This window comes from Nocardia sp. CA-119907 (assembly GCF_050955995.1).
Lineage (GTDB): Bacteria > Actinomycetota > Actinomycetes > Mycobacteriales > Mycobacteriaceae > Nocardia.
This window is the reverse complement of record NZ_CP192091.1, coordinates 1556536-1671878: the sequence shown is the minus strand read 5'-3', so window position 1 is coordinate 1671878 and position 115343 is coordinate 1556536. Positions and strand designations below refer to the sequence as shown.

Annotated in this window: 107 protein-coding genes and 2 pseudogenes (2 of these 109 only partly in view); 63 read left to right on the top strand and 46 right to left on the bottom strand. The window is 66.4% G+C overall.

Annotation, left to right across the window (positions count from 1 at the left end; all coding sequences use genetic code 11):
* Both ACQP2D_RS07655 and ACQP2D_RS07650 read left to right on the top strand, forming a co-directional pair.
* Nucleotides 1-740 carry the final stretch of a DEAD/DEAH box helicase gene (locus ACQP2D_RS07655; RefSeq protein ID WP_433683004.1) on the top strand. It extends 1054 nt beyond the left edge of the window, so the window shows 740 of its 1794 coding nt (coding positions 1055-1794); its start codon lies beyond the left edge, outside the window; it ends in the stop codon at nucleotides 738-740.
* Nucleotides 741-899: 159 nt separating this feature from the next.
* Nucleotides 900-4298, top strand: a complete 3399-nt coding sequence (locus ACQP2D_RS07650) for an AAA domain-containing protein (RefSeq protein WP_433685572.1) — start codon at nucleotides 900-902, stop codon at nucleotides 4296-4298.
* 166 nt (nucleotides 4299-4464) lie between these two features.
* On the opposite strand, the gene ACQP2D_RS07645 is transcribed toward ACQP2D_RS07650, so the two are convergent.
* Both ACQP2D_RS07645 and ACQP2D_RS07640 read right to left on the bottom strand, forming a co-directional pair.
* The gene (locus ACQP2D_RS07645; RefSeq protein WP_433683003.1) at nucleotides 4465-5643 is read right to left on the bottom strand and encodes an alanine racemase; all 1179 of its coding nucleotides are present in this window, start codon (nucleotides 5641-5643) and stop codon (nucleotides 4465-4467) included.
* Between the two features lie 48 nt (nucleotides 5644-5691).
* Nucleotides 5692-6171: a TetR family transcriptional regulator gene (locus ACQP2D_RS07640; protein ID WP_433683002.1), complete on the bottom strand. Its 480-nt coding sequence runs from the start codon at nucleotides 6169-6171 to the stop codon at nucleotides 5692-5694.
* A 421-nt stretch (nucleotides 6172-6592) separates the two neighbouring features.
* Between ACQP2D_RS07640 and ACQP2D_RS07635 the strand changes: the two genes are divergently transcribed.
* Nucleotides 6593-7342, top strand: coding sequence for a tyrosine-protein phosphatase (locus ACQP2D_RS07635; RefSeq protein ID WP_433683001.1), 750 nt, complete (start codon nucleotides 6593-6595; stop codon nucleotides 7340-7342).
* A 1-nt stretch (nucleotide 7343) separates the two neighbouring features.
* Here ACQP2D_RS07635 and ACQP2D_RS07630 read toward each other — a convergent pair whose 3' ends face one another.
* Both ACQP2D_RS07630 and ACQP2D_RS07625 read right to left on the bottom strand, forming a co-directional pair.
* A complete protein-coding gene (locus ACQP2D_RS07630) occupies nucleotides 7344-8612 on the bottom strand; it encodes a class I adenylate-forming enzyme family protein (protein WP_433683000.1) in 1269 nt (422 codons plus the stop codon).
* 95 nt (nucleotides 8613-8707) lie between these two features.
* Nucleotides 8708-9544: an enoyl-CoA hydratase/isomerase family protein gene (locus tag ACQP2D_RS07625; protein WP_433682999.1), complete on the bottom strand. Its 837-nt coding sequence runs from the start codon at nucleotides 9542-9544 to the stop codon at nucleotides 8708-8710.
* Nucleotides 9545-9624: 80 nt separating this feature from the next.
* On the opposite strand from ACQP2D_RS07625, the gene ACQP2D_RS07620 reads away from it, so the two are divergent.
* The 12 genes from ACQP2D_RS07620 to ACQP2D_RS07565 all read left to right on the top strand — a co-directional run bounded on the left by ACQP2D_RS07620 (nucleotide 9625) and on the right by ACQP2D_RS07565 (nucleotide 25535).
* Nucleotides 9625-10650, top strand: a complete 1026-nt coding sequence (locus tag ACQP2D_RS07620) for a glutathione S-transferase family protein (protein WP_433682998.1) — start codon at nucleotides 9625-9627, stop codon at nucleotides 10648-10650.
* 113 nt (nucleotides 10651-10763) lie between these two features.
* Nucleotides 10764-11495 carry a hypothetical protein gene (locus tag ACQP2D_RS07615; RefSeq protein WP_433682997.1) on the top strand — a complete coding sequence of 244 codons (732 nt, stop codon included), beginning with the start codon at nucleotides 10764-10766 and terminating at the stop codon, nucleotides 11493-11495.
* Nucleotides 11492-12478 (top strand): ABC transporter ATP-binding protein, encoded by a 987-nt coding sequence (locus ACQP2D_RS07610; protein ID WP_433682996.1) that lies wholly within the window; start codon nucleotides 11492-11494, stop codon nucleotides 12476-12478. Before ACQP2D_RS07615 ends, ACQP2D_RS07610 begins: the two co-directional genes overlap by 4 nt.
* On the top strand, nucleotides 12475-13257 hold the full coding sequence (locus ACQP2D_RS07605) for an ABC transporter permease (RefSeq protein WP_433682995.1): 783 nt from the start codon (nucleotides 12475-12477) through the stop codon (nucleotides 13255-13257). The genes ACQP2D_RS07610 and ACQP2D_RS07605 overlap by 4 nt, the downstream gene beginning before the upstream one ends.
* Before the next feature lie 123 nt (nucleotides 13258-13380).
* Complete coding sequence (locus ACQP2D_RS07600) at nucleotides 13381-17151, top strand: ABC transporter ATP-binding protein (protein ID WP_433682994.1); 3771 nt, start codon at nucleotides 13381-13383, stop codon at nucleotides 17149-17151.
* A 96-nt stretch (nucleotides 17152-17247) separates the two neighbouring features.
* The gene (locus tag ACQP2D_RS07595) at nucleotides 17248-21042 is read left to right on the top strand and encodes a multifunctional oxoglutarate decarboxylase/oxoglutarate dehydrogenase thiamine pyrophosphate-binding subunit/dihydrolipoyllysine-residue succinyltransferase subunit (protein ID WP_433682993.1); all 3795 of its coding nucleotides are present in this window, start codon (nucleotides 17248-17250) and stop codon (nucleotides 21040-21042) included.
* A gap of 123 nt (nucleotides 21043-21165) precedes the next feature.
* Nucleotides 21166-21504: an ESX-1 secretion-associated protein gene (locus ACQP2D_RS07590; protein ID WP_433682992.1), complete on the top strand. Its 339-nt coding sequence runs from the start codon at nucleotides 21166-21168 to the stop codon at nucleotides 21502-21504.
* Nucleotides 21501-21800: a WXG100 family type VII secretion target gene (locus ACQP2D_RS07585; RefSeq protein ID WP_433682991.1), complete on the top strand. Its 300-nt coding sequence runs from the start codon at nucleotides 21501-21503 to the stop codon at nucleotides 21798-21800. Before ACQP2D_RS07590 ends, ACQP2D_RS07585 begins: the two co-directional genes overlap by 4 nt.
* A gap of 3 nt (nucleotides 21801-21803) precedes the next feature.
* On the top strand, nucleotides 21804-23231 hold the full coding sequence (locus ACQP2D_RS07580; protein WP_433682990.1) for a hypothetical protein: 1428 nt from the start codon (nucleotides 21804-21806) through the stop codon (nucleotides 23229-23231).
* A gap of 10 nt (nucleotides 23232-23241) precedes the next feature.
* Nucleotides 23242-23598: a hypothetical protein gene (locus ACQP2D_RS07575; protein WP_433682989.1), complete on the top strand. Its 357-nt coding sequence runs from the start codon at nucleotides 23242-23244 to the stop codon at nucleotides 23596-23598.
* Nucleotides 23599-23690: 92 nt separating this feature from the next.
* Entirely contained in the window at nucleotides 23691-24932 is a 1242-nt protein-coding gene (locus tag ACQP2D_RS07570; protein ID WP_433682988.1) for a helix-turn-helix domain-containing protein, read from the top strand.
* 210 nt (nucleotides 24933-25142) lie between these two features.
* Nucleotides 25143-25535, top strand: a complete 393-nt coding sequence (locus tag ACQP2D_RS07565) for a hypothetical protein (RefSeq protein ID WP_433682987.1) — start codon at nucleotides 25143-25145, stop codon at nucleotides 25533-25535.
* 247 nt (nucleotides 25536-25782) lie between these two features.
* Here the strand turns inward: ACQP2D_RS07565 and ACQP2D_RS07560 are convergent, their stop codons facing one another.
* On the bottom strand, nucleotides 25783-26376 hold the full coding sequence (locus ACQP2D_RS07560; RefSeq protein ID WP_433682986.1) for a TetR family transcriptional regulator: 594 nt from the start codon (nucleotides 26374-26376) through the stop codon (nucleotides 25783-25785).
* An 84-nt stretch (nucleotides 26377-26460) separates the two neighbouring features.
* Here ACQP2D_RS07560 and ACQP2D_RS07555 point away from each other — a divergent pair, with 84 nt between their 5' ends.
* Complete coding sequence (locus ACQP2D_RS07555) at nucleotides 26461-26787, top strand: hypothetical protein (RefSeq protein WP_433682985.1); 327 nt, start codon at nucleotides 26461-26463, stop codon at nucleotides 26785-26787.
* A gap of 21 nt (nucleotides 26788-26808) precedes the next feature.
* Here ACQP2D_RS07555 and ACQP2D_RS07550 read toward each other — a convergent pair whose 3' ends face one another.
* Nucleotides 26809-28452 (bottom strand): alkaline phosphatase D family protein, encoded by a 1644-nt coding sequence (locus ACQP2D_RS07550; RefSeq protein WP_433682984.1) that lies wholly within the window; start codon nucleotides 28450-28452, stop codon nucleotides 26809-26811.
* 51 nt (nucleotides 28453-28503) lie between these two features.
* Nucleotides 28504-29139 (bottom strand): TetR/AcrR family transcriptional regulator, encoded by a 636-nt coding sequence (locus ACQP2D_RS07545; RefSeq protein ID WP_433682983.1) that lies wholly within the window; start codon nucleotides 29137-29139, stop codon nucleotides 28504-28506.
* Between the two features lie 68 nt (nucleotides 29140-29207).
* Here ACQP2D_RS07545 and ACQP2D_RS07540 point away from each other — a divergent pair, with 68 nt between their 5' ends.
* The 4 genes from ACQP2D_RS07540 to ACQP2D_RS07525 all read left to right on the top strand — a co-directional run bounded on the left by ACQP2D_RS07540 (nucleotide 29208) and on the right by ACQP2D_RS07525 (nucleotide 34583).
* Nucleotides 29208-30749, top strand: coding sequence for a flavin-containing monooxygenase (locus ACQP2D_RS07540; protein WP_433682982.1), 1542 nt, complete (start codon nucleotides 29208-29210; stop codon nucleotides 30747-30749).
* 23 nt (nucleotides 30750-30772) lie between these two features.
* Complete coding sequence (locus ACQP2D_RS07535) at nucleotides 30773-31630, top strand: SDR family NAD(P)-dependent oxidoreductase (RefSeq protein ID WP_433685571.1); 858 nt, start codon at nucleotides 30773-30775, stop codon at nucleotides 31628-31630.
* Between the two features lie 51 nt (nucleotides 31631-31681).
* Nucleotides 31682-32608, top strand: a complete 927-nt coding sequence (locus ACQP2D_RS07530; RefSeq protein WP_433682981.1) for an alpha/beta hydrolase — start codon at nucleotides 31682-31684, stop codon at nucleotides 32606-32608.
* A gap of 184 nt (nucleotides 32609-32792) precedes the next feature.
* Entirely contained in the window at nucleotides 32793-34583 is a 1791-nt protein-coding gene (locus tag ACQP2D_RS07525) for an AMP-dependent synthetase/ligase (RefSeq protein ID WP_433682980.1), read from the top strand.
* Nucleotides 34584-34787: 204 nt separating this feature from the next.
* Here ACQP2D_RS07525 and ACQP2D_RS07520 read toward each other — a convergent pair whose 3' ends face one another.
* Complete coding sequence (locus tag ACQP2D_RS07520; RefSeq protein WP_433682979.1) at nucleotides 34788-35660, bottom strand: alpha/beta fold hydrolase; 873 nt, start codon at nucleotides 35658-35660, stop codon at nucleotides 34788-34790.
* Between the two features lie 88 nt (nucleotides 35661-35748).
* On the opposite strand from ACQP2D_RS07520, the gene ACQP2D_RS07515 reads away from it, so the two are divergent.
* Both ACQP2D_RS07515 and ACQP2D_RS07510 read left to right on the top strand, forming a co-directional pair.
* Nucleotides 35749-36303, top strand: a complete 555-nt coding sequence (locus ACQP2D_RS07515) for a CGNR zinc finger domain-containing protein (RefSeq protein ID WP_433682978.1) — start codon at nucleotides 35749-35751, stop codon at nucleotides 36301-36303.
* Between the two features lie 57 nt (nucleotides 36304-36360).
* On the top strand, nucleotides 36361-38127 hold the full coding sequence (locus ACQP2D_RS07510; protein WP_433682977.1) for a molybdopterin-dependent oxidoreductase: 1767 nt from the start codon (nucleotides 36361-36363) through the stop codon (nucleotides 38125-38127).
* 100 nt (nucleotides 38128-38227) lie between these two features.
* Here the strand turns inward: ACQP2D_RS07510 and ACQP2D_RS07505 are convergent, their stop codons facing one another.
* From ACQP2D_RS07505 to ACQP2D_RS07495, 3 genes are all read right to left on the bottom strand, one after another.
* Complete coding sequence (locus ACQP2D_RS07505; RefSeq protein ID WP_433682976.1) at nucleotides 38228-39709, bottom strand: DHA2 family efflux MFS transporter permease subunit; 1482 nt, start codon at nucleotides 39707-39709, stop codon at nucleotides 38228-38230.
* Nucleotides 39710-39794: 85 nt separating this feature from the next.
* Entirely contained in the window at nucleotides 39795-40523 is a 729-nt protein-coding gene (locus ACQP2D_RS07500) for a PadR family transcriptional regulator (protein WP_433682975.1), read from the bottom strand.
* A gap of 179 nt (nucleotides 40524-40702) precedes the next feature.
* The gene (locus ACQP2D_RS07495) at nucleotides 40703-41608 is read right to left on the bottom strand and encodes a glycine betaine ABC transporter substrate-binding protein (protein WP_433682974.1); all 906 of its coding nucleotides are present in this window, start codon (nucleotides 41606-41608) and stop codon (nucleotides 40703-40705) included.
* 211 nt (nucleotides 41609-41819) lie between these two features.
* Between ACQP2D_RS07495 and ACQP2D_RS07490 the strand changes: the two genes are divergently transcribed.
* The 6 genes from ACQP2D_RS07490 to ACQP2D_RS07465 all read left to right on the top strand — a co-directional run bounded on the left by ACQP2D_RS07490 (nucleotide 41820) and on the right by ACQP2D_RS07465 (nucleotide 46041).
* The gene (locus ACQP2D_RS07490; protein ID WP_433685569.1) at nucleotides 41820-42752 is read left to right on the top strand and encodes an ABC transporter substrate-binding protein; all 933 of its coding nucleotides are present in this window, start codon (nucleotides 41820-41822) and stop codon (nucleotides 42750-42752) included.
* Nucleotides 42713-43909: an ABC transporter ATP-binding protein gene (locus ACQP2D_RS07485; RefSeq protein ID WP_433682973.1), complete on the top strand. Its 1197-nt coding sequence runs from the start codon at nucleotides 42713-42715 to the stop codon at nucleotides 43907-43909. Before ACQP2D_RS07490 ends, ACQP2D_RS07485 begins: the two co-directional genes overlap by 40 nt.
* On the top strand, nucleotides 43906-44574 hold the full coding sequence (locus tag ACQP2D_RS07480; protein ID WP_433682972.1) for an ABC transporter permease: 669 nt from the start codon (nucleotides 43906-43908) through the stop codon (nucleotides 44572-44574). The genes ACQP2D_RS07485 and ACQP2D_RS07480 overlap by 4 nt, the downstream gene beginning before the upstream one ends.
* Nucleotides 44571-45287 (top strand): ABC transporter permease, encoded by a 717-nt coding sequence (locus ACQP2D_RS07475; RefSeq protein ID WP_433682971.1) that lies wholly within the window; start codon nucleotides 44571-44573, stop codon nucleotides 45285-45287. Before ACQP2D_RS07480 ends, ACQP2D_RS07475 begins: the two co-directional genes overlap by 4 nt.
* Nucleotides 45284-45457 carry a hypothetical protein gene (locus tag ACQP2D_RS07470; protein WP_433682970.1) on the top strand — a complete coding sequence of 58 codons (174 nt, stop codon included), beginning with the start codon at nucleotides 45284-45286 and terminating at the stop codon, nucleotides 45455-45457. The genes ACQP2D_RS07475 and ACQP2D_RS07470 overlap by 4 nt, the downstream gene beginning before the upstream one ends.
* 152 nt (nucleotides 45458-45609) lie before the next feature.
* Nucleotides 45610-46041 carry a CBS domain-containing protein gene (locus tag ACQP2D_RS07465; RefSeq protein ID WP_433682969.1) on the top strand — a complete coding sequence of 144 codons (432 nt, stop codon included), beginning with the start codon at nucleotides 45610-45612 and terminating at the stop codon, nucleotides 46039-46041.
* Nucleotides 46042-46101: 60 nt separating this feature from the next.
* On the opposite strand, the gene ACQP2D_RS07460 is transcribed toward ACQP2D_RS07465, so the two are convergent.
* From ACQP2D_RS07460 to ACQP2D_RS07445, 4 genes are all read right to left on the bottom strand, one after another.
* Nucleotides 46102-47298: an NAD(P)-dependent malic enzyme gene (locus ACQP2D_RS07460; RefSeq protein WP_433682968.1), complete on the bottom strand. Its 1197-nt coding sequence runs from the start codon at nucleotides 47296-47298 to the stop codon at nucleotides 46102-46104.
* A 437-nt stretch (nucleotides 47299-47735) separates the two neighbouring features.
* A complete protein-coding gene (locus tag ACQP2D_RS07455; RefSeq protein WP_433682967.1) occupies nucleotides 47736-49361 on the bottom strand; it encodes an FAD-binding protein in 1626 nt (541 codons plus the stop codon).
* A gap of 51 nt (nucleotides 49362-49412) precedes the next feature.
* Nucleotides 49413-49679 (bottom strand): hypothetical protein, encoded by a 267-nt coding sequence (locus ACQP2D_RS07450; RefSeq protein WP_433682966.1) that lies wholly within the window; start codon nucleotides 49677-49679, stop codon nucleotides 49413-49415.
* The gene (locus ACQP2D_RS07445) at nucleotides 49676-50530 is read right to left on the bottom strand and encodes a PHP domain-containing protein (RefSeq protein ID WP_433685568.1); all 855 of its coding nucleotides are present in this window, start codon (nucleotides 50528-50530) and stop codon (nucleotides 49676-49678) included. The genes ACQP2D_RS07450 and ACQP2D_RS07445 overlap by 4 nt, the downstream gene beginning before the upstream one ends.
* A gap of 62 nt (nucleotides 50531-50592) precedes the next feature.
* Between ACQP2D_RS07445 and ACQP2D_RS07440 the strand changes: the two genes are divergently transcribed.
* Nucleotides 50593-51669 carry a magnesium and cobalt transport protein CorA gene (locus ACQP2D_RS07440; RefSeq protein WP_433682965.1) on the top strand — a complete coding sequence of 359 codons (1077 nt, stop codon included), beginning with the start codon at nucleotides 50593-50595 and terminating at the stop codon, nucleotides 51667-51669.
* A 9-nt stretch (nucleotides 51670-51678) separates the two neighbouring features.
* Here the strand turns inward: ACQP2D_RS07440 and ACQP2D_RS07435 are convergent, their stop codons facing one another.
* Genes ACQP2D_RS07435 through ACQP2D_RS07425 form a run of 3 tightly spaced genes read right to left on the bottom strand, consistent with a single transcriptional unit; the run spans nucleotide 51679 to nucleotide 53725 of the window.
* Nucleotides 51679-52260: a suppressor of fused domain protein gene (locus tag ACQP2D_RS07435; RefSeq protein ID WP_433682964.1), complete on the bottom strand. Its 582-nt coding sequence runs from the start codon at nucleotides 52258-52260 to the stop codon at nucleotides 51679-51681.
* A 4-nt stretch (nucleotides 52261-52264) separates the two neighbouring features.
* Nucleotides 52265-52756, bottom strand: a complete 492-nt coding sequence (locus tag ACQP2D_RS07430; protein WP_330250104.1) for a general stress protein — start codon at nucleotides 52754-52756, stop codon at nucleotides 52265-52267.
* Nucleotides 52757-52768: 12 nt separating this feature from the next.
* A complete protein-coding gene (locus ACQP2D_RS07425; RefSeq protein ID WP_433682963.1) occupies nucleotides 52769-53725 on the bottom strand; it encodes an HpcH/HpaI aldolase/citrate lyase family protein in 957 nt (318 codons plus the stop codon).
* A 65-nt stretch (nucleotides 53726-53790) separates the two neighbouring features.
* Here ACQP2D_RS07425 and ACQP2D_RS07420 point away from each other — a divergent pair, with 65 nt between their 5' ends.
* The 9 genes and pseudogenes from ACQP2D_RS07420 (at nucleotide 53791) to ACQP2D_RS07380 (ending at nucleotide 62298) form a co-directional block, all read left to right on the top strand.
* On the top strand, nucleotides 53791-55107 hold the full coding sequence (locus ACQP2D_RS07420; protein WP_433682962.1) for a magnesium transporter MgtE N-terminal domain-containing protein: 1317 nt from the start codon (nucleotides 53791-53793) through the stop codon (nucleotides 55105-55107).
* A 34-nt stretch (nucleotides 55108-55141) separates the two neighbouring features.
* A complete protein-coding gene (locus ACQP2D_RS07415) occupies nucleotides 55142-55690 on the top strand; it encodes a DUF1003 domain-containing protein (protein WP_433685567.1) in 549 nt (182 codons plus the stop codon).
* 117 nt (nucleotides 55691-55807) lie between these two features.
* Entirely contained in the window at nucleotides 55808-57283 is a 1476-nt protein-coding gene (locus ACQP2D_RS07410; RefSeq protein WP_433682961.1) for a lytic murein transglycosylase, read from the top strand.
* A 139-nt stretch (nucleotides 57284-57422) separates the two neighbouring features.
* Nucleotides 57423-58286, top strand: a complete 864-nt coding sequence (locus ACQP2D_RS07405) for a lytic transglycosylase domain-containing protein (protein WP_433682960.1) — start codon at nucleotides 57423-57425, stop codon at nucleotides 58284-58286.
* 20 nt (nucleotides 58287-58306) lie between these two features.
* Nucleotides 58307-59443, top strand: a complete 1137-nt coding sequence (locus ACQP2D_RS07400; RefSeq protein ID WP_433682959.1) for an Mrp/NBP35 family ATP-binding protein — start codon at nucleotides 58307-58309, stop codon at nucleotides 59441-59443.
* Nucleotides 59444-59632: 189 nt separating this feature from the next.
* Nucleotides 59633-59918, top strand: a pseudogene (locus tag ACQP2D_RS07395) (DivIVA domain-containing protein); the annotation flags it as partial.
* A 577-nt stretch (nucleotides 59919-60495) separates the two neighbouring features.
* Entirely contained in the window at nucleotides 60496-61077 is a 582-nt protein-coding gene (locus ACQP2D_RS07390; RefSeq protein WP_433682958.1) for a DNA-3-methyladenine glycosylase I, read from the top strand.
* A gap of 212 nt (nucleotides 61078-61289) precedes the next feature.
* The gene (locus tag ACQP2D_RS07385; protein WP_011211259.1) at nucleotides 61290-61457 is read left to right on the top strand and encodes a DUF3117 domain-containing protein; all 168 of its coding nucleotides are present in this window, start codon (nucleotides 61290-61292) and stop codon (nucleotides 61455-61457) included.
* Nucleotides 61458-61473: 16 nt separating this feature from the next.
* The gene (locus ACQP2D_RS07380; RefSeq protein WP_433682957.1) at nucleotides 61474-62298 is read left to right on the top strand and encodes a putative RNA methyltransferase; all 825 of its coding nucleotides are present in this window, start codon (nucleotides 61474-61476) and stop codon (nucleotides 62296-62298) included.
* Between the two features lie 31 nt (nucleotides 62299-62329).
* On the opposite strand, the gene glgA is transcribed toward ACQP2D_RS07380, so the two are convergent.
* Nucleotides 62330-63487 carry a glycogen synthase gene (glgA, locus tag ACQP2D_RS07375; RefSeq protein WP_433685566.1) on the bottom strand — a complete coding sequence of 386 codons (1158 nt, stop codon included), beginning with the start codon at nucleotides 63485-63487 and terminating at the stop codon, nucleotides 62330-62332.
* A gap of 137 nt (nucleotides 63488-63624) precedes the next feature.
* Between glgA and glgC the strand changes: the two genes are divergently transcribed.
* Nucleotides 63625-64839 carry a glucose-1-phosphate adenylyltransferase gene (gene glgC / locus ACQP2D_RS07370; RefSeq protein ID WP_433682955.1) on the top strand — a complete coding sequence of 405 codons (1215 nt, stop codon included), beginning with the start codon at nucleotides 63625-63627 and terminating at the stop codon, nucleotides 64837-64839.
* Between the two features lie 6 nt (nucleotides 64840-64845).
* On the opposite strand, the gene ACQP2D_RS07365 is transcribed toward glgC, so the two are convergent.
* The 3 genes from ACQP2D_RS07365 to ACQP2D_RS07355 all read right to left on the bottom strand — a co-directional run bounded on the left by ACQP2D_RS07365 (nucleotide 64846) and on the right by ACQP2D_RS07355 (nucleotide 66148).
* Nucleotides 64846-65049 carry a hypothetical protein gene (locus ACQP2D_RS07365; RefSeq protein WP_433682954.1) on the bottom strand — a complete coding sequence of 68 codons (204 nt, stop codon included), beginning with the start codon at nucleotides 65047-65049 and terminating at the stop codon, nucleotides 64846-64848.
* A gap of 90 nt (nucleotides 65050-65139) precedes the next feature.
* Entirely contained in the window at nucleotides 65140-65394 is a 255-nt protein-coding gene (locus ACQP2D_RS07360; protein ID WP_433682953.1) for a hypothetical protein, read from the bottom strand.
* A 121-nt stretch (nucleotides 65395-65515) separates the two neighbouring features.
* A complete protein-coding gene (locus ACQP2D_RS07355; protein ID WP_433682952.1) occupies nucleotides 65516-66148 on the bottom strand; it encodes an O-methyltransferase in 633 nt (210 codons plus the stop codon).
* A gap of 423 nt (nucleotides 66149-66571) precedes the next feature.
* On the opposite strand from ACQP2D_RS07355, the gene sigE reads away from it, so the two are divergent.
* From sigE to ACQP2D_RS07315, 8 genes and pseudogenes are all read left to right on the top strand, one after another.
* Complete coding sequence (sigE, locus tag ACQP2D_RS07350) at nucleotides 66572-67186, top strand: RNA polymerase sigma factor SigE (RefSeq protein ID WP_355177132.1); 615 nt, start codon at nucleotides 66572-66574, stop codon at nucleotides 67184-67186.
* An 87-nt stretch (nucleotides 67187-67273) separates the two neighbouring features.
* The gene (locus ACQP2D_RS07345; RefSeq protein WP_433682951.1) at nucleotides 67274-67660 is read left to right on the top strand and encodes a hypothetical protein; all 387 of its coding nucleotides are present in this window, start codon (nucleotides 67274-67276) and stop codon (nucleotides 67658-67660) included.
* A 10-nt stretch (nucleotides 67661-67670) separates the two neighbouring features.
* Nucleotides 67671-69272, top strand: a complete 1602-nt coding sequence (locus tag ACQP2D_RS07340) for a trypsin-like peptidase domain-containing protein (protein ID WP_433682950.1) — start codon at nucleotides 67671-67673, stop codon at nucleotides 69270-69272.
* 55 nt (nucleotides 69273-69327) lie between these two features.
* Nucleotides 69328-69744, top strand: a complete 417-nt coding sequence (tatB, locus tag ACQP2D_RS07335; protein WP_420772198.1) for a Sec-independent protein translocase protein TatB — start codon at nucleotides 69328-69330, stop codon at nucleotides 69742-69744.
* 237 nt (nucleotides 69745-69981) lie between these two features.
* Nucleotides 69982-70836 carry a hypothetical protein gene (locus ACQP2D_RS07330; RefSeq protein ID WP_433682949.1) on the top strand — a complete coding sequence of 285 codons (855 nt, stop codon included), beginning with the start codon at nucleotides 69982-69984 and terminating at the stop codon, nucleotides 70834-70836.
* 338 nt (nucleotides 70837-71174) lie between these two features.
* The gene (locus ACQP2D_RS07325) at nucleotides 71175-71633 is read left to right on the top strand and encodes a hypothetical protein (protein WP_433682948.1); all 459 of its coding nucleotides are present in this window, start codon (nucleotides 71175-71177) and stop codon (nucleotides 71631-71633) included.
* 43 nt (nucleotides 71634-71676) lie between these two features.
* Nucleotides 71677-71904 carry a hypothetical protein gene (locus tag ACQP2D_RS07320; RefSeq protein WP_433682947.1) on the top strand — a complete coding sequence of 76 codons (228 nt, stop codon included), beginning with the start codon at nucleotides 71677-71679 and terminating at the stop codon, nucleotides 71902-71904.
* Between the two features lie 140 nt (nucleotides 71905-72044).
* Nucleotides 72045-72233, top strand: a pseudogene (locus tag ACQP2D_RS07315) (XdhC family protein); the annotation flags it as partial.
* Between the two features lie 120 nt (nucleotides 72234-72353).
* Here the strand turns inward: ACQP2D_RS07315 and ACQP2D_RS07310 are convergent.
* From ACQP2D_RS07310 to dapE, 6 genes are all read right to left on the bottom strand, one after another.
* The gene (locus ACQP2D_RS07310; RefSeq protein WP_433682946.1) at nucleotides 72354-73295 is read right to left on the bottom strand and encodes a glucosyl-3-phosphoglycerate synthase; all 942 of its coding nucleotides are present in this window, start codon (nucleotides 73293-73295) and stop codon (nucleotides 72354-72356) included.
* Entirely contained in the window at nucleotides 73292-74176 is an 885-nt protein-coding gene (folP, locus tag ACQP2D_RS07305) for a dihydropteroate synthase (protein ID WP_433682945.1), read from the bottom strand. The genes ACQP2D_RS07310 and folP overlap by 4 nt, the downstream gene beginning before the upstream one ends.
* A 127-nt stretch (nucleotides 74177-74303) precedes the next feature.
* Complete coding sequence (locus ACQP2D_RS07300; RefSeq protein WP_433682944.1) at nucleotides 74304-76073, bottom strand: long-chain-acyl-CoA synthetase; 1770 nt, start codon at nucleotides 76071-76073, stop codon at nucleotides 74304-74306.
* 4 nt (nucleotides 76074-76077) lie between these two features.
* Nucleotides 76078-76680 (bottom strand): TIGR00730 family Rossman fold protein, encoded by a 603-nt coding sequence (locus ACQP2D_RS07295; protein WP_433682943.1) that lies wholly within the window; start codon nucleotides 76678-76680, stop codon nucleotides 76078-76080.
* Nucleotides 76674-77480 (bottom strand): TIGR00730 family Rossman fold protein, encoded by an 807-nt coding sequence (locus ACQP2D_RS07290; RefSeq protein WP_433682942.1) that lies wholly within the window; start codon nucleotides 77478-77480, stop codon nucleotides 76674-76676. Before ACQP2D_RS07290 ends, ACQP2D_RS07295 begins: the two co-directional genes overlap by 7 nt.
* A gap of 50 nt (nucleotides 77481-77530) precedes the next feature.
* Nucleotides 77531-78622, bottom strand: a complete 1092-nt coding sequence (gene dapE / locus ACQP2D_RS07285; protein WP_433682941.1) for a succinyl-diaminopimelate desuccinylase — start codon at nucleotides 78620-78622, stop codon at nucleotides 77531-77533.
* Between the two features lie 265 nt (nucleotides 78623-78887).
* On the opposite strand from dapE, the gene dapD reads away from it, so the two are divergent.
* Entirely contained in the window at nucleotides 78888-79835 is a 948-nt protein-coding gene (dapD, locus tag ACQP2D_RS07280; RefSeq protein WP_433682940.1) for a 2,3,4,5-tetrahydropyridine-2,6-dicarboxylate N-succinyltransferase, read from the top strand.
* Nucleotides 79836-80018: 183 nt separating this feature from the next.
* Here the strand turns inward: dapD and ACQP2D_RS07275 are convergent, their stop codons facing one another.
* Together ACQP2D_RS07275 and ACQP2D_RS07270 are read right to left on the bottom strand one after the other, a co-directional pair.
* On the bottom strand, nucleotides 80019-80408 hold the full coding sequence (locus tag ACQP2D_RS07275) for a PPOX class F420-dependent oxidoreductase (protein ID WP_433682939.1): 390 nt from the start codon (nucleotides 80406-80408) through the stop codon (nucleotides 80019-80021).
* 48 nt (nucleotides 80409-80456) lie between these two features.
* On the bottom strand, nucleotides 80457-81884 hold the full coding sequence (locus ACQP2D_RS07270; RefSeq protein ID WP_433682938.1) for an acyl-CoA synthetase: 1428 nt from the start codon (nucleotides 81882-81884) through the stop codon (nucleotides 80457-80459).
* A 143-nt stretch (nucleotides 81885-82027) separates the two neighbouring features.
* Between ACQP2D_RS07270 and ACQP2D_RS07265 the strand changes: the two genes are divergently transcribed.
* Nucleotides 82028-82876: an oxygenase MpaB family protein gene (locus tag ACQP2D_RS07265; RefSeq protein WP_433682937.1), complete on the top strand. Its 849-nt coding sequence runs from the start codon at nucleotides 82028-82030 to the stop codon at nucleotides 82874-82876.
* 25 nt (nucleotides 82877-82901) lie between these two features.
* On the opposite strand, the gene ACQP2D_RS07260 is transcribed toward ACQP2D_RS07265, so the two are convergent.
* The gene (locus tag ACQP2D_RS07260; RefSeq protein WP_433682936.1) at nucleotides 82902-83531 is read right to left on the bottom strand and encodes a TetR/AcrR family transcriptional regulator; all 630 of its coding nucleotides are present in this window, start codon (nucleotides 83529-83531) and stop codon (nucleotides 82902-82904) included.
* A gap of 185 nt (nucleotides 83532-83716) precedes the next feature.
* On the opposite strand from ACQP2D_RS07260, the gene ACQP2D_RS07255 reads away from it, so the two are divergent.
* Complete coding sequence (locus ACQP2D_RS07255) at nucleotides 83717-84589, top strand: oxygenase MpaB family protein (RefSeq protein ID WP_433682935.1); 873 nt, start codon at nucleotides 83717-83719, stop codon at nucleotides 84587-84589.
* A gap of 101 nt (nucleotides 84590-84690) precedes the next feature.
* Nucleotides 84691-85560: an oxygenase MpaB family protein gene (locus tag ACQP2D_RS07250; RefSeq protein ID WP_433682934.1), complete on the top strand. Its 870-nt coding sequence runs from the start codon at nucleotides 84691-84693 to the stop codon at nucleotides 85558-85560.
* A gap of 88 nt (nucleotides 85561-85648) precedes the next feature.
* Here ACQP2D_RS07250 and pruA read toward each other — a convergent pair whose 3' ends face one another.
* From pruA to ACQP2D_RS07230, 4 genes are all read right to left on the bottom strand, one after another.
* Nucleotides 85649-87286, bottom strand: a complete 1638-nt coding sequence (gene pruA, locus ACQP2D_RS07245; protein WP_433682933.1) for an L-glutamate gamma-semialdehyde dehydrogenase — start codon at nucleotides 87284-87286, stop codon at nucleotides 85649-85651.
* Between the two features lie 60 nt (nucleotides 87287-87346).
* Nucleotides 87347-88501 (bottom strand): succinyldiaminopimelate transaminase, encoded by a 1155-nt coding sequence (dapC, locus tag ACQP2D_RS07240; protein WP_433682932.1) that lies wholly within the window; start codon nucleotides 88499-88501, stop codon nucleotides 87347-87349.
* A complete protein-coding gene (fdxA, locus tag ACQP2D_RS07235; RefSeq protein WP_014987978.1) occupies nucleotides 88498-88821 on the bottom strand; it encodes a ferredoxin in 324 nt (107 codons plus the stop codon). Before fdxA ends, dapC begins: the two co-directional genes overlap by 4 nt.
* A 200-nt stretch (nucleotides 88822-89021) precedes the next feature.
* Nucleotides 89022-91625 (bottom strand): bifunctional FO biosynthesis protein CofGH, encoded by a 2604-nt coding sequence (locus tag ACQP2D_RS07230; RefSeq protein ID WP_433682931.1) that lies wholly within the window; start codon nucleotides 91623-91625, stop codon nucleotides 89022-89024.
* 204 nt (nucleotides 91626-91829) lie between these two features.
* Between ACQP2D_RS07230 and ACQP2D_RS07225 the strand changes: the two genes are divergently transcribed.
* Complete coding sequence (locus tag ACQP2D_RS07225) at nucleotides 91830-92327, top strand: PH domain-containing protein (RefSeq protein ID WP_433682930.1); 498 nt, start codon at nucleotides 91830-91832, stop codon at nucleotides 92325-92327.
* A gap of 73 nt (nucleotides 92328-92400) precedes the next feature.
* A complete protein-coding gene (locus tag ACQP2D_RS07220) occupies nucleotides 92401-94077 on the top strand; it encodes a PH domain-containing protein (protein WP_433685565.1) in 1677 nt (558 codons plus the stop codon).
* 1 nt (nucleotide 94078) lies between these two features.
* Here ACQP2D_RS07220 and ACQP2D_RS07215 read toward each other — a convergent pair whose 3' ends face one another.
* Entirely contained in the window at nucleotides 94079-94951 is an 873-nt protein-coding gene (locus ACQP2D_RS07215; RefSeq protein ID WP_433682929.1) for an alpha/beta fold hydrolase, read from the bottom strand.
* A 134-nt stretch (nucleotides 94952-95085) separates the two neighbouring features.
* On the opposite strand from ACQP2D_RS07215, the gene ACQP2D_RS07210 reads away from it, so the two are divergent.
* Entirely contained in the window at nucleotides 95086-96924 is a 1839-nt protein-coding gene (locus ACQP2D_RS07210; RefSeq protein ID WP_433685564.1) for an APC family permease, read from the top strand.
* 66 nt (nucleotides 96925-96990) lie between these two features.
* On the opposite strand, the gene ACQP2D_RS07205 is transcribed toward ACQP2D_RS07210, so the two are convergent.
* The 6 genes from ACQP2D_RS07205 to typA form a co-directional block, all read right to left on the bottom strand.
* Entirely contained in the window at nucleotides 96991-97407 is a 417-nt protein-coding gene (locus ACQP2D_RS07205) for a hypothetical protein (RefSeq protein WP_433682928.1), read from the bottom strand.
* Nucleotides 97404-97562, bottom strand: a complete 159-nt coding sequence (locus tag ACQP2D_RS07200; protein ID WP_364383781.1) for a hypothetical protein — start codon at nucleotides 97560-97562, stop codon at nucleotides 97404-97406. The genes ACQP2D_RS07205 and ACQP2D_RS07200 overlap by 4 nt, the downstream gene beginning before the upstream one ends.
* A gap of 20 nt (nucleotides 97563-97582) precedes the next feature.
* On the bottom strand, nucleotides 97583-99049 hold the full coding sequence (locus ACQP2D_RS07195) for an amino acid permease (RefSeq protein WP_433682927.1): 1467 nt from the start codon (nucleotides 99047-99049) through the stop codon (nucleotides 97583-97585).
* A 90-nt stretch (nucleotides 99050-99139) separates the two neighbouring features.
* Complete coding sequence (gene mshB, locus ACQP2D_RS07190) at nucleotides 99140-100051, bottom strand: N-acetyl-1-D-myo-inositol-2-amino-2-deoxy-alpha-D-glucopyranoside deacetylase (RefSeq protein ID WP_433682926.1); 912 nt, start codon at nucleotides 100049-100051, stop codon at nucleotides 99140-99142.
* Complete coding sequence (locus ACQP2D_RS07185; protein WP_433685563.1) at nucleotides 100048-101790, bottom strand: ABC transporter family substrate-binding protein; 1743 nt, start codon at nucleotides 101788-101790, stop codon at nucleotides 100048-100050. Before ACQP2D_RS07185 ends, mshB begins: the two co-directional genes overlap by 4 nt.
* Before the next feature lie 97 nt (nucleotides 101791-101887).
* Complete coding sequence (typA, locus tag ACQP2D_RS07180) at nucleotides 101888-103786, bottom strand: translational GTPase TypA (RefSeq protein ID WP_433682925.1); 1899 nt, start codon at nucleotides 103784-103786, stop codon at nucleotides 101888-101890.
* Nucleotides 103787-103941: 155 nt separating this feature from the next.
* Between typA and ACQP2D_RS07175 the strand changes: the two genes are divergently transcribed.
* Together ACQP2D_RS07175 and ACQP2D_RS07170 are read left to right on the top strand one after the other, a co-directional pair.
* Nucleotides 103942-104118 carry a hypothetical protein gene (locus ACQP2D_RS07175; protein WP_085998628.1) on the top strand — a complete coding sequence of 59 codons (177 nt, stop codon included), beginning with the start codon at nucleotides 103942-103944 and terminating at the stop codon, nucleotides 104116-104118.
* A gap of 67 nt (nucleotides 104119-104185) precedes the next feature.
* Nucleotides 104186-104482 (top strand): 4a-hydroxytetrahydrobiopterin dehydratase, encoded by a 297-nt coding sequence (locus tag ACQP2D_RS07170; protein ID WP_433682924.1) that lies wholly within the window; start codon nucleotides 104186-104188, stop codon nucleotides 104480-104482.
* Here ACQP2D_RS07170 and ACQP2D_RS07165 read toward each other — a convergent pair.
* Nucleotides 104421-105647: a mannosyltransferase gene (locus ACQP2D_RS07165; protein WP_433682923.1), complete on the bottom strand. Its 1227-nt coding sequence runs from the start codon at nucleotides 105645-105647 to the stop codon at nucleotides 104421-104423. The genes ACQP2D_RS07170 and ACQP2D_RS07165 overlap by 62 nt on opposite strands.
* A gap of 457 nt (nucleotides 105648-106104) precedes the next feature.
* Here ACQP2D_RS07165 and ACQP2D_RS07160 point away from each other — a divergent pair, with 457 nt between their 5' ends.
* Nucleotides 106105-106890 (top strand): Rv1157c family protein, encoded by a 786-nt coding sequence (locus ACQP2D_RS07160; protein ID WP_433682922.1) that lies wholly within the window; start codon nucleotides 106105-106107, stop codon nucleotides 106888-106890.
* A gap of 117 nt (nucleotides 106891-107007) precedes the next feature.
* On the top strand, nucleotides 107008-107385 hold the full coding sequence (locus ACQP2D_RS07155) for a hypothetical protein (RefSeq protein WP_433682921.1): 378 nt from the start codon (nucleotides 107008-107010) through the stop codon (nucleotides 107383-107385).
* Between the two features lie 69 nt (nucleotides 107386-107454).
* On the opposite strand, the gene ACQP2D_RS07150 is transcribed toward ACQP2D_RS07155, so the two are convergent.
* The gene (locus tag ACQP2D_RS07150) at nucleotides 107455-108162 is read right to left on the bottom strand and encodes a DUF1906 domain-containing protein (protein ID WP_433682920.1); all 708 of its coding nucleotides are present in this window, start codon (nucleotides 108160-108162) and stop codon (nucleotides 107455-107457) included.
* Nucleotides 108163-108348: 186 nt separating this feature from the next.
* Nucleotides 108349-109476: a hypothetical protein gene (locus ACQP2D_RS07145; protein ID WP_433682919.1), complete on the bottom strand. Its 1128-nt coding sequence runs from the start codon at nucleotides 109474-109476 to the stop codon at nucleotides 108349-108351.
* 816 nt (nucleotides 109477-110292) lie between these two features.
* Here ACQP2D_RS07145 and ACQP2D_RS07140 point away from each other — a divergent pair.
* From ACQP2D_RS07140 to ACQP2D_RS07125, 4 genes are read left to right on the top strand one after another with little or no spacing between them, the layout of a single operon-like run.
* Nucleotides 110293-110922, top strand: a complete 630-nt coding sequence (locus tag ACQP2D_RS07140; protein WP_433682918.1) for an ABC transporter permease — start codon at nucleotides 110293-110295, stop codon at nucleotides 110920-110922.
* Nucleotides 110915-112108 (top strand): ABC transporter ATP-binding protein, encoded by a 1194-nt coding sequence (locus tag ACQP2D_RS07135; protein WP_433682917.1) that lies wholly within the window; start codon nucleotides 110915-110917, stop codon nucleotides 112106-112108. The genes ACQP2D_RS07140 and ACQP2D_RS07135 overlap by 8 nt, the downstream gene beginning before the upstream one ends.
* Entirely contained in the window at nucleotides 112105-112884 is a 780-nt protein-coding gene (locus ACQP2D_RS07130) for an ABC transporter permease (RefSeq protein WP_433682916.1), read from the top strand. The genes ACQP2D_RS07135 and ACQP2D_RS07130 overlap by 4 nt, the downstream gene beginning before the upstream one ends.
* The gene (locus ACQP2D_RS07125) at nucleotides 112881-113846 is read left to right on the top strand and encodes a glycine betaine ABC transporter substrate-binding protein (RefSeq protein WP_433682915.1); all 966 of its coding nucleotides are present in this window, start codon (nucleotides 112881-112883) and stop codon (nucleotides 113844-113846) included. The genes ACQP2D_RS07130 and ACQP2D_RS07125 overlap by 4 nt, the downstream gene beginning before the upstream one ends.
* A gap of 100 nt (nucleotides 113847-113946) precedes the next feature.
* Here ACQP2D_RS07125 and ACQP2D_RS07120 read toward each other — a convergent pair whose 3' ends face one another.
* A complete protein-coding gene (locus ACQP2D_RS07120; RefSeq protein ID WP_433682914.1) occupies nucleotides 113947-114606 on the bottom strand; it encodes a TIGR03086 family metal-binding protein in 660 nt (219 codons plus the stop codon).
* A gap of 120 nt (nucleotides 114607-114726) precedes the next feature.
* Here ACQP2D_RS07120 and ACQP2D_RS07115 point away from each other — a divergent pair, with 120 nt between their 5' ends.
* Nucleotides 114727-115343, top strand: partial view of a helix-turn-helix transcriptional regulator gene (locus ACQP2D_RS07115; RefSeq protein ID WP_433682913.1) — the 5' portion only. Its footprint extends 355 nt past the window's final position; the window shows 617 of its 972 coding nt (coding positions 1-617); it begins with the start codon at nucleotides 114727-114729; its stop codon lies off the right edge, out of view.

Sequence of the window (115343 nt, the reverse complement as noted above, 5' to 3'; positions counted from 1 at the left end):
GCGCCGGGCGCAGCGGTCAGGCGCTGCTGTTCGTGGCACCGCGCGAGCGCCACCTGCTCAAGTCGATCGAGCGTGCCACCCGGCATCCGCTGACCGAAATGCAGTTGCCGAGCGTCGATGATGTGAACACCCAGCGCGTGGCCAAGTTCGGCGATTCCATTACCGAGAACCTCAGCTCGTCGAATCTGGCGCTGTTCCGCAAGCTCATCGAGGATTACGAGCGCGAGCACAACATTCCGCTGGTCGATATCGCGGCGGCGCTCGCGGTCAGTGGCTACGACGGCGACAACTTCTTCATGGAGCCCGAGCCGGAGCCGATCGAACGGCCGCAGCGCGAACGCATGCCGCGCACGGATCGCCCCGCCCGCCGGTTCGAGGGCGAAGATCGTGGCCCGTCGCATCACCGCGGCACCGGGGCCGAATTGGCGACCTACCGGATCAGCGTCGGCAAGCGGCACCGCGTGGTGCCCGGCGCGATCGTCGGCGCCATCGCCAATGAGGGCGGACTGCGCCGCAGCGACTTCGGTCATATCAGCATCCGCCCGGACCACAGTCTCGTCGAGCTACCGGCGGACCTGTCCTCGGAAACCCTGGAAGCATTGCGGCGCACCAGGATCAGCGGCCAGCTGATCCAGCTGCAGCTCGATCAGGGCCCGCCCGGCGGGCGTCCGTTCCGCGCCGGACCGCGTCGCGATCGCGATGGCGGCAAGCGACCGGAACGGCGTAAGCCGCGCTCCTGAACCGGACAAGGTGCACGGCCGGTCGTAGCGACTGCTTGCAGGTCGCTCGAAACGACCAGCCGTAGCGACCCGCCGACACCGAATTCAACGCGGTGGTAGCGGCTAGCTACAGTGTTGCCGTCCGTGTCCGGCGAAGACACAGGAGGGCCGCGTTTGATCGTGTTCGGTGATCGTGTCGTCTGCTCCGCCGTCGACCTCGTGCGCGCGGCGCAGTGTGAATTCGCTTTGCTGCGTGCCCTCGATACCGAACTGGGCACCATCGCGGGTGCGGCGGATGTGGTGCCCGATCCGGTGCCGCGCACCGGATTCGACGATTCGCGCGAACGCAGACTCGCGGACTTCCGCGACCGGTTCGGCAGCCAGATGGTCGAGATCCACAACGAGGCGGCCGAGCACGATCCGGTGACCGATGCCAAGGCCCATCTCGCCGCGCTACAGGCCGCCAATGCCGAGACCATCGCCGCACTGCGCGCGGGAGCGCGCGTGATCCACGGTGCCACCTTCTTCGATGGTGAATTCATCTGCGCCAGCGATTTCCTGGTGCGCGCCGGCCACCGGGTCCGCTACACCGTGCACGGCACCGCGGCGGACCCACCGGATCGCATCCGGGCGGCACTCGAACTCGCCGCCTGTGCCGACGCATTGGACAGCAGCGGTGCGCTGACCGCCCCCCTGGTTCGATTGCACCTTCGGGAGGACAGCCGGACCTACCCGCTCACCGATCTGGTGCCGGTGTATCTCGCCCGGCGCGGGCGCGTCGAGCGAATCCTGGAAGACAAACTGAGCGAACTGCTCCCGGTGCAGTGGGGCGATCCGCGCTATCTCGCCTGCGGGCACTGCCCGACCTGCACCGCGGCGCTGTCGGCGGCACGTGATCTGCTACTGGTCGCCGGGATACCGCGCACCGCGCGGGCCAGGCTGCGCGAAGCGGGCGTGACCACCATCGACCGGCTGGCGAGTACCGCCGCCGCCGTACCAGGCCTGCCACCGCGCACCTTCGCCGCACTGCGCCGCCAGGCCGAAATCCAGCTGCACCGCGAGTATTCCGGACAGCCGACGCACACCCTGGTCGACGCGATCGCGCTGGGCGCCCTGCCGCCGCCGTCTCCGGGCGATCTCTCACTCACCATCGAGGAGGGACCATCGGGGCAGCTGATCGGTATCGAGGTGGGCGGCCCGGCCGCGGTCCATCTGGCCTTCCGCGCCCCGTTCGGCGCGGCGGCCGCACCGTCTGCCGCGATGACCGATGAGCAGGCGGGGCAGCGGCGCGCGCTGGGCGAGGCGCTCGACTATGTCGCCCAACGGCTGCGGATGTATCCGGATATGCGCGTGTACCACTACACCTCAGATGTGCGGTCGGCGCTGCTGCGGTGGACCGGCCGTTACGGAGTCGGCGAGGAGATCGTCGAGGATCTGCTGCAGGCGGGTGTGCTGGTCGACCTATATCCGATCGTGCGCAATGCCCTGCTGATCGGAGAGCGCTCCTACCGCCTGAGCCGAATGCGGCGGCTGCTGCCCGGCGCGGCGCATTCCGGTGATACGGAACGCGATTGCGTCACCGTATTGCGCCTGCGCGACTGGCTGCAGGATCGAGCGGCCGAACAGCGCGTCGATCCGGATGCGGCACTCCTGGACCAGGCGAGTTCGTGGTGCCTGGTACCGAGTCCGGACGAGCCCGACCCGGCGCCGCCGTCGCGGCCCTCCTCGATCGAGGCCGCACTCGCGGAATTCGCGGCGGCACAGGGCGAACCGGGCCACCCCGCCGCGCTGATGGCGGCAGCCCTCGGCTATCACCGACGCGAACGCCAGCCACTGTGGTTGGCACATGCCGACCGGCTCAGTCATCCGGTCGACGAATGGTCCGACGCGCCAGGGGTACTCGTGGCCGACTGGGGCACGGTGGACACCAAATGGCATCGCGGCCCGCACCAGCCGACGATGCGCAGATATCTCACACTGACCGGACGGATCGGCATCGGCTGGGGCGGCGCCGATGCCGCAGGCGGCGCCGTGACCAGCACGGTGCTGACACCGGGCACCACGGTATACACCTTCTACGATCAGCCGGTCGCCGCCGGAATGATCACCGCCGTCGGTCGGCGCGCAACCGCCTCCGCGACCGTGCTCGGCTGTTCGGTGGACGCGAACTTCGACGACACCGTCCGGCTGGAGGAACTGCTGCCCGACGGCTGCGAACCCTATGACGAGCTGCCGACCGCGATCGCGCCGGGACTGCCCGCCTGGGACGAGAATATCGAGACCGCGGTCGAATTCGCGGCCCAGCAGTTGCTGATGGCGCTACCCGAGATCCCCGCGAGCGCGGTCTTCGATATCCTGGCGCGCCGACCGCCGCGGCTGCGCCGGGCCGTCCGGCTACCGGATGTGCACGGTGACCACGCCGCGGCCATCACCGCCGCGCTGCGCGATCTCGATGACTCCTACCTCGCGGTCCAGGGGCCGTCCGGCACCGGTAAGACCTCCACCGCCGCCAGGTCGATCGAACGTCTGGTCACCCGGTACAAGTGGCGCGTCGGCGTTGTCGCGCAATCGCATTCGACGGTGGAGAGCCTGCTCGACATGATCGTCGCCATGGGCGTGCTGCCCGAACTGGTGGCCAAGAAGGACGTCGAGGCGCTGGCGCCGGAGTGGTCGGTGATCGACGGCGCCCGCTATCCGCGATTCCTGGACAATGCGGTCAACGGCTGCGTCATCGGCGGCGTCCCGGCCGATTTCGCCGACGACGAGGTGGTGCCGGGCGCTGGTCTCGATCTGCTGGTGATCGCCGATGCTGGCCGCTTCCCGCTCGCCGATACCATCGCGGTCGCGGTGAGCGCGCGCAATCTGCTACTCCTCGGCGATCCGGCACCCGCCGAGGCGCGCGGCACACATCCGGAGCCGGTCGAGGAATCGGTGCTCGGCTGGCTCACCGAGGGCCGCGATACCCTGCCCGCCGATCGCGGCTACTTCCTCGATCGGACCTGGCGGATGCACCCGCGCGTCTGCGACCCGATCTCCCGGCTGTACTACGACAACCGCCTGCGCTCCAATGAGACCGTCACGCTCGCACGGCAATTGGAGGGTGTCGAGCCCGGGGTGGAGACGGTGCTGGTCGAGCACAGCGGCGCCGCGACCGAATCGATGGCCGAGGCCCGCGAGGTGGTCCGCCGGGTGCGCGCCCTGCTCGGAGTCTCGTGGACAACCGGCGCGATGACGCGGCGGCTGCATCCACACGACATACTCGTGGTCGCGCCCTACAGTGCCCAGGTCGGCCTGATCCGGACGCTGCTGGCGCGGGCCAAGATCGAGGATGTGCTGGTCGGCACCGCCGAGCGCTTCCGCGGCCGGGAGGCCGCGGTGGTCCTGCTGTCGATGACCTCATCCAGCCCCGATGATGCCCCCTACGGCATGCGGTTCCTGTTGTCGCGCAGCATGGTTCAAGCCACTCTATGCCGAGCCATGTGGAAGGCCGTCATTATCCGGTCACCGCTGCTCACCGAATATCTGCCGAATACCCCCGACGACCTCGCGGATCTCGCGACATTCCTGCGACTCAGCTGACCGAGATGCGCTGAATATTTCTTTCAGAAGTCAGTCGGCGCATGATCGAAATATTCATTCGGACCGGTTGGTTCTTTTATTCGCAATTCGGTGCACTCCCGCGGCATCCGCATTCGATCTTGAAATTCGCCAGCGCGACCAAGGGGAATTCGCAATTGGCACCGGCTCAGCCGAAACAGCTGCCCTCACCGCGGTAGGTGGGCACCGTCGTGCGCGTGCCATCGCCGTCGACCAGATGCACCTCGTTGAACCGCTCGCACAGCTCACCGGCCTTGGCATGCCGGAACCACACCCGATCGCCGACCCGCAGTTCGGCTGCCCCGGACAGCGGGGTCTGCACCTCGCCCGCCCCCTCGGTGCCCAGCAGCTTCAACGCGGTGGGCCACACCGGCTTCGGCACCCGGGACGGTCCGGTCGGACCGGAGGCGATGTAACCGCCCGCGAAAACCGTTGCGATGGACGGGGTCGGCTTGCGCAGTACCGATGTCGCGAAGAACAGCGCGGGGCGCGGGGTGAAGGCCCGATAGTGATCGAAGAGGGTCGGCACATACAGCCCGGAGCCCGCGGTCACCTCGGTGACATCCGAATCGGCAGTGCTGACCTCGATGGATCCGGAGCCGCCGCTATTGACGATCTCCAGCTTGCCGACCACCGAGCGCACCGCGTCGAGTACCTGCCCGCGGCGCTTGGCGATTTCGGCCGCCGAGGCCCGCTTCACCAGGCGCACAGCGATATTGGAGTCGGGCAATCCGGCGATCTGCGCCTCATAGGTCATCACGCCGACCACATCGAAACCGCGACTCAGCGCTGCCCGCGCGAGCGCGGCGGCCTGGTCGGGGGTCCGGATCGGCGAGCGCCGAACGCCCAGGTGCAGCGGCCCGATGCGCAGCGATGCGTCCACATCGAGGCAGATTCGCGGCCGCACCAGATCGGTGCCGACCGCGGCGCGGATCAGTTCCAGCTGCGCGACATCGTCGATCATCAATGTGATGGATTCGCGCAGGGTGTCATCGGCGGCTAGTTCGGCCAGGGCCGCACGGTCGACGGTCGGATAGCCGAGCAGCACATCGCGGGCGCCGAGCCGGACCAGCCAGATGGCCTCGGCCAGGGAATACGACATGATGCCCGCGAAACCGCCGGCCGCGGTGAGCCCGGTGCCGAGCACCTGCTCGAGTACCGCGCGGCAGCGCACCGATTTGCTCGCCACCCGAATGGACACCCCACCCGCGCGACGGACCAGGTCAGCGGCATTCGCACGCAGCGCGGCGAGGTCGAGGGCGGCCAGCGGCGGGTCCAGCTCGGCCGTGGCCGCGTGCAGTCCGGCAATCGGCGACGTTTCGGTCACCGGAACAACTCAACCATTTAACTGGTCGAACGTCCAGTACCGCGTGGATCAGACTTCGACCGCCCTGGTGGCCAGGCTGCTGACCAGGTCGTCGAGCACCACGAGCGTCGTCTCGTCATTGCAGTCGGCGAGCCAGCGCAGCACCGTGCCCTGCAGTACCGAGACCGCATAGGTCGCGATGGCGTCCACCGGCTCCAACCACTGCGTACCCGACCGGTCGGCACAGAGCGCGAGGAACGTCGCGACCTCGGAGTCCATCTCCTGGAACAGGGCCGAGGCCTTCGGATCGGCGACGCACTCGGTCTGCCCCTCCCAGCGCTCGGCCAACTGATGCGCCGTCGCTTCGTAGGCCCGTGCCCGTTTGGCGGGCGCGGCCTTGACCAGGGGCCAGTAGGCGCTGACACCGGCATGCAGAAGCACCCGAAGTGCTCGCACTCCGGTGAAATCTAGCGAGGAGGCCGCCTTCTCGACGGCCTCACAGATGGTCGGCCGCAACCGAACCGCCGCTATTTCTCCACGTACGCTCAACGCCGACTCCCTCGGGGAAAGAACTCGCGCGCCCTCATCGGCACGGCTCGCTGAACATCGCGAACCGCGATCATGAAATCCGCCGATCGGGAATTCCCTGGATGCCCAGTCCAACATTCATCAATGGTAGAGGGTTTCCGGGGTTTAAGAACGGGTTCGTTGGGTATTTCCAGACTGGAAGAATGTTTTGTTACCCAAACGGAATGCCGCTGCGACCGATCAGGTATCCGCCGGAATCGCTTCCCCGGGTGTCACTCTCACGTCTGCCCGACCGAGCGACACCATTGACCAGACTACGGGTCGGCTTGTTCCCCACCCGCCAAGGTGTGGCGGATCCCACACAAAAAGCTCCGCAAACCGGACAGCCAGCGGTTCCGCGTTCGACACCTCGGCGACCCCATTGTCTGGTTAGCCTTGATCGGTGACTCTCTCGCCCTCGGCCGACCAGTTCTACCTGACCGGCACCTTCAACTACCGCGATCTCGGCGGTCTGCGCACCATCGACGGCGCGCGGATCCGCCCCGGCGTGCTGCTGCGCTCGGCTCAGCTGAGCGGCCTGGATCTGCCCGGGCACACCATCCTGCGCGAACTCGGCGTCACCGACGTCTACGACCTGCGCGGGCTGCGCGAGATCGAGCACATCGGCCACGACAACCTGCCCGACGGCGTGCGACTGAACGTCACCCCGTTCGACTCCCGGATGGCCGAGGCGCCGCCGCACGACGCGCAGACCAATTCCGCGCTCGCGCACATGCTCGAGGTCTACCGGCATTTCCCGACCCTGCCCGAGGCGAATACCGCGATCATCGCCATCGCCGAGACGATCGCCAGCGGCGACGACGGTGCGGTGCTCGTGCACTGCGCGGCCGGTAAGGACCGCACCGGCTGGGCCATCGCCACCCTGCTGCGCGCGGTCGCGGTCAGCGAGGCCGACGTGCTCGCCGACTTCCTGGCCAGCAATGACGCCGTCCCCGCACTGCGCGCCATGATGGCACCGAAACTTACTGCGGGAGTGGAACTCTCCATCGATATCCTGGGCGTCCGCGAGGACTACCTGCGGGTCGCGACGGATTCGGTGCGCGCACAGCACGGCGATGTCGAGTCCTATCTGGCCGCCATCGGATTCACCACCCAGCTGCGCGAACGTCTGCGCGAACGCCTGCTCGAGTGAGCTACCCGGCCTGCGCCCGTTCGCGCCGGACCAAACCGTCGGCATCGATGCTGACCTGATCGCCGGTATGGAACCAGGTTCCGGTGAAGCGGTCCGCGGTGGTCTCCGGATCGTTCCAGTAGCGGCGGGTGACATTCGGCCCGCGACAGAGCAATTCGCCGTGTCCGGCCTGCGCTTGCGGCCCCCACAGCGCCAATTCGGTACCGCCGAAGGGGAAGCCGAGTATCGGGTCGGCACCGGGTGCCGTATCGGTTTCATCGTCGACGACCAGGCCGATGCCGCTGGTTTCGGTCGCGCCCCAGACCGACCACCGCCGCGCGGCGGGGAACATATCCCGCAGTGTGGCGGCCAGATCCGCGGGATCGGTGGCATCGGCGACGCGTTCGCCGCGATGGCCCGCATTACTGACTCGGACGATGCCCTCGGTGCACAGCCCTTCGGTGCGCAGCGCCGCCAGCTCGGGCAGCAGCCGGGCGAAGATACGTGGTGTCGCGGAAACCATATCGATCCGTTCGGAGACAATGGTTTCGGCGAGTCTTCGGCGATCCGGCGCGAGCACGACGGTGCCGCCGACCGCGAAGGTCGGCAGCATCTGGTCCACGCAGCCACTCGCATGCGCCAGCGGTAGCAGCACCAGATTGCGCAGGCCGTCGGTCGGCAGGTCCAGCGCCGCGACAACGGAACGAACGGCCGAGAGCAGGTTTTCGTTGGTCAGCTCGACGCCCTTGGGCGCGACGGTGGTATTGGCCGGGCACACCCCGGTGCCGCTGGTGTAGCACAGCAGCGCCAGATCACTCAGTGCCGCACCGTCATCGATGAAGGCGGCGCCGTCGGGCAGTTCCTCGCTACCGCCACCGAGTACGAAATCGGTACTGCTGTCCGCGATCACCCGCTCGGCCACCGCATCGGGCAGTCCATCGTGCACCAGCACCGGGACCGCGCCGCTCAACAGCGCGCCGAGGAACGCCTGCACCCAGCGCGCACCCGCCGGCATGCGGATGGCGACCCGGTCGCCGTAGCCGATGCCGTGTTCCTGCAGGCCGCCCGCGATACGGGAGGCGGAGTGCCACAGCTCCCGATAGGTCAGCCGGGGGCCGCCTATCTCCACCACCGCCTCCCTGGTCGAGAAGGCGTGCACCTGTAGATCCAATAGTTCGGTCAGCGCGGGGGTGAGATTGCCGTAGCGCAGCACCCCGTCGGCGCCACGAGCCAGCGGAGCATCGCGGGCATGCGGGTGATTCGGTGGGTACTCGACCAAGAACTGCGACATGGGTCCTCCGCACACGCCTCGAGCTTGCAGGCTCTTGCGACTATATGACGCGAGTCACATTTTCGTGGGGATAGGCGAGGAACGTGTCCTGGCTGTCATCGGCCGGTGTAGGTGGCCTTCCCCGGTCCGACCTCCAGGAAGCTGCGCACCGCGCCGCGCAGATCCGCGGTGTCGAACAGCGCGCCGGACACCTGCGGCGTCACCGAATCCGCATGGGCGACACCGCCCGAGCGCCATGCCTCGATGATCTGCTTGGTCGCGGCATGTGCCCTGGTCGGGCCCTTGGCCAGCCGATTCGTCAAATCCCGTGCGGCGGCGTCGACATCGTCGTGGATGGCGTTCACCACGCCCCATTCGGCCATGGTCGCGGCGTCGTAGAGCTCACCGGTCATCACGAATTCACGGGCCCGGCCCGATCCGGCGCGTTCGGCCAGCCGCTGCGGACCGCCCATCGACGGCGTCAGGCCGACGACCGTCTCCACCAGACCGAATTTCGCCGTCGGCGCCGCCAAGATGATGTCGCAGGCCAGCGCCATTTCGAAGGCGGCGGTCAGGGTCAGGCCGTGCGCGGCGAAGACCACCGGACACGGCAGCGCCTCCAGCGGATGGATGATCTGCGCGAACAGGGTGCGCCACAGTTCGGCGCCCTGCTCGACGGCACGGGGGACGGCCGCCGACGGCGTCGGCGGGGTGGGCGGGAGGAGCCGGTCGAAGACGTGCACGTCGACACCGCCGGAGACCAGCTTGCCCTCGGCCCGCAGCAGCACCGCGCGCGGCGGATTCGCCGACAGCTCGGCGAGATCCTCGATGAGCGCGTCGAACATCGACTGGTCGAAGAGGTTCAGCGGCGGATTGGCCAAGGTGAGGATCGCGACCTCGGCACCGCCATCGGTGGTTTCCCGGATCAGCCGGGTGGCCTTCGTATCACTCATTGGGCAAGACTAATCCCACCCATCCCGCCTGCTCCGCTGGCTGCCACCCCCTAGGACCTCGATTCTGCGAGACTATTCGAGTGACCAAGTCGGTATCGGAAATTGCCTCTTACGTCGAGTCTGGCGAGTTCAAGCGAGATACGAACTACATCACCACCCGCATCACCGCAGACGGACGCGACGGATATCCGGTCGAGGCCGGCCGCTACCGCCTGATCGCCGCGCGCGCCTGCCCATGGGCGAACCGGACGCTGATCGTGCGCAGGCTGCTGGGTCTGGAGGACGCGATCTCACTGGGGCTGTGCGGCCCAACCCACGACCGGCTCAGCTGGACCTTCGATCTGGATCCCGGCGGCGTGGATCCGGTACTCGGCATCCCGCGACTGCGCGAGGCGTACCTGGCGCGGTTCCCGGACTACGCGCGCGGCATCACGGTTCCGGCGATCGTCGAGGTCGCCACCGGACAGGTGGTAACCAATGACTACCCGCAGATCACCCTCGACTTCGCCACCGAATGGACCGAATTCCATCGACCGGGTGCGCCGCAGCTGTATCCGGCACAGCTGCGCGACGAGATCGACGAGGTGAACCTGGCGGTATTCCGGGATGTCAACAATGGCGTCTACCGGTGCGGATTCGCGGGGACACAGGAGGCCTACGAGGCGGCCTACGACCGGCTGTTCGCCCGGTTGGACTGGCTGTCCGATCGGCTGGCCACCCAGCGGTATCTGGTGGGCGACACCATTACCGAGGCCGACGTGCGGCTGTTCACCACGCTGGTCCGATTCGATCCGGTCTATCACGGCCACTTCAAGACCAACCGCAGCAAGCTGACCGAAATGCCGGTGCTGTGGGCCTATGCGCGCGACCTCTATCAGACGCCGGGCTTCGGCGACACCGTCGATTTCGAGCAGATCAAGGTGCACTACTACGTCGTGCACGCCGATATCAACCCGACGCGGATCGTGCCGAAGGGCCCGGAGCTGACCGACTGGCTGACCCCGCACGGGCGAGAAGCGCTGGGCGGCAGACCATTCGGCGACGGCACCCCGCCGCCACCGCCACCGCTCCCGGAAAGGGTCGCTGCCCTGCGCGAACCGGAGTGACGGAACCGACATGCGGGGAACCAGGTCGACCGGGTACATCGTTGTCATGACGAGTTGATGGCGGTCGGTGCCATAAGGTTCATCCCGTACAGGCGGAAGAGGAGGATATCGCCGTGTTCAAAGGCACGTTCGAGAAGACGGTGGTCCAGCTACTCGATACCGGGTCACGCCTGCAGGCGCCGGCCGTCGCCAAGTACGTGGACCGGCTGCGGCGTTCGCATCCGTCGGAGAGTCCCGCGCAGATCATCGAGCGGCTGGAGAACCAGTACCTGCTCGCGGTGACCGGCAGCGGCGGTGCGGTCGGCGCGACGGCCGCGGTGCCCGGGGTCGGTACCGTCGCGGCGATCGCCGCGGTGAGTGCCGAGACCACCTTCTTCATGGAGGCGTCCGCGGTGTTCACACTGGCCGTCGCGGCCGTGCACGGCATCTCCCCCGAGGACAAGGAGACGCGGCGGGCCCTCGTGCTCGCGGTCGTACTCGGCGAGAGCGGGATGGAGATCGTCGAGAAGACCGTCGGTCATTCGGCGAAGAACTGGGGCACGCTGTTCGCCAATAGGATTCCCGGCCTGTCGAGCATGAACGATTCGCTGCTCAAACGATTCATCATCCGCTTCATCACCAAGCGTGCCGCGCTGATGGCGGGCAAGGTGGTGCCCGCTGGCATCGGCGCGGTGATCGGCAGTGTCGGCAACCGGGCGCTGGGCAAGACCACGATCGGCAACGCGCGCAAGGCCTTCGGGCCCGCACCGGTGGCTTGGCCCGCCGACCGCCAGCTGATCATCGACGCCGATCCGCTGCCCGCACTGGATCCGGTCAAGCCGCAACCCCCGACCACGCCACGATGAGCGCGGGCCGACCGCTCGCGTTCTCTGTCCGCGGCCTGAGCAAGCGCTACGACCTGGTCACCGCGATCGAGAACGTCAGCTTCACCGTCCCGTCCGGGACGGTCGCGGCCCTGGTCGGGTCGGCGGGCGCGGGTAAGTCGACGACTCTGCGCATCCTGCTCGGCCTACTCGAACCGACCACGGGTACCGCAGCGGTCGGCGGGCCGGGCTCGCGACGGCGCGGCGAGCCGCAGCGCGGTCCCGCGGCCGTCATCGGCGGCATGCTGGTGCCGCGCGGGCTGCATCCGGCGCGCACGGCGCGCGATCACCTGCTGGTGTACGCGGCGGCCGCGGGTATCGAGGACGCGCGCGTCGACGAGGTGATCCAGGTGGTCGGCCTCGGCGCTTGGGCGCGCACGCGGGCAGGCGCGCTACCGGCCGGATCACAGACCCGGCTGGCGCTGGCGACCGCGCTACTCGGCGATCCGCAACTCTTGATCCTCGATGAACCGATGGCCGATCTCGACGCGGCCGAACGGGCGTGGCTACAGGATTTCCTGCGGCGGCATGCCCGCCGCGGCGGCACCGTCCTGCTGTCGAGCGAAAGCCTGGCGACCGTGATTCCGATCGCGGACAACATCATCGTGCTGAGCGAGGGTTCGGTGGTCTATCAGGGCACCCCCGCCCGGCTGCGGCGCGGCCACCCCGATCGCCTGGTCGTCGCCGCGTCCCCGCCGATCGCGCTGGCCACCATGCTGGCCGCACAGGGATTCACCGATGCGGTGATCCGGCCCGATGGACGGCTCGCGGTGGCCGAGGCGACCGAGGCGCAGATCCGCGCGGCGGCGACGGCGGCCGGTGTGCGGGTGGACGGCATCATCGCCGACCAGATCCACCCCGACCGGGTGCTCGCAGCATTGGTCAAACCGGCCCGCCCAGCACCGCCCGCCCCCTACGCCGGGATCGCACCGCCCCAACCGACGCCCCAGGGGATTCCACGATGATCGCCGTTCTGCCCCCGGACCTCGTTCCGGCCGTCAATTCCGAGGTCCGCAAGGTCACCACGCTGCGCGCCAGCCGGATCCTGGCCGCGCTGATCCCCGCGATCGCCCTCGTCGCGAGCACGGTCACCGCGTTGCTAGCCGGACCGGCCGACCCCAAATCCGATCCGGCGACCGGTGCCGCGACCATCGGGCTCTATATCGGCCTGACGATCGCGATCGTGCTCGCGGGGGCCTTCGGCGCGGCCGGGGCCGGGGCCGAATACCGGTACGCGACAATGCCGTCCACGGCGCTGTTCACCTCGGACCGCGACCGGCTCGCCGCCGCGAAATTCCTGGTCACTGCCGGATTCGCACTGGCGACGACATTCGCGGTCGAGCTACTGGCGTTCGCGTGCCTGCTCGCCTTCGGCCGCGGCAAATTCGACTTCGGCCTGCGCCTGCTCGCGGTCTTCGGCGGTGGATTGCTCGCGGCGGCCTGCTGGTCGGTGATCGGCGCGGGCCTGGGCCTGCTGCTGCGTACCTCCACGGGTGCGATCGCCACAATGCTCGGCTGGCTGGTGATCATCGAGCCATTGCTGTGGATCGTCACCAAGGCCATCGGCTTCGCCGGAGTGGTCACCGTGCTCCCCGGCTCCGCCACCATCAGCACGGTCGCGGTCGACTCCTTCACCGACAGCGACTTCCTGGCTCCAACTCCCGCCGCGCTGGTGGTCCTGCTGCTGTGGACACTCGGCATCGGCGGCGGCGCCTGGTGGTTGCTCCGCAAACGCGATATCTGACGCCGCACCCGGTCACCCATCGGACCGGCAACCCTGAATTGTCGGTGCCGCAGGGAACAAATCCGATGGCGATCTGCGTCGTTACCGTCGGTGATAGCCGACAAAGACGGGTGAGCAGCGCAATTGAATGAACCGGGCTGGATACGCAGACTGTGGACCGAGTGCCGGTCGCACCGGGGAACGGTCGCGGGCATCGCGGTCGCGTTGATCGCCGGAGCACTGGTCGAAATCTCCGCACCACTGCTGACGAAACGCGCCGTCGACGCGGCGGGACACGGTGATACCGCCGTCATCGGCACGGTCGCCGGATTGCTCGCCCTCGTCGCGGTCGGCCGCTTCTCGGCCGCCTTCGGACGACGCATGCTGGCCGGGCGACTCTCCCTCGATGTCCAGCACGCACTGCGGATCAACCTGCTCGGCTCACTGCAACGCCTGGACGGGGTCGGACAGGACGCACTGCGCACCGGTCAGGTGGTATCCCGCTCGATCACCGATCTCCAACTGGTGCAGGGTCTGCTGGCGATGGTCCCGCTGTCCGGTTTGGCGCTGCTGGAATTCCTGCTCGCCGCCGCTGTCATGGTGTGGCTGTCACCGCCGCTGGCAGCCGTCGCACTGCTGGTCGTCCCGGCGATCGCGCTGCTGGTGTACCGGATGCGGCCGCGGCTGTACGCCGCGACCTGGTCGGCACAGCAGCGGGCCGCCGAGGTCGCCCAGCATGTCGAAGAGACGGTCACCGGCGTCCGCGTGGTGAAGGGCTTCGGCCAGGAGGCCCGGATGGTGCGGGTACTGGAACAGCACGGACGCACGCTCTACGCCGAACGCATGCGGGCCGCCGCGATCAATGCGCGGTTCGCGCCCGTGGTCACCACCATTCCGCAGGCCGGGCTGGTCGCGGTGATCGTCGTCGGCGGTCTGCTCGCGCTGCACGGGTCCATCGGCATCGGCACCTTCCTCGCCTTCTCCGCCTACGTCACCACCATGACGGTCACCACCCGCACCCTGTCCTCGGTGGTCATCATGGCTCAGCTGACCAGAGCCGCGGCCGAACGCGTCTACCAGGTCATCGATGCCGCCCCCGAAATCGCCGACCCACCTGCCCCCGCCGACCTTCCCGACGGACCTCTCGGCATCGAAATCGACGCCCTCACTTTCGGATTCGATCCCACCCAGCCGATCCTGCGCGACCTCGACCTCACCGTGCGCCCCGGCGAAACCGTGGCCGTCATCGGCCCCGCGGGCTCCGGAAAGTCAACGCTCTCGTTACTGCTCCCCCGCTTCTACGCCCCCGACTCCGGCAGCATTCGTCTGTTCGGAGCCGAATCCGTCACCGCTGCGGGCGAATTCGCCATTTCGAGTGCGGGGCCCGCCCGCTCGACGACCGACGATCCGACGGCCGATCGGGCAGACGCCAGGGGTGTGGATATCGCCGACCTGCGCGCGGTCGACCTGCGCGCGGCGATCGGCGTGGTCTTCGACGATCCGTTCCTGTTCAGCGATACCATCGCCGCGAATATCGCCCTCGGCCGCCCCGAGGCCACCGATGCCGAAATCCGGTATGCCGCGAAGCTCGCCGCGGCCGACGAATTCATCACCGAACTGCCCGACGGCTATGACACCGTGGTCGGCGAGCGTGGGTTGACCCTGTCCGGCGGGCAGCGGCAGCGAATCGCGCTGGCCAGAGCGCTATTGGCGCGGCCACGAATTCTGGTGCTCGATGACGCGACCTCCGCGGTCGACGCGGTCACCGAGGCGGCCATCTTCGACAAGCTGCCCGATGCGGGCGACCGCACGACACTGATCCTGGCGCATCGGGAATCCACACTCGCCCACGCGGACCGGGTGATCCGGCTCCCCGGCCCGGCCACATACCCCGCCGACGCAGCCACCGCGGTCGGGCCGGCCGGTCTCGGATACGGCACCACCGGATTCGGCCGCGCCGCGCCCGCCATCAGCGGACCAGGCGGATTCACCGGCACGGCAGCCGATCTCAGCGAAACTCCCGAATTGCGCCGCACGATCGAGCGTCTACCACCCGCCACCGAACAACCCGGCCTCGACGATGAGCGACTGCGCCGCCCCGATCCCGAGTTCCGCCTCGCTCGGCTGCTGCGGCCGGTGCGCTGGCTGGTGCTGAGCGTCATCACCCTGCTCGCACTCGACACACTGATCGGCGTCGCCTTCCCACCGATCGTGCGCTACGCCATAGATACCGGTGTGACCGGCCACGATTCGGCTGCGCTCGCCCGCGCCGGGATGCTCGGCGCGGTATTGGTGGTCCTCGGCCTGGCGGTCGGCGCGGCGACCACCGTACTCACCGCGCGCACGGGTGAACGCGTGCTCTACGGTCTGCGCGTGCGCAGCTACGCGCACCTGCAGCGGCTCGGTCTGGACTACTACGAACGCGAGCTGTCCGGTCGCATCATGACCCGGATGACCACCGACGTGGACGCGCTGTCGACCTTCCTGCAGACCGGCGTGGCGTCCACGCTGATCGGCGTGCTCACCCTGGTCGGGATCGCGGTGGCACTGCTGGTCATCGATGCCTCGCTGGCCGCGGTGGTGCTGATCGCGCTGCCGCCGCTGCTGGTGGCGACAGTGCTGTTCCGTCGGGTCTCATCCACGGCGTACACCGTCTCGCGTGAACATGTCTCGGCCGTCAACGCCGACTTCCAGGAGAACGTCTCCGGCCTGCGCGCCGTGCAGGCCAACCGGCACGAACCGGTCGCCGCCCGCCGCTTCGCCGAATACTCGGACCGCTACCGCACCAGCCGGATGCGAGCCCAGCGGGCCATCGCGATGTACTTCGCCTTCGTCATCGCCTGGGCCGATCTGGCATTGGCCGCGGTCGTGTACTTCGGCGCCCGCGAGGTCGCCGAGGACGCGACCACCGCGGGCACCCTCATCGCCTTCGTGCTGTATCTACAGTTGCTCTTCGGACCGATCCTGCAGTTGTCCCAGGTCTTCGACGGCTATCAGCAGGCGCGCGTCGGTCTGCGCCGCATCGGCGATCTGCTCCGGACTCCGTCCTCGATCGCAGCCGATCCACCGGACGCGGTCGCGATCGACCACGGCCTGCGGGGCGAGGTAGTCCTCGACGACATCCACTTCCACTACCCGGGCACCGAAAAACCCGCACTCGACGGGGTATCCCTGCGCATCCCGCCGGGATCGACGCTGGCGCTGGTCGGCCCGACCGGTGCGGGCAAGTCGACCATTGTCAAACTGCTGGCCCGGCTCTACGACCTACCCGACAACGCCGAGCCAACCGGGACCATCCAGGTCGACGGCATCGATATACGGCACTACCGCCTGGCCGACTACCGCTCCCGGCTCGGCATAGTCCCCCAGGAAGCTCACCTCTTCACCGGCGACGTCGCCAGCAACATTGCATTCGGGAAACCATCCGCGACCGAGGCGGAGATCGCGGCCGCCGCCACCGCGGTCGGTGCGGCCGACATGATCGCGGCACTGCCGCATGGCATGCGCCACCCGGTCGGCGAGCGCGGCCGCGGCCTCTCGGCGGGCCAGCGCCAATTGATCGCACTGGCCCGTGCCGAACTCGTTCGCCCCGATCTGCTGCTGCTCGATGAGGCCACCGCGACCCTCGACCCGGAGACCGAGGCATCGGTCCTGGTAGCGAGCCGATCGCTGACTCGGGATCGCACCACCGTCGTCGTCGCGCACCGGCTCGGCACCGCCGCGCGCGCCGATCGGATCGCCGTGGTCGAACACGGACGCATCGCTGAAATCGGGCCGCACGAGTTACTGCTGGCGGCCGGCGGGCCCTATGCCCAACTCTGGGCGGCGGCCAGCGAGACGGGGGGAATATTCTCGAGCGAGGACGGGTCGTCATCTTTGGGATCGGATTTGTCCGGTGGTCAGTCGGTCCGCTGATTTGCTGCTGGGCCTATCCTCAGAGAGGGCGCATCGGCGCGCATCCGCTGATCCCCGTGCCGGGCACGTCACAAACGTCGCAGCGCGAAGAACGAAATGAGGCGAACACCTGCTGTGAGCAGCTCAACTTCCCAGTTCGGACAGAACCAGTGGCTAGTCGATGAGATGTATCAGAAGTACAAACAGGATCCATCTTCAGTAGACGAGAGTTGGCACGAGTTCCTCGCCGATTACACGCCCGAAGTCGCGGGTGATTCTGGTAACAGTCAGGCCGCCGCGACCACGGCCGCGCCCGCGCAGGTGGCCACCCCGGCCGCGGCCCCCGCGCCGGTGAACGCGGCGCCCGCGACCCCCGCCCCCGCTCCCGCGGCACCCGCCCCGCCAGCACCTGCCCCGGCGGCCCCCAAGCCTCCCGCGCCCGCGCCGGTCACCACCCGCGCGCGGCAGACGACTCCCGCGCCGACCTCGAATGCCGCGCCCACCTCCGGCGCGCCGAAGCCCGCCGACACCGCGACCGACGAGGCGAAGGTCCTGCGCGGCCCGGCCGCCGCCGTGGTGAAGAACATGTCCGCGTCGCTGGCCATCCCGACCGCGACCAGCGTGCGCGCCATTCCGGCGAAGCTGATGATCGACAACCGCCTGGTCATCAACAACCACCTCGCCCGCACCCGCGGCGGCAAGATCTCCTTCACCCACCTGCTCGGCTACGCGATCGTGCAGGCGGTCAAGTCGTTCCCGAATCTGAACCGGCACTTCGCCGAGATCGACGGCAAGCCCAACGCGATCACCCCCGCGCACACCAACCTCGGTCTGGCCATCGACCTGCAGGGCAAGGATGGCAACCGCTCGCTGGTCGTCGCGGCCATCAAGGGCTGCGAGACCATGACCTTCGGGCAGTTCCACACCGCCTACGAGGACATCGTGCGCCGCGCCCGCGACGGCAAGCTCGGTATCGACGACTTCACCGGCGTCACCATCTCGCTGACCAACCCGGGCACCATCGGCACCGTGCACTCGGTGCCGCGGCTGATGCCGGGCCAGGGCGCGATCATCGGCGCCGGCGCGATGGAGTACCCCGCCGAATTCCAGGGCATGAGCGACGAGCGCATCAATGAACTCGGCGTCGGCAAGCTGATGACCCTGACCTCGACCTACGACCACCGCATCATCCAGGGCGCGGAATCCGGCGACTTCCTCCGGACCATCCACAACCTGCTGATCAACGACGAGTTCTACGACGAGATCTTCCACGGCCTCGGCGTGCCCTACGAGCCCGTGCGCTGGCGCAAGGACATCAAGGAGCGCGGCGTCGACAAGAGCACCCGCGTGCTCGAGATGATCGCGGCCTACCGCAACCGCGGCCACCTGATGGCCGACACCGATCCGCTGCGGCTGGTCAAGGACAAGTTCCGCAGCCACCCCGACCTCGATGTCACACAGCACGGCCTCACCCTGTGGGACCTGGACCGCACCTTCGATGTCGCAGGCTTCCACGGCCAGGAGCGGATGAAGCTGCGCGATGTGCTCTCGGTGCTGCGCGATGCGTACTGCCGCCATGTCGGTGTGGAGTACACCCACATCCTGGAAACCGAGCAACTGCAGTGGATTCAGGAGCGGGTCGAGCAGAAGCACGTCAAACCGACTGTCGCGCAACAGAAGTACATCCTGAACCGGTTGAATGCGGCGGAGGCCTTCGAAACCTTCCTGCAGACCAAATATGTCGGTCAGAAGCGCTTCTCGCTCGAGGGCGCCGAGGCCGTCATCCCGATGATGGACGCCACCATCGACCAGTGCGCCGAGCATTCCCTCGACGAGGTCGTCATCGGTATGCCGCACCGCGGTCGCCTCAATGTGCTCGCCAATATCGTCGGCAAGCCGTACTCGAAGATCTTCACCGAGTTCGAGGGCAATATGAACCCGGCGGCCACCCACGGCTCCGGCGATGTGAAGTACCACCTCGGCGCGCGCGGCACCTACCTGCAGATGTTCGGCGACAACGAGATCGAGGTCTCGCTCACCGCCAACCCCTCGCACCTGGAGGCGGTCGACCCGGTGCTCGAGGGGCTGGTACGTGCGAAGCAAGACCTTTTGAACAAGGGCGACGGGCCGGAGGGCTTCTCCGTCATGCCGCTGATGCTGCACGGTGACGCCGCGTTCGCGGGTCAGGGCGTGGTCGCGGAGACGCTGAACCTGTCGGGGCTGCGCGGTTACCGCGTCGGCGGCACCATCCACATCGTGGTGAACAACCAGATCGGCTTCACCACCGCACCGGAGAACAGCCGCTCCACCGAATACTCCACCGATATCGCGAAGTTCATCGGCGCGCCGATCTTCCACGTGAACGGTGACGATCCGGAGGCCTGTGACTGGGTGGCGCGTCTGGCGGTGGACTTCCGCCAGAAGTTCCGCAAGGACGTCGTGATCGACATGATCTGCTACCGGCGTCGCGGCCACAACGAGGGCGACGACCCGTCGATGACCCAGCCGTACATGTACGACGTCATCGACACCAAGCGCTCGGTGCGCAAGGCCTACACCGAGAGCCTGATCGGCCGTGGCGATATCTCGCTCAAAGAGGCCGAGGACGCGCTGCGTGACTACCAGGGTCAGCTGGAGCGGGTGTTCAACGAGGTTCGCGAGCTGGAGAAGTACGTCCCGGAGCCGAGCGAATCGGTCGAGGACGACCAGCAGGTGCCGACCACCATCCTGACCGCCGTCGACAAGACGGTGTTGCAGCGCATCGGCGACGCATTCCTCAATGTGCCCGACGGTTTCAACGTGCACCCGCGCGTCAAGCCGGTGCTGGAGAAGCGGCGTGAGATGGCCTACGAGGGCAAGGTCGACTGGGCCTTCGCCGAACTGCTCGCCTTCGGCACGCTGATAGACGAGGGTCGTGCGGTCCGCCTGACCGGCCAGGACTCGCGTCGTGGCACGTTCACCCAGCGGCATTCGGTGATCATCGACCGCAAGACGGCCGAGGAGTACACCCCGCTGCACAACATCGGCAGCACCACTCCGGGTTGGTTCGCGGTGCACGACTCGGCGCTGAGCGAATACGCCGCCGTCGGCTTCGAATACGGCTACTCGCTGGGCAACCCGGACGCACTCGTGTTGTGGGAGGCGCAGTTCGGTGACTTCGTCAACGGCGCGCAGTCCATCATCGACGAGTTCATCTCCTCCGGTGAGGCCAAGTGGGGTCAGCTCTCGGAGGTCGTGCTGCTGCTGCCGCACGGTCACGAGGGTCAGGGCCCGGACCACACCTCCGGTCGCATCGAGCGCTTCCTGCAGCTGTGCGCCGAGGGCTCGATGACGGTCGCCGTGCCGTCCACCCCGGCGAACTACTTCCATCTGCTGCGCCGCCACGCGCTCGACGGCATCCGCCGTCCGCTGATCGTCTTCACCCCGAAGTCGATGCTGCGCAATAAGGCCGTGGTCTCGGACCTGAAGGACTTCACCGAATCGAAGTTCCGCTCGGTCTTCGACGAGCCCACCTACGAACAGGGCATCGGCGACCGCAATAAGGTCAAGCGCGTCCTGCTCACCAGTGGCAAGCTCTACTACGAGCTGGTCGCCGAGAAGGCCAAGCAGAAGCGCGAAGACGTCGCCATCGTCCGCATCGAGCAGCTCTACCCGCTGCCCAAGTTCCGCTTGAACGAGGCGCTGGCCGGTTACCCGAATGCGACCGATATCGCCTGGGTCCAGGAAGAACCCGCCAACCAGGGCGCGTGGCCGTTCTTCGGCCTGAACCTCCCGGAACTCCTTCCGGAGCGGTTCACCAAGCTGCGCCGCATCTCCCGCCGCGCCATGTCGGCTCCTTCCTCGGGTTCGTCGAAGGTGCACGCCGTGGAGCAGGCCGAGATCGTCGCCGAGGCCTTCGAGCCGACCGCGTAGTTTTTGGCTGACCCATCGCCGGGCCGAATCTACTCTCCCGCAGAGTGATTCGGCCCGGCGTAGTCATTTCCGCCTTGGTTCGGGCTCGACAGCGTTCGCCGGCTGTCGGTACCATCCGCAACCATGAGCGAAAGTGGGGGGTCGCCGAATTCTCAAAGCGTTTCGGTAGTACCCGAGAAGGTCCGTGAGGTCGGCAAATACGTCTACGACTTGGCCGACGCGCTGCGGTCAGCACTGGATTCCGCAGCCAAGGATGTGTCAGCGGTGGCAGGTGGGACCTGGACCGGCGACTACGCCGACGAATTCGCCAAAGGCTGGACCGAAGTCCACGACGGCGGCGTCCAGATCCTCACCGCGCTGAACGGCATGGCAGAAAAGCTCGGCGTCACCGCCGACACCTACCAATCCACCGACACGAACAACGCGTCCGCACTGAACACCTCCAGCCTGGACCTGCCATGAGTTCCGAATTCTCCGTCGACCTCGACCACCTTGACGAAATCGTGTCCCGTCTCGCCGGGCTCGCAGGCTTCCTCACCGACCACCTCGACGAAATCGATGACAAGGTCGCCACGCTCCAAGGCAGCGGCTGGGAGGGCGTCGCCGCCCAGGCCTACGTCGACGCCCACAGCCAATGGGCCATCGGCGCACGCGAATTCGCCGAAGGTGTCCGCGATATGAGCGACGCTGCCAAACGCGCACACGCCGACTACACCAGCGCAATCGAGGTCAATCGCAAGATGCTGCGAGGGGGATGAGCAGTGAAGGTCGACTGGCAGGTCTACTACGACGCCGCCAAGAAATGCCATGATCTCGCAGCCGAACTGCGCCGCGCCGACAAGCCCGTGCACGATGCCGTCAAAGGTGCATGCGCGGGCATGGCAGGTGACGCACCCGGTTGTAAGCAGTGGGGCGAAAAATATGATGAGACTGCGCGTCAAACAATGCAGACGTGCACCAATCTAGCGGACGCGCTCACCAACTACGGCTACGTCCTGTATGCAAACGGCTACAACTACGGCATTCGCAACAAGAGCAATCCATCACCCCCACGTCCGGACGTGCATACGATGACGGAGTACAAAGTCACGATCCCGAAGTCGGCGGCCGATAACGGAAACGGTGTCAAACACAACGGCGATGGCGGCGTAAAGGCTTTTTTCGACGAACTCGTCAAACTAATCATCAGCGAATTCGGCAAACTCCCGAACGGCGATGTCGACAAGCTCGCCAAAGCGTCGACAACGTGGCAGACCTTCGCAAATCACGCCACCATCACCGGCGCGGCCGCCACCATCAGCGGGATCTCCGCATTGTTCGACGGCATGGATGACGAAACTAATCGGCAACTTATCCAGGACCATTTCGGCGCACTTCGCACCGGCGCCGAGAACGTTGCCACTGCCTCGCTCAACATCGCTACACCAGTCGCCGAGTATCAAACCGGAACCATCGAGGCCAGTAATGCGATCAAATCAGCGATCACCACGGCCGAGATTACGGCCGGAGTCATCGTTGCGGGTGCCGTCGGCCTTGCCCTACTCACCTTCGGCGGCTCACTCCTCGCAGGCGCCGGAGGTGTAGGCCTTGCAGCCGAGGAAACCATCACCACCATCCGCACCCTCTACACGGCCAGCAACCTTTTCAAGGCCCTGGGTCTCGTCGCAGCCACTTCGACCGCCGTCGGAGTCATCAAATCCTTCGACCATGTCCCCAGCCTATTCGCCATCTCGACAAGCCTCGTCGAGATCATCGCATTGAAGGCGCACATCGACGACGACGGAAGTCGCTCGGACCCCGGCAAACCTCAATCAAAGGGAAAGATAGACGAGAGCGAAAAGCAATTCGACCCCAACGAAAGAAAACTTGCAGACCTGCTGGCAGACGAAGGAAAGAATGTCAAGGCGGTCAAGGAAAGCACCGTCCCAGGCGAACGGACCGCAGATTCCACGGTCGATGGAGTGCCCACTGAGTTCAAACATATGGACCCGGGAGCAACCAATGCAACCGTCAAGAACGCACTCAACAGCGCACAGGGCCAAGCTGACCACACGATCATCGACGCTCGCGGTAGCGGTTTGACACAAGAAGAGGCCCAACGTGGCGTCAGCCGATACCTCGGCGCCAGTCCAGATACGATGAGCGAAATTCGAATAGTCGGAGACGGCTGGGAGATAAATTGGCCGTAGAGGAGAAGTCTTGAGCGCATATCACCAGATATTCATTCGAACCACAAAGGCGGAAGGCGAAATCGTCGATGATATAACGTCAGCTTCGGGCGCTCCACTGGAGCGCCTAGCGGAGAAACACAACGACATCTCTTTCGGCGGGAAGGCCGGAGGAACGATAGTCGAAGTTGAGATGTCACATGATTTCGAAGACGAGCAGGACCTGCAGTTCGAATCTTATCCAATTCTGGTGACCATCAGAAATATCGACTCGAACAAGATATCGGAAGAGTCTGCCGCGCGGTCCATCTTCGAAGCACTACAACACATCGGGGGTTATCACATGATTCTCGTGTTCAACCTCCAGAGATTGCTTGCGCAGGTCTGACGCGCCAGGCGTCATACAGCGTCGCCTCATCGGGAGGCATATCCTGGCGTGCATCGAGAGCCAAGTAGCGGAACGGGATCCGAGGTGGGCTGATGCTCGATGATCTGGCCGGGAAGCGGACCGGGGAGCGGATTCAGGTCTTGCGGGAACGCAAGGGGCTCAGTCGGCCCGTGTTGGCCGGGCTGGTTGGCATGTCCGCGTCGTGGTTGAAGGGGATCGAGCGGGGGACGCGGCTACCGCCGCGGCTGCCATTATTGGTGAAGTTGGCAGAGGCTCTCGCCGTTGGCGATGTGGCGGTGCTCGCGGGTATTGATATGGATCTCGGCGGATCGACTTCGGTGCCGGTCGGGTCATTTGCGCGGGTGCCGCATGATGCGGTGCCGGCTATTCGTGAGGCGGTTCGGGACCCATTATTGGTTGTTCCGAATGGGCCGGTAGACGTCGCCGCATTGGCGGTGCGGACTGCTGACGCATGGCGGCTCTGGCATCAGTCCAGGACGCATCGGACCGACGTCGGTCGGATATTGCCGCAGCTCGTCAGGGATGCCCGGATCGGGGCTCGGGTCGCGGAGGGCGCGGATCGGCGAACGGCCTATGCGGTTTTGGCGGATGTATATGCCCTGGTGCAACACGAAATTGTTTGGGCGAGTGAGTCGGAACTGCTGTGGACGGTAGCTGACCGGGCGATGATTGCGGCGCAGGAAGCGGACGTTCCGAATGCGTTGGCAGGTGCCGCTTGGACGCTCGGCATGGTGCAGCGTTCGGTTGGGGACGCCGACGGGGCGTTGACCCTGGCACAGGATGCAGCCGGACTGCTGAAACCCGGACTAGAGAACGCGGACAACGATATTCGGGGGATGTACGGCGCGCTCCAGTTGCACGCAGCGATAACCGCCGCGCAAGCCGGTCGCGAAGGCGACGCATGGCGGTATTGGGATGAAGCCGACACAACAGCGAAGCGGCTCGGCAAGGGTTATCACCATCCGTGGACGATGTTCGGTAGCGCCAACGTCGAACTGCACGGCGTGACGATCGCGGCCGATCTTGCCAAACCATCGGATCCTCGTCATCGTGCCGAGTACATCGACCCGGAACAAATCCCCAGCAGAGAGCGGCGCGGGCGACTCGGCGTCGAGATCGCACGCAGCTACCATCAGCGTCGCGACTATTCAGCCATGTTGCACTGGCTCGAGCAGGCCTATCAGACCTCTCGCGATTCGGTGCATTACTCCCCCTCAGCGAGACAGATGATCGCCGATTCGGTCGACCGCGGTGGTGCGCTCATCAGCCGTAGGGCGCGGTCGCTGGCCGGGAGTGTCGGCCTGCCCCGGTGACTCGGGGCGCACAGTGCACCCCCTCCGACCTGGCCCCGAGCCGCAGCCGCGATGACACCGGATCTACCGGATGCTGGTTCGTCCCAACGTCGTTCATACGGGAGGTCCCAGCATGATTTTCGAACCCGTTCTGCCACCGATAGACCACGATGTTCCGACCGACGGCTTGACTGTCCAAGCCGCCCACGTTGTCATGCAGTCGCACATCGATTGCCCGATCACCATCTGCCGGATCAAACTGCACGCCAAAACCGTGCTCGTTCGACATGGTCACCTGAACCCCGCCGAGCAACCGAAGTTCGGATTCTGATCGTGGAGGACGAGCGGAGCTTCGAAGAAGTCGAGATTCAGGTCATTCAGGATGTGATCGATGCGGTCGAAGCACATCTGCGCGGAGTTGAACGGAGGGGCGCTCACTTGCATGCACCGCGTTCTCGGCTCTACGCCGCAGTGATCCATACGGTGATCGCCAGCGCACGCTTGCAGTCGTTTCGCGCCACGTTGGACAGTGCCGAAGTTCTCGATGCCCTGCTCGACGGACCCGAATCCGAGGATGCCCGTGAGGTTTTCGATCGCATTCTCAAGGGCGTCAACCAGGTATGAACGGCTGCACCTGCCCGACGCCGTGGAGACCTTCGCGCTGCCCAGCCATTACCGTGGGCCCGGTCGGGCCCCGGCGCTACCGAACTATCGAGATGTGTTGGCGCGCTTTCCGATTGCGGCGCTCAGCGCGTCGAGTTCGGCGAGGACATCCGTCAGCGCGAAAGTCGGTGTGCCCCGGGAAATGATCGAGGTCGACTCGGACGTATCCGCGTTGGGAGTTGAAAAGTTGTCATGTCCGGATCGGCGGTCACGAGGTGGCGGGTTGGTCGGGGACGGGTTCCGAGGTGCCGTGGGCGATTTCGTGGATGGCGCGGCGGAGGAGGGCGGTGATTCGGTCCGGTGGGGCGTCGTGGAGAGCGTCGAGTTGGAGGAGGTGTCGGCCGATGACGGTGCCGATGGTGAGGGCTCCGATCAGGCCGGCGCGGAGCGTCGCATCGTCGGGGGCCAGATGCTGGGCGGCCTGTTGTTGGCGGGCGACCATGGCGGATCGGACTTCGGCGGCGGCATCGGGGTGGGTCAGCATGGAGCGGATCGCGGTCAGTGCGTCGGTGGGCTGCTCGGCGAGTTTCTGTTCGAGTGCGGCCAGTAGCTGTTCGGCCGCCTCCGGCGGCGGCCCGGTGATCAGTTCGTCCGGTTCGAATTGTGCGACCTGGGCGAACAAATTGTCCTTGGATCCGAAGTAGCGCATCACCAGGCCCGGATCGGTGTCGGCCGCCGCCGCGATCGCGCGGATGGTGGCCCGGTCATAGCCGACCTCCGCGAACAGCTGCCGCGCCGCGTCCAAGATCCGGGCTTGGGTGCGGTCGCGTTGTTCGGCGCGGCGGGTGGGATGGGAACTCATGCTTTCAGTCTACGATCGTTGACCGAACGTGGATGAGCCGCTAGCATTCAGTCAACGATTGTTGACTGAAAATAGGTGGCCGATATGTGGCATACAGTCCTGCTGTCCGCGCTCGCCGGTGTGATGGGCGCCAATGCCGTCCCGCATTTCGTCAAAGGCATGGTCGGCGAACAGTTTCCGAATGTGTGGGGCAACGATTCGCTGCGCAATGCCGTGGCCGGCACCTTGGGTCTCGCCCTCGCGGTGCTGATCGGCTACTGGGCCGATCTGCCCGCCCATGCCCTTGCCGGTATCGGCGGCGCGGTCGCCGGGGCGCTGCTCATGGCGGTGTTCCACGGGCTCGGCGGCGCGTATCGCCTCAACTCCGCCCTGGGTTTGGCCAATCCGCCACGCGCCGCCGCCACGCGTTGAACTACCTCGCGGTCATCGGCCTCAGCGCGGCGGCGAGCCCGCGCTTCCGGCTCCGGGATGTTGCCCGGTCCGGCTGTCGGAGCGCGACACCTCGGTGACACCGGGAACCCTGTTCTCCACAGCAAAAGCGGCGCGGGTGTGAATCGGTGCGCCGGGGCGATCGACATACGGGACTACTCGGAAGTCGTTGCGCCACAATCCGTGGTCCAGCGAGACGCGGGAGTACCCGCGTTGGGAGTTGAAGAACTTCAGGTCGGGGTTGGCGGCCAAGAGAGTGAGGCCGGTCGGCGTCATATCCTTTCCGTTGCCATTGGTGGTGATGGAGGTGCCGATGAATTCGGAGGCCACGACCGGAGATTCGGGGTTCGAGTAGTCCGCGCGGATGTTGGCGGCGTGGTTCTGGTGGCGGTCGCCGGTGATCACTACCAGGTTGTGGACGTCGCGGTCGGCAGCGGCGCCGAGGATGGTGTTGCGGTCGGAGACATAGCCGTCCCAGGAGTCGGTGCCGGTCGCGACGCCGGGGCCGAGGTCATAGTCGGATTGCCCCATGGAGACCTGGTTGCCGAGGATCTGCCAGCAGGCGGTGGACCTGCTGAAGCCATCGATCAACCAATCGCGTTGCTGCGCACCGAGGATCGTGCGGTCCGAGGCGAAGCGGTCGGGGCAGTCCGCGACCAGACCACCGTCGCCGCAGGCCTGCGCCGTGCGGTACTGGCGGGTGTCGAGCATGGTGATGTCGGCGAGGTCGCCGAAGCTGTATCGGCGGTGGATGCGCATGGTCGAACCGGAGGGCAGGGCCGCGATGCGCAAGGGCTGATGTTCGTACATCGCCTGGAAGGCGGCGGCGCGGCGGCCGCGAAAGAGCTTGGGAATGCGGTAGATATCGAATCCGATACCGGGTGAGTCCCCCGCCCAATTGTTGTCGACCTCGTGATCGTCGAAGGTGACGAGCCAGGGAAAGGCGGCATGGGCGGCGCGCAACGGCCGCTCGGCCTTGGCCTGGGCATAACGCAGTCGGTAGCCGGGCAGATCGACCGCTTCGGCTTGGAATTGCGGCTCCACCGACATGCCGACGCGACCGCGCGTCCAACCCCGTTCGTAGATGTAATCACCAAGATGCACAACCAGATCGAGATCTTCGGCACTCATGTGCTCATAGGCGGTGTAGTAGCCCGAACTCCACGATTGGCAGGAGGCGAAGGCGAAACGCATGCGCGCCGTGGGCTGCCCCAACGCGGGGGCGGTGCGGGTCCGGCCGATCGGCGAGATCGCCGAGCCCGCGCGAAATCGGTAGAAGTACCAGCGATTCGGCTCCAACCCGCCGACTTCAGGGTGCACGGAATGCGCGAGTTCGCGGGTCGCCACCGCTGTACCCCGTGCCACCACCTGCCGAAACTGCTCATCGTGCGCGACTTCGTAGTCCACGCTCACCGGATGCTGCGCCATACCGCCCAGTCCATCCGGTGCGAACGGATCCGGCGCCAGCCGCGTCCACAACACCACCCCATCCGGCAGTGGATCCCCCGACGCCACCCCCAACGTGAACGGATCCCCCAACCACCGCGGCACCCGAAACCGCGCACTACTCGCCGCAGACGCCCCCACCAGCATCGCAACCGACCCAGCCGTCCCCACCCTCAACAGCTGCCGACGAGACAGACCCATACGTCAGGATATCGACCACGCCCGAGACAAGCGGAGGCCACCCGCAAGCGCCTAGCCGCGGAGGGCGGCGGCGAGCGCCGGATTCAGCGAGAGGGCAATGGCCAGTAGGGATTCCACCAGCAAGTCGACCAGCTGCTCGCGGGTGATCGTGGCGTTGCGGAGCCAGGTCAGGGTGGCCTCCTCCACGAAGGCGATCCAACCGCGCATGGCGAGGGTCAGGCGTGGACGGTCGGCCTCATCGATCGACACGGGCACCTCGGTGAGAATGATGCCGATAATGGCGTCGCGGGTCTGGTCCACGAGCGGGACCAGCTCGGGGGTGACGCTGGCGGGCCCGCGCAGCAGCGAGACATAGGAGTTGCGGTTCTCGCTGACATATTCGATGTACCTCTCGATCGAATCGCGCAACATCTCGAATACACCGAGCGAGCGGTCGGGGGCGACGTGCTCGAGTAGTTCGGCATTGGCGTGGCGGACGATCGCCAGCTGGAAGTCCTGTTTCGTCGGGAAGTAGTGGAAGAGCAGGCCGCGGGAGATTCCGGCCGCCTCGGCGATCTCGGTGATCGAGATGTCCTCGATGGCACGGTCACCAAGCATCTTCGCGCCCAAGGTGATCAGCTGCGTGCGACGTTCTTCCGGGCTGAGGCGGGTTCGCTTCACCACTTCGCCGGCACTTTTGCTACTCACACGGACATCTTACTGAACGATGGTCAATACTGTTGACTCATGCTCAATAAGACCGTACGCTCGCTTATATGAGTCGCAAGGTTACAGACAAAGCTGTCGGCAACCGGCCAGCCCGCCACGTCAAGACCATCATCATCGGCAGCGGTTTCGCCGGTCTGGGCCTGGCGATCCGGCTGAGCCAGCAGGGCCGCAACGACTATCTCGTGCTGGAACGCGGCAGCGATGTCGGCGGCACCTGGCGCGACAACACCTACCCGGGTGCCGCCTGCGATGTGCCTTCACACCTGTACTCGTACTCGTTCGCACTGAATCCGAACTGGTCGCGCTCGTTCTCCAAGCAGGGCGAGATCCAGCGGTACATCCAGGGCGTCGCGCGCGAGTACAACGTGCTCGACAAGCACCTGTTCGACTGCGATGTCACCGGCGCGCGCTGGAACAATGCCACCAACCTGTGGCATATCGAATCCACTCAGGGCAGCTTCACCGCGGACACCGTGGTCTCCGCGGTCGGCGCGCTCTGCGAACCGGCACTGCCGGACATCAAGGGCATCAATGGTTTCGAGGGCGAGATCTTCCACTCGGCCCGCTGGGACCACGATGCGGACCTGAAGGGCAAGCGCGTCGCCATTATCGGCACCGGCGCCTCCGCCATCCAGATCGTGCCGTCCATCGCGCCGGATGTCGCCCACCTGGACGTCTACCAGCGCACCGCCCCCTGGCTGCTCCCCCGTTTCGACCGCCCCTACACCATGCCCGAGCGCCTCGCATTCCGGCACATTCCCGGCTTCCAGCGCCTATCCCGCGCCGCCATCTACGCCGCGCGCGAGACCCAGGTCGTCGGCCTCGCCAAGGTTCCCGCACTGATGCAAGCCTTCGAACTGATCGCCAAGGCCAAGCTCCAGCTCGAGATCCGCGATCCGCAGCTGCGCGAGAAGGTCACCCCGAACTTCCGGATCGGCTGCAAGCGCATGCTGATCTCCAACGACTACTACCCGGCGCTGAGCCGCTCGAATGTCGACGTCGTGACCGACGGCATCAAAGAGGTGCGCGCGAACTCCATCGTCACCAAGGACGGCACCGAGCGCGAAATCGACGCCCTGATCGTGGCGACCGGCTTCCACGTCACCGATTCACCGACCTACAACACCATTTCGGGCAAGGACGGCCGCACCCTGGCCGAGGTGTTCGACGAGATCGGCCAGCAGGGCTACAAGGGCTCGACGGTCGCCAACTTCCCGAATATGTTCTTCCTGCTCGGCCCGAATGTCGGCCTCGGCCACACCTCGATGGTGTACATGATCGAATCGCAGATCAACTACATCGCCGACGCATTGTCCACTGTCGATCGCCTCGGCCTGCGTACTGTCGAGGTGAAGCGCGAGGTACAGGACTCCTACAACAAGGACTTGCAGCGCAAACTGGTGAAGAGCGTCTGGAGCACCGGCGGCTGCGCCAGCTGGTACCTGGACAAGCACGGCAACAACACCACGCTGTGGCCGGACTTCACCTTCGAATTCCGTCGGCTCACCAAGAATTTCGACGTCTCCGCCTACGAGACCACGACCGTCGAAACATCCAGTAACAACCTGAAGGTGGTGGCAGCACAGTGAATACAGCATCGCGAAGCGATTCCATGGGGGGTGGCGGTCGGGCGACGGGAGGGCGCAATGACGCTTACTTCAAGGGCAAGGTCTGTGTGATCACCGGGGCGGGCTCCGGCATCGGCCGCGCCCTCGCCGAGAATCTGGCCGAGCGCGGCGCCAAGCTCGCGCTCTCCGATATCGACACCGACGGCCTGGCCGAGACCGTGCGCCGCTGCGAGGTGTACGGGGCCGAGATCAAGTCCGATCGGCTGAATGTGGTCGAGCGCGAAGCGGTGCTGCTCTACGCCGACGCCGTCAAGGCGCATTTCGGCACGGTGCACCAGATCTACAACAATGCGGGCATCGCCTACCACGGTGAGGTCATCCGCTCGGAGTTCAAGGACATCGAGCGCGTTATGGACGTCGACTTCTGGGGCGTCGTCAATGGCACCAAGGCGTTCCTGCCGCTGCTGATCGAATCCGGTGATGGCCACGTCGTCAACGTCTCCAGCCTGTTCGGCCTCATCGCCATACCGGGCCAGAGCGCTTACAACGCGGCCAAGTTCGCGGTGCGCGGCTTCACCGAATCGCTGCGCCAGGAGATGCTGGTCGGCAAGCATCCGGTCAAGGTGACCTGTGTGCATCCCGGCGGTATCAAGACCGCCGTCGCCCGCAATGCCACCTACGCCGATGGCATCGACGGCACCAGCGCGGCATCGATGTTCGACAAGAAGCTGGCCATCCACACGCCGGAGATGGCCGCCCAGACCATCACCGAGGGCGTCGGCAAGGGGCACGGCCGAGTGCTGATCGGCTGGGAGGCCAAGGCGCTGGATCTGTTCGTCCGGATCACCGCCTCCGGATATCAGCGCATCGCCGCCGTCGTCCACCGTCGCATCCTGCCCTGAGCCCTGCTGCCCCGGCGTCCGGACGCGGGCGCCGGGAATCGAGGAAAACCCATGCGTGACATCAATATTCCGCTGCCCATCGCGCGGACGCTGCTGAATCCGATCTTCCGTATCACGCTAAACGCGCGGCTGCCCTGGCAGATGCAGCGTCTACTGCTCGATATCGGTTCGCGCGCGCAGTTCCTCCCCTCCGATACGACCGTGCACCGGCTCCGGCTCGGCGGCAGGCCCGCTGAGCGGATCACCGCGGGTTCGCAGCAGCCCGATCTCACCAGGGGTGCCGTGCTCTACCTGCACGGCGGCGGCTACGCGATCGGATCGCTCGCCACGCACCGCTCGCTTGCCGCCCGGCTGGCCCACGAAACCGGTTGCGACGTCTATGTTCTCGACTACCGGCTGGCACCGGAACACCCGTTCCCGGCCGGCCTCGACGACGCCGAAGCGGCCTTCCTGGAATTGGTCGGCAATATCGGCTACCGACCCGAACAGATCGCGCTATCGGGTGATTCGGCGGGCGGCGGACTATCGCTGGCCACCGCGCAGCGGCTGATCGCCGGGCACGGGTACACCCCGGCCGCGCTCGGCCTGATCGCGCCGTGGGTCGACCCGAATCAGGTCCCCGAGAAGTCGCGCGATCTGGTCATCAACCGGCCGTGGTCGCGCGCCTGTGCCGCCGCCTATCTCGGCGACGGCGATGGCAAGGACACCGGCTACGCGCCGCTGCACGGTGTGCTGCCCGGATTGCCGCCGACCTACGTGCAGGTCGATATCAGCGAATTGCTGCATGCCCAATGCGTCGAATTCGTTGCGGCGCTGCGGGCGGCGGGCGTGTATACCCGGTTCACCGAGAGCAAGGGGCTATGGCACGTCGCGCAACTGCAGGCCGCGCTCGTTGGACCGGCTGCGGCGGCGCTGACCGAACTGGCCGATTTCCTGCGGGAAGCCATCCAGCCGGTCGCCATGCGCGACCTAGGATAGACAGTGGCTCACCTGCGCTCGTTCAAACGCACGAAACGCAAGACCGACTCCGTCTCACCGGGTCCGACCGGACCTCGACCGGCCCGTCGATGCCGAACCGGACCGGAGTTTCGGTGGCCGGAGTGACGTCCCGGTCACAGGTGTCGTAAATTACTGACGAGTAAACCCACGTGGAAGGGCACTGATGCGAGAGTTCGAAGTCCCGGCTTCCTACACCATCCCGGAAGACGCGAATAATTCCGATAACGTCTTCCGGCACGCCGAGCAGTCGCCCGGCGCGGTGCTGTTCAACGTCACCAGCGGTGGCGGCTGGCGGGAAATCAAGGCGGCGGAATTCGCGAAGGCGGTCACCGGGGTGGCCAAGGGCCTCATCGCCTCGGGTCTCGAACTCGGCGACCGCGTCGCCATCATGGCCCCAACCCGCTACGAATGGGTGCTGCTCGACTTCGCCGTCTGGGCCGCCGGTGGCTGCACCGTCGCGATCTATGACAGCTCGGCCGCCGAACAGGCCAAGTGGATCCTGCAGGACTCCGCCACCAAACTGCTGGTGGTCGACAGCGATAAGCACCGCAAGGTCATCGACGAGATCGAGGCGGGTGCGCTGCCGGATCTGAAGGAGACCCTGCAGATCGACAAGGGCGCCGTCGATGAGCTGATCGCGCGCGGCGCCGACCTCGACGACGCGGTCGTGCACGCGCGTCGGGCCGAGGTCAACGCCAAGTCCCCGGCCACCCTGATCTACACCTCGGGCACCACCGGCCGGCCCAAGGGCGTCATGCTCTCGCATTCGAACCTCTACGCGGAGTCCAAGTCCGACCGGCTCGCCCTGAAGAAGTACGTCACCGAGGGCAAGAAGACGCTGATGTTCCTGCCGCTGGCGCACGTCTTCGCGCGGGCGGTCACGCTGGCCGCATTCGACGCCAAGGTGATCGTCGCGTTCAGCTCCGACTGGTCCACCCTGGTCGAACAGTTCGGCAGCTACCGCCCGCACTTCATCCTCGCGGTGCCGCGCGTATTCGAGAAGGTCTTCAACAGCGCCAAGCAGAAGGCACACGACGGCGGCAAGGGCAAGATCTTCGACGCGGCCGCCGAAACCGCCATCGCCTACAGCGAGGCACTCGACAACGGCGGGCCGGGCCTGGTGCTCAAGCTCAAGCACACCCTGTTCGACAAGCTCGTCTACGGCAAGCTGCGCGTCGCGCTCGGCGGCCAGTGCGAGGCCGCGGTCTCCGGCGGCGGACCGCTCGGCGCGCGCCTCGGCCACTTCTTCCGCGGCGTCGGCGTGACCATCTACGAGGGCTACGGCCTCACCGAGACCACCGCAGCCATCACCGTGAACACCCCCGAAAATATTCGCGTCGGCTCCGTCGGCAAGCCCATCGAGGGCCACGCGGTCAAGATCGCCGAGGACGGCGAACTGCTGCTGCGCGGATCGGTGGTCTTCAACGGCTACTGGGGCAATGCCGAGGCCACCGAGGAGGCCTTCGCCGATGGCTGGTTCAAGACCGGCGACCTGGGCGCCATCGATGGCGACGGATACGTCACCATTACCGGCCGCAAGAAGGAAATCATCGTTACCGCGGGCGGCAAGAACGTCTCCCCCGGTCTGATGGAGGATTCGCTGCGCGCGCACCCGCTGATCAGCCAGGTCATGGTGGTCGGCGACGGACAGCCCTTCGTCGGCGCGCTGATCACCCTCGACCCGGAGGCGCTGCCCGGCTGGAAGGAACGCAACAATCTGTCCGCCGAGACCCCGATCGAGCAGGTGATCGAGAACCCGGCGCTGGTGGCGGAGATCAATGCCGCGGTCGCCGAGACCAATAAGAAGGTCTCGCATGCCGAGGCGATCAAGAAGATCCGCATCCTGACCGTCGACTGGACGCAGGAGACCGGCGAGCTGACGCCGAAGATGTCGCTGAAGCGGGCCGTGGTGATGAAGCAGTACGCGTCCGAAGTGGAGAAGATCTACGGCTGACGCCGAGTGGTTTCGAAGGCGCCGTCCGCCAATTGCGGGCGGCGCCTTCGTTTTGACCGCTGCACACCGACCTGTCCGCCAGAGTTCCGGCCGTGCGGGCGACCCCGGGCACAGTGGCCATCCCGTGGCCGATCACGTGGCATCCCGCGATCCAGAGCCCGAGTCATCGCGGCCCACACGACAACGATGGGTCGGTGGATACGGTCAGCGCGCCGGGAGCCGGTCCAGGAAATCGGCGATCAGCGATGCGATTTCGGGTAGGTGCGTCTCCAGGGCGAAGTGGCCGGTATCGAAGACGTGCAGTTCGGCGTCGGGGAGATCCGCGAGGTACGCGTGGGCGCCGGGCTCGGGGAAGAAGAGGTCGTTCGAGCCCCACACGATGAGGGTGGACGGGGTGTACTTGCGCAGCCACTGCTGCCATTGCGGGTATGCGGCGACATTCGACTTGTAGTCGAAGGCCAGGGCCACCTGGGCCTCCTTGCGGCCGGGGAGGTCGAGGAAGTACTGGTCGAGGATCCATGATTCGGGGGTGAGCACGGTCGGGGCGGGGACGCCCTGCTCGTACTGACCGCGGGTGCCTTCCAGCGTGAGCAGGCCGCGGATGGTGTCCTCGGCCCCTTCCTGTTCGGGCCGCAGTGCGGCGAAGTCGCGGGCGAGATCCGACAGTCCCGCTTCGTAGGCGTTGCCGTTCTGGACGATGAGACCGTTGATCCACTCGGGGTGGCGCAGCGCGATGCGCAAGCCGATCGGAGCGCCGAAGTCGAAGATGTACATCGCGAATTCGCGCAGTTCGAGCCGCTGCACGAAACCCTCGACCACATCGGCCAATCGGTCGAAGGAGTACTCGAAATCGGCTGGTGCGGTGGTATTTCCGAAGCCCGGGTAGTCCGGGGCGATCAGCCGGTACTGCGCGCCGAGCACATCGAACAGCCGGCGGAACTGGTGCGAGGCCGACGGGAAACCGTGCAGCAGCAACAGCACCGGCGCGTCGGCGCGATGCGGGACCGATTCGCGGTAGAAGACCTCGACACCGTCGACATCGATGCGGCGGTGCTGGACGACTGGCAGCTCGATCATGGCTCCACATGCTTTCTATCCGTGATGATGCATTAGTTCTAGCCGATCTTCACCTAATGTGTCAATCCGCAGATGTACCATTAGTGATATGAACGAAGCCCCGCTGATCGGCGAGCCGCTGGCACTCGACCTGGTCAACACCCGGCCGACCGGCACCGATCTGCTGGGTACCCCCGAGCACCTCGCGAATTGGCTTGCGCTGCAAGCCGCACGGTTTCCGGAGCTGGCCGTGGCGCATCCCACCGCCGCCGACCTCGCCGCGGTCCACGCGGTGCGCGACCATATCGGCTCCACGCTCGACGCACTGCTGCACAATCGCCGCCCGCCCGCCGACGCACTGCACCGACTCAATGCCGCACAGGCCGACGCACCCGCCATCCAGCAACTGGCGTGGGATGGCAGTGCGGTCACCGCAACCGTGCGCCGTAACGGCACCTCGGCCGAAAAGCTGGCAGCCGTGCTGGCCGAAGCCGCCATCGACCTGCTCACCGACCCAGCGATCGGCAAGCTGAGGCGCTGCGAGGCCGACGACTGCGTCCTGCTGTTCCTGCCCGCACACCCGCGGCGACGCTGGTGCTCACCCGACCGCTGCGGCAACCGGGTCCGCGTCGCCCGCTACTACCAGCGGCACAAGGCCGGTTGATATTCACGTCACCGAATGGTCATACTCCCCGATCACACCCGGCAGTACGCTCGGACCATGGCTGAACTGCGCTTACGGGTGACGGCAGGCATCGTCGCCGCCGGTCTGGCACTCGGCGTCGCCGAACTCGTCGCCGCCTTCACCGGACCCGACAGCGCGCCCGCCAACGCTCTCGGCTCGACCGTTATCGACCACACCCCCGACGGCCTGCGCGAATGGGTCATCCAGAACTTCGGCACCAACGATAAGACCCTGCTCTTCGCCTGTATGGCACTCGTGGCCGTACTCGTCGCCGGATTCATCGGCGCCATCGAGCGAACAGCGCACCCCCGAGGATCCTGGCTGCTGACTGCCCTCGGCCTGCTCACCGCCGCCATCGCCGTCGGCCGCAACAGTTTCTCCGCCGCTTGGCCCACCGTAATCGGCGTGGCCGCAGGTATTTATGCCCTCCGTGTCCTGACCGCCTACATCGACGACGCGAAGGAAGCCGGACGACCCGCCGCATCCCGCGCGGCCGAGCCGCGGGCCTCCGGTTCCGAGAACCAGGCAGCCGATGACGCCTCGGCCCCGCACGCGGCAACCGACATTGCCGCGTCCGGCACCGCCGCACCTGCTGCCGCGGCGGAACCGAGAATCGGTGCGGATCAAGATGATTCCCCCGATGCGCGTGCGCCACAAGCCTCCCGTGCTGGCGCCGAGGCGACCGAGCCGGAACCCGCCGGGACAGCGAGTTCGACGACCGGGACCACGGCAAAGCCGCAGCGGCGACAGGTGTTGCAGGGCATTGCCATTACGGGTGGTTTGGCGTTGCTCAGCGGGGTGGGTGGACGGCTGATCGGGGTGCGGCGCCGGGATGTGTCCGGTGAGCGGGCGGCGATTCAGCTCCCGGAGCCGAGCGGACCCACGGTTTCGCTCGCACCCGACGCGGATCTGAAACTGCCGGGACTGACGCCGTACCTGACGTCCAATAGCGACTTCTATCGCATCGATACCGCACTCATCGTGCCGCAGGTCTCCATCGACGATTGGTCATTGCGGATTCATGGGATGGTGGATCACGAAATCCAGATCAGCTGGGCCGATCTCGCCAAGCGCACTCCCGTCGAGACCTTGGTGACGCTGGCGTGTGTATCGAATCCGGTCGGCGGCGATCTGATCGGCAACGCACGCTGGCGCGGCTACCGCTTGGACGAACTGCTCGCCGAGGCGGGACCACACCCGGATGCCGATATGGTCCTGTCGCACAGCATCGACGGCTTCACCGCGGGCAGCCCACTGGCCGTACTCACCGACGGCCGCGACGCACTGCTGGCAGTCGGCATGAACGGCGAACCCCTCCCGGTCGCGCACGGGTACCCGGCCCGCCTGGTCGTGCCCGGCCTCTACGGTTATGTCTCCGCTACCAAATGGGTCACCGAATTGGAGATCACCCGCTTCGACCACGCGACCGCCTACTGGACCCGCCGCGGCTGGTCGGCCTACGGCCCCATCAAAACCGGCACCCGCATCGACACCCCCCGCGCCCGCGCCAAGGTGCAACCGGGCAGCACCGCCATCGCCGGCGTCGCCTGGGCCCAGCACCGCGGCATCCGAGCTGTCGAAGTCCAAATCGATAACGGCCCATGGCAACCCGCCCGGCTGTCCACCGAACAATCCATCGACACCTGGCGCCAATGGGTCTACGACTGGAACGCCACCACCGGCACGCATACCATCCGCGCCCGCGCCACCGACGGCACCGGCGAAACCCAGACCGAAGAACGCCGCCCCGTAGTCCCCGACGGCGCCACCGGATATCCGACCACCACGGTCACCGTCGGCTGATCCGAAATCGCCTGCCCGCCAATGGGACCTGCGTCGACTCCCCGCCAGAATCGCGTGCGCCCCGCTGGCCGATCGGCCAGCGGGGCGCAGCACCGATAACTCAGGCGGCGACGGAGTCGGCCTTGGCCAGGTCTGTCTTCGGGCCGGGCGCGGCGGACTGACCGTGCCGGACGAACAGCGCCGAGGCGATGACGCCGATCAGGAGGATGCCCGCCGGCAGCAGGATGGATTGGCTGAGGGCGGTGCTGAAGCCGTCCTTGACGAATTCCGGGATCGGGCCCTGTCCCGCACCGCCTTCGGAGATCTTGCCGCCGCCGAGGCCATTGGCGGTCATCCGAGCCGCGACCAGGGCACTGATCGCGGCACTGCCGAGTACCGAACCCACCTGGCGGGTGGTGTTGTAGATGCCCGCACCCGCACCGGCCTGCTGGATCGGCAGGTTGTGGGTGGCGGTGGAGGCCAGCGGCGCCCAGATGCAGGCGTTGGCGATACCGGCCAGCGCGGCCGAGAGCAGGAACCACACGATCGAGGAATGCGGTGTCATCACGGCCGCGAACCAGAAGATCGAGGCCGAGAATCCGATGAATCCGATCGTCGGCACGATCCGCGGGTGGAACCTGTCGGAGATCTTGCCGATGATCGGCGCGCAGACGCCGGTGACGATCGCCATCGGCGCGAATACCAGGGCCGACCTGGTGGGCGACATCTCCCGCACGGCCTGCAGGTAGAAGTACGCCGGCACCATCATCGAGGTGATGGCCGCACCCATTGCCGCGATGCCCACATTCGACAGCGCGAAGTTGCGGTCACGGAACAGCCCCAGCGGCAGCAGCGGCTCGCCGGCGTTGCGCGACTGGTTCACCAGGAACACCGCGAGCACAACCAGGCCGGCGCCGATCATCAACCAGATGCGCAGCGACCAGTCGTAGGTATTGCCCTCCTGGATACCGAATACCAGCAGGAACAGACCGATACCGCTGAGCACGACACCCGGGATGTCGAACTTGTGCTCATTGGTGGGCAGCGACGGCACCAGCCATACCGCCAGCGCGAAGGCGACGATGCCGACCGGAACATTGACGATGAAGATCCACTCCCAGCCGAGCCCGTCGACCAGCACACCGCCGAGGATCGGACCGACCAGCGTGGCGAGACCGGCGACGCCACCCCACAGCCCCATAGCCGCACCGCGCTTATCCGGCGGGAAGGTCCTGGTGATGACCGCCATGGTCTGCGGCGTCATCATCGCGGCGCCGAGTCCCTGGACGGCCCGCGCGGCGATCAGCATGCTGATCGATCCGGACAGACCACACCACAGCGAGGCCGCGGTGAATACGGCCAGGCCGATCAGGTACAGGTTCTTGGGCCCGTAACGGTCGCCGAGCCTGCCGGTCACCAGCAGCGGTACCGCGTAGGTCAGCAGGTAGGCACTGGTCACCCAGATCACCTGGGAGATGTCGGCCTGCAGATCCTTCATGATCGCCGGATTGGCGACCGCGACGATGGTCATATCCAGCAGGATCATGAAGAAGCCGACGACCAGCGCGAACAGCGCTAGCCACGGATTGCGTTGGGTGGTCATGAATTCGGTTCCTATCTCGGATGTCTGTTCCCGACGACGCAGGACAAGTCGGATCGGCCAGGCGTGCGGCCATCGGCCTCGCGCATCAGGGCGGTGACGTGCTGGTCTCGGACCAACTGCGCGGCACCGGGGGCGGTTCGGGATTTTCGGCAGCGGACCAGGGGTGCTGGTGCTCGGTGATCCGAACGCCGGTGGCGGCATCGAATTCGTCCCACTCCATCTCGCCGCTGTCCAGTTCGGAGATCAGATTGTTGACCCAGGCGATCTCGGCGGCGATGGTGGCGTGCAGGTACGGGAGCACGATCCAGTAGCGACGCGGCACGGCATGCACACCCGCCCACTGACTCATCATCTCCACGTCCGCGAGATCATGCGCCAGCCGCTCCACACGCTCCCGCAATAACGCGAGTACCTCCTGCGCGGGCAGGTTGTGTGCCTCCCCGAGCGCGAGCGGGAACACCGGATACTCCCGCGCGGGATTGCGCAGGATTTCGGTAATCCGGGAACGCAATGTCTCCCGGCCACTGTCGGTGATCCGGTAGATGGTGCGTTCCGGCCGGTTCCCGTCCCGGTCGACGCCTTCGGCGCACACCAATCCCTGATCGGCCAATCGCGCCACCGTGTGATAGAGCGAGCCCGGCCGCACCTTCACCAGCATGTCCTCACGACGGGCGATCAAGAGCTGAAACGCCTCGTAGGGGTGCATGGGCCGCTCGTCGAGCAGCGCGAGCACGGCGATCGCCAATGGCGTCACCGTTGGGCGCGCGTGCTGCCCCATTTCGGTCACCTCCCGCATATCGATTCCGGCGAGCATGCACGCTAGCCGCGGCCTACGACATACTCCGCATCAAATACTCCACGTGGAATATACGGCGCGGATCAGTCGAACCACAAGACGGCGGGATCTCACGGAAATGTGATGGGCGACATAGCAAACGACCCGAGCGCGAACCGCTCGGGTCGTCGTGACCAGGGTTTCCGACGGAGGGCCGGCTAGAGCGCGTGGGTGTCCAACCAGGCACGAGCCACCTCAGCGGCATTCGCGCCATCGCGCACCTTGCGGATCATCTGCGCCAACTCATCGGTCGTGAGCTCACCCGCGACGTAATTCAGCTTCCGGATCTCCCGATCGTCGAGCAGCCCCTTGCGGTAGACCGCCAGCACATTCTCGGCACGCACGGCGTAGTCGGCATCGGTGAGGATCGTCAGCCCGTCGGTCGCGCCGGGGACGAGACCGGTCGGCCCGGTCAGGATTCCGGCCTGGATCTCGCCGTCCAACAACGCTTTTCGCAGCGCCGCCACATCCGGATAGGGCCTGGTCCCGGCAAAATCGCAACCGGCGATCCGCACGGGACCCACCGCTGACAGCACATCCGGTACCGGTGCCACCCCGGCTTCGATCGCACCGCACCGCGGCGCCAGCGCGCCGATCGATCGCACGTTATCGCGGATCGCCACGGCTTCGGTCAACAGCACCCGGGATCGCATATCGGTACCGTCGGCCGGATCGGACACCGCGAGCCCCTCCGGCAGCGACCGGTTCAACTCCTCGGTCACCGACAGCCGTACCGGCACCGACTTGTCCGCCACATCGGTGGTCACCTCCGGCTTGCGGGCCTGCGCGCCCGGGTTGAGAAAGGTGAGCAGTTCGCCACTGTGTTCACCGACCACCGTCACGGTGCCCGCGTCCAATGCGGCCAGATAGTCCGCGCGGCGACCGAGATCGGCGGCCACCGAGGTGCGCGCACCGGTCCGTGCGAGCGCCCCCGCATAAATTTGCGCAAGCAGATTTGATTCCATCGAATCGCCCGCGCCGACCGCTATCGTCGGTCCCGGATCGTCGTTTCCACAGGAAACGGCCAGCGCGACGGCCGTCACGACCATCAGTCGTGCCAGCATCCGCCTCGACGCGGCCAATACCATCCGGCGACACCAACTCTCCGTAGCGAACAGGAACACCATGCAACGGGCAGTATGAACCACCAGAATGTACCGGGTGGCCGTGCGTACACGGCTCCTTGCACCGCCCGTCCATGCCGGAAGGACTCCAGTGAAATCCACGATCACCCCCGATGCCGCGAGGCACGGGCGGTTCGCGCTGCGGCTGACGCTGCGCACCGCCCGCGTTCTCGTCGCTGCCGCGGCGCTGGCCGCCGCCATGATCCTGTCCGCCTGCGGCAACTCCGATCCGCTTGCGGCCAAGGGCAATTGTGACGGCGACGGGCTGACCGTCGGTTCGGCGAACTTCCCGGAGTCCGAGACGGTCGCGAATATCTACGCGGAAGTGTTGCGCGTCAATGGATTCAAGGTCGACACCAAGCTCAATATCGGCAGCCGCGAGGCCTATATCCCGGCGCTGCGCCAGTGCGCGATCTCGGTGATCCCGGACTACAACGGCAACCTGCTGCAGTATCTGGACAAGAACGCCACCGCGACCAGCTCCGCCGACGTCGACGCCGCACTCGCCAAGGCGGTCGGCTCCGACCTGGCCATCGGCACTCCGGCACCCGGTCAGGACTCCGATGCGGTCGTGGTCACCAAGGCCACCGCGGAGCGCTGGAACCTGCACAGCATCGCCGATCTGGCCGCGCATTCGGCCGAGGTGAAATTCGGCGCGCCCGCCGAATTCCAGGAGCGTGCAGGCGGTCTGCCCGGTCTGAAGAAGAACTACAACCTCGATATCGCCGCGAACAACTTCGTGCCGATCGCCGACGGCGGCGGCCCGGCGACCGTGCGCGCGCTGGTAGACGGCACGGTGACCGCGGCCGATATCTTCACCACCTCCCCCGCGATCGTGCAGAACAACCTGGTGGTGCTCGAGGATCCGAAGCACAACTTCCCGGCCCAGAATGTGGTGCCGCTGTTCAATGCCAGCAAGAAGACCGATAAGGCGCTCGCCGCGCTCAATGCCGTCTCCGCGAAACTCACCACCGACGAGCTGATCAAGCTCAATGAGGCGGTCTCCGGGAACAGCAAGACCGAACCCAAGGCCGCGGCACAGCAATGGGTCACCGCCCAGGGGCTGAACACGCCGATCAAGTAGGAGCCAGCGTGTCCGATATCGAATTCAGCCGGATCAGCAAGACCTATCCGGATGGCACACACGCCGTCTCCGAACTCGATCTGCGCATCGAATCCGGTTCGTTCACCGTCTTCGTCGGACCGTCGGGCTGTGGCAAGACCACCTCGATGCGAATGATCAATCGGATGATCACGCCCAGTTCGGGCACCATCACCGTTGGCGGCGAAGATATTTCGACGGTGAATCCGGTCGAGCTGCGGCTCGGTATCGGCTACGTGATCCAGAGCGCCGGACTCCTGCCGCACCGCACCGTCATCGACAATGTCGCGACCGTGCCGGTGCTGCAAGGGGTTCGGCGCCGCGCGGCCCGAGCGGCCGCACTCGAGGTGCTGGACCGGGTCGGGCTGGACCGCTCGCTGGCCAACCGGTATCCGGCCCAGCTCTCCGGCGGCCAGCAGCAGCGAGTCGGGGTGGCCAGGGCACTGGCCGCCGATCCGCCGGTGCTGCTGATGGACGAACCGTTCAGCGCGGTCGATCCGGTGGTGCGCGAGGAGTTGCAGGCCGAAATGCTCCGGCTGCAAGCGGAATTGCACAAGACCATCGTCTTCGTCACCCACGATATCGATGAGGCGGTCAAACTCGGCGACCGGATCGCGGTCTTCGGCCCCGGCGGCATTCTGCAGCAATACGACGAACCACAACGCGTACTCGCCGCGCCCGCAACCGATTTCGTCGCCGGATTCGTCGGGCGCGACCGCGGCTATCGAGCACTGTCGTTCCGCAGCGCGGACAGCTTGGTACTGCACGAGATTCACACCGCGACCGAACCCGAACTCGCCGAACTGCGGCTGGAACGCGGCGAATGGGTACTGGTGGTTACCGATTCCGGAGTACCGCGCGGCTGGATCGATGTCACCGGCGTCGAGGGCATTCGGGCGGGCCGGGCGTTGCACGACAGCATCGCGGCGGGTGGCTCGCTGTTCCCACCGGGCGGTGACCTCAGGCAGGCCTTGGACGCGGCCATCTCGTCTCCGTCGGGAATCGGTGTTGCCGTGGATGATTCGGGTGCCGCAAGCGGCGGCATCCTGGCTCCCGAGGTACTCGAGCAGCTCGCCGGGCAGCGCACGGCGGAGGACGACGAGCGCAATCGGCACTTCTTCGAAACCGAGAACGCATGAGGTATCTGATCGACAACTTCGCCGAGATCATGGGTTTCACCAGGACCCATCTGTATCTGGCGTTGGTGCCGCTCGTATTCGGTCTGATCATCGCGATTCCGGTGGGGGCACTGGTTCGGCGCGTGTCCTGGCTGCGGCGGATCTCGGTGACGGTGGCCAGCCTGTCCTATACCATTCCGTCGCTGGCGCTGTTCGTGATCATTCCGCCGCTGGCCGGAATCACGACCATCGACCCGCTGAATGTGATCATCGCGCTCACCGTGTACTCGACCGCGCTGCTGGTGATCGCGGTGCCGACGGCGCTGGATTCGGTATCGCCCGCCGTCATCGATGCCGCCGATGCCGTCGGCTTCAGTTCGCTGCGCCGCACGCTGACTGTCGATATGCCTTTGGCCATACCGGTTTTCGTATCCAGTCTGCGGGTCGTGGTGGTCACCAATATCGCCATGGTTTCGGTCGGCGCGCTGATCGGCGTCGGCGGGCTCGGCAAACTCTTCACCCAGGGCTATCAGCGCGACTATCCGGACGAGATCATCGCCGGCATCATCGTGACGCTCGCGCTGGCGCTGATCTTCGACCGGCTCGTCTATGCCCTCGGCCGCTGGTCGACCCCGTGGGTGCGCGCCGACGCCAGGACCGTGAAGGCGAAAGGCGCCGCCGCATGAACCTTTTCATCGACGCCTGGCACTACCTCACCAGTGGCGCGAACTGGAGCGGCCCGGCGGGCATCGAACACCGCATCGGCGAGCACCTCTGGTACAGCTTCCTGACCATCGTCTTCTCCGCGACGGTCGCGGTACCGCTCGGCCTTGTCATCGGGCACACCCGCCGTGGTGCCGCGGTACTCGTCGGATTCGCCAATGCCATGCGCGCCCTGCCGACCCTCGGCCTGCTCACCTTCCTGGTGCTGCTGCTCGGCCTCGGACTGATCCCGCCGTTGCTCGCGCTGGTCACGGTCGGCATTCCGCCGCTGCTGGCCGGTGCCTACGCCGGCATCGCCAATGTCCCAGCCGACGTCGTCGACGCCTCACGCGCCATGGGCATGACCGAGCGCCAGATCCTGTTCCGCGTGGAAGTCCCCAACGCACTGCCGATCCTGCTCACCGGACTGCGTGGAGCCACCCTCCAGGTCATCGCCACCGCGACCATCGCGGCCTTCGTCAACCTGGGCGGACTCGGCCGCTACATCTTCGACGGCATCGCGGTCTACCGCTACGACCGCGTCCTGGTCGGCGCCCTCCTGGTTGCCGCCCTCGCCATGCTCATGGACGGCCTGCTCGCCTTCGTGGTCTGGGCCAGCACCCCCGGTACCGGCCGCCTACGCCGCACGAGCCGGGCGACAGTCACACCGGCAGCCATCGTGCAAACCTCGCGGTGAACAACGGGCAGGTAGTGGTCATCGGCACACTCGACACCGGCACCACGGTGTCATCGCGGCCGAGCATCTACTACGACCTCGCCAGAAGCTCCACCTCGGATGCCGCGAGCGAGGCACGCAGGCCGGCGTGCGAAAGCGATATGGCGGCGTCCGTCGATAATCCACGATGAACGCATTTCAGGCCGATATGCCGCGATCTTGGTGCACCATCAGCACACCGCCAGCAACTCCGCGTTGACCAACACTGTGATCGGGGTCACTATGTGACGAGACAGAGTCGTCGTTACCCCATGGTTCATTCATCCGAGACGAGGAGGTTGCTGTGAACAGTCGCTCCATGAAGGCTCGCGACATCATGCACGCCGATGCGGAATGGATTCCCGCCGACGAGACGCTGGACCGGGCCGCGCAGATGATGCGCAGGCTGGATGTCGGCGGCCTGCCGATCGGCAACAATGATCGGCTGGTCGGCATGCTGACCGATCGCGACATCGTTGTGAAATGTGTTGCGATGGGCCATGATCCGAGCAAGGTCCGGGCCGGTGATCTGGCGGAGGGCACGCCGCGCTGGGTGTCCGACGACGCCGACGTCCGCGAGGTGCTCGACACGATGGAGCGGGAGCAGATCAAGCGGATACCGGTGGTCAATGCCAACAAGCGCCTGGTCGGCATGATCTGCGAATCGGATATCGCCAAGAACCTGACCGACGCCGAAGTCGCAAAATTCGTCTCGGCCGTATCCGTACCGCACTGACCCGTAACGAAATACGGGGCCGCCCACCACCGTGGACGGCCCCGTATTCGCGAGATCGGGCTACGCGACACCCTCCGCGCGGGCCGCAGCGGCGACGGCCTGGGCAACGGCCGGGGCGACGCGCGGGTCCAGCGGGCTCGGCACGATCTTGTCGGGGCTGAGTTCGTCGGCGACCACGCTGAGGATGGCGTCCGCGGCGGCGATCTTCATGCCCTCGGTGATCCGGCGTGCGCCCGCGTCCAGCGCGCCCTTGAAGACGCCGGGGAAGGCCAGCACATTGTTGATCTGGTTCGGGAAGTCGCTGCGCCCGGTGGCCACGATCGCGGCGTACTTGTGCGCGACATCGGGGTGGATCTCCGGATTCGGGTTCGACATGGCGAACACGATCGACTCCGGCGCCATCGAGGCGATCAGTTCCTCGGCGATGGTGCCCGCGGAAAGGCCGAGGAACACATCGGAACCGGCCAGCGCCTCGGCGGCACCACCGGTCAACCCACGCGGGTTGGTGCGCTGCGCCAGTTCGACCTTCACCTCGTTGAGGTCGCCGCGGTCCCGGCTGACGATGCCCTTCGAATCGAGCACGGTCACGTCCTTGACGCCCGCGGCGAGCAGGATGTTCGTGCACGCCACGCCGGCGGCACCGGCACCGGACACCACGACCTTCATATCGTCGATGGCACGGCCCTGCACCTTGGCCGCACCGTTGAGGGCGGCGAGCACCACGATGGCGGTGCCGTGCTGGTCATCGTGCATGACCGGGCAGTCGAGCGCCTCGATGAGCCGCTGTTCGATCTCGAAGCAGCGCGGCGCCGAGATGTCCTCCAGGTTCACCGCACCGAAGCTCGGACGCAGCCGGACGATCGTCTCCACGATCTCGTCGACATCCTTGGTGTCGAGCACGATCGGAATCGAGTTCAGTCCGGCGAACTTCTTGAACAGCGCCGCCTTGCCCTCCATCACCGGCAGCGAGCCGCGCGGGCCGATATCTCCGAGACCGAGCACCGCGGTGCCATCACTCACCACGACGACCAGACGGTCGGTCCAGGTGTAGCGCTTGCACAGCGCCTCATCCTCCGCGATGGCCAGGCTGACCTTCGCCACACCCGGGGTGTAGGCGATGGAAAGGTCGCGCTGGGTGTCCAGCGGTGCGGTGAGTTCGACCGATAGTTTGCCACCGAGATGTCCCGCGAAAATCTCGTCGTGCGTGATTTCAGAAAGGCTTGCAGTGGCATTCGGTGCGTCAGTCACAGATGACACGATTTCACTCCTGCTCGGGTCGGACAAACCGGGGGACGGGTTACCGCCGGGTAATGGGTATTGGCTGATTCATACGCTCATCGAGTGCGCTGACCGGGACGTTTCGAGTGGGGCCGAAGGCGTGGAAGAGCCGACGGTCCAATACCGAAATGTGGCGCGGCACTGATCCGCAGAGCGAGGGCCGAACGGGTGTGTCCGGATAGAACGTGCGGGGGGATCCTCGGGACGCGACGGTGCGTCGCGAGGCGGAGATCGCCGATGTTCCCGAACCCGGCGGTGGCGTGGGCGGGAATCCGCAACATTCTGCCAGCTGGGACGACGCATTGCCAAACCGGCGTGTCGTGTCCCGGCCGAGCGTCATCTTTCGAGGATAGGTCGTCGGAATTACCAGGGGGTAAGCAGAAACTCGCAGTTCGGTAGCGGTATCCCGTGAGCTGTCACAACGCGATCGGATCGGCGGCGGTGAGGTCCGGACCGGCAGTGGGTTCGGGCAGAACCGCAGCGACTTCGGGCACCGCGGCGGCGAGTTGCGGTGCGGGCTGGCGTGTGTCCGATCGCACCCACACCGTGTCGAGCCCGCCCGAAGTCAACCGCACCCGCCAATCGGCCGCGGCGCCGGGATGATCGGTGCGCCGGTGCATGCCGCGGCTCTCGGTGCGCGCCAGTGCACTGTATTTGGTCCAGCGCGCCACCGCCAGTAGCGCCGCCGCCTGCCTGGCCCGCAGCCGATCCACCCCGAATCCGCCCAGATCGAATTCGGCGCCCGGCCACATGGCGTCAAGTTCGGCGATGCTGTCGCGCAGACTCCCCGCGCTGCGCCAGAAGCTGCGGCGCAGCGGCAGCGTGTGCTCCTGCACCAGCCCGACCACCGCGCGCGGATCGATGCGGGCCACCGGGTTCAGTCCGGCACCCGCCAGCTCGCGCACCGGCCCGGTCCGGCCGCGGCCGCGCGCGAACCGCGCCGCGCCCTTACCCGCCCATACCCCCGAAGCGATGGCCCAGGCTCCGCCCTGACCGCCGAAGCCACTGACCGCACCGGTGATCGGCTCGCGCGTCATCACATCGCCCGCGCCATAGAGTCCGGCCACCGTGGTCGCACAGTCCACCCCGGCGATGCGCAATCCGCCGGTTCCGCGCACGGTGCCCTCGAGCACCGCGCGCAGCGGCACCCGGCGGGTGCGATCGACCAGGCCCTGACGGGCCAGCCAGCGCCGGACCTGGTACGGCACATCGTCCAGTGCGGCGTAGATCCGGTGGCCATCGGCGATCGCGGCGAATGCCGCGGCACGATGACCAGTGATCTTCGCGCCGGATTCGTCGTAGAGCGTCGCTGAATGCAATGCCAGCCCTGGTGCGGACGCCGCATCACGGGGTCCCGACATAACCGGCGTGAGTCCGTAGGCGCTGGAGAATTCCATCCCGGACAATTCCGCGCCCGCCTCGACGGCCAGCAGCAGTCCGTCGCCGGTGTCGACATCGGTGCCGGCACCCCCGGACAGGAAGGCGCAGCCACCGGTAGCGACGACAACGGCCCCGGCCCGGATGATCCACGGGCGAAAACCATTGAGCTGCTGCACACCGGCCGCACCGGCGACCGCACCGTCGCGATCGACGAGCATTTGCAGCGCGGGATGATGATCGAGGACGCGCACTCCCGCCTCGAGCGCGCGGCGGCGCATCCGGCGCAGATAGCTCACGCCGTCGAGGCATACCCGCAACGATGGCCCCCTGGCATCGGGTCCACTGCCCTGCCCCGGAAACCGATAACCCCACTGGGCCAGCAGTTCGACCCGCCGATGCGTCTCGTCGAGCACCCGCAGCATCCACTCCGGTTCGGCGAGTCCGCCGCCGTGCGCGTAGGCGCGCCGCACCGCATCGTCCCTGGCGGATCCCGGCGGGATATTCCACAGCGATGTCGTCCCGCATGGGGTGGGTCCGCTGGCACCGCAGCGCGCTTTGTCGACGAGTACCACCCGAGCGCCCGCAGTGGCGGCGGAGACGGCAGCCCAAACCCCGGCGGGACCGCCGCCGAGGACGAGCACATCCGTCTCGCATTCAGTCACAAAGAAAAATGTTCGACCACAATTCACTTGGCCGCAACCATTACCGAGATATCAGCTCCACCACTGGGTCCAGAGCAATAATCCGGCGACGATGAATACGACCATCGATCCGGAAAAAGCAGCGAAACCCCGATGTCGATCCGAAAAAATCTGTGCGCCGACGCCGACCATGGATGCGGTGACATGCCATGTCACCGATTCCCCACCGGGTCCGGGAAAATCGCGCCGAGCAGCGATGACCGCGGTTCCGACAACGACGAGGGCGAGCACGAACATCCCACCGGCGACAATTCCGCTGAGTCCGCGCAGCACTCTCACGAGGCGATCACCGGCACTCCCGTGGCTTTGCCGGCCAGTTCCTCGAATTGCGCCGGATCGGTGGTGAATTCACCGAGCCGGATGGTTTTGTTCGCGCCGTGATAGTCCGACGATCCGGTCGTGATGAGACCGAGTTCGGCGGACAGATCGACCAGCAGGGCCCGGTCGGCCGCGGAATGATCCGGATGCGCGATCTCCAGCCCGCCGAGTCCGAGGGTGGCGAGTTCGCGAATCTCGTCGAGTGCGAGCAACCGGCCGCGCTTGCGCGCCCTGGTGTGCGCGAGCACGCTGACGCCACCGGCGGTCGCGATCATCTCGACGGCGCGGCGCACCGGGGTATCGGCCTTCTCGGCGTAGTAGCGGCCGTGCGGGGCCAGCAATTCGGTGAACGCCGCGTCCACGCTCGGCACCACTCCGGCCGCGACGAGAGCACGGGCCAGGTGCGGGCGGCCCGCGGACGGTCCCGCCGAGGCCAGCACCGCGTCCGGATCGATGGGTAGTCCGTCGGCCCGCATCCGCTCGGCCATCGCGCGCAGACGCTCGACCCGCTCGGCGCGCAGGCGCTCACGCTCATCGGCGAAAGACCGATCGGTCGGATCGAAGAGATACGCGAGTAGGTGCACCGGAACCGGCCACCCGTCCTCGCCCAGGCCGATACACGACATCTCCATGCCGCGGACGAGTGTCAACCCCTTCGGCAGCGCGTCGACCGCCTCGCTCCACCCAGCGGTGGTGTCGTGGTCGGTGATCGCGATGACGTCCAGTCCCGCCGCCGCCGCGTTCCGGACGAGTTCGGCCGGGGTATCGGTGCCGTCGGACGCGGTCGAATGGGTATGCAGGTCGATGCGCACGCCTTCTTTCATACCGTGCCGCTCGTCGCGAGCGGAAAGCGCAGGCGACGTAGCATCGAGCGGTGCCATCTATTCCGCCGCTACCGTCGTTCCGCGGCCAGGGCCGAGCGCACACGCCGCTGCCCCATATCCCGGTCCCCACCGCTCGTGCGGTGGTCGATTGCGCTGTTTACATCGACGGCAGGCGACTGCCCGGCCACTTCAGTCATGCCGACGCGATGGCCGAGGTCAGCAACCGTGGAACCGGATTCGTGTGGGTCGGACTGCACGATCCGGACGAGTACCAGATGGCCGATATCGCCAAGACCTTCGATCTGCATCCGCTGGCCGTGGAAGACGTCGTCCACGCCCATCAGCGGCCGAAGCTGGAACGCTACGACGACACCCTGTTCCTCGTACTCCGCACCGTCAGCTACGTCCCGCACGAAATCCACACGATCAGCGAGATCGTCGAGACCGGCGACATCATGGTCTTCACCGGGCCCAATTTCGCCGTCACCGTCCGGCACGGCGAGCACACCGGATTGGCCGGTGTTCGAAAGGAATTGGAGTGCCAACCCGAGCAGCTCGTGTACGGCCCCGGCGCGGTGCTGCACGCGGTCGCCGACCACGTGGTGGATTCCTACGTCGAGGTCGCGCAGTCGGTCGAGAACGATATCGACGAGATGGAGGAAGAGATCTTTACGCCGCGCAGCAAGGTGGCCGTCGAATCGATCTATCAGCTCAAGCGTGAGGTCGTGGAGCTACGGCGCGCGGTGAATCCGCTCGGAATCGCGCTCGAAGCACTCGGCCGCAACACCGGAATGCCGTTGCCCAAGGAGATTCGGCGCTATATGCGCGATGTCGCCGATCATCACACGGCGGTGGCCGAGCGGATCAACGATTTCGACGAGGCGCTCAGCGCACTGATCACTGCCGCGCTCGCCAAGGTCGGTGTCCAGCAGAACACCGATATGCGCAAGATCTCCGCGTGGGTCGCGATCGCCGCGGTGCCGACGATGATCGCCGGGATCTACGGCATGAACTTCGAGCATATGCCGGAGCTGAAACAGGTCTGGGGCTATCCGGCCGTGCTACTCCTCATCACGGCGGTCTGCACCGTGCTGTACGTCAACTTCCACCGCAACAATTGGCTCTGACGCCCGAAACTACAGTGCCGCAGCACCTCTCGCGGGATCGCGCACATCGATACCCGCCTCCGCCCAGGCCTCGCGCAACGCCTGCGCACCGCGTACCCGCACCCAGGCCGCCTCGGTCGCGGTCACCGGAACTACCGCGAAATACCGCACCGGCTCGGCGGGCGCGGGCAATACCACCTCGGGAATATCGCTCTCGCCCAATAACACCGCGGTGAACGGCGCATTGCGCCACATCGGCTCCCCGAGGTCGAGTAGCGCATCGGCTTGCAGCACAACACCTTCCACGGCGGGCGCCGCGACCAGCACACCGAGCGTGCGGGCCAGCCCCGAACTCGCGCCGACTCCGGCGCGCAGCGTCAGCACCAGTTCGGCGCGCGGGCCGCGCACCGGATCGGCGTGCAGGTCACCGGGATCGCCCATGGGATGGCGGGAGCCACCGAGAGTTACGTAGTGCACCAACTCCTCGCCCGGAATGCGCAGGATCTCGATGGGCTCCAACCCGAGGAAGGTCACCGACGCGGAGTCGACACCCGTCGATGCCACACCGAAGTGGTCCAACACCTCGGTGCGGACCTTGTCCACTACTTCCATGCGCTCAGATCGCCAACCGCGCCAGCATGTCCCGAGCCTGCTCGGCCGACTTCGGGTCGCACAGCACGTCATAGCGGCCCGCCACCAACTGCATGGTGGAGGCGAAGTCACGCTGTCCCTTGGTCGCCGCGTACGGGATCGAGGTGGAGATCACGCCGAAGATGATGCCGCCGACCAGGCCGACCAGCACCGGCGCGAAACCGCCGCTGGTGGTGAACAGACTCAGCAGCAGGCCGAGGAACAGGCCGAGCCACGCGCCCGAAACCACCCCGCCCCCGATCACCTTGCCCCAGGTCAGTCGGTACAGCACGCGTTCTACCTGCATGAGGTCGACGCCGACGATGGTCACGTCTTGCACAGGGAACTGGTTGTCGGCCAGGAAATCGACCGCCTTCTGCGCCTCGGCATAGGTCGGATACGAGCCGACCGGCCAGCCCGATGGCGGCGTCGGCAGGCCCTGGCGCGCGCGATTCGAGTTCCCCAAGGGATTCGTCATATCTCTATTCTGCTATTCCGAACCGATGTTGGGGGGTGTGAAACGCGTGGTGCGCGTCATCCCGGCCGCCCGGCCCTTATCAGCGATTACCTGAGCCATCTTGGCGCTGGCTTCATCGATCATTTCGTCGCCGAGCATTACCGCACCGCGCGCACCGCCCTTTTCGGAGGTGTGGAAGGTGTAGGCATCCAGAATCAGCTCGGCGCGATCGTAATCGGCCTGGCGCGGACTGAAGATCTCGTTCGCGGCCTCGATCTGTCCGGGATGCAGCACCCATTTGCCGTCGAAACCGAGTGCGGCGGTGCGCCCGGCCGCCCTGCGGAACCCATCGATATCCCGAATTTGCAGGTAGGGGCCGTCGATTGCCTGCAGTCCGTGCGCGCGGGCGGTGAGCAGGATGGTCATCAGAATGTGGTGGTAGGCATCACCGGTGTCATAACCCTCCGGCTGTTCACCGACCACCAATGTGCGCATATTGATACTCGCCATGAAGTCGGCCGGACCGAACACCAGGGCCTGCACCCGAGGACTGGCGGTGGCGATCGCGTCGATATTGCGCAACCCCAGCGCGTTCTCGATCTGCGGTTCGATGCCGATCCGGCCGACCTCGAGCCCGCTGGCCTTCTCCAACTGGGTGAGCAGCAGATCCAGCGCCCGCACCTGACCGGCATCGGTCACCTTCGGCAGCAGGATCGCGTCCAGGGCCGCACCCGCGCCCTCGACCACCGTGATCACGTCCGTGTAGGTCCATTCGGTGGTCCAGTCGTTGACCCGCACCACCCGCAGCTGGCTACCCCAACCGGAGTCGTTCAGCGCCGCCACGATATTCGCGCGGGCCTCGGCCTTGGCCGCGGGCGCGACCGCGTCCTCCAGATCGAGGAATACCTCGTCGACCGGTAGCCCCTTGGCCTTATCGATCATCTTCTTGCTGCTACCGGGGCAGGCGAGCACCGAGCGGCGCGGCTTCATGATCACTCCCGTCGATCGTGGGCATGGTGCGAATACCGGTCCGCGCACCCTCTAACCTGACAACCATGGCAGCAACCAGGGTGTACGTCGCCAGACTCGCCGGGCTGGTGGTACTCGGCCCGGACGGCGAGTCTATCGGCCGCATCCGCGACGTCGTCGTGGCCATCCGCTACGACCGACAGCAGCCCCGGGTGCACGGTCTCGTCGTCGAATTGCCGTCCCGGCGACGGATTTTCGTGCCGATGCTGCGGGTCACCACCATCGAACCCGGTGTCGTCGCGCTCAATACCGGCACGGTGAGCCTGCGCCGCTTCACCCAGCGGCCCGGCGAAATGCTCGCCCTCGCGCAGATCGTCGATTCCTCGGTGCGCGTGGACGATCCGGATCTGCCGGATGTCGCGGATGTCGATGTGCTGGTTGTCGATCTCGGCATCGAACAGACCCGGACCAGAGACTGGCGGGTGACCAGGGTCGCGGTGCGCGGACATCGCAGACTCGGGCGCCGCCGCACCGTGCACGTGGTGGACTGGACCCAGGTCAGCGGGCTGACCCCATACGAAATCGGCAGGCCGGGCCAGGACGTCACCCAACTGCTCGAACAGTTCGAGGGCCTGCGCCCCGCCGACGTCGCACATCTACTACGCGAACTGCCGGAGAAGCGGCGCATCGACGTGGCGATCGCGCTCGACGACGAGCGCCTGGCCGACGTGGTGCAGGAGCTTCCCGATGACGATCAGGTCGATCTGCTCGGCCACCTCGAGGTGGGCCGAGCCGCCGACGTGCTCGAGGCCATGGACCCCGACGATGCCGCCGACCTGCTCGGCGAGCTGCCGACGGGCGAGCGGGAATCGCTACTGGCGCTGATGGATCCGGAGGAATCCGAACCGGTCCGCCGACTGCTGCAACACTCGCCGGACACCGCGGGCGGTCTGATGACCCCGAAACCGGTGATCCTCACCCCGGCCACCACCGTCGCCGAAGCGCTGGCCCGAGTGCGCAATCCGGATCTGACACCCGCGCTGGCCTCCATGGTGTTCGTAGTGCGCCCACCGACCGCCACACCGACCGGCCGGTTTCTCGGCTCGGTCCACTTGCAGCGACTGTTGCGCGAACCTCCCGCACACCTGGTCGGCGGCATCCTCGACACCGATCTGGCCCCGTTGCGCCCCGATGTCCCACTCGGCGCGGTGACCCGCTACTTCGCGACGTACAACCTGGTTTGCGGACCGGTCGTGGACGAGGAGAACCACCTGCTCGGCGCGGTCAGCGTGGACGATGTGCTCGACCATCTGCTGCCGGAGGATTGGCGCGAGCAGGAGGATACGCACGATATGGCGCACGAGGCGGCCGCGGGGCATGAGGGGACAGCCGACGGTGAGTGAGAAGACTCCGGCGCGTCAGCGCCTCGAGACGCCGATGGAATCGCGGTTCCGCTTCGACTACGACGCCGAGGCGCTGGCCCGCTCCAGCGAGCGGGTTGCCCGATTCCTCGGCACCGGCCGCTATTTGGCGATCCAGACCATCGTGGTGGTCGTCTGGATCCTGCTGAACATCTTCGTGATCACGCTGCGCTGGGACCCGTATCCGTTCATCCTGCTCAACCTCGCGTTCTCCACCCAGGCCGCCTATGCTGCGCCGCTGATCCTGTTGGCGCAGAACCGACAGGACAACCGCGACCGCGTATCGCTGGAGGAGGACCGGAGCCGGGCCGCCCAGACCAAGGCCGACACCGAATTCCTTGCCCGCGAACTTGCTTCGCTGCGGATCGCGATCGGCGAGGTTGCTACGCGCGACTATGTCCGCCGCGAACTGGAGGAAATGCGAGAGGTGCTGGACCGGATCGAGGCCGCCGATGCCCCGGTTCGCGAGTCGCAGTCGGATAAACCCGCAAAGGGTAATCGCAAGAAAAGCTCCGGCAGAAAGCAGGGTGCGGTCCCGGTTTCACCGCCAGTTGCTGACGATTGACAGGAAATGGTCAACATCGTTCTGACCCACGGGTAACCTGGACGACGTTGTCCCGAGCCGCCGGGAGGGGATGTCCCGGACAGCAGCTCCCACGACGTCGAGGAATGGTGTGGCCGAATGCGAATATCCGCTCCGATTACCGTCTCGGCCCTGGTCGTCGCTGGTCTGGTCGCCACCGGCTCGGCAACCAACGCCACCCAGTCCAGTACTCCCGGCACAGCCCCCGAGGCTCTGCTCGCCGCATCGACCGCTCCGACCGGCACCGACGGGACATCCGGCAGTGCCAGCGGGGCGCCATTGTCTCGGACAGTCGGTCTCCTTTCGGTCACGCCGGAGGCTCCCCGCAAACTTCGAGCAATGACTCCGCTTGCGGACGGCACACCGCTGTTCGCGGGTTCGGTGCCGTTGCACGACATCTCGCTCCCGGCCACGGGCGGTGCCCTCGGCATCCCGGAAATCGTGCTCGCGGCATATCGCAATGCCGAACTCGCGCTGGAATCCTCGATGCCCGGCTGCGGTCTGTCCTGGAGCCTGCTGGCCGGTATCGGCCGGATCGAATCGGGGCATGCGGGCGGCGGTCGCACCGACGCCGCAGGCACCACGGTGACCCCGATCTTCGGCCCCGCCCTCGACGGCACACTGCCGGGTAACCAGGTGATCAGGGCCGCCGACGGCACGGCGGTGCGCGCCATCGGTCCGATGCAGTTCCTGCCGGGCACCTGGAGTCTGTACGCCGCCGACGGCAATGGTGACGGTATTTCCGATCCGCACAATGTCTTCGACGCCGCCCTCGCCGCGGGCAAATACCTCTGCTCGGGCGGGTTGGACCTGCGCGACCCGCAACAGGAACTGCGCGCGGTGCTGCGCTACAACAACTCGCTCGCCTACGCCGCCAATGTGCTGAGCTGGTCGGCGGCCTACCGCACCGGCGGCACCCCGAGCCAGGTGAAGATCTCCCCCGATCTCATTCCGCCGGGCAGCGGGCCGATCACGGCGGGCACGGACATGCTGGCCGTATCCACCACATCGCCGACCACCACCACGACCACCGAGCCGCCGCCGAATACGGTGACCACCCCGACGCCGACCCAGGTGATGATCACCATCCCCGGTCTGCCGCCGATCCCGTGCGGCATCTTCTGCCCGCCCGCGCCCAAACCGCCGTGCGATCTGCGGCAGGTGGCCCCAGCGCAGCTGCCCACACCCGGCGATCCGGCCCAGTCGCCCATCGCACCGGCGCAGACCTTCGGTGCCGGCAATGGCGAGCCGAAGGGTGAGCCGAAGGATCCCGAGCACCCGGATCAACCCGCGGCACAGCCGCAGCAACAGCCGCCGCAAGCCGCCAACTGCACTCCGGCCCAACCCGGTGCCGCTCAGCCGGGGCCGGGTGCGGCACAGCCCGCGCCCAATGCGCAGACTCCCCCGCAGTCGCCGGGTGAATCGACGCAGACGACGCCGGAGCAGACGCCGGAGCCCGGCGCGCCCGACGCAGCGGAGCCGACACAGACAGAAGCCGCAACGCCGCCCGCACCGGGCATCACGCTGCCGTTCGGCATCGTCATCCCGCTGCCCGCACCGGCCCCGCAACGCTGATACCAGGACAGATAGCCGAACCGTGACGCCACACTCGGACCCGATAACGAAGCAGTAACAAAAAGGTCTCGAATGCGGTAGCCTCTACTTCGTCCGTCACGAAGGACTCGCGGCCGAGTCAATGGAGGGTCACCGCACAGTGGGGCGTCATCGTAAACAGTCGCCTGCGACAATCAAGCGCAGCTCCGTTATCGCATTGACCGGATTGGTTCCCGCTGGGTTCGTGGCCGTCGCCGCGTCCGCGGGCACTCTCGATCCGACCGCATCGGCTGTCCTGGAACATGTTCCGGGCGACGATCAAGACGACCAGGCGCTCGGACTCGCTGCCGCCGCGGAACCAGCGGGGACGGCCGAATTCGCCGCTCACGCAATGGCAAAGGCGGCGCCGAGTGCGCCAGCGATCGTGAAAACCGTTGCGCTGCCGGATGGTAGGCAACCGGCCGCGCTGCCGCCCGGCCCGCTCGGCATTCCCGGCGTCGCCGTCGCGGCCTACCAGAATGCCGAACGCACGATCGCCGCCGAGAATCCCGTCTGCGGAATCCCCTGGTACCTGCTCGCCGGAATCGGCCGGGTCGAATCGACCCACGCCTTCGGCAAGGCCGATGCCGACGGCAATCCGCTGACACCGGTCTACGGACCGGTTCTCGACGGCAGCCTCGCGGGCAATCACGTCGTCGGGGATACCGACGGCGGCGCGCTGGACGGACTCAGCGGATACGACCGCGCCATCGGGCCCATGCAATTCCTGCCGGAGACCTGGAAGCGCTACGGCGCCGACGGCAATGGCGACGGCATCGCCGATCCACAGAACCTGTTCGACGCGGCGCTGACCGCGGGCAAGTACCTGTGCGACGGCGGGTTGAACATGCGCGACCTCACCCAGCAGACGCGGGCGATTCTGCGCTACAACAACTCCATGGCCTACGTCGCCAATGTGATGGCATGGGCCGGTTCCTACGCCTCCGGCATCGCACCCAAGCCCGGTGACCTGCCGCGAATCTGACACAACGTAAAATTTCTGCCATGCCAGTGGTAACGGAAGCGGATGTGCGGGGAGCCCTCGCGAAGGTCGACGACCCGGAGATCCGCAAACCGATCACCGAACTGGGCATGGTGAAGAGCATCGCGATCGGTGCCGATAGCAATGTCCATATCGAGGTCTACCTGACGACGGCGGGCTGCCCGCTGCGCACCGAGATCACCCAGCGGGTCACCAAGGCGGTGGCCGATGTCGCTGGGGTGGGCGCCGTGACGGTCGAGCTCGACATCATGAACGACGAGCAGCGCACCAACCTGCGCAAGCAGCTGCGCGGCGACTCCGCCGATCCGGTGATCCCCTTCGCTCAGCCCGGTTCGCTGACCCGCGTGTACGCGGTGGCCTCGGGTAAGGGCGGCGTCGGAAAGTCCAGTGTCACAGTCAATCTCGCCGCCGCCATGGCCGCACGCGGTCTGTCGGTCGGTGTGCTGGACGCGGATATCTACGGCCACTCGGTACCGCGGATGCTCGGCACCGACGCGCGGCCGACGCAGGTCGAGCGGATGATCATGCCGCCGCAGTCACACAATGTGAAGTTGATCTCCATCGCGCAGTTCACCCAGGGCAATACGCCGGTAGTGTGGCGCGGTCCGATGCTGCACCGGGCGCTGCAGCAGTTCCTCGCCGATGTGTTCTGGGGCGACCTGGACGTGCTGCTGCTCGATCTGCCGCCCGGCACCGGCGATGTCGCGATCTCCATCGCGCAGCTGATCCCGAATGCGGAGATCCTGGTCGTCACCACGCCTCAGCCCGCGGCCGCCGAGGTCGCCGAGCGTGCCGGTGCGATCGCGCTGCAGACGCGGCAGCGGATCGCGGGTGTCATCGAGAACATGTCCTGGCTCGATCTGCCCGATGGCAGCCGGATGGAGCTCTACGGCTCCGGTGGCGGCCAGTCCGTCGCCGAACGCCTCACCCGCGCGGTGGGCGCCAATGTGCCACTGCTGGGCCAGATTCCGATCGAACAGGCCTTGCGCGAGTCTGGTGACGAGGGCACGCCGATCGTGCTGCGGGATCCGGAGAATCCGGCCGCCAAGGCATTGCTCGAGGTCGCCGACAAACTCGCGGTCCGCCGTCGCGGCCTCGCGGGCATGTCCCTCGGGATCGATACGACGCGTCACCTGTAGCGGCGCGACGCACCGGGCGGCTCAACCGATCGCCCACCAACTTCGGGCCGCGGCGTTGCCGTGCCAACGCGGATCTACGAGGCGAAAGCACACGTGGTCGTCCGGTCAGCTGGCCACCGGCAATTCGACGTCCGATTTCCGCAGGGCGGGCGGATGCCAGGTGTCGGTGTCGGCCAATAAGCTCGTGACATGCTCACGCTGCTGTTGTACGTGCTGATCGTCGGCTTGGTCGCCGCGGTCCTGTTCCTGCTCGCCAGTGCGGTATTCGGGCGCGCCGAGGAACTCGGACCGCTGCCCGAGGGCACGACCGCCACCGTCCTGCCCGCCGAGGGCATCAGCGGCGCCGATGTGCGCGCACTACGGTTCCAGCAGGTGGTGCGCGGTTATAAGGCGGGCGAAGTGGACTGGGCGCTGACCCGACTCGCGGCCAGAATCGACGAGCTGCAGCTCCAACTGGCCGAGGCGCGCGCCGCCCAGAGCCCGAACCTCCAGAAGCCGAACCCGCAGCAGCAGCCGAACACACAGACACAGGCATCGACCGGTCACCAGCAGCCCACGCCCAACGGCCCGACCGCACAGCCGCACACACCAGCCACCCAGACGGCCGCCCAACCGCAAGCACCGATCACCGAGCCGCAGACACCACCCGCTCCAGCCAACGGCGCCATAGCGCAGCCGCCATCCGCCCAACCGCACGACCCGACCGCCCAGTGGCACGCACCGGTCACCCAGCCGGACACCCCGACCACTCAACCATCGACACCGACCGGCCAACCGCATGGCGCGATCGCCCATCGGCAGCCGCCGACCGTGTCGCCCAACGGCACAGCCGTCCAGCCGTACACGGCCGCCACCCATCCGCAGGCACCGACCGGCCAGCCGCACGACCCGATCGCCCGTTCGTACACACCGGTCACTCCGCCGACACCAGCCACCGAGCCGCACATTCCGATTGCGCGGCCGCAGGCACCCATCGCTCGGCCGGAAGCTTCATTCGCCCAACCGAATCAACCCGCCGTCCATCCCGGGGTGCAGTTCGGGTTGGAGCAGCAATGACCGCCGAGATCGCCGCGGCCGCGCTGGCGGCCGAATCCGATGGCAAGCTCCGCTGCCCGTGGTCGGAGGGGTCTCAGCTCTACCGCGACTATCACGATCATGAATGGGGTAGGCCGCTGCACGGCGATGACGCCATGTTCGAGCGCATGTGTCTCGAGGCGTTCCAGTCGGGTCTGGCGTGGATCACCATCCTGCGCAAGCGACCGGCCTTCCGTGCAGCGTTTGCCGGGTTCGCGATCGACCGGGTGGCCGCCTTCGGCGACGACGACGCGGCGCGGCTGCTCGCCGATCCCGGCATCGTCCGCAACCGGGCCAAAATCGATGCGGCGATCGCCAATGCGCGCGTCGCCGCGGACCTCGATATCGGACTCGACGAACTGATCTGGTCCTTCGCCCCGGCGCCTCGGCCGCGCCCGCGCACGCTCGCCGAGGTACCCGCGACGACTCCCGAATCCGTAGCTCTGGCAAAAGAATTGAAGCGGCGCGGGTTCCGTTTCGTCGGTCCGACCACAGCCTATGCGCTGATGCAGGCGACCGGAATGGTCGACGACCATCTGGCCGATTGTTGGGTCCGGTAGCGACTGCTCGCGGGTCGCTCGAAATGGTCGGCGGTGGGCGGCCCAACACAGGCCGAGCGGTCACATTTCGAACTCAGGTATCCGTCCACTCCGGCGATAGGGAAGAATGGGACGGGTGTAGCTCGCCAAATGCCGGTGAGCTCGCTGGTTGGTGACAACTGGAGTTCCAAGAAAGTGCGCAGCATATCGCGCAGATCTGGAGGGAGCAGAGGATGGCGGCCATGAAGCCCCGCACCGGGGACGGTCCCCTCGAGGCAACCAAGGAAGGGCGTGGAATCGTGATGCGGGTTCCACTCGAGGGTGGCGGGCGTCTGGTCGTTGAGCTCACGCCGGATGAAGCGGCAGCGCTCGGTGACGAACTGAAGAGTGTCACCAGCTAATTCCCCACTCGCTGAAGTGGCCGGTCTGCTGGCCTGTCCGGAATGCGGCTCTGGTATGGAGTCGCGGGATCGGACGCTGCGCTGCGGACACGGGCACAGTTTCGACATCGCCAAGCAGGGTTACGTCAGTCTGTTGACCGGCGCGTCGACGAAGATGACCGGCGATACCGCAGCGATGCTGGATGCGCGCGCCGCATTCCAGGTTGGGGGACATTTCGCGCCGATCGCCGATGCGGTGGCCGCGGCCGTCGCGGCCGACGACTCATCCGGCCCGGTGCTCAACGACGATGCGGTACTGGAAGTCGGTGCCGGAACCGGTTATTACCTGGCCGCCGCGCTCGATGCCATCCCGGCCCGCGGGATCGCGTTGGACGTGGCCAAACCGGCGGCCAGACGCTGCGCCCGCGCCCATCCGCGCGCCGCCTCGGTACTCGCCGACGCCTGGCGCGGTCTGCCCGTTCGCGACGGTGCGCTGCGCCGCGTGCTCTCGGTATTCGCGCCGCGCAATCCGAGCGAGGTCGCCAGGGCCCTCACCACGCACGGCCGATTCGTCGTCGCCACCCCAACCCCACGCCATCTGGCCGAGCTGATCGGCCCACTCGGCATGGTGACGGTCGACCCGGATAAGGACCGGCGACTCACCGAGGCCATGTCCGGCCACTTCGCCCCCGTCGACCACACCTTGGTCGAGTACTCGATGAAACTCTCCCGCACCGAGATCCGCGATGTGGTGGCGATGGGTCCATCCGCCCATCACGCGACCCCGCACGTCGATGCCCTTCCGGACACCGTCGAGGTCACCGCCTCGGTGCAGATCGCGACCTACCGACCACTCCCCTGAGCGCGAGCGAACGGCCGCGCGATCGGCCGGGTCAGAGCTTGCGGACTCGGTCGTAGATCGCGACGGTTTGGGATGCGATGCGGAGCCAGTCGAATTCGGCGATGGCGCGATGGCGTCCGGCCGCGCCGAATTCGGCGGCGAGCTCCGGATCACCGGCGACCTCATTGACGGCCGCGGCCAGATCCTGTTCGTACTGCCGCACCGCATTCCCGTCGTAGTGCACCAGGCGACCCGTCTGCCCGTCCGCCACCACCTCGGGAATGCCGCCGACATCCGAGGCGACCACCGCGGTCGCGCACGCCATCGCCTCCAGATTCACGATGCCGAGCGGCTCGTAGACCGAGGGGCAGACGAAGACCGTTGCGGCGGCCAGGATCTGGCGGATCTGCTCGGTCGGCAGCATTTCGCGCACCCAGAACACATTGCCGCGCACACTGTCGAGTTCGGCGACCGCCGCGGAAATCTCGGCCTCCAGTTCACGAGTATCCGGCGCGCCCGCGCACAGCACCAGCTGGATTTCCGGATCGAAGTCGCGGGCCGCGGCGAGCAGATGCCCGACCCCCTTCTGCCGGGTGATGCGACCGACGAAGGCCACGATCGGATGGTCGGCGCGCACACCCAATTCGCTCAGGATCCACCGAGATCCCACCAGCGGCGGTCCCGGATGCCAGACGGTCGCGTCGATGCCGTTGTGCACCACGTGGACCCGGTCCGGATCGATCGTCGGATAGGCGGCGAGCACATCGTGGCGCATGCCCTCGCTCACCGCGATGATCGCGTCGGCGTATTCCACGGCGTTGCGCTCCGACCACGACGACAAGCGGTAGCCGCCGCCGAGCTGTTCGGCCTTCCACGGTCGCCGCGGCTCCAGCGAATGTGCCGTGAGCACATGCGGGATCCCATAGAGCGTCGCGGCGAGGTGTCCGGCCAGCCCGGTGTACCAGGTATGCGAGTGCACCACATCCACCTGCCCCGCGGCATCGGCCATGCGCAGCTGTGCCGACATCATCTGCAGCGCGGCGTTGGCGGCGTAGAGCATCGGATCCGGCTGGTGCACTATGGCATCCGTACGCGCCACCCCCATGCAGTGCACCGTCACCTCGCACAGCTGCCGCAACTGCGCGGCCAACTGGGTGACGTGCACGCCAGCCCCGCCGTACACCTCGGGGGGAAATTCCCGCGTCAACATCGCCACGCTGAGCCGGTCGCGATCGCCGGCTACCGCCCCCGCACCCCCGCCGCCCGTGCCGAAACTCACTGCTTCAAACTAGACGTTCACTTTGGCATGGGCCACCTGTACCCGGGTGGCGCGGTAGTTTGGCAGATGTGAGGAGCCAGCCGCACGTACTCGGGATCGTGCTCGCCGGTGGCGAGGGCAAGCGCCTGTTCCCACTCACCGCGGATCGAGCCAAGCCAGCCGTCCCCTTCGGCGGCGCCTACCGTCTGATCGACTTCGTACTCAGCAATCTGGTCAACGCGGGCTATCTACGCCTGTGCGTGCTCACCCAGTACAAGTCGCACTCGCTGGACCGGCACATCTCGCAGACCTGGCGGCTGTCGGGTTTCGCCGGTGAGTACATCACGCCGGTGCCCGCGCAGCAGCGCCTCGGACCGCGCTGGTACACCGGCAGCGCCGACGCGATCATGCAATCGCTGAACCTGATCTACGACGAGGATCCGGACTACATCGTGGTCTTCGGCGCCGATCACGTGTACCGGATGGATCCGGAGCAGATGGTCCAGCACCACATCAACTCCGGTGCCGGTGTCACCGTCGCCGGCATCCGGGTGCCGCGCAGCGAGGCGAGCGCATTCGGCTGCATCGACTCCGACGAATCCGGGCGGATCACCCAGTTCCTGGAAAAGCCCGCGCATCCGCCGGGCACACCGGACGATCCGAATGTCACCTTCGCCTCCATGGGCAATTACGTCTTCACCACCAAGGTGCTGGTGGATTCGATTCGCGCCGACTCCGACAACTCCGATTCCGATCACGATATGGGCGGCGACATCATCCCCGCACTGGTCGCGGCGGGTGAGGCCTCGGTATACGACTTCGCTGACAACGAGGTCCCCGGCGCGACCGAACGCGACCGCGGCTACTGGCGCGACGTCGGCACCATCGACGCCTTCTACGAGGCGCATATGGACCTCGTCTCGGTGCATCCGGTCTTCAATCTCTACAACAAGCACTGGCCCATCCGCGGGGCGGCGGAGAATCTGCCGCCCGCCAAATTCGCGCAGGGCGGGCTCGCGCAGGAATGCGTGGTCGGGGCGGGCTGCATTCTCTCGGCCGCGACCGTGCGCAATTCGGTGCTCAGCTCCAATGTCATGGTCGACGACGGCGCGACCGTCGAGGGCAGTGTGCTCATGCCGGGGGTACGGATCGGACGCGGCGCGGTGGTGCGCCGCGCGATTCTGGACAAGAACGTGGTCGTCGGCGAGGGCGAGATCATCGGTGTCGATCTGGACCGGGACCGGGATCGCTTCGCGGTCAGCAACGGCGGCGTCGTCACTGTCGGCAAGGGCGTGTGGGTCTAGTACCGGCTACCGCGCATTCGTCGGGCAGAAAGGCGCGCACTGCCCCGGAGTTTTCGGCACGGTCGTCGACGGCGACTTATCACCGAAATCGGCGGTGGCGACCAGCAACATCAGAATTACCGCGAGTCCGAGCACGAGAACGAGAACCACGGCGGACCGACCCCAGTTGATCGGGCGCGGTCGTCCATAATCGTCGTCATTGCCGAACATCCGAACCTCTCCCCGGTGTCCACACCGGGACATCCTCTCCTCCTTGATACCCAGTCGGCGGAGGTTTTGCGCGGCAATTTTCGACGGTTATCAGGGGGCTGGTTGCGGCGGTGCCACGGTGGCCGTGCAGAACGGTTCGCAGGGTCCTGGAGTCAGCGGGACTTTTGTCCGTTCGGTGCCGAAATCGGCATTGCTGATCCACACCAGCACCGCCACGGCGAGCACCATGATGAAAATCAGAAAGCCGAGTGCGGGCAGCAGACAGCCACCGCGTAATCGTCCCTCATTGATCGTGTGGCCGATATGGCCGATTTCGAGGATCTCGGATCCGCGTTCCCACACCATGGGCATACCTTGCCGTCGTCGAATCTGGCATCAATACGGATACCCGTCGCACGGTGGCGGAATCAGCATGCGGTGCACGAAATCCCCACGCGCCCAGCGTCTATCGGTAGCCCGTCGATTACTAGCCGCGCGATGCGCAGAGCAGACCGTCGCCGACCGGGATCAACACGCTGGTGAGCTCGGGGTCCTCGGCGATCGCCCGAGTGGCCGCGCGCACCGCCTGGGTCGCCGGATCGCGCTGCGCCGGATCCGGAACCCGGCCGCCGAGCAGGGCGTTGTGCAGCAGGATGGCACCGCCCGCGCGCAGCAGGCGCACCGCGTGGGCGACGTATTGCGGATGCTCGAGCGGGGCCGCGTCGATGAAGACCAGGTCATAGGCACCGTCGGCGAGCCTGGGCAGCACATCGAGGGCGCGGCCGTTGATCAGCCGGGTGCGCGCGGGCGGAATCTCCGCGGTGCGGAACGCCTCCTTGGCCGCGCGCTGATGCTCGGGCTCGGAATCGATGGTGGTCAGGGTCCCGTCCTCGCGCATGCCATCCAGTAGCCACAGCCCGCTGATCCCCGCGCCCGTCCCCACCTCGACCACCGCTCGCGCGCCGAGGAGCTGGGCATACATGCTCAGCAGTGCGCCGACCGAGGGTGGTACGGGTACCGCACCGAGTTCGGTGGCACGCTCACGCGCGCCGATGAGGACCTCGTCTTCCACGACGGATTCCTCCACGTAGGAGAGATTTCGCTCCAGATTCGATGCCACGCCTATGAGGCTAGGGCACGAAGTCGCAAGTTTGGCTCATCAGTGAAGCGTTATCCCGGGCTCGCACGATTAATTGATCAGTGGCGGCGGGCACAGATTCTCAGGTGTCCCTCAGGATCTCCATACCCGCGGCATATCGAGGCAAGAAAGAGTATGGGCAAGCAAGACCAGCCGACCGCCTGGGGCGGGGACGCGGGAACAACGACATACCGTTCGTCGGTTGTATCCGTACGTGGCGATTCGAGACCCGGATCGCTATCAGGTCCGCAACCACGGTCCCGAGTAGGAGGTATCACCGTCCACATGGATAGAGGGTCATTTTCGGCGCTCCCGGTTGCCTCCGAGGTTTCGCAAGCTGGCACCCTGCCGGCTCACGCCGGGGCGGCGCTCGAGTTCGCCACCCTGCCAGCGCATGCCTTGCCGATGGAGGCCGATATGAACGACGATGCCACCGATGTCGAGCTGACCGGCACCGCGGCCTTCGATGCTACGGGCGACCGTTCGACGATGCCGTCCTGGGACGAATTGGTCCGCGAACATGCCGACCGGGTGTACCGGCTGGCCTACCGTCTTTCCGGCGACGCGCAGGACGCCGATGATCTGACCCAAGAGACCTTCATCCGGGTGTTCCGCTCGCTGTCGAATTATCAGCCGGGCACCTTCGAGGGCTGGCTGCACCGCATCACCACGAACCTGTTCCTGGATATGGTGCGCCGTCGCAACCGGATCCGGATGGAGGCGCTGCCCGAGGATTACGACCGGGTGCCCGCCGACGGGCCGAGCCCGGAACAGGCCTACCACGACGCCCGGCTCGATCCGGACCTGCAGTCCGCACTGGATTCGCTGGCCCCGGAGTTCCGCGCCGCAGTCGTGCTCTGTGATATCGAGGGTCTGTCCTATGAGGAGATCGGTGCGACCCTCGGTGTCAAACTCGGCACCGTCCGCAGCCGGATCCACCGCGGCCGTCAGGCATTGCGCGACTACCTTGCGCATAATGGAAGTGAGCAGCGGTTCACCGCTGACGCGAACATCGGGTGACCCGGCGGGAGCCGGGCCGCACCCGGCGGCCGGATATCCGTCCGGTCGTGCGCTACGGATGCTGTCGGGTGGAAGGGTGAGCACCGAATGAGTGGCGACGCCAGCACGTCAGGTCGTCCCCGTTTCCGTCCTACCGAACATCTGGCCAGCGAGGCGATCGCGGCCTATGTGGACGGCGAACTACGGATGAACGCCTATCTGCGTGCCGCCCAGCACCTTTCCGTCTGCCCGGAGTGTGCGGCGGAGGTCGAGGCACAGCAGCAGGCGCGCATCGCGCTGCGCCGGGCCGGTCAGGTCTCGATTCCCACCGATCTGCACGACAGTCTCACCCGCATTCCCTTGGCCGAACTCCCCGGCGGCGCTTCGAGCGCGACCTCGCGCCCGACCAACGGCAGCCCTCGCAACGAGGCGGTTTTCGGTTTTCTGACCGATTCGTTCACCGCGACCCGGTGGACCACGTGGTGGCGCAAGTAGAGTTTTCCGAGTGACCACCGAATCGACGAATTCCGGGCCGTCGGAATCGCGGCCCACCGCAGGCGATGCCACCGATTCGGCGGCCAAGAAGGGGACGCCGGGTTCATCCACCCCGTCGGCTTCGCCGACTGCCAGCCCCCTGCGGCCGTCCGACGCCCCGGTACTCGGACCGCGCCCGGTCTACCGGCCGCATGTGGACAGTCACACGGCGCGCGCGTTCCGCCGCCCCTCCGGCCAGGCCGGTTCGTTCTCCGAGCAGCCGACGGCCACGTCGGGTTCACAGCCCCCGCAGGTCGGTCCGGAACTGCACAACAGCCCGCCCGATGCCGTACTGGCCGAGGCCTTCGGACGTCCGGCGGGCTCCACCGAACTGCTGCAACGTGATCCGGACGCCGCCGATCAGTCCGCGCCGGTCGCCGGTCCGGGCGATCCGTGGCGCGATCCCGATGCGGCCGCCCGCCTCGGCGCGCCCGCCGTGCCGACGCCGCGGCCCGCACCGCTGCCGCAGGCGCGGCAGCTCTCGGCCAGGGAGGTGCTGTTCGGCTCCCGGGTGGCGCCCAAGGCGCTGGTCCTGCTGGCCGTTGTCGCACTGGCCATCGGCGTACTCGGCGGCTTGGTCGGCAGGTTGACCGCCGAGGCGACCTCCCCGTTGACCTCGCGCAAGGTCACCTTGGACCAATCCAGCGAAATCGAACGCCCGCACGGCCTGATCGCCAAGGTCGCCAATGCGGTGCTGCCCGCGGTGGTCTCGATCCGGGTCACAGTCGGTGACAACGGTGCGACCGGCTCCGGTGTCGTCATCGACGGCGAGGGCTATATCGCGACCAACAATCACGTGATTTCGATGGCGGCACAGGACAAGTCGAACCGGGCCGCGATTCAGGTGACCTTCTCCGACGGCAGCCGGGTGCCCGCGCATATCGTCGGACGCGATCCGAAGACCGACCTCGCGGTGCTGAAGGTCGATGTGAAGAATCTCACTGTCGCCAATCTGGGCAAGTCCAAGGACGTCCAGGTGGGTGACGACGTGCTGGCCATCGGTTCACCGCTCGGCCTGAGCAAGACCGTCACCTCCGGCATCGTCAGCGCGCTGCACCGCCCGGTCGCGCTCTCCGGTGAGGGCAGCGACACCAAGGCCGTCATCGACGCGGTGCAGACCGATGCCTCGATCAACCCGGGCAACTCCGGTGGCGCGCTGGTCGATATGGAGGGCCGGGTCATCGGCATCAATACCGCGATCCGCAGTGAGACCGGCGGTTCGGTCGGCCTCGGCTTCGCGATTCCGGTCGATATGGTCACCTCCATCGCGCAGACGCTGATCCACAACGGACAGGTGCACCACCCGAAGATCGGCCTCAGCGCCCGCAGCAAGCAGGTGGCCAACGAGGTGATGAGCGGTGCAGCCGTCGCCGACGTGGAACCCGGCGGTCCGGCGGCCAAGGCCGGGATCGTGGAGAACGACGTCATCGTCAAGATCGGCGACCGCGAGGTGACCGGACCCGATGAGCTGGTGGTCGCGGTACAGCAGCGCAAGATCGGCGATACGGTGAACGTGCAGTTGATCCGCGATGGCAGGCAGGTGGACGTGCCGGTCACGCTGGAATCGGACTGAGCGCGCGCGGGAATCCGACGCGGCCCGGGGAACTATGCCCAGGTAGCCTGGACTCGTGTTCAGCAACATCAGCTGGGGCGAGATGGTCATCCTCCTCGTCGCCGCCCTCGTGATCCTCGGCCCGGAGCGACTGCCCGGGGCGATTCGCTGGACCACGCAGAGCCTGCGCAAGGTTCGCGACTACGCCAGCGGTGCGACCCAGCAGTTGCAGCAGGAACTCGGCCCGGAGTTCGAGGATCTGCGCAAGCCGCTGGCGGATCTGAACGAGCTGCGCCAGATGTCGCCTCGTCAGATGGTCACCAAACACCTTCTGAATGGCGACGATTCGGTTTTCCGGGATTTCGAGAAGGCGATCCCGGATAAGCAGGACCTGCTCGGCACCAGCAGTGGCATGCCGGACTACCCGATGCCCAAGCTCGAAAAGCCGTTGGAGCGCAACGAACGTCCGCCGATCGACACCGACGCGACCTGAATTGGCTGTGTTCGATTTGCGGCGCCTGCGGCGCTGCGTGTTCGCGGCCCCCTGGTGTCTCGCGTCCGAGCCGTCGAGACTCGCGCCTGCGGCGCATGCGCTTCGACGACTCGGACGCGAGACGGGCAGCGAACGTCGCTCGTAAGACTCGCTCCGTTGCGGTTGCCAAACCTGGAAAGCTGAACTAAGTCAAGAAGACTAGACGCATCACGGTGTCGAGATGTCTAGACTTCGCACATGTCGGCCGATGACGTGGCGCGCGTTTTCGCGATCGAAGATAAAGTCGAGCGACTCAAGGCGGCCACCGATGGGGTGGCGGCGGCCCAACAGACCATCAACGAACTGACCCGTATCCGCAGAGCGGTGATCAGGGAACTACATGCCGAGGGCTGGACCTTCGCCAGAATTGGTGCAGCGGCAGGACTTTCCCGCGCGCGGATCCATCAGGTGAGTACCCAGGGTCCGGCACCGGAAGGTCTGTTCTTCGGGCACGGGTCGCTCACGGTGATCGCTCCCGAGGTCCGTGGTGGCCGAGTGCTAGGCGCTCCGGATCCGAGCGCGGCGCAGCGACTGGTGGAGTTGCTGCGCGAGCTCGGCTTCACCGCGGCCGTCGAGCACTTCCTGCCGGGCCGACCCGTCGATCTGAATCGCGACGGATTGATCGTGCTCGGCGGGCCCGAACTGTCCCCCAGCGTGCGTCAGCTCATCGCGGCGGATCCGCGGTTGCGGCGTGCGGTGGCCAGGGCCGGGGACGCGCGGCGCGGCATCGAGGATCGCGCGGCCAGAAGGGTATACCGGCCGGGCGGCCCGGAACCGCATGACATCGCCTATATCGCCCGCCTCCCGCGCCCCGACGGCCGCGGTACCGCCCTGATCATCGACGGGTTGCATCCGCCCGGGTCCCTCGGTGCGATCCGTTTGCTCGCAACCAGATTGGCCACGCTGCACGAACGTGCTGCCACACATCTGTTTTCGGTGCTCGTCGCGGTGCGCTACGACCGTGCCACCGGGGAACCGGTCGATGCTGATCTGCTCACCCCGGTGTACCGACACGACGCCGAACCCCGACCGATTCCGGGCCTCAGACGCTGAGTCGTTCGACTTCCGGACACCTTTTGGCAATCAAATTGCAGAGGCGGCCGATGCGCGGCGGCGAGTCGCGCTGGGCCGCCATATATTCGATCGCACCCAAAGAACCCAGGTGGCCCACACCAATTCGCAATGAAACCGTGATGTGTCACACATCACCAATACCTTCCATCTCGGCTCGACACCCGCAATGCTGAGTTAGCTAGTCGATAACCAACGGTGGCAGGTAGGTCCGAATGAATGTTCCACGTCCGGCGCGAGCGGGTTCCGCGCCCATAGCTGCCCGGCCGGAACGAGGATCGGGCTCGGATCTCGACTCGGGCGTCCCGACGGAGCGACCGATGATCACCACCCACCGCGTGACCTACAGCAATCGACTCAAGGTCTTCATCGGCCCCGACGACACCGTGATCGACTTCCTGCGCCCGCTGCGCAGACTGGACGGCTGCGACTCGTATTCGGTGAACCTGACCCGCCTGCCGTCCCCCATGCCCGCCGGGGAGATCACCGCGACGATCAGCGCCGCACCGGGTTCGGACTCCGTGCATTGCGTCGGCTCGGCCGAGGTGCTCGCCATCGAACTGCGCACCACCGCCGACGGGACGCCGCGCCGGTACCTGCTCGGCCTGCCCGGCGATCGCCTCGGCCATCCGGGCGTCGATGTGCCGAATGGGCCCGATCTGCTGCGCGTGTACCCCGACGAGGTCTTCGACGCCGAAATTGCCGCGCAGGTATTCGCGACCTACTTCCACACCGGCGATATCCCGACGGGCTTCCAACTGCGCGAGGTCGTCGAATGACGGTCACGCGCAACAGCACCCGCACTGTCCGGAAGGTATGACGATGAACGCAATCGTGATCGTGAGTGTGGTGCTGGTCATCATCGTGACCGCCGCGGTGGTCACCAGGCTGCAGCGGCGGCGCACCGAGCACACCCATCTGACCGTCGCCGATCTGCAGGCGCGTTTGGACGAGGAGGCCGAACGACTGCTTCCGAACGGTCCAGCAGCCGAATCCGACGCCGACGCCGTACCGCACGCTCGGCCGCAGCGCATAGGAACTGGTCGGTAGCTAGTGCTGGACGGCACTGCTGTCGTTCACGTCGGGTCAGCATTCGGTTCGGTGCCGATCCGTGGCATGGCGTCGACCGCGATGCGCGAGCACTACTCGCCGCCGGACACGGCGGCGTGATCGGCTCGGATGAATGCACCGAATTCGATGTGCCGATGCTGGTGGCGGCGTTGGGAATCGAGAACATCGGTTTCATCGGCGCGCTCGGCTGCCGACGCACACATGGCGAACGCGTCGTGCGCCTCCGCACGGCCGGTGTCACCGACGATCAGTTGGCTCGCGTGAAAAGCCCGCTCGGCCTGGACCTCAACGCCCACACCAGCAAGGAGATACGACCAGTGACCATCGATCTCACTGGCGCGCAATGGGCCCGGCCGCACCGAGCTGATCTCCTGCACGGTGACCGCAACGGATGAACCCCGCGAGCACCGGGGCTCATCCTCGATGCTTCAGGCCGCGGCCCAGGCCGGGCGCAGCGTATTCATCGGCGGCCGGTCGACGAGCGATACCTCCGTGCTGTGCGCGGTGAAGGCATCGCCGATCAGCGGGAACTGAGTCAGCGCCGCACCGGAGTCCTGCACCCCGCTGCGACCGAGCACGGTGCCGAGGATCTGACGGCTCATCACCCCGAGATCGGCGAGCGGGCGGTTGCGGTGGGTGCGCACGCCCAGATTCACCTGACCGATCGCGGAGAGGCCGCGGCGGTCGTAGGTGTCGAGGAGCAGACCGATCTCCACGCCGTAGCCGGGGGCGAACGGCACCGAGGTCAGCAATTCGCGAGTGCCCGCGTACTCGCCGCCGAGCGGCTGCAGCACCTGCGAGAGTTCCGGACGCAATGCGGCCAGCAGCGGACGGGCGACGAGTTCGGTAACGCGACCGCCACCGTGCGCGTCCACCGCACCCGCCTGCCGCAGCGGCCTGCGGTAGTAGGCCTTGGCCAGATGCATATCGTCGACCAGCAGCAGCGGGCCGAGCAGTTTCGGCACGAAGGCCGGATCCGGGTCGATGAGATCGGAGTCGACGAAGGCGATGAGATCGCCGCTGGTCACAGCCAGCGACCGCCACAGCACCTCACCCTTGCCCGGCATCGGCTCGAGTTCGGGGACGGCCTGTTCGCGAGTGATCACCTCGGCGCCAGCGGCCAGCGCGCGTTCGGCGGTGGCGTCCGTCGAACCGGAATCGAGCACGATCAGCTCATCGACCAGGGTGCCCAGCAGCGGCCGAATGCTGGCCACCACATCGGCGACGGTGTTCTCTTCGTTCAGTGCGGGCAGCACCACCGAAACGGTGCGTCCACGCTTGGCGGCGACGAGTTCGTCGACCGTCCAATCGGGGGCGTCCCAGGTATTGGTCGTCGCCCAGACGGGGCTCTGTGGGTGATGGAAATTCATACCAGACCTCGCAGGGTTCGTGCGGGGGGCCGGATGCCCTGTATCGCGGCGATCATGTCCACGACGCGCCGCGTCTGGGCAACCTCGTGCACTCGGAAGACTCGGGCGCCGGCGGCCGTCGACCATGCTGTTGCTGCCAATGTGCCCTCCAACCGTTCGGATAGACCGACACCTAAAGTCTCCCCGATAAAATCCTTGTTGCTCAGCGCCATCAAGACTGGCCATCCGGTATTTACAAGAACGTCCATTCCCCGCAACAACTCGAGCCCGTGATAAGTGTTTTTGCCGAAATCATGGGTCGGATCGATCAGAATCGAATCCCGCCGAACCCCGGCCGCGACCGCATCTTCTGCGGCGCGCACCACGGTTTGCGCTACTTCTGCCACCACATCGGCGTAGCGCACCCGATGCGGACGGGTGCGCGGGACCGCGCCGCCGGTGTGGCTGCACACGATGCCGACGCCGCGATCGGCGGCCACCCGGACCAGATCCGGATCGGCGCCCGCCCAGGTGTCGTTGATCAGATCCGCACCCGCGGTCACCGCGGCGTCGGCCACCTCGGCACGCCAGGTATCGATGCTGATCAATAGCTCCGGATATTTCTCCCTGATTGCCGCAACGAACGGGACCACCCGGCGGGTCTCTTCCGCCGCATCGACCAGGGTGCCGGGACCGGCCTTCACCCCACCGATATCGACCAGGTCGGCGCCCTCGTCAACCGCCCGCGCGACGGCGTCCATGGCGGCCGCATCGGTGAAAGTGGCGCCCTGGTCGTAAAAGGAATCGGGAGTGCGGTTGACGATGGCCATCACCAGCGCCCGATCCGTCGCCACCGGCTTGCCGCACAGAGTGGGAAGCGGCGCTGCGGTGGAGCTGAACATGGCTCCGACTGTACCTAGTCATGTAACCCGGCCCTCGGCAACGGGTTGTGGACGATGGATTCTTGGGACAGGCAACAACCGATTACGCCCACGCTTGGGTAGCTGGCCAGGTGCGACCACCGACTGTCTAGCTTTTGGGCGCACGGGCTGCCGCGACGTCCGCGGCGTATCCGTCATAAGCGGGAACGTAGCCGTCGGCACGACCAGCCAGGACATACAGCGTGCTGTCGGGGTCGCTGGCATAGCCCTGTTTGCGGAGTTCGACCTTGCGGCTCTTGAAGGTCGAGGTCTGTTCGAGTTCGGCGACGACCCGGATGAACAGCGGCACCGCATAGCCGGGCAACCGTGAATAGGCCAGTTCGGCGAGTGCGCGGCCGTCGAATTCGGCGCCCGGATACAGGGTCACCGCCGCCATACCCGCCTTACCGTCGGTGCCCGGAATATCCACGCCGAAGACGACCGCCTGCGAGATCGCATCGGATGCGGTCAATGCGCCCTCGACCTCGGTAGTGGCCACATTCTCGCCCTTCCAGCGGAAGGTGTCGCCGAGCCGATCGACGAAGGCGATGTGGTGCCACCCCTGATCGCGGACCAGATCCCCGGTGTCGAACCAGACATCGCCGTCCTCGAAACCGTCGCGCACCAACTTCGCCTCGGAGGCGGCCTTGTCGGTATAGCCGTCGGCCGGCGAACGGTCGGTCACCTTGGCCAGCAGCAGGCCCACGCCGCCGCCCGTTACCCGAAGCAGCCGACCGTCCCTATCACGCTTGGCCTTTCCGGTCGCGTCGTCGTATTCGACGATGGCATAGGGCAACGGCCCGAAGCCCGCGGTGCGATCCACCCCGAAGGCGTTGATGAAGGCGATATTCACCTCACTCGCGCCGTAGAACTCGACGATCCGGCCGATCCCGAAACGGGTCTTGAACTCGTCCCACAGCTCTGGGCGCAGACCATTGCCGACGGCGAGTCGGACCCGATGCTGTCGATCGGTCGGCTTGACCGGCTGATTGAGCAGGTAGCGGCAAAGTTCGCCGATATAGATGAATGCGGTCGCCTGCTCGCGAATGATCTCGTCCCAGAAGCGGGAGGCGGAGAACTGCCTGCCGAGTGCGTAGGTGCCGCCCGCGCCGAGGACCGCAGACAGCGCGACCGTGAGCGCGTTGTTGTGGTAGAGCGGCAGGCAGCAGTACAGCGTGTCGTTGCCGCGCAGGCGAATTCCGAGTCCGCCGAGTCCGGCCATACTCTTGGTCCAGCGCAGATGCGTCATCACACTGGCCTTGGGCAGTCCGGTGGTGCCGGAGGTGAAGATCAGGAAGGCGCGTTCCTTCGCGGTGATCCGCGCACAGATCGGCGGGTCGGCTGGGTCGGCGTCCTCGGCCGTTTTGTGCAGATCCTGCGAAAAGAGCACATTGGCAAGGGGTTCGGCGAGCGAGTCCAATGCCTCGCGGCATTCCTCACCGACAACGTTCAGCACGCTGTCGAGCAGTCCGAAGCTGTGGGCGAGCACGTGGTCGCGCTGGTGGTGGTTCAGCAGGCCGACCGTGGCACCGAGCTTCACGGTGGCCAGCACCACGAACAGGGTCTCGGGGCGGTTGGTCATCAGCACGCCGACCACGTCACCGCGCCGCACACCCCGGTCGGCGAGTACCCGCGCGTACCGGTTGACCTGTGCGTTGGCCGCGCCGTAGCGGAAGGTCCGACCCTCGAACTTCAGGAACGTCCGGTCCGGATACCGATGCGCGTTGCGTTGGAAGTACAGCCCGACCGAGGATTCGGTATCCGGCTGCACCAGCATGCCGAGTGCGCCACGCAGCATCGACGGCGCATCGAATGCCATGCGCGGCAACTGTTTTGCGATATCGAACAGGCTGACGGTGGCGTGGGCTTCGGTGCTCACTGCGTCACATCTCCTCGTAGAGCGTAGTGGCGTGCTCCGGTGCCGGGTCTTGTGGCACATCGGGTCGAAGGGCCGCGAAGGCCGTTGGCAGATCCTCGACCACGGTGATCCTGGCCTTGGCCGATTCGGATACGAACTTGCGAGCGTAGAGCTCGTCCAGCCAGTCGAACAGACCTCGAAAGAAACCGTTCGGATCGAGCACGACCACTGGCTTATCGTGCTGGCCCAGATAGCCGCCGGTCCAGGTTTCGAAGAATTCCTCGAGTGTGCCGATGCCGCCGGGCAGGGTGAGGAAGGCGTCGGCGCGATCCTCCATGACCTGCTTGCGCTGGCGCATGGTGTCGGTGACGATCAGCTCGTCGGCGTCGACATCGGCCACTTCCTTGTGCACCAGATGTTTCGGGATCACCCCGATGGTGTGCGCGCCACCGGCGCGGGCACCGGTCGCGACCGCGCCCATCATCGAGACGTGACCACCACCGGAGACCAATTGCCAACCGCGCCTAGCGATTTCGGTACCCACCCGAGCGGCGAGTGCGAGCAGTTCGGGTTCCCCGGTGCTGGCCGAGCAGTAGACGCACACCGCGTACCCGCGTTCACTCACCACTGGTCCTCCGTACCGATGGCTTCGCCGCCATTATTCGACTCCGCGGCCGACAGGATGATCTGCACGACCTCCTCGACACTGTCGGTCACATGCAGCAAACCGAGATCACCGGGTGAGATCTTGCCGGAGCCGCCGAGCGAATCACGCAGCCAGTCGACGAGTCCGGCCCAGTACTTGCTGCCGAACAGGATGATCGGGAAGCGGGTGATCTTGCGGGTCTGCACCAGGGTCAATGCCTCGAACAGCTCGTCCAAGGTGCCGAAACCGCCCGGCAGGCAGATGAATGCCTGCGAGTACTTCACGAACATGGTTTTGCGGGCGAAGAAGTAGCGGAAGTTGATGCCGAGATCGACCCACTCGTTGAGGCTCTGCTCGAAGGGCAGCTCGATGCCGAGTCCGATCGAATAGCCGCCCGCCTCCGATGCGCCGCGGTTCGTGGCCTCCATAACGCCGGGACCACCGCCGGTGATCACCGCGAATCCGGCCTGTGCCAGCGCGCCGCCGATGGCCATGGCGGCCTGATACTCCGGATGACCCGCCGGAGTGCGGGCCGAACCGAAGACCGTGACCGCGCGCGGCACTTCGGCGAGCGCACCGAAGCCCTCGACGAATTCGGCCTGGATGCGCAGCACCCGCCACGGATCGGTATGCACCCAATCACTGGGGCCGTGCTTGTCGAGGAGGTTCTGGTCGGCGGTACCGCCCGGCTTGCGATCGCGGCGGAACATGATCGGTCCGCGGAATTTGGGTGTCGACTTCGGCGTGCTTGCGATCTCGTTGTCGGCGGCTTCGGTGGACATGGCGCACAGGCTACCGGGCTGGCCCGGTGCACGGCGTCCCGTGCCGGAGTTCAGCCGACCGCCCCCGAGAGGTAGCCGCGCAATACCTCGGCGACCGAGGTGATCTGGGCAACCGGAACGTGTTCGTCGCGCTTATGCGCGAGATTGGGATCGCCCGGCCCGAAGTTCACCGCCGGGATGCCGCGGGCGGCGAAGCGCGCGACATCGGTCCAGCCGTATTTGGCGCGCACGCTGTCGGCGCCGACCACGGCGATGAGATCCTTGGCGGCGGGCGCGGAAAGGCCCGGCAGCGCGCCCGCGGCGGAGTCGGTGAGCTCGAAGTCGAGTTCGAGTCCGTCGAATACCGCGCGCACATGATCGGCCGCCTGCTCGACCGTGCGGTCCGGGGCGAAGCGGAAGTTCACGACCACCTCGGCCTCGTCCGGAATCACATTGCCCGCCACCCCACCTCCGATGTGGACCGCGGATAGGCCCTCGCGATAGACGCAGCCGTCGATGTCGACCTCGCGGGCCTTGTAATCGGCAAGCCGCTGCAGCGCCGGGGCCAGCCGGTGAATCGCATTGTCGCCCTTCCAGGATCGCGCCGAATGGGCCCGCACCCCCTTGGTCGTGAGGCGGACGCGAAGGGTGCCTTGACAACCGGCCTCGATGACGCCGCCGGAGGGTTCACCGAGGATCGCCAGATCACCGACCAGCCAGTCCGGCAGTTCGCGCTCGATGTGATTGAGGCCGTTGTACGTGGCGGCGATTTCCTCGCAGTCGTAGAACATCAGCGTCAGATCGTGCACGGGTTCGGCGACGGTCGCGGCCAGATGCAGGAATACCGCGTCACCGGATTTCATATCGACGGTGCCGCAGCCATAGAGCCGGCGCTCGCCCGCCTCGTCCACGAACCTGCTCGGGACATTGTCGGCAATGGGCACGGTGTCCAGGTGGCCGGCGAGAATGACCCGGGACGGTCGCCCCAGATCGGTGCGGGCCAATACGACATTGCCGTGCCGCAGCACCTCGAACCTCGTTGTCTGCTCACGCAGCGCCCGCTCTACGACGTCGGCGATCGCCGCTTCGTCTCGCGAGACGCTCGGGATATCGACCAGGGCAGCGGTGAGGGCAATGGGGTCGGCGCGCAAGTCGATGGTCACGCAGGCCAGCCTACGACCGCAAGGTTGGTCTCCGGTTGCGCCCACCGCCATCGCGGCGCCATTCGTGCGGCTCGGCACCTGCGCCGATGATCGGCCTCGGGACCCGCATCGGGCCCAGCGCGCGGAGCGTGGCTGTACCCCTGCGAGTTCGGGCCTTGCCGGGCGAGCCATGGTCCCAGAGTCCGGCACCGCGAGGTTGGCATCGGCTGGGCGCTGGCCGACGTGGCTCACCACGGACGACGGCGGGTGAGTAACCTCTGTTGACGTGAGCATTCAGGGAGCAGCAGCAGTCGGTATCGCCAATGTGACCGCGGACGGGACCGTATTGGATACCTGGTATCCGAATCCGGAGTTGGGCGCGTTCGGTGACACGGGGACGAAGCGGCTGGATGAGGCACCTGCTGAATTCACCGCACTGCTCGGGTTCGACGAGGCGCGCGGGGTGGATGTGATCGCGGTGCGGACCACGATCGCCGATCTGTCCGCGGCGCCGATCGACGCGCACGATGTGTACCTGCGGCTGCATCTGCTCTCGCATCGGCTGGTCAAGCCGCACGAGGTGAGTTTGGACGGGCAGTTCGGGCTGCTCAGCAATGTGGTGTGGACCAACCACGGCCCGGCCGCGGTGGAGGGCTTCGAGGCGACCCGCGCCAAGCTGCGCGCCCGCGGGCCGGTCACCGTCTACAGCATCGACAAGTTCCCGCGGATGGTCGACTATGTCGTGCCGTCGGGTGTGCGCATCGGTGACGCCGACCGGGTTCGCCTCGGCGCGCATCTCGCCTCGGGCACGACCGTCATGCACGAGGGCTTCGTGAACTTCAACGCCGGCACCCTCGGCGCCTCGATGGTCGAGGGTCGCATCTCCGCGGGCGTCGTGGTCGGCGACGGCTCCGACATCGGCGGGGGCGCCTCCACCATGGGCACGCTGTCCGGCGGCGGCACCACCATCATTTCGATCGGCGAGCGCTCCCTGCTCGGCGCCAACTCCGGCCTCGGCATCCCGCTCGGCGACGACTGCGTGCTGGAAGCGGGTCTCTACCTGACCGCCGGCACCAAGGTCACCACCCCTGACGGCACGGTGGTCAAGGCCGCCACCCTCAGCGGCCAGAACAACCTGCTCTTCCGCCGCAACTCCACCACCGGCGCCGTCGAGGTCGTCCCCCGCAAGGGCACCGGCATCGAACTCAACGCCGACCTGCACGCCAACGACTGAGCTCGGCTCGTCCGCCTCTCCTAATCTGTAGGCGCTGGACTCAGGCGCGACAAGAGTGACATCGGCGGCCAGGCGGCGGGGCGGGCGGCAAGTTGGCCTGGATAACTCGAGATCAGTTGCTCGATCGATCCGGACCACCATGTCAGCGGAAGTCCGGGCCGAATGTTGCTCCGAAACAGACCGCTAAGCGTGGGTGACGCCAGCTTCTAAGCCGAAGGCGATGATTCGGGTGGGGTGGATGCGGATCATTTCGCGGGAGACGCCCTGGATGTAGGGGTCCACATCGGTCAATTGTTCTGCGGTGCCGCGGATTTCGAGGCAGCGCACGCGCCAGGGTTGGACCGAGGCGATATCGTCGACGACGAAGGCGACGCGGTTATTGGTGGCGATATTGCGGAATTTCCAGGAGTTACCCATATTCCAGCCCGCGATATCGATGGTGCCGAGTTCCGCGTTATAGCGGAAGCCGACGGGGCTGTTCTGCGGCGAACCATCGGGGCGCACGGTCGCCAATCGGCCGAGTCGCTGCGTGTGCAGATAGTCGATCTGTTCGGAGGTCAGTGCTTCGCTCATGTCGCGACCGTAGGACCTGAACTGATGTTGAGGTCAAGACGCTGCCGCTCAGCCCAGCAGCTTCTTCTGCACCTTCCCCATGGCATTGCGCGGCAACGCATCCACTACGCGCACCTCGCGCGGGCGCTTGTGCACCGAAAGTTGCTCGGCCACATGTTCGATGAGGTCCTTCTCGATGGAATCCGATGCGGCACCGCGCAATACCACATAGGCGACTATGCGCTGCCCCAGATCGGCATCGGGGAGCCCGACCACAGCCACCTCGGCGACCTGCGGATGCCCGAGCAGTACGGTCTCGACCTCCCCCGCGCCGATGCGGTATCCACCGGATTTGATGAGATCCACCGATTCCCGGCCGACAATGCGATGGAAGCCGTCGGCATCGATGGCCGCGACGTCACCGGTCCTGAACCAGCCGTCGTCGGTCCAGCATTCGGCGGTCGCCTCGGCCCGGTTGTAGTAGCCGTCGAAGAGCATCGGACCGCGGACCTGCAGACCACCGATGCTCTCACCGTCATGCGGAACGTCCGCGCCGGCCTCATCCCGGAGCCGGGTCTCGACGCCGGCGACCGGAGTACCGACCCAACCCGGGCGGCGTTCCCCGTCGGCGCGGGTGGACAGCGTGATCATCGTTTCGCTCATCCCGTACCGCTCGATCGGTGCCTGTCCGGTGAGTTCACGCAGCCGCTCGAAGACCGGCACCGGTAGCGGCGCACTGCCCGAGACGAGCAGTCGCGCGTCAGCCAATCGCCTTGCGGCATCGGGATCTTCGACCACACGCGACCACACGGTCGGCACGCCGAAGTAGAGCGTGCCGCGAGCTTGCGCATACGCCTGCGGTGTCGGCTTACCGGTGTGGATCAGCGGGCTGCCCACCCGCAGCGGCCCCAGCAGGCCGAGGATCAGCCCGTGCACGTGGAATAGCGGAAGCCCGTGCACCAGTACATCATTCGGCGTCCAGGCCCATGCGTCGGCGAGCGCGTCCAGCCCAGCGGCGATGGCGCCGCGGTTGAGCACGACTCCCTTGGGCAGACCGGTGGTTCCCGAGGTGTAGAGCACGAATGCCGGTGTGGCCGGATCGGGTTCGGGATAGGAATGCCAGGAGCGGGCGTGCACACGCACCGGCACCTTCGGCAGTTCCGAGCCCTCGGGCGCGTCACCGAGCCAGGCCTGCGCACCCGAGTCGGTGAGGATATGCGCGAGTTCGGCGGTCCCCGAATCCGGCGGTACCGGCACCACTGTCACGCCCGCGATGAGGCAGCCGACGACCGCGAGCACCGTGGTCACGGTCGGCCGGGCCAGTACCGCCACCCGATCCGCGCGCGCGATGCGCTCGGCGACCGATGTCGCGGCGCCGAGCAAATCGCTGCGCGACAAGGTGACCCCGTCGATGGTTACGGCATCCGGGATGTCCGCCCCCGCGGCGACCGCGAGCGGGTTGAGCGAACGAAGCAGCAACTGCGGACCGAACGACATTCGCTCACGCTACTTCGGCGCGACCGCACCGCACGACGCTGCCCCTCGAGAGCCGCATGACGGCCCTGATGACGGTTGACACACCCGTGAGGCGGTGAGAGTGTTAACCCATATCCTTCTCAACGATGAGAACGGGGTCGGTAATGACCAGTCCGCATCGAAAGCCAGCGCCGAACGCCCGGAACAGCTTCGATATCGAGCAGTACATCGACGGTGCCGCCGCCTTCTTCGGCGGCACGGCGAATGTCATCATGCAGCTCAGCACGCTGCCGGTCGGCTATGGCGTGCTGGAGAGCACCGTCGACAGCGGCAAGGTCATGCTGCATCCGGTCAAGCGGTTGCGCACCACCCTCACCTACCTCTCGGTCGCCACGCTCGGCACCGAAGACGAACGCACCGCCTACCGCGACGCCGTGAACTCCTCGCATCGCACCGTCAAATCGACCGCGTCGAGTCCGGTGCAGTACAACGCCTTCGATCCGAAGCTGCAGCTCTGGGTCGCGGCCTGTCTGTACTGGGGCGCCCGCGATATCTACGAGCGCATGCACGGCCCGATGTGCGACACCGATGCCGAGGCGTTCTACTACTACAGCGCCCGACTGGGCACCACCCTGCAGATGCCTCCGGGGCTGTGGCCGAGCGACCGCGCCGCGTTCGACGAGTACTGGACCGAGCAGCTCGCGAAAACCACGATCGATCCCGCGATCCGCGACTACTTCAACGAACTCATCGACCTGAAGATGCTCCCGCTGCCCGCCCGCCTGCCCTTCGCTCGATTCCACCGATTCGTGGTCACCGGCCTGCTGCCCGAACATCTGCGCGACGAGATGGGTATGACCTGGACCGCGCGCGACGATCGGATCCTGGCCGCGATCCTGCACACCATAGGTGCGGTAACCGCGCGAATGCCGAAGCAGGCCAGGATGTTTCCGATCAATGCCTACCTGTGGGACATGCGCGTGCGCAGACGGTTCGGACTGCGCCTGGTGTGATCACGGAGCCGACGGGGTGGGTGAGCTACAGCCGGAACGAAACGACCACATGGTCGCGGGCGAACTTCCGGATCGCCGCGTCATCGTCGAGCGGGAGCACCGTCTGTGGCGTCAGCGCCAATGACAGCGCCGTCCGGGCGATCATCTCGGCGAGCGGCTCCGGGTCGTAATCGGGCAGTTTGCCCTCGTCCTGCAGCCGGGTAATGAATTCGGCCAGGTAGTCGCGCCCGAGCTCGAGGATCGGCGCACCCTTGACCGTGAGATACGGCAGCACGACCTCCGGCTCGGTCTTCAACAATCGTTCGAGCAGCTTATTGCCGCGCAATCCGTTCAGGAACGCGACGAACAGTTCCACGATCTGTGCCTCGGCGCCGGCATCGCGATCGACCTGCCGCTGCTGCGCCGCGTCCACCTCCTCGACGAACTGGCGCGCCTGCCGCATCCCGACCGCCTGAATCAGATCGGATTTGCTGGCGAAGCGCCGATAGAGCGTGGCCAGCGAAAGGCCGCACCGCCGCGCGACCTCCACCATGCTGGTCCGCTTGATACCGAAATCCAGGAACGCCAGCAGGGCGGCGTCCAGTACCCGCGACTGATTGCGGTCCTCCGGGCCGGTGCTGCGCACTAGGGCCAGCAGTCTGGTCAGACTCGCCATAATTTCCCACCCTATTCCTATCCCCTGACACGATGACACCGTCAGCATCGCATGCCATCAGCCGCCGCCGCCCCCGAACACCGGGAAAGCGTGATTGACAGCACGTCGACGCGATGAGAAGGTCTATGCCGAACCTTCTCATCGCTGTCCGTCACCGGGGCGGCCACAGAAAGGCGAGGTCAACGATGACCGAACCACTCCGCACCGATTACCTGACGACTTCCGGCCCCACTGCCGTCGCACCCATCACTTCGGAGACCGTTGTCGAATATATCGACGGACTCGCGGCGTTCCTGGGCGGCACCGCCAATGTGATCATGCAGCTGAGCCTGCGCCCCGTCGGGCGCGGCGTACTGGAGAGCACCGTCGACAGCGGCAAGGTCACACTGCACCCGATCAAACGACTGCGTACCACACTCAGCTATCTCGCGGTCGCGCTGCTGGGCTCGGAACAGGAGCGCGCGCAGTACCGGGACGCGGTCAACGAGTCGCATCGCCCGGTCCGCTCGACCTCGACGAGCCCCGTGAAATACAACGCCTTCGATCCCACCCTGCAACTCTGGGTGGCCGCCTGTCTCTACTGGGGCATCGACGATCTCTACACCCGCATGCATGGTCCGATGGATCCCGCTGTGGCCGAAGCCTTTTACCAGTACTGCGCCCGGCTCGGCACCACACTGCAGATGCGTCCGGAGATGTGGCCCGCCGATCGCGCACAGTTCCAACGGTATTGGGATGAGAACCTGCCCGAGCGCGGCATCGAGCCCGACCTGCGCGACTACTTCAACGATCTCATCGACCTGAAGATGCTGCCGCGGCCGATTCGGTTCACCTTCGCCCGTCTCCAGCGGTTCCTCGTAACCGGCCTGCTGCCACCGCATGTGCGCAATGAAATGCGGATGACCTGGACCGAGCGGGATCAGCGCCGATTCGATCGGCTGCTGCGGGCGATCTCGGCGGTGCACACCCGGCTGCCGCGGCAGCTGCGGATGTTCCCGATCAACGCCTACCTGTTCGACGTTCGCCGGCGCATCCGATTGGGTAAACCGCTCGTGTAGCGGGATCGTTTGACAGGCTATCGAGTCGATGAGAAGGTTGTTATTCAACCTTCTCATCGATTTCTCTTGCCGCTGATCGACCCGGAAAGCCGAGGCCAACGATGACCTTGCCCCTGCGCGCCGAGCCACCAGATCCCGTCGCAACCTGCCGCTATGGCACCGTCGACGACTTCGCCATGGACCGGTTCTGGAGCGGCGTAGCGGCCTTCCTCGGCGGGACGGCCAATGTCATCATGCAGCTGAGCCTGCGACCCGTCGGCTACGGCGTCATGGAGAGCACGGTCGAATCCGGCCGGATCGATGTGCACCCGTGGAAGCGGATGCGCACCACGCTGACCTATCTCGCCGTCGCGTTGATGGGCACCGAATACGACCGCGCGATCTACCGTGAAGCCGTCAACGGCTCGCATCGTGCGGTGCATTCCAAGCCCGGTGCCGCGGTCGAATACAACGCCTTCGACCCCAAGCTGCAACTGTGGGTCGCCGCCTGTTTGTATTGGGGCGTAGTCGATCTGGAGGAGCGACTACACGGACCGATGGACGAGGACACCGCGGAGGTGTTCTACCAGTATGCGGCTCGACTCGGCACCACCCTGCAGATGCGGCCGGAGATGTGGCCCGCCGACCGAAAGGCGTTCCAGGAGTATTGGGATACCAATCTGGCGACCAAGACCATCGATACGCGCACCCGCGCATACCTCGACGATCTCATCGATCTGAAGATGGTGTCCCGGCCGTTGCGGATATTCGCACCGCTGCAGCGACTCTTCGTGACCAGCCTGTTGCCGCCGCACCTGCGCAGCCAGATGCGGATGCGTTGGAGTGCCCGTCAGGAACGCTTCGCGAACCGGCTGCTGCGGGTCATCGGCGCCGTACACCGTCGACTTCCGAAGCAGGCCAGGCTCTTTCCGATGAATCTCTACCTCTGGGATATGCGCAGGCGGCATCGGCTCGGCAAGCCGCTGGTCTAGGACTTGCTGACCAGCGCGCGGAAAGAACGTGAGATCAGCCGGACGTTCGGCCAGACGACGGGTCAGATAAGCCGTACCACTGGTGGATTCATTCCGACTCCATGTGCGGATACCGGTGATCACCCGGCGGCACGAAGGTCTCCTTGATCGTGCGTGGCGCGACCCAGCGCAGCAGATTCAGCGGTGAGCCCGCCTTATCGTCGGTGCCCGAGGCGCGCGCACCGCCGAAGGGCTGCTGACCGACCACCGCACCGGTCGGCTTATCGTTGACATAGAAGTTGCCCGCGGCGAATCGCAGTGCGGCCGAAGCCTGTTCGATGGCATTGCGATCCTGGGCGAAGACCGCGCCGGTCAGTGCGTAGGGCGCGGCCGATTCCACCTCGGCGAGCACCGCGGCGTAGGAGCCGGGTTCGGCGTCGTCGTAGACGTGCACCGCGAGGATCGGGCCGAAGTATTCCGTGGCGAAGGCGTCATCGCGTGGATCGTCCACCAGCAGAACGGTCGGCCGGACGAACCAGCCCTCGCTGTCGTCGTATTCGCCGCCCGCCGCAATGGCGATACCCGCCGACCTGGCCCGTTCGATGGCGGCGACATTCTTGTCGTAGGCGCGCCGATCGATCAGCGCCCCACCGAAATTCGTCAGATCCGCCACGTCACCGTAGGTGAGTTCCCTGGCCAGCTGGAGGAAGTCGTCACCGATCGTGCGCCACACCGAGCGCGCGATATAGGCGCGCGAAGCCGCCGAGCACTTCTGGCCCTGATATTCGTAGGCGCCGCGAATCAGCGCGGTACGCAGGGCGTCCGGATCCGCGGACGGATGCGCCACGATGAAGTCCTTGCCGCCGGTCTCACCGACCAACCGAGGATAGGAATGGTAGCGGCCGATATTCGTGCCGACCTGCGACCACAGGAACTGAAATGTCCTGGTGGATCCGGTGAAGTGGATGCCAGCCAGTCGCGGATCGACGAGTGCGACCTCCGATAGCTCGACACCGTCGCCGGTCACCATATTGATGACACCGGGCGGCAATCCGGCCGCATCGAGCAGCCGCATCGTATAGAACGCCGAGAGCGTCTGGGTGGGCGAGGGTTTCCACACGACGGTGTTGCCCATCAGTGCGGGCGCGGTGGGCAGATTCCCGGCGATCGCGGTGAAGTTGAACGGCGTGATCGCGTAGACGAACCCCTCCAGCGGGCGATAGTCCATCTGGTTCCACACCCCGGCACTCGACTGCGGTTGCTGCTGCAGGATCTGGCGCGCGAAGGACACATTGAAGCGCCAGAAGTCGACCAGTTCGCACGGAGCGTCGATCTCGGCCTGCTGGACCGTCTTGGATTGGCCGAGCATGGTCGCGGCGGCGAGCGTCTCGCGCCACGGCCCGGACAGCAGATCGGCTGCCCGCAGGAAGATGGCCGCCCGCTCGTCGAAGGCCATGTTCCGCCAGCCGGGTGCCGCCGCGATAGCGGCCTCGATGGCGCCGTGGGCTTCGGAGTGGGTGGTATCGGTGTAGGTGCCGAGCACCTGCCGATGCCGATGCGGGGCGACGATATCGTGCCGAGCCCCGATGCCCGGCCGGTGCTTACCACCGATGACCAGCGGAATATCGATGGATTCGGCGGCGATCTCGGTGAGCTTGGCGATCAGCAGCGCCCGCTCACGACTGCCCGGCGCGTAGGAATGCACCGGCTCGTTACCAGGGATAGGGACTACCGTGACAGAGTCCATACACCAGGCTATCGCCGTTCCTGGGTCGTCGGGCGCGATCGCCGGCCGTGTCGGCGGGACTCAGCTCAGCCGCTGTGCCGCGGCCCGAATGCGCTCATCGGTGGCGGTGAGTGCGATGCGCACGTACTCGCCCGCGCCCGGTCCGTAGAAGTCGCCGGGGGCGGCCAGAATGCCGCGCTCGGCCAGCCACTCCAGGGTGGTGCGACACGGCTCGCCCCTGGTGGACCACAGGTACAGGCCCGCTTCCGAGTGATCGATGCGAAAACCGGCTTGTTGCAAGGCCTTTCGCAGTACCTCACGACGCGCACGGTAGCGCTCACGCTGCTGCGCCTCATGGTTGTCGTCACCGAGTGCGGCGGCCATGGCCGCCTGGACCGGGAACGGCACCATCATCCCGGAATGCTTGCGCACCTCGAGCATTTCGGCGACGAGTTCCGGATCGCCGAACACGAAACCGGCGCGGTAGCTGGCCAGATTCGAGGTCTTCGACAGCGAGTGCACCGCGAGCAGGCCGGTGTGGTCGCCGTCGCACACCTCGGGATCCAGGATCGAGACGGCATGCCCCTCCCAGGACAGGCCCAGGTAGCACTCGTCGGAGGCGACCACCGCACCACGCTCGCGCGCGAACTGCACCACCTTGCGCAGATGCTCGACGCCCAGCACCCGCCCCGTCGGATTCGACGGTGAGTTCACGTAGATAAGGGCGGGCGAGCGCGGACCCAACTGGGTCAGCCCGTCGGCCCGCACCACCTGCGCACCGGCCAGCAGCGCGCCCACCTCGTAGGTCGGGTAGGCGACCTCGGGGATAACGACCAGATCGCCCGCGCCGAGGCCGAGCAGCCGCGGCAGCCCGGCGATGAGTTCCTTGGTGCCGATCACCGGCAATACCGCGGCCGGGTCCAGACCGGTGATCCCGTACCGCCGCTTCAGCGCATCGACCGCCGCGGCGCGCAACTCCGGGGTGCCGTGCGTGGTCGGATAGCCGGGTACCTCGGCGACCGAACTCAATGCTGCACGGATCAGCGGGTCCACCGGATCGACCGGAGTGCCGACCGACAGGTCGACGATTCCGTCCGGATGCGCGGCGGCCTTGGCCTTCACCGCCGCGATGGTGTCCCAGGGAAAGTCGGGCAGCAGAGCACTGACCTTACGCAGGCTGCCTCCTCCGCGGCCGTCGCTCCCGTCGCGGTGACGCGGTGACACCTCAGAGCTCATTCACTCGCCATCGGCGGCAGCTCTTTGATGAACGGCGGATCGTAATCCACCTTGCCGACCTTCGTCGCGCCGCCGGGCGAACCCAGCTCGTCGAAGAAGTCGACATTGGCGTTCACGTATCCGCTCCACTGATCCGGGGTGTCGTCTTCGTAGAAGATCGCCTCCACCGGGCACACCGGCTCACATGCACCACAGTCCACGCACTCGTCGGGATGGATGTACAGCATGCGACCGCCCTCGTAGATGCAGTCCACGGGGCATTCTTCGATGCATGCCTTGTCCTTCACGTCAACGCACGGTTCAGCGATGATGTACGGCACTGCCGCTCTCCTAGTCTGTCCTCACGGGGATACTCCGCCCGGCGTCACACTATCCCGGCAGCTCAGGCTACTCCTGGTCAGCCTGCCCTAACTAACTTTGTTCCGCACGCCACTCGGTGGATACGAAACACCCCTTGCATCCGCGTCTTTGCGAATCGACGCTGCGCGACGACCGCGAGTCCGGTACGGCCCCGGTGCCGCTAGCCCACCGACAGTGGCAGCGCCGCGGAGATCTTCCGTTGCGGCACCCCGTAGGTGGTGGTGCGCTCGCGCACCGGACGGCCGATGCCATCGGCGATCTCGGTGAGTTCGGCGACGGTCTTGGCGGACCCGTGTTGGGACCCGGCCATGCGGGAGATGGTCTCCTCCATCAACGTACCGCCCAGATCGTTGGCGCCGCCGTTGAGCATGGTCCGAGTACCCGCGGTACCGAGTTTCACCCAGCTGGTCTGGATGTTGTCGATACGGCCGTGCAGCATGATCCGCGCCAGGGCGTGCGCCGCCCGGTTGTCCCGGATGGTCGGTCCCGGTCGCGCCGCACCCGCTAGATACAGCGGCGAACTCTGATGCACGAACGGCAGCAACACGAATTCGGTGAAACCGCCCGTCTCGTCCTGGATTCCGCGCAGCACCCGCAGATGTCCGACCCAGTGCTTCGGATTGTCCACGTGGCCGTACATCATCGTGGAACTGGAGCGCAGCCCGACCTGATGCGCGGTGGTGATCACCTCGATCCAGGCCGAGGTCGGCAGTTTGCCCTTGGTGAGCACCCAGCGGACCTCGTCGTCGAGGATCTCCGCGGCCGTGCCCGGAATCGTGTCCAGTCCGGCTTCCTTCAGCGCGACCAGCCAATCGCGGATGCTCTGGCCGCCGCGCGAGGCACCGTTCACGATCTCCATCGGGCTGAACGCGTGCACATGCATCGAGGGCACCCGCTGCTTGATCGCGCGCACCAGATCGGCATAGCCGGTGACCGGCAGATCCGGGTCGATACCGCCCTGCATGCAGATTTCGGTCGCGCCGTCGACATGCGCCTCCCAGGCGCGGTCGGCGACCTCGTCCATGCTCAGGGTGAACGCGTCGGCATCGCCCTTGCGCTGGGCGAATGCGCAGAAGCGGCAACCGGTGTAGCAGATATTGGTGAAGTTGATGTTCCGGTTCACCACATAGGTGACCTCATCGCCGTTGACATCGCGGCGCAGTTGGTCGGCCAGTGCCGCGACGGCTTCCAGTGCCGGCCCCTCCGCCGTTGCCAGCGCGAGGTATTCCGCGTCGGTGAGGCCAGCCGGATCGCTTTCGGCGGCCCGCAGCGCGGCGAGCACATCGGAGTCGAGCCGCTCGGGTGCCGCCACCGCGAGATCGCGGGCCTGTTCGCGGATGGTGTCCCAGTCGCCGAAGGCGCCGACCACATCCTGGCCGAGCGCGGAGTCACTGCGGCTCTCGGTATTTCGGCCCTCGGTGTCGATCGAGGTGTTCAGATCGACGCGGCCCGCCGACTCCCATGACTCGTCCGGTTCCTGCCAGGGCAGGCCCACCGGAATCGCATCCGGATTCGCCAGACCGGTCTTCGGATCGGTGAGCGCCGCGACATGCGCGCCGATGCGCGGATCGACCCACGGATTGCCCGCGCGCACATATTTCGGATGCGCGGAGGTGCGTTCGACCAGCTGATAGCCCGCGGCCTCGGTGATCTCGCGCAGCGTATCCAGATTCGGCCAGGGCCGTTCCGGATTCACATGGTCGGGGGTGACCGGCGAGACACCGCCCCAGTCATCGATGCCCGCGTCGATCAGGGCGCGACATTCCCCGTGCGACACCAGATTCGGCGGCGCCTGCACCGGCACATCGGGTCCGAGCAGCAGTCGGGTGACCGCGATGGTGGCGCGGAATTCCTCCATACCCGCGTCCGGAACGTCGCGCATGGCGGTGTCGTCCTTGGCGCGGAAGTTCTGGATGATCACTTCCTGGATGTGTCCGAATGCCTTGTGCTGCTTGCGGATCGCCATGATCGACTCGGCCCGCTCGGTCAGCGTCTCGCCGATGCCGACCAGAATGCCGGTGGTGTAGGGCACCGACAGCCGACCCGCGTCGGTGATGGCGCGCAGCCGCAGCGCCGGATCCTTATCCGGACTTCCGTAGTGGCAGTTGCCCTTCTCGGTGAACAGCCGGGTCGCGGTCGTCTCGAGCATCATGCCCATCGACTGCGCGACCGGCTTGAGCCGGGAGATCTCCGCCCAGCTCATGACGCCCGGATTCAGATGCGGCAGCAGGCCGGTCTCCTCGAGCACCATGATCGAGACCGCGCGCAGGTAGTCCAGCGTGGAGTCGTAGCCGCGCTCGTCGAGCCACTGCGCGGCCTCCGGCCAGCGGTCCTCGGGCCGGTCACCGAGGGTGAACAGCGCCTCCTTGCAGCCCAGCGCCGCACCGCGGCGCGCGATATCGAGCACCTCGTCGGGCTCCAGGAACATGCCCTTGCCCTCGGCGCGCAATTTGCCCGGCACCGTGACGAAGGTGCAGTAGTGGCATTTGTCCCGACACAGCCTGGTCAACGGGATGAAGACATTGCGCGAATAACTGATCGTCTTCGGCCGCCCCGCCGATTCCAGTCCGGCATCACGCACCCGGGCGGCGCTGCGACACAGGTCGACGAGGTCGTCACCGCGCGCGTGCAGCAGCACGGCCGCCTCGTCCACGTTCAGTGTCACGCCATCGCGGGCCCGCCGCAGCGCACGGCGCATTGCCGATGGCGTTGGCGGTGCGGGCGGGACGCTCGGGGTCGCTAGCTCGGTCACGCCCTCGATCATGCGCTACACATCCTGGGCTGTCTCCCTCCAGTGCTCGTGACCGTTGCCAACTCCCGGGTTGCGCGCACTATTCCGAATTCCCGAGCCAATGTATTCCCGCCCTGGCCGAGGCGGTTTTGCGGTGGTTCATGATCGCATCGGCGGCGGCCGGCCCGCTCGGTGCGAGGGTGGGAAACCCTGCTTGCGCGTGCAACCATGGCAGGCATGTCGCAGTCGCGCACGATCATGGCCGATCCGGCCTGGCGTCCGAGCACCAAGGCCAAGCTCCTGTGGTCTGTTCAGGCCGCGATGGGGTGGATGGTTCCCTTCGTGGCGCTGATCGTCTGGACGCTGGTCGATGCCGGTCACCGGGGTGCGCAACTGGTCGTCTTCGCGGCGGCGGTGCTGCTGGCGGGGCTGAGCATCGGGGTAGTGCCGCTGTGGCGGTACGCGGTGCATCGGTGGGAGGTGACCGATGAGGCGGTGTATACCCGGGTCGGGTGGTTGGCGGTGGAGAGCCGGGTGGCGCCGATCTCCAGGGTGCAGACCGTAGATACCGAGCGCGGGCCACTGGAGCGGTTGCTCGGGCTGGCGACGGTGACCGTGACGACGGCGTCATCGGCCGGAGCGGTGCGGATCTCGGCATTGGATCTGCCGGTCGCCGAACAGACCGTCACGCGGCTGACCGCGATTGCCGCACAGCACCGCGGGGATGCGACATGAGCGAGCGAACATCAGACACAGCCGAGCGCACGCTCGTGCCGGAGCCGAGCGTCAGCGAGGCGCAGGCATGAGCATGCCGGACAACGGCATCGGACCGGGCGCGGATCAGCCGTGGCTGCGGCTGGATAAGCGAATGTTGTTGGTACACCCCGTTACCGAGGTGGTGAAGTTCATCCCGGTGCTGATCGGATCGGTGATCCTCGGTACCAATACCGGCAACCACTTGTGGGGCCTCATCGCATTGGCGCTGATCGTCGGCTTCGCGCTGACGCGCTGGTTCACCACCACCTACCGGGTCGGGCCGACGCATGTGGAGTTGCGCACCGGATTGATCCAGCGCAAGAAGCTGTCGGTGCCGCGGTCGCGGATCCGGTCGGTGGATATCGAAGCCGATCTGCTGCATCGGGTGCTCGGACTCGCCGTGCTGGCGATAGGCACCGGGCAGCACGCGGATTCGAGCGAGAAGTTCAAGTTGGACGCGTTGGACGCGGATGCGGTGCCACCGTTGCGGGCGGCTTTGCTCGCACATACCTCGGCCAGGGTGTCGTCCGCAGCGCAGGAGAGCGTGGATCCGCTGCGAAAAGGTCTGCCGGAATACGCGTCCGGGAACGTCCGCGAGATCGGTCACTGGCAGGCGAGCTGGGTGCGTTACGCGCCGCTGTCGCTGACCGGTTTCGCGATCATCGCACCGATTGTCGGTGTCACCTTCCAATACGGATTCGGCCAGGTACTTTTCAGTTCGGACGCGGTGCACAGCATCGAGGACGGCAGTGCCGCGCTCATCGCCGTCGCCATCGCGCTGCTCATCCTCGCCATCGTGGTGATCGTCAGCCTGGCGGCCTGCGCGCGTTATCTGGCAACGTATTTCGGGCTGCGGGTGCTCGATAACGACCGCACCCTGCACCTGCGCCACGGCCTGTTCACGACCCGGCAGATCACTTTGGATCTGGCCCGCTTCCGCGGCGCGACCGTCAACGAACCGCTGCTGCTGCGCTTGGCCGGTGCCGCCGAACTCGAGGCCATCATGACCGGTCAGAGCCCACGCCAGAAGATCCTGCCGCAGGCACCGCGTGCCGCCATCGAACGCACCCTTGCGGAATTGCTCGTGCCCCGAGGTGCCGAGTCGCCCGATATCGCGGCGTCGCGAATCGCCCGAGCGGGCATTGCATCGCCGGACCGCGCAACCGGTGACATTTCGACTACCGAATTCCCGCCGGCCAGTACTACGAAAGACCGTGCGCTACCACGAGAATCAGTGACCGGCCAGGGCGCGACGGTGAGCACCGCACCGCTGGTCGCGCACGGTCCGGTCGCCCGCCGCCGCCGGTACACCCGCGCGCTGAGCCCGATCCTGATCGGCGCGGCCGCGATGCTGATCTTTTCCCTGACCGGAGTGGACTTTTCACCGTGGTGGTGGCTGCTACCCGCGCTCACGGCCCTGATCGCCGCGGCGCTGGCTGCGGACCGCTACCGCGGACTCGGCCACGCCGTTCTGCCCGCGACCGAGCACAGCCCGGCCTGGCTGATCACCCGCTCCGGCTCCCTCGACCGCGATCGCGACTGTTTGGAGGCTCCCGGCATTATCGGCTGGACCGTCCGCCAATCCTTCTGGCAGCGCCGCTCCGGCATCGCCACCGTGGTGGCCGCCACCGCGGCGGGCAAGAAGCGCTACCACGTCGTCGATATTCCGCTCGAACAGGCCTGGGAACTCATCGAATCCGCGACGCCCGGGCGCCTCGGCACGCGCTGAATCAGCTTGCGGCCGAACGCGATACGGTCGGATCGACGAGGAAGGCGCGCAGTGCGGCGGCGACCTGGTCGGGGGTTTCCACATTGGGGGAATGGCCCGCGGTGTCGATCAGCTCGATGTGCGCGCCCGCGGCGGCGTATCGGTCGACGGTATTGCGCCAACCATAGAGGCTGTCGTGTCGACCGTGAATCACCAAGGCGGGCAGGCCGAGAGCGCGGATCTGCGCATCGAGCGGCCATGCCGCCAGCTCCTGTGGGCGTTCCACCAGGACCGCTCGGTTGGCGCGCCAGGACATGGCGCGGTGATCCGAGCGCAGTTGGTCCCAGCCCGGCGCGGCGGCAGCCGGATCGAATCCGGGTGCGAATCCGGCACCGAGCGCGCGCCGCAGAATCCAGTTGTTGTTCAGCAGCGCATGCGCGCAGCGCCCGACCGGCGCCCAGCCGAGCAGCCGCAGCACCGGACGCAGAATCCGCAGAATCCGGAGTTCTGCGCAGTCCGGGGCCTGATCGACGACGACCACCTCGCTGACCCGACCGGACAGTTCCGCGAGCCCGAGCGCGCTGTCGGCGCCCCACGAATGTCCGATCACGGTGGCGTCGGCGACATCGAGCCGCTCCAGCACCGCGGTGAGCATTTCGCTCTGTGAGCGCTGATCGAATCCGGGTTCGGCTGTGGTGCAACCGAATCCGAGCAGGTCGATCCGGATCACCCGGTAGGTGTCGGCCAGTAGCGGGGTCAGTCCATCCCACCAGTGCACCGAACCCTCGAATCCGTGCAGCAAGACAATGGGTTTGCCATCGGCAGGACCGTCCTGTCGAACGTGTATCGCCCCGGCTGGCACCTGGACGAGTTCGCCGATCATGCGCCGTTCCATTACTGCTCCGTACCTCGGTGTCTGAGACTGTTCACTTCGAGAATAAGGCGCGACGCAGCCGATCCGTCTGTTCGGCCCGACTCACATTGTGTCGCTGATCGATTGCCAGCACCACGCCGAGTTCAATGGTTGACGTGGTCCAGACCCCGATATCGCCGACCCGGGAGTTACCCATAGCCGATCGCCGGGTACGGCGAATGCAGCGGGGCGACAGATATCGACTGACCGCAATCGGCGGTTTGGCGGCGTTGTCGCTGGATGCGCTATCCAGCGTGGCGTATGGGCCCGAGGCGATCGTGCTGGTGCTCGTCGCGGCGGGTGCGGCGGCGGTGTCCTGGACCCTGCCCGTGTCGCTGGCGATCGCGGCGCTGTTGCTGGTGTTGGTGCTGTCGTATCGGCAGGTTATCGCCGTACATCCGGACGGCGGCGGGTCCTATGCGGTGGCGAAGAAGGATCTCGGCCGCGGCGCCAGTCTGCTCGCGGCGGCGAGTCTGGTGGTCGACTACGTGCTGACCGTGGCGGTGAGTCTCGCCGCCGGTGCGGCCAGTTTGGCCAGCGCGTTTCCGGTACTGGCCGATCATCTGCTGTTGCTCACGCTGACCGGACTCGCATTGCTGACCGTGATCAATCTGATCGGGGTGGCCGAATCGGCGAAAGTGCTGATGGGGCCGACATTTCTGTTCATTGTCGCGATACTCGCGGTGATCGCGGTCGGGTTGTTCCGCCCGACACCCGTCGCGGTGATCGGCACCGATCTCGGCCCGTTCGTGCCGTACGATACCGTCGGAATCCTATTGCTGCTCAAGGCATTTTCCGCGGGCTGCTCGGCGCTGACCGGTGTCGAGGCAATCGCCAATGCGGTGCCGTCGTTCCGAACTCCCGCGGTACGGCGGGCGCAGCACACCGAGATCGCCCTGGGCGTATTGCTGTGCACGATGCTGCTCGGTCTGGCCTTCCTGATTCGTCGTCATCACGCGGTGCCGCGCGGTGACGTAACCCTGCTCGCCCAACTGTCGGCGGCGGCATTCGGCACGGGCTGGGCGTTCTACGTCACCAGCCTGGCCGTCACCCTCGCCCTGTGCCTGGCCGCCAATACCAGCTTCGGTGGGCTGCCGGTGCTGCTGTCACTGCTGGCCAAGGACCACCGCGTCGCGCACCTGTTCGCATTGCGCTCCGAACGCCCGGTGTTCCGCTACGGCGTCGCGGCCCTCGCCGTCCTGGCGGCTACCGTGCTACTTGTGGTCCATGCCGAAACCCACCGGCTGCTACCGGTTTACGCGGTCGGCGTCTTCATCGGCTTCACCATCAGCCAGACCGGTCTGGTACGGCACTGGCGCGAAGAGCGTGGACCCGGCTGGCTCCCGCGCGCCGCGCTCAATGGCTTCGGCGCGGTGCTCACCGCGGTCGCCGCCGTGGTCCTGCTCATCGAGAAATTCACCGAGGGCGCCTGGCTGCTGCTGATCATCGTGCCCGCATTGGTCATCCTGTCCGCGCGCACCGAGAACTACTACCGCAGCGTGGCCGAACAACTCGGCCTGGGCCGAATCCCGTTCCTGCCACCGGAATCCCCGGATCAAGAACCGATGCTCATCGTGGTCCCGGTGGTCGCGGTCAGCGAGGTCGCCGCCCGCGCCCTGCACACCGCACGAGCCTTCGGCGGTGAAATCGTCGCCGTGGCAGCCGAAATCGACCCCGCCGCCACGCGTCGCCTGAGCGCCCAGTGGAAGGAATGGGATCCCGGCGTCCCGCTGATGGTTCTCCCCAGTCCCCGCCGCAGCCTCGTCGCCACCCTCGTCGGCTATGTCCGCAACCAAACCCGAAAGGGTCGCCAGGTCACCGTCCTCCTGGCCCAGGTCGAAGCCAATCGCTGGTGGCACCGCCTCCTGCACAACCCGCGCGGACCCGTCCTGGCCGCTGCCATGCGCGCCCGCACCGATGCCGTCATCGCCTCACTGGCGGTCCGGCTGGACTGACCACCGGGTTGCGCTCTGACGGTATATCGCGATACCGATGGCCCGGCCGTAGAAATTCGGGATCGCTCAGCGACCGAACAGCCCGGCGTTCATGCGGAAGTAGAGGTACAGCAAAGGCGGGGCCAGGCCGCAGATCAGCAGAAGCAGCGTGCGCCAATCGGTTCCCAGCATGATGTCGCCGCCGGGTCCGGTGACCGAGCAGGCGAGAAAGCCGAGGGTCCACACACCCAGGGGCAGTAGCGCCACGCCGACGTGGTGGGTCACCGAGCGGACCCCCATGACCAGCAGGACATTCACCACACCGGCCACTACCGCGGACAGCGGGAAGGCGACGGTATCGATATAGGTGGGCAGGTAGAGGACTTCCAGAGCCAGGGTGATCAGGGCGTCCAAGACCAGGACGCCGATGATCACCGCGCCCAGTCGGAGGGGATCGGGGGCGCTGTACCCGCGATCCGTTGCCTTCTCGACGTCTACCCTCACGCGACCGGGGGGAAACCGAGGAGGGTGAGCAGATGGCTCTGCATATCGACGAACGCGTACAGCACCGACATATAGATGTCGTGCTGTTGCTGCGCGCCAGGGCGCAGGCTGTCCACGAAGGCAGCGATGGCGTTCTGCAGATCCCAGTTGTACATGACCGGAGTCTATTCCGAGATCAGTCACCTTCAATGGGGATGTTCGCGACAACTGGGAATTCGCCGGTGTAGCCCCCGCGCATCGCCGCGATGGCGAGTACCCGTTTGCGGGCGGCGTACCAGCCGATGATCAGCGCCGGAACGATCACCACCAGCGAGGCGACGGTCCAGGTGCCGACCGGATAGTCGACGCCGGTGAGCACCACCACGAAGAACAGGAAGGCCAGTGTGAGCAGGCCGGTCCACGGTGCGCCCCACATGCGGAACTCGGGCCGCTTCAGCTTGCCCCGCTTCCACCAGCGCCACAGCTGCAACTGGCACAGCACGATGGTGGCCCACGAGGCGATAATGCCGAGCGAGGCCATATTCAGCACGATCTCGAAGGCACGCTCGGGAACGACGCCATTGAGCGCGATGCCGCACAGCGCGATCAGACTGGTGAGCACGATGCCGCCGTAGGGCACACCGTTGCCGCCCATGACCCCGGTGAACTTGGGCGCGCTGCCGTTCATCGACATCGACCGCAGAATGCGTCCGGTGGAGTACAGACCGGCGTTGAGGCTGGAGAAGGCGGCGGTGAGCACCACGACGTTCATGATGCTGCCGATACCCGGCACACCGAGCATGGTGAAGAAGGTGACGAACGGACTCTCACCGGATTTGTAGCTGGTGTAGGGCAGCAGCAGCCCGAGCAGTACGAGCGAGCCGACATAGAAGACCGCGATCCGCAGGATGACCGAATTGATCGCGCGCGGCATGATCTTGGCCGGATGCTCCGTCTCCCCCGCCGCGGTGCCCACCAGTTCGACTGCGGCATAGGCGAATACGACACCGGAGGTGACCACGACCAGCGGCAGGATCCCGGTCGGGAACAGTCCGCCGTGATCGGTGACAACGCTCGGACCGGTTGCCGCACCCTGCACGGTGAATCGGCCGATCAGGAATACGGTGCCGATGATCAGGAATGCGCTCAGCGCCGTCACCTTCACCAGCGCGGCCCAGAACTCCATCTCGCCGAACCATTTGACCGAGACCAGATTGACCCCGAGCACGATCACCAACGCGATGAGCGCGAGCAGCCACTGCGGAATATGGCTGAATCCGGCCCAGTAGTGGAAATACTGAGCAATCGCGGTGGTATCGGCGATTCCGGTCATCGACCAGTTCAGGAAGTACATCCAACCGGCGACGAATGCGGCCTTCTCACCGAAGAATTCGCGGGCGTAGGAGACGAACGAACCGGATGACGGCCGGTGCAGCACCAGTTCGCCGAGCGCGCGCAGGATGAAGAAGACGAAGACACCGCACACCGCGTAGACAACGAAAAGTCCTGGTCCCGCGCTCGCCAGCCGACCGCCCGCACCGAGGAACAGACCGGTTCCGATGGCACCGCCCATGGCGATCATCTGGAGCTGACGCGGTTTGAGACTCTTGTGGTACCCGTGGTCCTCGATGCTGAGGTGAGTCTTGTCGCCGACCGCTGTCATATACCGCTATGCCCTCCACATCGATGTCCGAGATCACACAGACGGTACCTGCCGTTGTGAGCAGCCACGACAGCAACCCTCAGGCAACAGTCAGGAACTCCGAGGTGTCAGGGGTGAAACGTTCAGGTGCTGCAGCCCCGCGAACAGATCGTGCTCGCGTCCATCCGGCCCCACCGGCCCCCGCGTGCCGCGAACCAGCACGAAGTGCTCCTCCGGAAGGACCGGCTGCGCAACGTTATTGGAGAGCGCGAACTCCCGCCCCGACGGCGCGACGGTCACCTGAGTGGCATGCGCGCGCAGCGCCGCCCGCTTGGCGGCCAGCGAATCGGATACATCGACGGTGGTCGTCACCGTATGACTCGGCACGCTCGCGAGTTCCCCCGCGGCGGGCAGCCGCCAGCCGACCGGCAATCCGCCCGGCAGCCCCTCCACGGTGCGCCGGGCCAGCGCCTCGGTGTGCAGGCGCAGCATGTCGCCGTCGGTGACCGTCCAATAGAACTTCGGGGTGTCCCAGCCCTGCTCGGCCGCCGCGGTGACCGCCGCCGAGGTGACCCAGTGCGCCCGGATATGGTCCGGATGTCCGTAGCCGCCGCGCGGGTCGTAACCGATCACCACCGAGGGCCGCAGTTCCAGCACGATCGCGGTGAGCGCGTCCACCGCGGCGGCGCCGGAATGCACGAAGGCCCGCGGATGGTCGGCGGCCGGGGTGCCCACCATGCCGGAGTCACGCCAGCGGCCCGCACCGCCGAGGAAGCACGGCGGTCCGGCCTTCAGCGCGGCCAGCGCCCTGGTGAGTTCGGATATCCGATACCCGCCCAGCTGATCGGCGTGCTCGGCGGTCAACTGCGCCCACTCGTCCCCGATCACCTCACCCTCTTCGCCGAGGGTGCAGGTCACCACGGTCACCGGTACGCCACGGCGGCGGTAGTGCGCGATGGTGCCCCCGGTGGTGATGGACTCGTCGTCCGGGTGCGCGTGCACCAGCAGCAGTCCGCCCGTCATGGGATCCTGCGCCACATCGCGGCGTCACCGAAGATGCCGACCTGGATGGCCCCGCTCAACGACGCGCCGTCGACCCGCGGTCCGGATGCGGCCACGACATTGTCCTGCACGATCGGCAGCACCGTCGCCAGCGCCCACAGCCGCGGTTCGGCATCGGCCAGCGCCCGGCCGAGCTCGGTACCGCGCAACGCCTCGTCGATCGAGGGCTGCAGTCCGGGATCGCAGACACCGGACAGATTGCTCGGCGCCTTCTTGGCCGCCTCGATGGCGGTCTGCGAATTCCCATTGCTGGCACCGGCTTCCACCGGCGGGCAGCTGTACCGGGAGGCGAGCACGGTGGCCGGATCCGAACCGGCGACCTCCCAGCCGACAATGGCGTCGACGCCGCCCTCGGTGAGCTCCTTGCCGTAGAGCGTATCCGCGGTGAGGCTGCGCACACTGGCATCGATTCCGGCACTGCGCAATTGGTCCGCGGCGGTATTGGCGACCGCGAGCGCGGTGGCGTCACCCTGCACCGCGCCGATCCGAATCGCCAGCCCCTTACCGTTTTTCGCGACCGAGCGGGGCCGGGGCGCGGGTGAGGTCGGCGACTGCACCGGCGGCGTCTCCGGCGCACGGCCGTACCCGGCCTCGGCGAGCAGCGCGAACGCCTCGTCCGCGGATGGGCGCGGCGGCGCGGTGGGTGCGTAACCGGGATCGGACGGCGTCAGGATCTGCGCGCGCACCGGCTCGACCCAGCCACCGGTCTGCCCGGCGACGGTGGCCAGCAGCGTCGGATCGATCAGCGCGGTCACCCCGCGGCGCACCCGCGGATCGCTGAGATCGCCGCTGCGGCCATTGATCACGAACTGCAGCTCACGCGATTGCGGCATGATCGCGGTGCGCACCGACGGGATCGCCGCCAGCTGCGCCTGGGTCGCGACACCGCCGTGCACCAGGGCCATCTGGGCATCGCCGGTGCGCAGCGAATCGGCCAGCTGCGCGGGAGTTCCGCCGCGGCGCAGCAGAATCTGGTCCGGCGCCGCGGGTGTGCCCCAATAGCGATCGTTGCGTTCGAGCAGAATCTCGTCGCGCCCGCGATCGGTCGATTTGATGCGGAAGTTGCCGCCCGAGACCTGAACTCCCTCGACCAGACCGGTGGCGAAACCGCCGGGCTGGTCCTTGATCAGATGTGAGGGCAGCAGATTCGTGAACAGCTCACGCCAGGCCGGATAGGGCTCGGTCATCGTGACGGTGACCGTCTTACCGCCGCCGGAGGAGCTGATATCGGCGATGCGCCGATAGCCCGCCGGATCGACGACACCCGGCTGGGTGATCATCTGCTGCCACAGGAACCGGAAGTCCTCCGCGGCGATCGGCGCGCCATCGGACCAGTTCGCCTGGTTGCGCAGCGTGTAGGTGATGGTGAACGGTTCCTGCGCGGTGATATCGGCCGATACGACCAGCGCCGTATCGGGCACCCACTCGGTGGCGCCGGGCACCGCCGGATTCGGCACCGGCCGGAACGGGCTCGGCAACACCATCGAACTCACCGCAGCGGTGGCCGGTGACTGATCGGAACGCAGGTGCGGATTGAACCCGATGCCGATGTCATCGATGGCCACCACGACGGTGTTCTTCCCCGGTTTGGCCGGTGTCGTCTTGGGGCTGTCGGTGCTCTCGATCGGCGGTGGCGGATTCGCGGTGCATCCGGCGAGCACCGTCGTCGAGGCGGCCATCATGATCAGCATCGCGCGCATCGTCACGCGTCGTATAGCCCCCGTGCTCACGTGCCGCACTCTACTTGGCCGCGCGGACGCGCGGCCAAGCAGACCGATCCGATAGAGGCCCATGCCTTTACAGCGCGGCCCGGTCCCGAGCCTTCCGTCGCGACAGCTCGCGCCCACGTTCGGTGGCGCCCAGGATGACCTTGCGCACCCGGACGATCTCGGGCGTGACCTCGACACATTCATCGGCGGCGCAGAACTCCATCGCCGCCTCCAGGTCGAGTTGCAGCGGCTTGGCCAGCGTCTCCATCACATCGGCGGTCGAGCTGCGCATATTGGTCAGCTTCTTCTCGCGGGTGACATTGATATCGAGATCCTCGGCGCGCGGGTTGATGCCGACGACATGCCCCTCGTAGGTGTCCGCACCCGGCTCCACGAAGAACTGACCGCGATCGGCCAGCTGGATCATGGCGAACGGGGTCACCGAACCGGCGCGGTCGGAGACCAGCGAACCGGTGTGGCGGGCCCGGATCTCCCCGGCCCATGGCGCGTAGCCGTGCGAGACCGCGTTGGCGATACCGGTGCCGCGGGTTTCGGTGAGGAAGTCGGTGCGGAAGCCGATCAGGCCCCGCGAGGGAACGATGAACTCCATCCGCACCCAACCGGCGGCGTGGTTGTTCATCTGCACCATCTTGCCCTTGCGCGCCGCGAGCAACTGGGTGATCGCACCGAGGTACTCGTCGGGGCAGTCGATGGTGAGCTCTTCATAGGGCTCGTGCACCTTGCCGTCGACCTGCTTGGTGACCACCTGCGGCTTGCCGACGGTCAACTCGAAGCCCTCGCGGCGCATCTGCTCGACCAGGATGGCCAGTGCCAGCTCACCGCGACCCTGCACCTCCCAGGCGTCCGGGCGGCCGATATCCAGCACGCGCAGCGAGACATTGCCGACCAGTTCGGAATCCAGGCGCGACTTCACCATGCGGGCGGTCAGCTTGTGCCCCTGCACCCGGCCGACCAGCGGCGAGGTATTGGTGCCGATGGTGACCGAGATGGCGGGCTCATCGACGGTGATGCGCGGCAGCGCCACGGGATTGTCGAGGTCGGCGAGGGTATCGCCGATCATGATGTCCGGAATGCCCGCGATGGCGACGATGTCACCGGCCACCGCGACCTCGCCGGGCTGACGCTCGACACCGATGGTCTGCAGCAATTCGGTGATCTTGACCTGCTTGATGCCGTCGGCGTGCATCCAGGAGACGTTCTGCCCCTTGCGCAGCTCACCGCTGTAGATGCGGACCAGCGCGAGACGGCCGAGGAAGGCCGAGGCGTCGAGGTTGGTGACATGCGCCTGCAGCGGCGCGGCCGGATCGCCCTTGGGCGCCGGGATGTTCTCCATCAGCACGTCGAACAGCGCGTCCAGATTCTCCGCATCCGGCGCGCTGCCGTTCTCGGGACGTTCCTTGGACGCCTTGCCCTCCCGACCGGAGGCGTAGAGGACCGGCAGGTCCAGCGCGAGTTCGGCGGCCTCCGCGGCCTCGTCGTCCAGGTCGGAGGCGAGGTCGAGCAGCAGATCGTGGCTCTCCTCGACGACCTCTTCGATGCGCGCGTCGGGACGGTCGGTCTTGTTCACCACCAGGATGACCGGCAGTTTCGCGGCCAGCGCCTTGCGCAGCACGAAGCGGGTCTGCGGCAGCGGTCCCTCGGACGCGTCGACCAGCAGCACGACACCGTCGACCATGGACAGACCGCGCTCGACCTCACCACCGAAATCGGCGTGGCCGGGGGTGTCGATGACATTGATCACGGTGACCGAACCGTCCTGGTGATGCCGGTGCACCGCGGTGTTCTTGGCGAGAATGGTGATGCCCTTCTCGCGCTCCAGGTCACCGGAGTCCATCACCCGGTCGACCGGCTCGGCTCGCTCGGCGAATGCGCCGGACTGGCGCAGCATGGCGTCGACCAGCGTCGTCTTACCGTGGTCGACGTGGGCCACGATGGCGACGTTGCGAAAATCGCGTGCAGACGACACGCCTCAATCCTCCTGCTGTTGGGTGTAGATTCCGGCCGACCCCTGCAAACAGGTGGAGAATCGATACTCACCGAGCATTGCGGCCAGCTACACACAGTACCGGTATCCGGGTGCACCGCCGACCAGGAGTTCCGCTAAGGGTATGCTAACCAATCATGGGCAAGGTAAAGGCTAAGAAGGTTTCGAGCCTCAAACCCAAGAAGAAGTGCTGTCGCAAGAAGACGCGCTGCTTGAAGTGCCCCGTTGTCATCATGCGGATGAAACGCCTGGAAGCGGCCGGTTGCTGCGGTAAGGAACTGAAGAAGGGCCTGAAGAAGGCCCGCGCCGCCTGAATCGACGATTTCGCCACGCCCCTGGGATTTCCGGGTGCTTTCGTCGTGCCCGGGGTACAACTCGGATATGAGCGCTCCCAAACTAACTGAGGCAGAACTCACCGAAGCTTTGACCCAACTGCCGGACTGGACCCACTCCGGCGACACCATCACCCGCACCGTCGAGGCAAAGACCTTCCCCGCGGGCATCGAACTCGTCCGGCAGGTCGCCGAAGTCGCCGAGGCGGCGAACCATCATCCCGATATCGATATCCGCTGGCGTCGGGTGACCTTCACGCTGTCCACCCACGACTCGGGCGGACTCACCGCGCTGGACGTGTCGCTGGCTCGCGAGATCGATCGGCTTGCGGCGCAATCCGATTGACCAGACGCCCGGCCCACGTCACCCAGACATAGAAGACCAGTACGCCGAGCACATCGACGGTGCCGAGCCAGGACAGCACCCCGGGCCGCGAGATCGTCCAGATCGACGGCTGGGCGAACGACAGCACCCATGGCACCCCGATCACTGTGGTGACCAACCAATAGCCCGCGAGTATCCGCGCGCCGGGCGCCTGCCGCAGCGGCCCGTACACCAGCCACAGCACCGTGGGTAGCAGCCATACGAAGTGATGCGACCACGAGATGGGCGACACCATCAGCCCGAACAGCTGCACGATGATGAGGGTGCCCAACCGGTCATCGGGACCCAGCGCGCGCCAAGCGAAGAAGGCCAGTACGGCGACCACCGCGACGGCCGCCAGCCACCATGGTCCGGATTGGACGTCATGGCCGAGCAGACGACTCAACGCACCGCGCAGCGACTGGTTCCAGACCGAGCCGACCGGACCGATCCGGTCGGCGTCGCCGAGCAGGGTGCCGAAGTACCGCTTCGCCTCCTTGTGGTTGATCAGGAAGCTGACCCCGACCGTCGCGCCGAACACCAGAGCCGACCACAGCGCGGTGCCCCAGCGTCGCCGGGCCACGAAGTACAGACCCGAAATCGCCGGCGTCAGTTTGATTCCCGCGATCACGCCGATCAGCCCGCCGGATAGCCACCAGCGCGAACTGCGCACCGCGAGCATGGCCCCGAGCACCAGGAAAACATTGACCTGGCCGTAGTCGATCGTGGTCCGCACCGGCTCCATCCAGATGCCGATCGCGGTCCACCAGACGGCGGCGGTGCGCCACTTCGGCTCGCGCATCCGGTCCTTGCCGAGGATCAATTCGAAGGCGATCCACACCACGACGAAGAGCGCGGCGACAATGGCCAGCAGCCAGAGCACCGCGATCACCGTGAACGGCAGATAGTGCAGTGGGAAGAAGACCAGCGCCGCGAACGGCGGATAGGTGAACGGCAGCGGGAAGTCCGGGGTCTTCTCGGCGTAGGTGAAGTCGTAGAGCCGGTCGGTCAGCAGATCCGCCGAACCGTCGACATAGACGTGCAGGTCGACGAGATTCATCCCGTTCTTCGACAGCAGCATCCACAGCAGCCTGGCCAACACGGACAGACCGAGCACCGGTACAGCCAATCGGAGGCTTCGGTTCAATTCGCAGGCTTTCGAGTCGGTTCCGGGTCGTCGGCCTGGTCCCGCGAGGTTCGGGCATTCGGCGTCGGAGAGCTGGAGGCTGTGACTACATTAACCGTCGTCTCGAGAGATCCCACCAATCCCCTGGACTCCGACGCGACCGGCCGAACCGACCTGCGTCTCATGCCACCGAGCGTGCGGCCGAGCCGAAATGCGGTAGTTTGCGTAGCCACAGCGCGCCCTACATACCAATGAACACTGATAACATTTGCATCACCTTTCGCTCTGGTAACAGCAGACGGCATTACCGTTCGATAACACTGATCGTCCACAACAGAAGTAGGGGCTTGTCGGCTGTACAAGATGGCGATCATGTCCCTAGAGTGACCCCGAAACGATGGCTTTTTGCATCGCTCCTGTGATGTACCCGAGGTTAAGGACGGCTAGACCAGTGCTTCGCACCCGAGGATCGCGGATAATGTTGTCCGCGCTCGCCATCGCAGCGAGCGCTTCGCTCGCCGCGCCGTCGACGGCAGTCGCGGCACCGGCCCCCGCACCCGTCGCATCGAGGAACGCCATTCCCATGGTTCCCGAGGGCGTCCCGATCGATGTGCTCGCCGCCTTGGCCCCGGCCATTGTCGGCGCCATCGCCGGACCGGCCGATGCCAAGCCGGTCGCCGATGCCAAGCCGACGGCGGATTCGCCGAAGAGCGCCATTCTCGATCAGGCGCGTGCCCTGCTGGCGACGCTGAACCTGCCACCGCAGATCAAGTCCACGCTGGAACGGATCATCACCTTCCTGGACGGCAGCGGTGGCGGCGGCCCGGAGGTCCCGCAGGGTGGCCCGGCCATCGCCCAGTTCTTGTACCCGAGCATCGGCAAGGGCTGCATCGGCCCCGGCGCCGACTCGGTCGGCACCGCACTCGCCGTCCCCGGCCCGGCCACGCTGCCGCCGCCGGGACCGCAGGCCGGACAGACCGGATTCGTGTTCACCGCACTCGGCACCAAGGGACCGACGCCGGACCAGAATCCGCCGATGACGGTCCAGTGGCTGAACCTCGACACCCGTCAGTCCGGCGTCCAGCCGCTGACCGATGAGGCGAAGATCAACCCGGACGGTCCGGCCACGCTCTCGGCGATCGTCAACACCGGCTCGGGCCGGGTTGTCGCGGTCGTCGGTGGTTCGCTGACCACCAAGGCCGAGGACGCCGACCCGCGAACCTGCTCGTTCCTGCCGATGCTGGGTTTCTTCACCGTCGCCTGATTCTTCCCGCGAAGCCCGGTGGCCCGAACAAGGCCACCGGGCTTCGCTGCTATCGACACATCGTATGAATCGTCGCGATAGCGCGCCGTCGGGAAAGGACTGTGGTAGACCAAAGCCATGGCGACTGTCGATAACTCGCTTCGGTCCCGTTCCGCGATCCACCCGGGTCATTCGATCCGGAGCAGGCGTTCGCGCCGTTCGATCCTGTCCTTCCGCTCGGAAGGCTCGATCCTGTCCATCGGCTCCGCCTACTCGATCCTCTCGATCGGTAGCGTGGGCTCGATCCTGTCCATCGGCGCTGTCGGCTCGTTCGGCTCGGTGATCTCGTCGTTCTCGATCGGCAGCCTCGGCTCCGCCTTCTCCGGCATCTCCCGCTGGTCGCTGTTCTCCTGGCGCGGCGACCACGAGGCCCCCGATAACCGCCCCACCCTGCGCGTCGTCCCCGACGACGAACCCGAACTCCGCGTCGCAGCTACCGGCCACTGCCAGACGTAGTTCGATCGAGACCAGGTGGAATCGCATCGGCCCGGGTAGGCCCGCGGTTCCACCTGATCTCGGTCCAGTTCACCACTGGCCGTATTCGGCGGCCAGGATGTTGTTCACGTCGACGCCGATGCCATCGATGGCGCGCTTGTCGATCTCGATCTGGTGCAGATGGGCGGATGGGTGTACGAAGCCCTTCGGTGTGCCCCAATTGTGCTGCCAGTACCAGGAACCCAGGTCCGCGGCCCGAGCCAGCTCGATGGTCGGTGAGTTCGCGTAGATACCGACGTTCTGCTTGCCGATCACCGACTCCCAGCCCAGGATGTACGGCGCGATCATGGTGGCGAAATCGACCGGTGTCGGATTGTCGTCGATGGAGGCGTAGATCGGGTGGTTCTCCGGGCCGCCCGCGGCGAGGTGCAGTTCCAGACCGCGTGTCGCGTGCTTCTTGCCCGCCTCCATGCCACCGCGCCAGTCGGCGGTCGCCCCCTTGCCGAACTGGTAGTTCGACACGATCGTCAGACCCGCGGCATGTAGCTGGTCGACCTCGTCGGCGCGCAATGGCTTACCCGCCATCCATTCCGCACCGGGGCGGCGATCCGACACGTAGCGGATGACGCCGAGGTGACCGTCGTCTCGAATGGCGCTGGCGGCGGGTATGCCGCCGGCGTAGTCGACGAGCGTGCCCAGCACACCGGCGGCCGCGGCGCGGGGTGCGGCGATGCCGACGGCGGCGGCCGCGGCGGTATAGGCGAATAGCTGGCGGCGAGACACAGAGATGGAACGCATCGCAGGACTCCTTACGCGCAACCCCAACCATGGACAGGACAGGTAGCGTGCCCGGCGCACCTTCCCCAAGGTCAATTTGCGCGCCGGGAGCCTCGAACGTGCACTAATTTCACCATATTCACATTGGAACCGCCAGGCCCAATGGAAACATGAATCACATTCGCCACATGCGTTAAGTGAGCCGGTCTAGGCGATGCCGTCGATCCGTGCGGCCACGTCGATGGTCCGGCCCGAAGTGTCCGTGAGCTCCTCGCGCACCACCCCCGTCACCTGCGCGATGACCTGCTTTTTGATGCCGGCGAGCGCACCGAGCGTCGCGGCCCGCATGCCGTGCGCCTTGAACTCCAGTCGCAGGTCATCCGGTGCGGGCGGCGGCACATCAACGACGATCAGCAGTGGATCGGCCGCCCGCGCGGTCAGCACCAGCGGAATCTCCACATCCGCGCGATAGCGGTTGGCCTTGAGCACATCGATGGTGATGTCCAGGCTCACCGGCAGCGTCAGGTCGAAGGCCACCGGCTCGTCGGAGCGCACCGCCAGCTGTGGCTGTCGGACATTGCCCTGCACTGTCACCGTCGCGGAGTTGCGCGGCCCGGTGCGCAGCGGTCCGATCTCGATCGGACGGCCCGCTATCGGCTCGACGAATTCGAAGACCCGATCGCGGGTCACGATGCGCGAGAAGAACTGATGTCCGAACTCGTCGTAGCCGATCCAGTCGAAAGCGGCCCGCGTCGCATACGCGGAGCGGACGCCGTTGATCATGGCCTCGACGTCGAAGACCCGGCCGCGCCGGGCCTGCGGATCGGCCAGCATCACATTCACCCGATTGGCGACCTCGCGCTGCACCACCCCGGCGATCGGATCGAGCAACCACTCCCAGGCGGCATCGATGGCCCGGGCGCGCAGCACAAAGCTGACGTCGCGGGCGGTGATCGGCGGGATATCGATCACGATGAGCAGCGGGGCGGCGGTGCGCGCGTGCAGGATGAGGTCGATTTCGGCGACCGCCTCCAGCCGCATCTTGCGGCCGCCGAGGATGACCTTCACCGCCATCGACAGCGGCACGGTGACCTCGAATGTGACGTGCGGGCCATTGCGCAGAATGGCCGGTTTGCCCACCTTGCCCTCGGCGACGAATCCGGCCAGCCCCGCCGGCCCGAGGGAAAATGGTCCGATGGTCACGCCGCGTCCGGTCATCGCCGAGACCGCCGCCTCGATCCGCTCCGCCGTCACCGCGTGGGTGACGAATCGTTCCCCGAAATCGGCATAGTCGATCCACTCCGGATCGTCGATCGTTTCCTCGGTCGGCAGCATCAGAGTTTCCGAAACCCTTACCTTTCAACGGACACCCGACACGGTACGCGACGCGGATTTCGGGGAGGTGGGGCCGATGCGCCCGATCCAGGGGTCCCTGTCCTGCTGATGAGGGGGTAGCAGGACAGGGACCGAACGACGGCGCTGCCGGGCGCCGCCGAGTCAATGGTAAGTGCTGGCGCAGGACCCGCCGACAGTGCACACACACCGGGCGGACCGGCTCAGCCGCAACACTATTCACAAACGGCCGAATCCGACCACCCCGGGTGCCTCGGCCAGTGGGAAGCGGTGGATCGAGACCTCGCCGAACTCGTTGCCGCCGATGGTCGTCACGGTGGTCTGATCGGCCGCGAGGACGATATTCGCGTACTGACCAAAGGGGCTCTATTTACTGTAAAGCAGCACGTCACCGGTGTGTAGCCGATATACCGAACCGATCGGCACGAAATGGTGCGCGCCCCGCACCGCCATGTTCCGCTCCGACGTGACTCCGCCGCTCCTCCCGAACGCGGCGCCGACTACCGCCCCTTGCTCAGCAGGACGAACGGGGGTGCCTCCCGGTTCCCGCGACAACGCGGCTTCCCGGATGTGCCGATCGTTTCTCGAGCAGGCAACGGATCGAACCCGCGCCGCCGCGCCGAATGGTTGTTTCAACGGGTCGAGTGCGGGGCAGTCTCGTCGAAGGCATAGCGGCACTTGGCCATTGCCGTCGGAGCCGCGCTAGCCGATTCTCGTCGCGGTCGAGCGGCCGACGCGATAGTCTGCGAGGACACCGGGCGACGGGGAGGTACGGCCCTGGACACACTGTGGACGTTCATGGTGCATCGGCGCACACAGCTGATCACCGACTCGTATCTGCACGTCTCGGCGGTGGTGCAGTCACTGCTGCTCGCGACGATCGTCGCCGTCCTGATCGGGGTGCTGGTCTATCGCAGCCCGATCGGTTCCGCGGTGGCGACCGCGCTGGCCAGCGCCATTCTCACCGTGCCGTCGTTCGCGCTGCTCGGGTTGCTGATTCCGTTCCTCGGACTCGGTGTCGGCCCGACCATCACCGCACTGGTGCTCTATGCGCTGCTGCCGATTCTGCGCAACACCATTATCGGGCTGGCCTCGGTGGATCCGGCGATCGTCGACGCCGCACGCGGGGTCGGCATGAATCGGCTGCGGGTGCTCGCGCGCATCGAACTGCCGCTGGCCTGGCCATCGATTCTGACCGGTATGCGCGTCAGCACCCAGATGATCATGGGCATCCTCGCCATCGCCGCCTATGCCAAGGGGCCCGGACTCGGCAACCTGATCTTCTCCGGCCTGGCCCGGCTCGGCAGCCCCAACGCGGTGCCACAGGCGCTGGTCGGCACGATTTTGATCGTCGTGCTCGCGCTGCTACTCGACGGGGTCTTCGTCATCGTCGGCCGTCTCACCACCTCTAGGGGAATCCGTGACTGATACCGAAACCCGCGGCGACAGTAGGGCATCGGCGGTATCCGGCGTCGAGATCGTGCTCGACGCGGTCACCAAACACTATCCGGGCCAACGTGATCCGGCGGTCGACAGCGTTTCGCTGACCATTCCGGCGGGCGAAATCGTCGTCCTCGTCGGGCCGTCCGGCTGCGGTAAGACCACCACCATGCGGATGATCAACCGACTGATCGAACCGACTTCGGGCACCATTACGATCGGCGGTCGCGACGTCACCGGTGTGAATCCGGACCAATTGCGCAGGGGCATCGGCTATTCGATCCAGCAGGCCGGGCTGTTTCCGCATATGACCGTCGCGAAAAACGTTGCGACGGTGCCGGGCCTGATCGGCTGGGACCGCGAGAAGGTCGCCGCGCGGACCGATGAAATGCTCGATCTGGTCGGCCTGGATCCCGATACCTACCGCCACCGCTATCCCAGGCAGCTATCGGGCGGTCAGCAACAGCGCGTCGGCGTGGCCCGCGCGCTGGCGGCCGATCCGCCGGTGCTGCTGATGGACGAGCCGTTCGGCGCGGTCGATCCGATCACCCGCGGACTGCTGCAGGACGAACTGCTGCGCCTGCAATCCGAACTGGGCAAGACCATTGTCTTCGTCACCCACGATTTCAATGAGGCGGTCAAGCTCGGCGACCGAATCGCGGTGCTGGGCAACGGATCCCGCATTCTGCAGTACGACACCCCGGCGGCGATCCTCGCCGATCCCGCGGATGAGACGGTGGCCGGTTTCGTCGGCGCGGACGCCTCACTCAAACAGCTCACCCTCACCCGGGTGCGCGACGTCGAACTCGGCGATTGCCCGACGGCCGTCGAGACCGATTCGGTCGATAGCGTCCGCGCCGCGCTGGCCGGACGCGATTGGCCATGGGCACTGATTCTCGACGCGCAGCAGCGGCCACTGCGCTGGGTGTCGAGCGAGCAACTGGCGCAGGCGAATTCACTGCGCGACAGCGGATCACCGGTCGGCGAGCAACTGTCGTTGCAGTCGACATTGCAGGATGCGCTGGAGGCTCTACTCGCGGAGCAGACCGCGACGGCGGTGGTCACCGGCCGCCGCGGCGAGTACGCGGGGCTGATCACGATCGATACGCTCGTCGGTCATCTGTCGGCTATGCGCGCAACGCATGCGGGCGCGGAGACGGATGCGCCGATATGACCACGGCAATCACCGCACCGCCCAGCACCTCACCGACGACACTGCGTCGGGCCGAACGGATTCGGCTGCTCGTCCAACCGGCGCTCGTGCTGGTGCTCACCGCGGCCGTGCTGGTGTGGGCGTTTCGGCGCGATCTCACCGTCACCCAGCAGGCCAGCATCAGCGTATCCAATATCGCGAGCGTCACCTGGCAGCACGTGCTGATCACCGCGACGGTGGTGGTGATCGTCGTCGCGGTAGCGGTACCGCTGGGCACGCTGCTCACGCGGCCCGGATATCGCCGTCTGGCACCGCTTTTCGTCGGCATCGCCAATATCGGTGCGGCCGCGCCGGCCATCGGGCTGATCGTGCTGTTCTACCTCGCCACCCGCACCACCGGGTTCTGGATCGGAGTCGCCCCGATCGCGTTCTATTCGCTGCTTCCGGTGCTGCGCAATACGATCCTGGGCTACCAGCAGGTGGACAGCGCCGTCATCGATGCGGGTCGCGGCCAGGGCATGTCGGCGCTGACGGTATTGCGCCGCATCGAATTTCCGCTCGCCATTCCCTACATTCTGGCCGGGCTGCGCACCTCGCTCGTGCTGGCCGTCGGTACCGCGACGCTGTCGTTCCTGGTGAGCGCGGGTGGTCTCGGCATTCTGATCGATACGGGCTACAAGCTGCGCGATAACGTCACGCTGGTGGTCGGGGCCGTACTGGCGGTCGCGCTGGCACTGCTCGTCGACTGGCTGGGGGCATTGGCCGAACAGTATCTGGGGCCGAGGGGGTTGAAGTGAGGGCAGGGGTACTGGCCATCGCGGCGGTATTCATCGTGGGCGCCTGCGGATTACAGTCCGGCAGCTCGGTACCGCTTCGGGTGGGTCCGGGCAGTATCCGTCCGGTACCGGAACTCGACGGTGTGGCGATCACGGTGGGCTCCAAGGATTTCACCGAGCAGAACATCCTCGGCTACATCATCGAATTCGCACTGTCCGCGGCCGGTGCGCAGGTCCGCGATCTGACGAATATCCAGGGCTCCAATAGTGTTCGCGACGCGCAGTTGCACGGACAGATCGATATCTCCTACGAGTACACCGGCACCGGCTGGATCAACTATCTGGGCAATGAGAAACCGGTCCCGGATGAGGTCGGTCAGTTCGAGGCGGTTCGCGACGCCGATCTGGTCGCGCACGGCATCGTATGGACGGATATGGCGCCGATGAACAATACCTACGCGCTGGTGATGAGCGCCAACACCGCGAAGCAGACCGGAGTTGTCACGCTGTCCGACTATGCCCGGCTGATCAGCACCGATCCCGATGCCGCCGCGACCTGCGTCGGCACCGAATTCAATGTGCGCCAAGACGGTTATCCGGGAATGGCGCGCAAGTACGGGATCGATGTCGGCAGGGTGCACAAGCAGATCGTGCAGGACGCGGTGGTCTATCAGGCAACCGCGGATGCCAGGCAGTGTCGGTTCGGTTCGGTCGCGGCAACCGATGGCCGCATCCCGGCCCTCGGGCTGGTACTGCTGAAGGACGATCTCGGCTTCTTCCCGAAATACAATGCGGCGCTGGTCATGCGGAAATCCTTCGCCGACGCCCACCCGCAGGTCGCGGTCATCATGGAGCCGATCTCCAAGAAGCTGACCAATGCGGCGATCACCGAATTGAACCGGCAGGTCGATGTCGAGGGGCGCGAACCTGCCGAAGTGGCACGGGATTGGATGGTCGCCGAGGGCTTCGTCACCGCTCGCTGACCGAGCGAACCGGCCTGAGCGGGCACGCTTCGCGTGAATGCGGCAGATATTGCCCGCTTCGGCGAAGCTGTGCACGCTCAGGCCCGATTCGGTGGCGGGACTATGCCCGCGGGTCGCGACCCAGGTAGCGCAGCAGCTCATCGACCACCGTGTCGCCCGACTCACGGTCGACGATCGCGGCGTACGCACCCCACTGACGCAGCGGCTCAATGATTTCCGCCTCCGGACCGCCACCCGGGGCCGGGTTCAGGGTCCGCGCCGCGGTGAGCAGGTGGCCGGCGAGTTCATCGTTCAACGGGGACGCCTGCCCGGTCGCGATGGCGATATCCCAGGCGTGCACGGCGGCGTCCAGTGCGCACATGACCGCGGCCACCGGAGTCGGCAGCGCGCCGTGCGGCAGCGGGGTGGGGACGGTCTCGGTCTCGTCGGTGACCGTGGCCCAGGCGGCTTCGGTCTGCTCGATCGCATCCCGCACCAGAGCGGCGGCGGTGCCTTCGAGCGCGCCGGAGGGGGCGAAGGGGTTGTACGCGGGCCCGTTTCCGATGCCGAGCGCCCTGGCGAAGGCGAGCTGATCACCCGCGGCGTGCTGAATCACCTGCGTGACATCCCATTCCGAGCACGGGGTCGACAGCTGCCACTGATCGTCGCGGGTGCCGGCGACGACCTCGGTCAGCGCGCGGTACGAGGTGGCGAGGACATCGCGCCAGACGGGGCGCAGGGTCGCGGTGGCGTCGACGGCGGCGGTGGTGCTGATGCTCATGATGGGCCTTTCGGGCTGTGCTGTGTGCTTCTTGCTGATGTCACCAAGCCTATGGGGCTATTAGGCTAGTTTCGTTCCTAATACATCCGCTTCGTGCAAAATAATTTTCGGGAGGCGACGGTGGCGGCCACCACAATGCGAGTCCTGCGCTTGCTATCCCTGCTGCAGGACCGCGCCCATAGCGGCCGTGAGCTGGCCGAACGGCTGGGTATCACGGATCGCACGCTGCGCAACGACATCCAGCGACTGCGCGAACTCGGTTATCCGGTGCATGCCGAACGCGGCGCGATCGGCGGCTACCGACTCGGCCGTGGCAGCACCATGCCACCGCTACTGCTCGATGACGATGAGGCGGTCGCGGTGGCCGTGGCGATCGGCCTGGCCGAGGACGGTTCCACCGGCATCGCCGATATCACCGACAATGCCGCCCGCGCGCTGGCGAAACTCGAACAGATCCTGCCGAAGCGCTTGCAGCGCAAGGTCACCGCGTTGCGCAACGCCACCGCGATCGGACCGGCGACCACCGGCTCACGCGAACCGGATGCCCCCGTCCCCGCCGCCGTGCTCACCGCTCTCGCGGGTGCCATCCGCGATGGCGCCACCGTGCTGGTCGGCTTGGATACCAACGCGGACAAGGAAATCGAGCCCTACCGGCTGATCAACTGGCAGCGCCGCTGGTATCTGGTCGCCTATGATCTCGAAACCCATTCCTGGCGGGCGATTCCCGTCGCCCAGGT

Excerpts from the sequence above, each read along its gene's own strand:
- ACQP2D_RS07520 (WP_433682979.1), bottom strand. The coding sequence starts at position 35,660 with ATGATCGAGCTGCCAGTCGTCCAGCACCGCCGCATCGATGTCGACGGT.
- ACQP2D_RS07365 (WP_433682954.1), bottom strand. The coding sequence starts at position 65,049 with ATGTTCGGCAATGACGACGATTATGGACGACCGCGCCCGATCAACTGG.
- ACQP2D_RS07230 (WP_433682931.1), bottom strand. The coding sequence starts at position 91,625 with ATGATCGAGGGCGTGACCGAGCTAGCGACCCCGAGCGTCCCGCCCGCA.
- ACQP2D_RS07525 (WP_433682980.1), top strand. The coding sequence starts at position 32,793 with ATGCGAGAGTTCGAAGTCCCGGCTTCCTACACCATCCCGGAAGACGCG.
- ACQP2D_RS07185 (WP_433685563.1), bottom strand. The coding sequence starts at position 101,790 with ATGCGCGCGATGCTGATCATGATGGCCGCCTCGACGACGGTGCTCGCC.
- ACQP2D_RS07195 (WP_433682927.1), bottom strand. The coding sequence starts at position 99,049 with ATGACAGCGGTCGGCGACAAGACTCACCTCAGCATCGAGGACCACGGG.
- pruA (WP_433682933.1), bottom strand. The coding sequence starts at position 87,286 with ATGGACTCTGTCACGGTAGTCCCTATCCCTGGTAACGAGCCGGTGCAT.
- ACQP2D_RS07175 (WP_085998628.1), top strand. The coding sequence starts at position 103,942 with ATGGGCAAGGTAAAGGCTAAGAAGGTTTCGAGCCTCAAACCCAAGAAG.
- ACQP2D_RS07500 (WP_433682975.1), bottom strand. The coding sequence starts at position 40,523 with ATGCTCGCCGGAATCGATATGCGGGAGGTGACCGAAATGGGGCAGCAC.
- ACQP2D_RS07425 (WP_433682963.1), bottom strand. The coding sequence starts at position 53,725 with ATGAAGCCGCGCCGCTCGGTGCTCGCCTGCCCCGGTAGCAGCAAGAAG.
- mshB (WP_433682926.1), bottom strand. The coding sequence starts at position 100,051 with ATGACGGGCGGACTGCTGCTGGTGCACGCGCACCCGGACGACGAGTCC.
- ACQP2D_RS07345 (WP_433682951.1), top strand. The coding sequence starts at position 67,274 with ATGAGTGGCGACGCCAGCACGTCAGGTCGTCCCCGTTTCCGTCCTACC.
- ACQP2D_RS07215 (WP_433682929.1), bottom strand. The coding sequence starts at position 94,951 with ATGGAACGGCGCATGATCGGCGAACTCGTCCAGGTGCCAGCCGGGGCG.
- ACQP2D_RS07360 (WP_433682953.1), bottom strand. The coding sequence starts at position 65,394 with ATGGTGTGGGAACGCGGATCCGAGATCCTCGAAATCGGCCATATCGGC.
- ACQP2D_RS07130 (WP_433682916.1), top strand. The coding sequence starts at position 112,105 with ATGACCACGGCAATCACCGCACCGCCCAGCACCTCACCGACGACACTG.
- ACQP2D_RS07485 (WP_433682973.1), top strand. The coding sequence starts at position 42,713 with ATGGGTCACCGCCCAGGGGCTGAACACGCCGATCAAGTAGGAGCCAGC.
- ACQP2D_RS07415 (WP_433685567.1), top strand. The coding sequence starts at position 55,142 with ATGGAATCGCGGTTCCGCTTCGACTACGACGCCGAGGCGCTGGCCCGC.
- ACQP2D_RS07560 (WP_433682986.1), bottom strand. The coding sequence starts at position 26,376 with ATGAGTTCCCATCCCACCCGCCGCGCCGAACAACGCGACCGCACCCAA.
- ACQP2D_RS07270 (WP_433682938.1), bottom strand. The coding sequence starts at position 81,884 with ATGTCGTTCGGTCCGCAGTTGCTGCTTCGTTCGCTCAACCCGCTCGCG.
- ACQP2D_RS07630 (WP_433683000.1), bottom strand. The coding sequence starts at position 8,612 with ATGTCGCAGTTCTTGGTCGAGTACCCACCGAATCACCCGCATGCCCGC.
- ACQP2D_RS07140 (WP_433682918.1), top strand. The coding sequence starts at position 110,293 with ATGGTGCATCGGCGCACACAGCTGATCACCGACTCGTATCTGCACGTC.
- ACQP2D_RS07220 (WP_433685565.1), top strand. The coding sequence starts at position 92,401 with ATGCCGGACAACGGCATCGGACCGGGCGCGGATCAGCCGTGGCTGCGG.
- ACQP2D_RS07160 (WP_433682922.1), top strand. The coding sequence starts at position 106,105 with ATGTTGTCCGCGCTCGCCATCGCAGCGAGCGCTTCGCTCGCCGCGCCG.
- ACQP2D_RS07595 (WP_433682993.1), top strand. The coding sequence starts at position 17,248 with ATGAGGCGAACACCTGCTGTGAGCAGCTCAACTTCCCAGTTCGGACAG.
- folP (WP_433682945.1), bottom strand. The coding sequence starts at position 74,176 with ATGTTCAGCTCCACCGCAGCGCCGCTTCCCACTCTGTGCGGCAAGCCG.
- ACQP2D_RS07555 (WP_433682985.1), top strand. The coding sequence starts at position 26,461 with ATGTGGCATACAGTCCTGCTGTCCGCGCTCGCCGGTGTGATGGGCGCC.
- ACQP2D_RS07535 (WP_433685571.1), top strand. The coding sequence starts at position 30,773 with ATGGGGGGTGGCGGTCGGGCGACGGGAGGGCGCAATGACGCTTACTTC.
- ACQP2D_RS07155 (WP_433682921.1), top strand. The coding sequence starts at position 107,008 with ATGGCGACTGTCGATAACTCGCTTCGGTCCCGTTCCGCGATCCACCCG.
- ACQP2D_RS07325 (WP_433682948.1), top strand. The coding sequence starts at position 71,175 with ATGATCACCACCCACCGCGTGACCTACAGCAATCGACTCAAGGTCTTC.
- ACQP2D_RS07200 (WP_364383781.1), bottom strand. The coding sequence starts at position 97,562 with ATGTACAACTGGGATCTGCAGAACGCCATCGCTGCCTTCGTGGACAGC.
- ACQP2D_RS07120 (WP_433682914.1), bottom strand. The coding sequence starts at position 114,606 with ATGAGCATCAGCACCACCGCCGCCGTCGACGCCACCGCGACCCTGCGC.
- ACQP2D_RS07255 (WP_433682935.1), top strand. The coding sequence starts at position 83,717 with ATGACCGAACCACTCCGCACCGATTACCTGACGACTTCCGGCCCCACT.
- ACQP2D_RS07275 (WP_433682939.1), bottom strand. The coding sequence starts at position 80,408 with ATGAGCGAAGCACTGACCTCCGAACAGATCGACTATCTGCACACGCAG.
- ACQP2D_RS07530 (WP_433682981.1), top strand. The coding sequence starts at position 31,682 with ATGCGTGACATCAATATTCCGCTGCCCATCGCGCGGACGCTGCTGAAT.
- ACQP2D_RS07435 (WP_433682964.1), bottom strand. The coding sequence starts at position 52,260 with ATGGAAGTAGTGGACAAGGTCCGCACCGAGGTGTTGGACCACTTCGGT.
- ACQP2D_RS07570 (WP_433682988.1), top strand. The coding sequence starts at position 23,691 with ATGCTCGATGATCTGGCCGGGAAGCGGACCGGGGAGCGGATTCAGGTC.
- ACQP2D_RS07505 (WP_433682976.1), bottom strand. The coding sequence starts at position 39,709 with ATGACCACCCAACGCAATCCGTGGCTAGCGCTGTTCGCGCTGGTCGTC.
- ACQP2D_RS07265 (WP_433682937.1), top strand. The coding sequence starts at position 82,028 with ATGACCAGTCCGCATCGAAAGCCAGCGCCGAACGCCCGGAACAGCTTC.
- ACQP2D_RS07495 (WP_433682974.1), bottom strand. The coding sequence starts at position 41,608 with ATGCTGGCACGACTGATGGTCGTGACGGCCGTCGCGCTGGCCGTTTCC.
- sigE (WP_355177132.1), top strand. The coding sequence starts at position 66,572 with ATGGAGGCCGATATGAACGACGATGCCACCGATGTCGAGCTGACCGGC.
- ACQP2D_RS07260 (WP_433682936.1), bottom strand. The coding sequence starts at position 83,531 with ATGGCGAGTCTGACCAGACTGCTGGCCCTAGTGCGCAGCACCGGCCCG.
- ACQP2D_RS07410 (WP_433682961.1), top strand. The coding sequence starts at position 55,808 with ATGCGAATATCCGCTCCGATTACCGTCTCGGCCCTGGTCGTCGCTGGT.
- ACQP2D_RS07475 (WP_433682971.1), top strand. The coding sequence starts at position 44,571 with ATGAACCTTTTCATCGACGCCTGGCACTACCTCACCAGTGGCGCGAAC.
- ACQP2D_RS07390 (WP_433682958.1), top strand. The coding sequence starts at position 60,496 with ATGACCGCCGAGATCGCCGCGGCCGCGCTGGCGGCCGAATCCGATGGC.
- ACQP2D_RS07170 (WP_433682924.1), top strand. The coding sequence starts at position 104,186 with ATGAGCGCTCCCAAACTAACTGAGGCAGAACTCACCGAAGCTTTGACC.
- ACQP2D_RS07320 (WP_433682947.1), top strand. The coding sequence starts at position 71,677 with ATGAACGCAATCGTGATCGTGAGTGTGGTGCTGGTCATCATCGTGACC.
- ACQP2D_RS07310 (WP_433682946.1), bottom strand. The coding sequence starts at position 73,295 with ATGAATTTCCATCACCCACAGAGCCCCGTCTGGGCGACGACCAATACC.
- ACQP2D_RS07225 (WP_433682930.1), top strand. The coding sequence starts at position 91,830 with ATGTCGCAGTCGCGCACGATCATGGCCGATCCGGCCTGGCGTCCGAGC.
- ACQP2D_RS07610 (WP_433682996.1), top strand. The coding sequence starts at position 11,492 with ATGAGCGCGGGCCGACCGCTCGCGTTCTCTGTCCGCGGCCTGAGCAAG.
- ACQP2D_RS07550 (WP_433682984.1), bottom strand. The coding sequence starts at position 28,452 with ATGGGTCTGTCTCGTCGGCAGCTGTTGAGGGTGGGGACGGCTGGGTCG.
- ACQP2D_RS07250 (WP_433682934.1), top strand. The coding sequence starts at position 84,691 with ATGACCTTGCCCCTGCGCGCCGAGCCACCAGATCCCGTCGCAACCTGC.
- ACQP2D_RS07540 (WP_433682982.1), top strand. The coding sequence starts at position 29,208 with ATGAGTCGCAAGGTTACAGACAAAGCTGTCGGCAACCGGCCAGCCCGC.
- ACQP2D_RS07430 (WP_330250104.1), bottom strand. The coding sequence starts at position 52,756 with ATGACGAATCCCTTGGGGAACTCGAATCGCGCGCGCCAGGGCCTGCCG.
- ACQP2D_RS07480 (WP_433682972.1), top strand. The coding sequence starts at position 43,906 with ATGAGGTATCTGATCGACAACTTCGCCGAGATCATGGGTTTCACCAGG.
- ACQP2D_RS07290 (WP_433682942.1), bottom strand. The coding sequence starts at position 77,480 with ATGTCCACCGAAGCCGCCGACAACGAGATCGCAAGCACGCCGAAGTCG.
- ACQP2D_RS07145 (WP_433682919.1), bottom strand. The coding sequence starts at position 109,476 with ATGCTGCCGACCGAGGAAACGATCGACGATCCGGAGTGGATCGACTAT.
- ACQP2D_RS07400 (WP_433682959.1), top strand. The coding sequence starts at position 58,307 with ATGCCAGTGGTAACGGAAGCGGATGTGCGGGGAGCCCTCGCGAAGGTC.
- ACQP2D_RS07510 (WP_433682977.1), top strand. The coding sequence starts at position 36,361 with ATGGCTGAACTGCGCTTACGGGTGACGGCAGGCATCGTCGCCGCCGGT.
- ACQP2D_RS07515 (WP_433682978.1), top strand. The coding sequence starts at position 35,749 with ATGAACGAAGCCCCGCTGATCGGCGAGCCGCTGGCACTCGACCTGGTC.
- ACQP2D_RS07625 (WP_433682999.1), bottom strand. The coding sequence starts at position 9,544 with ATGAGTGATACGAAGGCCACCCGGCTGATCCGGGAAACCACCGATGGC.
- ACQP2D_RS07385 (WP_011211259.1), top strand. The coding sequence starts at position 61,290 with ATGGCGGCCATGAAGCCCCGCACCGGGGACGGTCCCCTCGAGGCAACC.
- ACQP2D_RS07590 (WP_433682992.1), top strand. The coding sequence starts at position 21,166 with ATGAGCGAAAGTGGGGGGTCGCCGAATTCTCAAAGCGTTTCGGTAGTA.
- ACQP2D_RS07150 (WP_433682920.1), bottom strand. The coding sequence starts at position 108,162 with ATGCGTTCCATCTCTGTGTCTCGCCGCCAGCTATTCGCCTATACCGCC.
- ACQP2D_RS07605 (WP_433682995.1), top strand. The coding sequence starts at position 12,475 with ATGATCGCCGTTCTGCCCCCGGACCTCGTTCCGGCCGTCAATTCCGAG.
- dapC (WP_433682932.1), bottom strand. The coding sequence starts at position 88,501 with ATGAGCTCTGAGGTGTCACCGCGTCACCGCGACGGGAGCGACGGCCGC.
- ACQP2D_RS07585 (WP_433682991.1), top strand. The coding sequence starts at position 21,501 with ATGAGTTCCGAATTCTCCGTCGACCTCGACCACCTTGACGAAATCGTG.
- glgA (WP_433685566.1), bottom strand. The coding sequence starts at position 63,487 with ATGTTGACGCGGGAATTTCCCCCCGAGGTGTACGGCGGGGCTGGCGTG.
- ACQP2D_RS07330 (WP_433682949.1), top strand. The coding sequence starts at position 69,982 with ATGTCGGCCGATGACGTGGCGCGCGTTTTCGCGATCGAAGATAAAGTC.
- ACQP2D_RS07420 (WP_433682962.1), top strand. The coding sequence starts at position 53,791 with ATGGCAGCAACCAGGGTGTACGTCGCCAGACTCGCCGGGCTGGTGGTA.